We start from the raw sequence: 115,343 nt of genomic DNA, 5'->3' as shown, positions 1-115,343 counted from the left end.
CGGCAGAAACATCAAGCGCGACTCCTGAATTTGCTATCGAAACCCGCGGTATGACCCGCGCTTTTGGCGGCATCAATGCGGTCGAAGACCTTGATTTGGCGATCCCTAAGGGCACGATTTATGGGTTTTTAGGCCCCAATGGCTGTGGCAAATCGACCTCCATTCGAATGTTGACTGGGCTGCTCAGCCCAACCTCAGGGGATATTCGGGTGCTGGGGGAAACCTTGCCCGGCGCCGAGGAAAAACTGCGCCGCCGCATTGGCTATATGACGCAAAAATTCTCCCTCTACGACAACCTGTCGGTGCGGGAAAACCTCGAGTTTGTGGCGCAAATTTATGGGCTGAATCGTCGCCAAACCAAGGCGCGTTTGGCCGAACTATTAAGCTTGTACGATTTGGCGGGGCGCGAGAAGCAAATGGCGGGCTCCATGAGTGGCGGGCAAAAGCAACGTTTAGCTTTGGCCGCCGCGACCTTGCATCACCCCGAGCTGTTATTTCTCGATGAGCCAACATCGGCGGTCGACCCTGAAAATCGCCGCGAGTTTTGGGAGCGGCTGTTCGATCTCTGCGCCCAAGGCACCACGATTTTAGTCTCGACCCACTATATGGATGAGGCAGAGCGTTGCCATGGATTAGCGATTTTAGAGCGTGGGATAAAACGCGCCGACGGCTCGCCGCAACAATTAATGGCGGCCATGGGCGCGCGGGTCGTTGAAGTGTCGGGGGAGGATTTACGCAAGCTTAAACAGTCACTCATTAGCGACGCCAACGTGTTATCGGCGGCGCAGATTGGCAGTCGTTTACGGGTATTAGTGCAAAGTTCGATTGCAGATCCGCTGGCCTGGTTAAGCCCAAGGGTCGCGGGGCGGGCATTGACCGAAGTGCGCCCCAGCCTTGAGGATGTGTTTGTCACCTGCACGGGTGGGCGTGCCCAGCTAACGCCGCCAAACGGCAGTCAGGCCACTACCGTGGAGGCTCAAGATGCTACGTAGAATTTGGGCCGTGGTGGTCAAAGAACTCAGGCAGTTATCGCGGGATCGCATGACCTTCGGCATGATAGTGATGATCCCCTTAGTGCAGTTGATGTTGTTTGGTTATGCCATCAATACCGATGCGCGCCATTTGCCCGCAGGTTTAGTGAATTTAAGCGATTCTGCCTATAGCCGCGCCTTGGTTAAGGCAGTAGAAGCGACTCAAGTTGTTGATTTTAAACATCGCTATTTGAGCGCCGCCGAAGCGGATGCAGCCATTACACGGGGCGAAGTGAAAGCCGTGCTGTATTTAGGCGCCGATCTCGACGAGCGTTTAGTGCGGCATCCCGCCTTTGCGGGGCAGGCCTATTTTGCCGAGCCCGTGGGTCAATGGTTAGTGGATGGCTCGGATACCGTAGTCGCCTCCACTATTCGCAGTTTAAGGCAAATGCCGCTCGATGAAATCGCGGGCAGGGCGGTCAAATCGAATCCCCCCAGTTTTGAGGTGGTGCAATACTTTAACCCTGAGCAGCGTTCTGTGGTGAATATCGTCCCCGGCCTCTTGGGGGTGATTTTGACTATGACCATGGTGATGTTTACCTCGGCCGCGATTGTGCGCGAGCGTGAGCAGGGCAATATGGAGTTTTTAATCACCACACCAGTGCGGCCGCTCGAGCTAATGCTAGGTAAAATCACCCCTTATGTATTAGTGGGTTTCGTGCAATTGGCCATTATTCTTAGTGCCGGACATTTGCTGTTTGCAGTGCCGATCCGCGGCGGTTTGGACTCGATTGCGCTGGCGGCCATGTTGTTTATCTGCGCCAGTTTGACCTTAGGCCTAGTGATTTCGACCATAGCGAAAACCCAGTTGCAGTCGATGCAGATGACGGTGTTTATCCTGCTGCCGTCGATTCTGTTGTCGGGCTTTATGTTCCCCTACGAGGCCATGCCCGTGGCGGCGCAGTGGATTGCCGAGGCGTTACCCGCGACGCACTTTATGCGCATGTCCCGCGCGATTGTGCTGAGGGATGCCGAGGTGAGTGACTTGCAATTTGATGCGCTGTGGATGATTGGCTTTACCTGCCTAGGCCTGCTGGTGGCCAGTCTGCGATTCTCCAAACGTTTGGATTAACGGCTCTCGCTTTGAATGCGAGTTTTGACTTAACGCAAAGTATTGGTAAAGAATCGGACTAAGTCGTTGAAATGGATGTTAGTTACTTTAGAACTCGCTTACACTGCTGCTAATAAAATGTTCCTTTGCGGTATTGGCTTTGCGGATCCCTTGGGGGAGCGGAGATGCAAAGCGTGTGGCGCATCCTCGCCACAACATGCGCAAAGGAATGGGGATCAGCTAAGCGAAGGAATTCTGTATGTCTGCGATTGTGTGTCAAAGTGCCCTCGAAGCGGTATCGCTCATTCAAAGTGGCGAAACCCTGTGGACCCATTCCATGGGGGCGACCCCCAGAGTCTTATTAGATGCGCTGGCAAAACATGCGCTCACCCTTGAAAATCTCACCTTATTACAGCTACATACCGAAGGCGCCGAGTCCTTAAGTCATCCCGATTTGCGTGGTCATCTGCGCCATCGCTGTTTCTTTGGTGGAGTGCCGACTCGGCCGTTATTACAAAGCGGTGACGCCGACTATGTGCCGATTTTCCTCTCGGAAGTGCCTAAACTGTTCCGCAGCGGCGAGCAAAAAATCGATACCGCGATTATCCAAGTGTCGCCGCCCGACAAACACGGCATGTGTTCCTTAGGCATTTCGGTGGAGGCCACCTTAGCCGCCTGCCAAGTGGCGGGTAAAATCATCGCCCATATCAACCCGCAAATGCCCCGCACCCACGGCGATGGTTTTATTCATATCGACCGTTTCGCTGCCGTGTATGAACAGAGCGCCAGTTTGCCCATCCATGCCTTTGCCACCGGCGATGCCGTGAGTTTGGCGATAGGTAAAAACGTGGCCGAATTAGTGCGTGATGGCGATTGTTTGCAGATGGGCATTGGTGCGATTCCCGATGCGGTGTTGTCTTGCCTGACCGAGCATAAAGACTTAGGCGTGCATACCGAGCTATTTTCCGACGGGATTTTGCAGCTGGTCGAAAAGGGCGTGATTAACAACAGCAAGAAACGTTTTTACCCCGGAAAACTGGTCACAGGTTTCGCCTTAGGAAGCCAGAAGTTATACGACTATGTGGATGATAATCCAGCGGTCATTTTTATGGATATCGAGCAGGTAAACGATACTGCTATCATTCGTAAAAACCCCAATGTAATGGCGATTAACTCGGCATTGCAGGTCGACCTTTCAGGCCAAGTTTGCGCCGATTCGATAGGCACTAAGATTTATTCGGGTGTTGGCGGGCAGATGGACTTTATTCGCGGCGCGGGGTTATCCGAAGGCGGCCGCTCTGTGATTGCCTTGCCAAGTACCGCCTCGGGCGGCGCGATTTCCCGCATTGCTCCTGTGTTATCGCCCGGCGCAGGGGTGGTAACGACCCGTGCCCATGTGCATTACATAGTGACCGAGTATGGCGCGGCAAACCTACGTGGCCGCTCCCTACGCGAGCGGGCGCAGGCGCTGATCAATATCGCTCATCCGGATTTTCGTGAGCAGCTTTGCCGCGATGCCTTCGAGGTGTGGGGATTAAGTCTCTAATTCTATCAGTCAGTTACTCATGAGTGCCGAGTTTGCGACTGCGCAGGCTCGGTACTGTGCTAAGTGCCTGCTTTGATGCCAATTGTGGGATGTTTTACTCGATTCGACGCCCTCAATGTTTTACCATGCCCACGCGATTTAATCTGGTCAGTGTGAATCGAATGGTTAAAAATTATTTTTAACTCTTTGATAGTAAAGGACTGAACCGCTTAATAACAGGAAGTTTGCCAATGTTGTACACCCTAGAAGCGACAACCCCACTCGAACAAATTTTTGTGAAGGCCCTCCAAGACAATCTGTATGCGGCCGAGTTTTATCAACAACTTAGCCAATCAACCCTGTTTATCTTGAGTGAGAGTAGCACTGAGGCGCCCGAGGCGGGTGAAGGTGCGATGGCTATCGGCATCACCCAGTGGTATGTCCCCCTCGAGGATGGCAGTGATCATCCTTTTACGCCGATTTTCACATCTCAAACCGCCGTCGATAAGGCCATTGAATTGATGAAGAGCGAAGGCACTGCGCACCATGGGGTGATGACGCTCGATGCCGAGACGCTGTTCCAAGTGTTGCTGCAATCGGGGAGCGATATGGCGCTGAATCCTAACAGCAATATGTCGAAATCCTTGGATGCACACGAAGTACGCTTGATGTTGTCATCGCAGCTTGAGTTGGTTGAACATAGAGGCGCGCTCTCGTTATTTGGCAATATCGAGCCCCATGAGTATCCCCATTTCGCCCAGCTCAAAGGGTTATTGTCGAACTATAAAACCGTCGAGAAGGCCTATCTGCTGGAATCGTCACGCTTGGACTTTATTCGTAGTACTTCGGACCACGCCTTAAGCTTAGTGATCCAGTTACCCACTGAAAACTCAGAGGATATTAATCGTATTCGTGGCGATGTGAAGTTGCTCGAGCGTCAATTAGAGCAGGACAGCTGGCCCATTAAGGTGCACCATTTACATGGCGACAGCGTCGAGCCTATTGCGACATTTTGCCAAGCCAAGAGCGCGCCTTTTTACAGCCGCTCACTGCTGAGCAGTATCAAAGGTTGGTTTAAGTAATCTTCCGATAGACAATAAAAAAACCAGCACAAGTGCTGGTTTTTTTACTGGGATTATCTTGGCTAAATACTATTTACCAGAGCAGCCATAGGTAGTGAGGTAAGCATCGGCCGCTTTCGCGTTGACGATACCATAACCGAAGTAGTTATCCTTACCTACAGTACCCGCATCCATTGCCGTTGCTTTGAGTGCGTTACGGATTTGTGTGCCGGTACATTGTGAATGGTTAGACCATACCAATGCCGCCATACCCGATACTGCTGGTGTGGCCATTGAAGTACCGCTCATAAAGCCGTAGTCAACCGAATCGATTGAAACCGTTGCGTTTTGGGCTGCAAGTAGGCTCGCTCTATCTTCAAACGCTGCGCCAACAGCAGGAATAGTTGTGGCGTTGGTATCACCCAAAGTGCCGTAGAGCATGCCCGCCACGTTGTTGATAACGATTGCGCCCACACCGCCTGAGTTTTCACAGTTAAGCACTTTATCGTGGAAGGAAATCACACCGCGATCGATAACACAAATCTTACCGTTCGCGCCCGAATCCACTGCCTGAGCCGTGCCCATAAAATAGGTGTTACCCGTGGCTGAACCTGGGTTTTCCATTGCTGATGAGGCGACTGCCGCGCCATCGGCTGTTAAGGTTGAGGCCGTTGCCATGCCTGCAGGGTAGGTTGATAGGGTATCGACACCGCCTGCGGTCACTTCAACACAGATGCCATCATCGTTGACGGCTTTTTTACCACGACCGCTCACGCAGCTTGGGTATTGGGAGAAGTCGGCAATCTTATTGTTGGCATCGTTAGCACCGATCATCATCACCGATGGGTAACCCGCTGGATAGGAGCGCACTGAGTTACCGTCGTTACCCGCAGCCGCGACCACTAAACCACCCGCAGCAGTAAAGGCGTCGAAGGCATTCTTTTCAGTATTGTTGGCTGCGCCGCCACCTAAACTCATGCTGATGATCTTAGCGCCAGCATTACTACATTTGTTGGCTGCATAGGCTAAGTCAGAGGAGTAACCCCAACCCGAGGCGTTGAATACTTTTACGATATGCATGGGTACGCCAGGCGCCATACCGACTACACCGATATTGTTATCCGCCGCACCTATAGTACCCGCTACGTGGGTGCCGTGTGGGCCACCGTTCTGATACCAGTTACCCGTACCAGAGTCGTTATCGCCGGTGATGTTGTTCCAGTTAAAGTCTGGGTTTGAGCTATCTAAACCCGAGTCAATAATACACACCTTCATGCCCGCATTTGGGTTAAAAGTTACTTCGTTGGCATGGGATTGATATATCGCATAGGGCGTGACTTGCTGGGTCATTGGATTGCCCGCATCGTCGTTATATAGCGCCATTGGATGACGGCGAACGTCTTCTTCAATCAGGGTGATATGTGGGTTGTTTAGCAGGCCTTTTACTTGGGCGAGATCTTTGCCGGTAAAAGTCGCAGCGATAAATTCATCCCCTTCAAGGTTGATTTCTGCGCCCAATTTTTTGGCCAGTGCTTTAACTATGCCTTTATGACCCGCTTCGACTTGAATGACATAACGATTGTCGTCGGCATGGGCTTGGGCAATAACGCCCACAGATAAGGCAATAACGGCACTGGCGATTTTGGTTAATTTCATTGTGCTTGCTCCATTTGTTATCAAGGTTGTAAGACCTAAGCGACACGGAGCATCTACTTGTGCTCCTATGGACAGACGGGCGTCTGCTGACTTAGGCGATTTCAACCTAACACAGGAATTTATTTTTAACAAACAAATAACAAAAGTAGCAATTTGTAAATATTTTGAGCTGTAAATAAAGAATGACAATTATGGCTGCGTTAACAACCAAGCTATCTAGGGGAGAATATGCTGGCTAATTCACTCTAAGCTAATGAATTATCATTATGTTTTTTATTGATGTGATAGAGAGCAAGGCTGGTGACCGACGGGCCGTTTGATTATAGTGTCCGCTGTAAGTATTCCTAGGAGAGGACGAGATAATCGACATGGATGACATTGAATTAAAAGCGTATTTAACACAGCGTGTGTTATCTTTCAGCCAAAGTTGGAATGAGATCGAAAATAATCTTTATGCCAAACGGCAAGCAGAGGAAGAAGCCTTAAGAAAGGTATTACCCGAAACTGAGTTCCACTATGCAGAGCGGACCGATTGGTTTGCACTGCTCAATGAACAAATCTCCCCCTTATTCGATGGGTTTTGTACCGATAAGCCCCGTGTGTACGGCGGTAAAGTTCGCAACTCCTTTGGTTTTCCTTCAAAGTTTAATGGTTGTGACCATCCTCTCTTGAGCTGCTCGTTAACTTAAAACATAAGAGCAGAGCCGAAATCTATATCAAAACCAACACTCACTTCGAAGATGAGTATCTGTTTATCGTCCTTAAAAAGGCCGATGAATGGCGTATTGATAGCTATAAGAATCGTCGCTATGGCAATGAGAAATGGAGCACACAAATCCTGTGATTGGTGTAAACAGTGCGACCTTTCCCAATGCCTAAGCTTAGGCTTTGTTGGGTTTATTACTTTGAAATAAAAGCTATTTCCCCATGCACTCTGCGAGTAATTTAATAAAAAACTCGCTGCCTTTACGCTCACAAAATTGAATATTGCGCTCGGGAATTGATTCGGGGTCGTTGTAGTTAGCTAGGGCTAACTCCATACTGGCCTCGCGGATAATATGCAGGGTTGGGTAGGGCGCGCGGTTGGTATAATTGGCCGCAGAATCCTGTGGTTCATCCTCGAAGCAATAGTCGGGATGAAAATGCGCGAGCTGATACACGCCTTCATAGTCGTTGTCGAATAAGGCGTCGTTCGCCATATCGACCAGATCGAGGTAAGTGTAAAAGCCCTCAAAACCCCGCGGCAGAATAAACAGCGTGGTTTCGTGCTCTGGGTGGGCATCTAGATATTGGCATTCTTCAATTAAGGCTTTAAGCACTAGCTTGACTTTGGTTTGTTCAACAACGAGATAGCGAATACTGCCGCGCTCAACCTCACGTCTGGCGAAGGGGCAAATGTTGTATTTCATGATCACTTTTTTCACCCAGTTATCGGTTTGTTCAATGATCAGATCTATCTCATTCATGCTAGTGCTTAACTCTTACGGCCAAAATTAGGGGGCGATCATAGGGATGATAGACGCCACAAGCAAGATGGCCATAGTGATATTAAAGATCTTCTGCTGGCGCTCGTTTTTCAAAATTCGTTTAAGCGCCACACCAAATCCAAGCCACACTACGGCGCAGGGAAAGGCCACACATAAAAATACTGTGGCAATAGTGACCACTTGCGGCGTGAGATCCTGTTGCACCGAGGTAAAAGTGGCAATTGCGCCCACGGCCATAATCCAGCCTTTAGGGTTAACCCATTGAAATGCGGCGGCCTGCAGAAAGCTAAAGGGTTTAGCTATACTCTTGCCCTCCATCTTGCTACTGCTGTTGGCAATCAGCCAAGACAGGTACAGGAGATACACAATCCCAATGATTTTAATCACTTGGTGGATAATCGGGTAGGCTTGAAATAGGGCACTTAAGCCTAGGCCGATGGCGAGGATCATAGTGGGAAAGCCAAGGCTAATCCCCATCAGATGCGGAATACTGCGTTTAACACCAAAGTTGACCCCAGAGGTCATCAGCATAATGTTGTTAGGCCCAGGAGTGATCCCTGATGAGAAGGCAAACAACGCGATAGCGAGTATTAACTCCATAGATCTATTTCACACCTTTTGTTGTCGTTGTTGGCATTGTGATAAGGGCATATTCCCTCAATTTTTGCGCCGTGACTATGCAAGTTGCAGTCGCTCGGCGAGGCATTCTAGCGGGTAAATTGAGCCGCGCCTATACGCCCTGCGGGCATAATAAAGTAACAAATCATAACGAATTGGGAAGCCATAAATGCCTGAGTGCAATTTAGCCACAAGGCTTGTCGAGAGCGATGATTTAACACTATGATGCATATCGACTTTCAGTCTTGGAAATAGCAACTATCCTTAAGCTGTAAAAATCGCAATAAGGGAATAAGTATGTATTTACCACAAACTATTGGGCGTTTATTGACGCTATTAACCATAGGTTTTGCCGCGCTGACGGCCTGTGTGAGTGTGGATGATTCGCAGGCGCTGCGAACCACAATTGTGACTTCGGGGGATTTGAGCCTATTACCGCCGAGCGCCATGACCTACAGTTGGCACCCAACACTCCAGAAAATCTTTGTCGACAGTCGATTAGACAAACAACAAGTCCAACAACATATGCAAGATACGCTGAAAAAAGTGCTACTGACGAAAGGGTATCGCTGGGTCGAAGATCCGCAGCTGGCGGACTTTCAAGTCGGGTTTGGCGTCGCCATGGGCACACAAATGTCGGACGAGCAGATTCTCGCCGCCGCAGGTTTAGTGCCGGGTTTATCGAACCAAGGTGTTGACCCTAAAAAGTACGATAAAGGCTCAGTGCTGATTAGCTTTTTTAAACCGACGGGTATCGCGGGGCAACCCACGGAAATGGTCTGGCGAGTCCTTGCCCAAGGCTTTGCCAACATTAAAAATATAGATGAAGTTAAGGCCCGCTTCGATGGTTTAATCGATGAAATGTTGTTATCGCTGCCCGCCACCCATGCGGTGCAATAGCGCGGTTATCCCAGCTCGGTTGCAAACTGACTCTTATAAACAGATAGCTAAAAACAGATAGTTATAAACAGATAGCTATAAAGAGAAGGTTATAAACTGACAGACTTAAGGCTGAAAGCTTAAGATCACTGTCATAAGGTATCCTCATAAGGCGAGTAAGATACTCGCCTTATGCTCTTGTGGGAATATAGGTTTAGGATGCCGCAATGATTGACTAGACTGTTCTCTGAGCTATTTACAGTTACAGGTATTTTTACAGGACAGGATGTGACGTCCGCAGAGGATTTTTAAAGGGAGATTATGATGGCACAAAGTATCTTTGTTAATTTAGCGGTTGAAAGTGTTCAACAATCACGGGCTTTTTACGCTGGCATAGGATTTGGTATTAATGAGCAATACAGCAATGAGCAGGCCGCTTGCGTGGTAATTGCCGACAATATTTATGTGATGTTGCTGGCGAAGCCTTTTTTCGCGGGCTTTACCGATAAGGCGATTGCCGATGCCCGCACCACGACAGAAGTGCTCAATTGTCTAGACTGCGACAGTCGGGAGCGTGTCGATCACTTGGTCAAGCTTGCCGAACAGCATGGCGGCAAAGCCTATCGTCAAGCGCAGGATCAAGGATTTATGTACGGCCATGCCTTTGAAGATCCCGATGGACATATCTGGGAACTTGTTCATATGGTTGCGCAACCAAGTTAGAGCAAAGCCTCTGTTCGATTGCTTCAATCTCATCTACATCAGGCTTATCCAAGAATGGCGAGCGTTGCGTAGGGCTTATGCTTTACACAACGCCGCTATTCCTAATCAAGCTAGCTTAAGCTGGCTTATTTTCTTGCCTTATTCTCTTGATTAGCTACATGAGTTTCGAGAAATTCCTTCAGAAAATCAAAATTATCCATATTTATTTCCCTGTTCGTGAACGACACTTGGCCGGAAATCTGGACAAAGTTGATCGTCAAGCGGCGTGTGCCTCTATATTTAAAGTATTTTGTACTGGCAATCTCATCCAATGGGACAAACTGTTGTTTCATATCAAAAAGATGAAACTCGGCATCGTAGAGATTAAATATAAGGCCTTCTTGATAGATATCGATGTAATAACCATCAGGTCCAGCTTCAGCTAATCTAAGCTGTTCATCTTTAGCGGCTTTGCTCAATCTTATCGTTTCAGAAATGATCATGAAGGCGAAGAAAAATGCCACCACAACGGCTAAAACGACAACAATTGTAAATCCTATATCCCATGGTTCTGTCGATAGCGATGCGGTCAGTTCCTTCCAAGGACCGCTTGCTATTATCAACGGGATTATTAAGAGCAACATTATCCCAGATTGCTTACTACGTAATTCTTGTTGGAATGCACAGCGACGGATAAAATTTTGAGGTCCTTGTTTCATAAAATATATTCCATATAGAGATTTTTACCTTGGAAAAGGTGAGCGCCATTTTATCCATGTGGGATGCTGGGAGTGGGTGCGGCTGAGTGATTGCAAGATAAGGGTGATCACAATGCTTTAGGTATGAGTATATCGAGGTTCAACCTAAGCGATTTAGAGGCTTCACTACTGTCATCTAACGGTTTAGCAATAAGTGTGCTGACTGCCATAGCAGCGCTCAACACACTAATTTGACAGGAATTTTAACTTATATTAGTCAGCTAACGCTACGCTGACTTCATAGGCGGTGAATTTGCGAATATTAATCACGCCCGTATCGAAGATCAGATACTGACCTTTAATCCCCTGTAAAATCCCGCTTACCATCTCATTTTTATCGAAGTTGTGGGAAGTGATCTTCTTCGGAAAGGTGTCGATGGGATAGTGAATCGACTGAATCGTTTCATCTAAACGTTCGATGCTGTAATCGCCTTTTTGCATGCCGATTTCGTGTAACTTAGCCTCAATTTGCGGGATCAGTTCCGCAGCCTTAGCATTTAAATCGATATCATCGGCGTGGCCCTTAAGCATGGTTTGCCAGTGGGTTTTATCGTTGATGAGTTTGGCTAACTCCACTTCCACTAAACCCGAGATTTGTCGTGTGGACACTTTAAAAATCGGTAACCCTTGAGTCGCACCCTGATCTATCCAGCGAGTAGGCAATTGGGTGTGGCGAGTGATACCGACCTTGATGCCCGAAGTATTGGATAGATAAACATAATGCGGCACAAAACAATGGCTTTGCGCCCACTCTGGCTCGCGGCAAGTACCTTGGTCAAAGTGACAGGTTTCGGGCTTCATAATGCACATATCGCAGCTGGCGAGCTTTTGCATGCACACAAAGCAATGGCCTTGCGAATAGCTTTTTTTGGTCTTTTTGCCGCAGTTACAGCAGAAGATGTTACCTGTGTGGGTCAGGGTCAGCGGCTTGCCAATTAAGGGATTCAGTGGCAGCAAGTCGTCGCCAACAACCAGTTGATACTGTACTTGTTGCGCCTCATCTAAGTGTGCGCGCAGCTTTTTTAGCGTTCCTAACATAGGTGTTCCTAGTTTTTTATGGTGTCACTGGAGTTGGTAAGACATCCCAGCGCACTTATGCATTCGTCATTGCGTGGTGTGCAGTATACAAGATTATCCCGCCGAGTTTAGATAGGAATTCTCGATTGAGAGCCTAAGTGTCATTTGTGGCTAATCAGGGCTTTCTGGTGGCGTAATTATGTTAATAAATTGATTGTCTTGATAAAAACCAGTAACTTAGCAGCCGTTGTTCATGGAGGTTAACGATGCGGATTGTATTAGGGCTGATTTTTTTCTTGTCAATGCAGGTGATGGCGCAGGCAGACAAGATGCAGATCCATTCTGAAATATTGAATGATGATATTAACTTACAAATCAAACTCCCCGATACCTATGGTCATTCCAGCGATTTTCGTTATCCCGTTTTAGTTGTCTTGGATGGCTCAACACAATTTGAGCATATTGCCGCGAATGTCGGCTTTTTAAGTAGCTATGCCATTATCCCTGAACTGATTGTCGTGGGTGTCAGCTCGAATAATCGCTTAAAGTCGTTTACGCCGACCCAATTAGAACAGTTCAAAGACCGAAGTGGTGGAGCAGAGAACTACAGGCAGTTTTTAGAAACAGAACTACTCAGCAGTTTGGGCCAGAAATATCGCATTGCCGATTACCACATACTGTCGGGACACTCTATGGCTGGGCTATTCAGCAGTTATGTGGCTCTGACGCCTGACACTCGGTTTAATGCGGCGATATCCATCAGCCCGAGCCTTTGGTGGGACAATAATTGGCTCGTACAGGAGTCCGCTAAGCTAGCCGTTGCCAAACGGACAAAACCCATGCGCTGGTTTTTGAGTATCGCCAGTGAACCCAATGAGATGGCCAGCGCCTTTGCAGTCCAAATCACCCAATTGCAAAATACCTTGGGAAATAGCCCGTCAGTGAAGCCTCCTTCAACCCAAATGTTGCAATGGTTTGATAAACGCTTCCCCGAAGAAACCCATGACAGCACCCCGCTTATCGGCAATGTTGCGGCATTAAAGACGCTGTTTGCGGGCTGGAATGCGGTGCCCGAAATCGCGGTGATGCCGCTAAAGGCATTAAAGCAGTTCTATCACCAGCAAACGGCGGTCTTCGGCTATGAGTTTCCGCTCTCTGCCCAGCAGTACAATGTCTATGGTCTCAAGGCCAGCTATGAGCAAAAAACGGCGTGGGGTGTGGAGATTTTACTGGAAGGGACAAAGGTGTTTCCTATGTCTGAGGTGCTCTGGGATAGCTTAGCAACCGCCTACGATCTTGATGGTCAAACCGCCCTTGCGATCGATGCTTCCAACAAAGCGGTGCTGTTGGCAAAGCAATCAGACTCAGTGTTTTTAAATGAAATCTTGAGTCAGGCCAAAAGTCTACAAGGCAAGACTCTCCAGTAGCGCACGGTTTAAACTCTAACAGTATCGCAACATATTTGGACAAGCGCTCAGCATCTGGGTAATCTTGTCATCCTTTAAATCATTGAGACCGTATCTTGCCTGCCAATTTTTTACTCTTGCTTGCCGCCGCTATTTGGGGCTTTGGTTTTGTCGCCCAAACCTTAGGGATGGAGCATTTATCGCCCTTTGCATTCAACGGGCTACGTTTCTTAATTGGTACTGTGTCACTCGTTCCTCTGGTGTGGTACTTGGCTCGGCAAGGCAAAATTCATCTCGGTACACCCAAAGACTTTGCTATGGGGTGCGGGGTGGTGGGCGGACTGTTATTCGCTGGCGCATCGCTACAACAGGTGGGGCTGCTTTATACCACGGCGGCTAATGCGGGTTTTATCACTGGGCTTTATATCGTGTTAGTGCCGATATTGGGGCTAGCGCTGAAACATGCTACCGGCGCCAATACCTGGCTGGGCTGCGGTATCGCCGTGGTAGGACTGTATTTTTTAAGCATTAAAGAAGGCTTTCACCTCGGTTATGGCGATACGCTGCAATTGATTGGCGCACTATTTTGGGCGATGCATATTTTGGCAGTGGATCATTTTGCCAAGCGAATTTCGCCAGTGTTACTCGCCATGATGCAATTTTTGGTGTGCGGCGTATTAAGCCTGCTGGTGTCGGCGGCCATTGAGGTGACGACTGTCGATAAGGTGATTGCAGCCTGGGGCTCACTGGCCTACGCGGGGCTGATTTCAGTCGGTATTGCCTACACTTTACAGGTGCTGGCGCAAAAGCATGCTCATCCTGCGCACGCGGCGATTATTTTAAGTCTAGAAACCGTGTTTGCGGCCATCGGCGGTATTCTGTTCCTTGGTGAGAGTCTAGGGCTGCGCGCCTTATTCGGTTGCGGCCTAATGTTGCTGGGTATGTTGATTTCCCAAGTGCCGCTGCGATATTTGATTAAGTCTCGGCACCAGAAAGTCAGTTAGCTCACCATAAAAAATGCCGCAGGTTTTGCCCGCGGCGTTTTTTGTTAAAGGTGTTGAAGGTTAACGACTGAGTTTATCCAGCACTAAGTCATCACCGAGTGCGTAAAGGGATTGCACCAGTTGTTCCTCTTGGGCGAGGTCGGTTAAGCCTAAGCCAATGGTGGCGCGAAACAGGGCAATGCCGGTATGGCCTGCGGTCTCAAACTGGCTGCTAAACTGCTCGATATTGATACCTAGTGCGGTGATGCGATTGGAAATATCCAGCACTAATCCGGGTCTGTCGTAGGACACTAGGCTGTAGGTTAGCCGCTTAACGGGTTTGAGGGCGACCGAGGTTTTTGAGTAGGTGAGGGTGAGGCCGTCGATGCATTCCAAGGCTTCAATCAGCTCGTCCATTTTCAGCGAAGGCACCTCGAGTAACAATATGGCGGCAAAAATCCCGTCGATATGGCGCAGCTCTGAGTCTAACCAGTTGCCGCCATGGCGACTCACGGCGTGGGCGATTTGCTCGACTAATCCTTTTCTATCAGGTGCTTGAAGCGTGATTAAATATCGTAGCATGGCGACTGACTCCTATTTTTTGTAAAAGGCACCTGTTTTAAAATCGGGTGTAACACAACTGTCATCTTTGCGTCATATAATTCAACGCACTTAGAATGAAGGGTGTTGTTATTGCTCGGTTTATGCTCAAACAGTGTAAGCATAGCATTTCGCAATTCCTAGCGAAAAAACTCACAGGCTTTAATAATAGAGGTTCTTAATGGAAAGTCAGGTCATTCAACCTGGTTCTGCGCCGCAAAGTATGCTGAAAGGCGGACGTTCAAGTCGCAGGGCATTTAAGGATAAAGCGGCTCAAATTGGGGTCACGATTGGCGGCACTATGGTGTTTGTCGCCTTATTGTTGATCTTCTTCTATTTGCTGTACGTGATTAAACCCATTTTCGACAGCGCGGATGTGACTCCGGTAAAAAGCGTGAGTTATCAACATGCTGAAGTCGCGACCCTGATGGTCGGCGCCGACGAGCAAAATGAGGTCATGTATCGCGTGGCCGCCGATGGCCAAGTGGATTTCTACACTGTTGCCGATGGCAGCTTACTCTCCAGTTTTACACCGCCATTACCTGCGGGTGTGAGCGTCACCAGCGCCGCGATTGCCGCGCCGAGTGAGCAACGCTTCGCACTGGGGTTAAGTAACGGTCAAGCCTTAATCGTGGGAATCGAATTTGGCTTAAGTTATCCTAACAACAAGCGCCTTATTACCCCAAAACTGCGTTACAGCGCGGGTGAAGCGCCGATCACTATCGATGAGTCGGGCAGCGCTATCCATCATTTAGCCTTTAGTTACAGCAACGATAAAATCAGCTTCGCCTACCAAGATGACAATGGTGCTTGGCGTTTAAGCCGTCTCGAAGGTCAAGAAAACATGATGACCGAAGAGGTGGAATGGACGACCACGGGCGCACTGTTACCTGATGCACCTAAAAAAGTTGCACACCAATTGATGACACCGGATCAACGCCAATTGATGCTGCAAATGGGCAACAAGGTGTTTATCTACAATATCCGTGATGTTGAAAGCCTAGACTTAATGCAGGTTATTGATGCGGAAAAGGAAAAGTCCAAGGTTAACAACATTGCCTTACTCGCCGGTGCCAGCTCGATTCTGGTGAGCTATGACTCTGGTGTGGTGACCCAGTACTTCCAAGTGAATGGTCCAAAGGGCCGTTTATACAAAGAGATCCGTGAGTTTACCGACTTAGCGCCAGTAGCCTCGATTGCCTCTGAGTTCTACCGTAAAAGCTTTGCCGTGGTGAGCCCAGAGGGTGAGTTATCACTCCTGTACACCACCAGTGAGCGCGAACTGTTTGATGAAAAGTTTGACCTTAAAAACCCAGGCGTGATCGGCTTTAGCCCTCGTTCGAACGGCCTAGTGGTCGAAGCGAACAAGCAACTGAATATCTTCCACGTGGAAAACTCGCACCCAGAAGTGTCTTGGAGCGCGCTGTGGAATAAGGTGTGGTACGAAGGTTATCCAGAGCCAAAGTTTGTGTGGCAATCCACCTCGGGTAGCGATGACTTTGAAGCCAAGCTCAGCTTAATGCCATTGGCCTATGGCACCATGAAGGCGGCGTTCTACGCCATGCTGTTTGCCGTGCCATTAGCGATTGCGGGCGCCATCTATACCGCTTACTTTATGTCGCCAAAGGTGCGCGGCATTGTTAAGCCAACGATTGAAATCATGGAAGCCTTACCGACGGTTATCTTAGGTTTCCTCGCTGGACTTTGGTTAGCACCGCTGATTGAAGAGCACTTGCCGGGCATCTTAGTGCTGCTGGTACTGCTGCCGACGGCGATTCTGGTGTCGGCTTACTCTTGGAGCAAATTACCCGGTACTTGGAAACAGCGTTTACCTGAAGTCTATCAGGAGCTGATGCTCATTCCGGTTATCTGCTTTGTGGGTTGGTTCTCCTTTGCCATTAGCCCGATGATCGAAGTGGCGCTGTTCGATGGTAACACTCGTCAATTTATCACTAACGAATTAGGCATCACCTTCGACCAACGTAACGCGCTGGTAGTGGGTATCGCCATGGGCTTTGCGGTTATTCCAACGATTTTCTCGATTGCAGAAGACGCGATTTTCTCTGTGCCACGCCATTTATCCAACGGCAGTTTGGCGCTGGGCGCGACGCCTTGGCAAACCCTGACACGTGTAGTGCTGTTGACCGCAAGCCCAGGGATTTTCTCAGCGGTGATGATGGGTCTTGGTCGCGCTGTGGGTGAAACCATGATCGTACTGATGGCAACGGGTAACACCGCCATCATGGAATGGAGCGTGTTTGAAGGTATGCGTACGCTGGCGGCTAACATCGCGGTGGAAATGCCTGAGTCGGCGATTGGCAGCTCGCACTACCGTGTGCTGTTCCTCGCGGCCTTCGTTCTGTTCGTATTTACCTTCTTCTTTAACACGATTGCCGAAGTGGTAAGACAGCGTCTGCGTGACCGCTATAGCTCGCTGTAATGGAGATAAGATAATGATACTAAATACTATTTCGCCAATGACCTTGAGAGGTTTGTGCAATGGGTAAGTGGGTAAAATCAGGCTCGCCATGGATTTGGATGACAGGTGGCGCGGTGAGCATCAGTTTGATTGCAGTATTAGGCCTGTTACTGCTCATTGCATGGCGCGGATTAAGCTACTTTTGGCCTGCAACGATTTATCAATGGGAACTCGAAGATAACACAGGCGCACGTTCAACCTTAATCGGTGAGATTTACGATAGGGAAGAAGTGCCAACCGAACGCTTAACCGCCGCGGGCCATGTGTTTAAACAGCCACCCGGTGAGTTTGTGACGCGTTACTTAGTGAAAACCGGTAACCGTGAGTTTGTGGGCTTAGATTTCCGCTGGATTTTAGCAACAGACATTATCAGCCGTAGCGAGCCTGCCGATGTGGCCATGCTCGAGCGTGCTAAAAACGGTAACTTTTATGGCTATCCTGTAGCCGTGATTGAAAACGGTAAACGCTTAGAGCTGAAAAACGATGCGCTTGAATCCTCCTTAATGGAGCATATCGACCGTGCCGTTGCTTTGTCTGACAAAGCGTTATCACTGCAAAAGCAAGATATTGGTGCGATTAACTACAAGATTGAAAAACTGCGTTTAAAAGAGCGCCGTTACGAGTTAGATGGTGAGTTGACCGATAGCCGTAAGCAGGAGTTAGCTGCGGCGAAAGTGGCGCTCGAACAAGACTATAAACTGCTTGAAAAAGAGCTGTTTGCCCTGCGTGATGAAGCGGCGCGTGACTCCGTTATCGTGCGTGATATGCGTGGTGTTGAGGTCGAGCTTAAGCTGGATTCGGTTCTCGATGTCACCTACGTCAACCACTTAGGTTTGATGGGTAAAATCGGTAAATGGTTTGTGGGACTAGGCCGCTTTGTCAGCGACGACCCACGCGAAGCCAACACCGAGGGCGGCGTGTTCCCTGCGATTTTCGGTACCGTGTTTATGGTGCTGTTGATGGCGATTATCGTGACGCCATTCGGGGTGATTGCTGCGATTTACCTACATGAATATGCCAAAAAAGGCCCAATCACTAAGATGATCCGCATTGCGGTAATCAACTTAGCGGGTGTGCCATCGATTGTGTACGGGGTGTTTGGTTTAGGGTTCTTCGTATACATGATGGGCGGCTCGATTGACCAACTGTTTTACGCCGAAGCCTTACCATCACCGACCTTTGGTTCGCCAGGGGTGATTTGGTCGGCATTAACCTTAGCGATTCTGACCCTGCCAGTGGTGATTGTATCGACCGAAGAAGGCTTAAGCCGTATTCCTAGCGCGGTGCGTCAAGGCAGTTTGGCTCTGGGCGCGACCAAGGCCGAAACCCTGTGGCGGATTGTGATCCCAATGGCAAGCCCTGCGATCATGACGGGCCTGATTTTAGCCGTGGCCCGCGCTGCGGGTGAGGTGGCACCGTTAATGCTGGTGGGTGTAGTGAAATTAGCACCGACATTGCCACTGGACTTAAACTTCCCGTTCGTGCATTTAGAACGTAAATTCATGCACTTAGGGTTCCATATTTATGATGTGGGCTTCCAGAGTCCTAACGTTGAAGCGGCACGTCCTCTGGTATACGCCACCTCCTTCTTGCTGGTAACAGTGATTGTGGCACTGAACTTAACCGCGATTAGTGTGCGTAACCACTTACGTGAAAAATATCGTTCGCTTGAGCATTAATCAGCGATTATCCTGAAAGTATTAGGACTGAATATGATTTCTATAGATTCGACAGCCATGAAAACCAACAACTTTGACTTAGCAAACTTGAGCCAGAACGATACCGCGCTGGAGATCCGCAACTTAGACCTGCGCTATGGCGACAAACAAGCGCTGTTTAATGTGTCGATGAAGATCCCAAAGAAGCAAGTTACGGCGTTTATCGGCCCCAGCGGCTGTGGTAAATCCACCCTATTGCGCTGCATTAACCGCATGAACGATCTGGTCGACAATTGCCATATCGACGGCGAGATTTTGCTGCACGGTCAAAATATTTATGACAAAAAAATCGATGTTGCCGCCCTGCGCCGCAACGTAGGTATGGTGTTCCAGCGTCCTAATCCATTCCCTAAGTCGATTTACGAAAACGTGGTTTATGGTCTGCGTTTGCAGGGCATTAACAACCGCCGTGAACTCGACGAAGCGGCCGAGCGTTCGCTACGCGGCGCGGCGATTTGGGATGAAGTGAAAGACCGTCTGCATGATAACGCCTTTGGCTTATCCGGTGGTCAGCAGCAACGTCTGGTGATTGCCCGTGCGATTGCCATCGAGCCAGAAGTATTACTGCTCGACGAACCCACTTCGGCCCTCGACCCGATTTCAACCTTAACCATCGAAGAGTTGATCACTGAGCTTAAGACTAAGTACACAGTGGTTATCGTTACCCACAACATGCAACAGGCGGCGCGGGTGTCGGATCAAACAGCCTTTATGTATATGGGCGAATTGGTGGAATACGCTGATACCAACACCATCTTCACCACACCGAAAAAACGTAAGACCGAAGATTACATTACTGGCCGTTACGGTTAATCACCTTGCCTTTGGCAGTGGTGATGTGAGCGATAAGCGATTAACGAAATAAGCCACCGCCTAGAACTGAGTTAAGCATTGCAAACTCCATCTAGGCGTTGATACAGTTGAGTAAAAGGTTGGCCAAATGGAAAATATGAATTTAAACAAACATATCTCTGGGCAATTTAACGCCGAGTTAGATGATATCCGTAACCGCGTACTCGCCATGGGTGGCTTGGTTGAGCGTCAGTTAGAGCAAGCCATCGACGCCTTAAGCACCTTAGATGCCGAATTAGCGCAAAAGGTGATCACCGGCGATCACAAAGTGAATGGCATGGAAGTCTCGATTGACGAAGAATGCACCCGCATTATCGCCAAACGCCAACCGGCAGCGAGCGACTTACGGCTAATTATCGCGATTTCAAAATCGATTGCCGATCTTGAGCGTATCGGTGATGCCTGTGTGCGTATCGCCAAGGCTGCATTAGATAAGCGTTTGAATAATCAGCAGCCATTATTAGTCAGCATTGAAAACATGGGCCGCCATGCGATTCGTATGCTGCACGCAACGCTCGATGCCTTAGCCCGTATGGATGCCGATTCGGCGTTGGAGCTTCACAAAGAAGATGCCAAGCTCGACCGTGAATACGAAGGCATTATCCGTCAATTAATGACCTACATGATGGAAGACCCACGCTCAATCCCCGATGTATTAGACGTACTCTGGGCTGCCCGTGCGGTTGAGCGTGTCGGCGATCGTTGTAAAAATATCTGCGAATACATTATTTACTACGTAAAAGGTAAAGACGTTCGCCATACTTCCTACGAAGATATGGAAAAGGATTTAAAGGACTAAACGCCTTTTATCACACGGCTTTATCCGCAAACGCTCTGCCTAACCGCAGAGCGTTTTTGTTTTGTGTTTAACTGGTTGATGGCCATAGACGGTAAGAAGTTTGGCGAGGTTCTTTGTTATGACGATGGCCGAGCCATGGTATTTGCTCAACGACACGCAGCAAGTCCTTCCTTGGATGCTCGACCGCCCCGTCCATAGGGCGGACGGTCGTCTCGCTAATCACCATGGCTCACCTGTTTAGCATTGTCACAGCCTGTAGACTTCAACACGCTTTGGGACAAAAATGAGTTAGGTTATTAACTCTAACTCGTCATTTTCGGATAAAAATCTCTATGGGTTAACGTTGGAGGTAACGTGCTGCCGGAGCTGCGAAGCAGCTTTGGGCTGTCACGTTGACCGAAAGGTGATGCCTAATCTTCATCTTCTATGACCATAATTAGTGCTTTCTGTTTTTCTTTAAACACTAAGCAGCTATCAAACGTTGAATTCGTTGCCGGATCATAAGAGCCAGCCCAGTTATTTTTGTGCATGTCTTTTGTGTTGGTAAAGAAGCATGCGGGCTCACTTAACCGAGCCATAATTGCATTCCAAAATGACTCCGCTTTTTGCACTTGCATCAAATCGATTCCGTGAGCCATGTCATGCGTCAGCAGATAGCAAAACAGTTCCTTAGCCTCTGCTTCTGTGATTTGATGCAAATGCATTGAAGAATTCAATGCATGAACTGCCAACTGGTTAGGTAGCCAATTGACCTCGTTTTCTGGGGCTGAGGAATGGACTTCGAACAGCCGTACATAGCCACAGTCGCGCTCGGTATCAATACTTGATTTAAGGTCGGCAAGTGTCATGGGCGTATTAGGCATAACGATTAAGCTAACGGGCAGGCAAACGCGTAGCGTTTGACTGTCCAGCGAACGCAGTGAGCGGCAGTTGAGCGCATTGTTAGAGTGCCTCACATTGCTCAATGAATTTCTTGATTTCCCCAAGATGAACAGCGCATAGGTCACAAATAGAGTTCTGCTGGCTTTGGGTTGAGAGATAAAAGCTGCCAGAGCTAAAATTGAGATTTATTGGCTCGCCCGGTGCAGGTGGAATATAAGGCTCGCCTTGACTCCTGAAGCGAAGTATTACATTGCTACCTGGCGGCGGGATGTAACCGTCGTGTGCTGGCTTCACAGGCTTTAGATGCGTTGACTGATTTCTCAGGCCGCCGTCGTGGCTTGAACTATAAAAAACAGGATGAAGGCTTCTGAATTCTTTTATTTTTGAAACTAGTAATGCATTTGATTTTAAGTGTTCGGTGACGCTGTAGCAGGCATTGAGGAAGGCGCTTAAAAGGTACGAAAACTCCTGCTCCGCGCTCCTATTTTTTGTGAGCGCACTCCGTTTAATCTCGACTGTATCCATGAGATCCAAGTAGAAACTGGCCTCGTCAAATTTTTCTTTGGCGTTCTGCACGGTACTTTCCATGTGCCCTCTAACGCCCCAATCAGGGGCTGATAATAGCTTGCTAAAATAGTGAAGCGAAACGGAACCGAGCAAGCTGTTATCAGTCCCGTTACTGTATTGGCTTGTTAAGTTCACGTTGCGATTTATATACACCTATTAATGCTAAACCAAAGATTATATAAAACCCTTTTATAGCTGAAAATTCAACGGCAACAGGTGCTTTATCCAAGTGACTATAAAGCACAGAACTAGAAAGCACTTCAACAATAGTAAGCATTATTGGGTAACCAATTAACGCTATAGCTGATAGTTTAGCAAGCTTATAATTCTGAGGCTTTTTGATAAACAAAGCTAATAAGAACAACGACAAAGATAGAATAATATTACTAAGCCATAAAATTAAAGCCGCTTTTTTAACTTGGTCCACACTAGCACCTTCAGCATGTGGGTAAACCTCTACAAGTTCTGGCAAATAGCTAGTAGGGTATATCAGGCCCCAAACAGGGTAAACAACCACTAATAATGCAGAAACTATTAAAACAAGCCTTATGATGAGCACGATTCCCTCCTATGAACTTAACGCCTCACTCACCGGAATTTTAGGAGCGAAGCGAGTAAAATTTCCGCGTGCAGTGGCTTGTTAGCACTATCAATCTGCACAGTAAATTATTGGTATCGCATTCATATCTCTAACAGCATGAGCAAATGATGAAATAATCCAGAGCAATTGAATAATGTGTCCCGGCACTGATTCACCACGTTGTATCTTAGAAAATTCAGTTGCCACAGAAGACTTTGATATAAAAGAACAACTTAGAATACATTTCCTGTGAAGTTTGTAATCTTTTAACAATCCATGAAGATAGTCTTCTGCTTGCGCTGGATCGCCTTTTCTAATTCTAGCAATACTAGTATTACAACCACTATTTGAGTATGTATCCGAGAACTTACCATTGATTCTTTCGAGCATCTGCTCTTTAGTAAAATACATATTTCCCAGATTTTTAATTCCTTGACCAACTACATCATGAAGGTTGCTTGCTGAAGTGCATGGTACTGCCATGCTTAGAATGGATGAAGCTTATATTAGATTCGGCACGGTTTAATGTAATGTGATCAGCCCATTCAATACCCAAATCATCACAGAATATATAGTCGTCGTTTTGATGTAAGCTCTCAACCACACCAAACATTGAGTTAACCTCAAACGCCGTAGTTGTATTAGTAAAACCACCTTTTTCGGAAGTTACTGTGGGCATTTCAAGTTTAGGGTGCATTATCTCTAAGATACTATTTATCTCAGAAATACCTGACGAGTCTTCAAAGCATGCCCCCATAAAGTACATGTATTTAGGGTCAGTGAATGTGACGCTATAGTAACCATTTTTCACGATAAATTTTTGTAAGGTTACTTCCTTTCCGTTTTCGATTACTCGAAACTTTGTCAATACCTTCGATGTCAATGTTAAGCTTTTTTCATTCTTTCTAAGGCGCGTGCAGTTTTCTCTTCCAACAACCTTACACTCTGGGTCAAGTTCATATACTTTTTCAAGGCCTGCAAAAAGCTTGTTCTTAATCCGAGAAGAAATAACTACATTTACACCTCCGGCTGTCTTATATCTTAAAGTCAGTCCGTCCCTTTCGATTCTTTCCTGTAACGGAGTACTTTCTACAAGAATTGCATTAGGTTCACATGCGTTTAGAACATCACTTAATTCTACTTTCTTAGCAAAAGAATCTAGGAAGTTATTATCATTCGAAGGGTTTTCAATAAGCTCAACTTGCTCCCTCACCCAAACAGCTATCTCATCGAGGGACTTTCTTTGAGAAGACTCAACTAATCGCCCAGTTCCAGAAATTGTTTTTGTGACAGCGCCTTGACGTAATTTTAAATAAAATGGAATTGACCTTCCTGCAGAGTGTGTCGAAAGAAGTCCCTTTAAGTCTGCAGCTTCATAAGACCTTGCTCTCATTGCTCTATCTGAAATAGTCATATTTCTTAAAGCGATTTTTTGAAACTCAACATCGTTATCGCCAAATGTACTTGTCAAATCTCTACTATCAACAAGGGTGAAATGCTCTTTTAATAACTCGGATATATTTGCACAACTTTTCTTAAAAATTGCCAAATAATTCTGATATTCGATCAATATAATAAATGCGTACACCCTATCTTCGAGCTCTTCGTTAATAAAATATACAGGTCTAACAGAGGGGAATACTCTAACTGAGCATTTATATTCTAACTCTGATTCATCAACTCTCTTATCAGCTCTGAAAAGGTCAACAACAAACTGAGCGTCCGTATCCATATTGTCGACTGCTGCACCGAGAATATCATTTATGATGGCATCATCAATTGTGTTTTTTGGTACATAGAATTGTGCATTTTTTGTGAGCTCTAATCTTTCAGGCATGCTCAGTACCTCCTTGTAGTGCTAACGCCTTGTTAAGGTGTGAGGCACGCGATACCAAAACATCCGCATACCACCTTAACCACTAAAACTAACGCATAGTAAAAATGCCACGCGTGCCGAATCACTCTTGAACAATTTGTTATGTTTCAATCTTTAATTCCACACGACTTAAATCACGTAATCGAACTATCGTACTTTCCATTTCTCTAGTTAAGCGTGAGAAATGGTCATCCCAATCTTCTTCGTCATGAGTTTGTTGTAATTCTCGGCGTAGATTTTCTATTTCTGTGCTAACGTCAGGGCTTATGTAAATAGCTTTAAGTTCAACAACTTTTAGCAGTTCAAGCATCGCATTGTCATACTTACCCTTAAGATCACGAGCGACATCTTGCCCCTCAGGATCCTTAGCCCATTCCTCGTAATCTTTTTTGTCCTTTTCCCACATTTCCTTGAAATGTGCTTCATGCTCTTTGTCATAGATTTGGAAATATGGGTGATATTTGTTTATAAACTCCCATTCTTCAAAGGCAATCACTTGATGATCAACGTATCGCTTTACATGAAATAACAACTCAAATATTGCTTCATATGCTTCTTGTTTTTTGACCCATATTTGTTGACTTACCCACGTCTTCTCACCGAGTTCTGCTTTGATACTTTCAACTAGAACTGTATTTTTACCTAACTGCTCTTGAAGAGTATTAAAATCTTCTTTTGTAGCAAAATTCTTACCTTTTTCTTTGATATATGAAGCAAAGAACCCACTAAGTCCTGTTACAATTGCTAGGATTAAATATACATACCAATCTAGCGTTTGTTTGAACTGCACATTACTCAAAACATCTACAAACTCTTGTAGTTCCATAATACCTCTTGAAACATAACGCCCGCCTAAGGGGCTGGCAACGCATTACCACCAAACTCAAACACAACAACTGCAACCACCGCAGCTCAATGGGACTGGAAACGCCACGCGTTGACAGTCCCTCTTGAGGCGTTTGTTATAAGCCCGAACCCTAGACTTCTGGGTTGCCCGAACTGTTGTGCGAAAACATACGGATTTCATCTCTCGGATACCAATCTAACTTGGTATAGAAATCCTGTGCCGTCACATTCTCAATCAACACAAACAAATGCGTCTTAGAAATGCCTATTCTTGATAGTGCATCTGTCGCTTTTTGAATTAAAGACTTACCAATCCCTTGGCCTCGGAAGTCAGATGAAACCGCCAGATGTTGTACGTAACCTCGCCTACCGTCTGTACCAACCAAAACAGCGCCAATCACAAGAGAATCTGAAACTGCGACAAAGCTTAAACCTTGATTTCTTTTCAAATAAGCTTCGATGTTTGGCCGAGAATCGGCATCTCTGAGGGATAAGTTTTCAGTAGTAGCCCATAAAGCAATCACTTCGTTGTAATCGGAAATATCCATTTCCCTAAATGTAACCACAATTTCTCCTTGGCTTATAACATTTTATTCGTGCGCATGCGCGTTTACCTCATTGGACCAGTGAAAACGCGCACGGTTAACTATCTGTATGCAAAGAACTTATCAGCTTTCTGCCAAATACACCATCTGGAAAAACGCGCATGCGCGTTTTCCAAACCTATTAACTAAAACTCAGCCACTATAGTTATTTGATTTTATAGAACTTTATTTGCTACAGATGGAATTAATGCGCACTGATATTGTCTTAAAATCACACCAACGTATCTAAATTTAAATATGACTGTATAGCCATACATTATTAGCCACTTCGCGGTAGGGCCAAACATAGGTAACTAGATAAGAATTTGTATGGCAACAAGAGTAGGTATTTTCGATTGAGATAACGAGCCGAAACACACTTTGGGGCAAAAGCTTTTAGCCAGATGAACAGTTCAATGGTCGTTAAGATTGTCATTGTTGCAACTGTGACCGTTGGCGGCATGGCCGCTCTTTCACATCCATGTGAACGCGGCATTTACACTTCCATGTGTTGCAGATGCCGCCGTCGAGCCCTCAGGGTTGAGTTTATGGCGTGTCACAGGGGAAACAATGACAATTCATCCAGCACATCTGACGACAAACTTATCTTACTTTGGGTCATAAGCTTTTTTGCGGTGGAGCAAATCAGCCCCAATAACTGAAATGACTTATCCTAGGCGCTATAGCGAATAATAAAGGCGAGAAGTTCCCGCCTTTATTACGTAATTTGAGGATTGGCTAGGATTCAGGGCACACTTTGGGCTCGCGTTTAAACCGAATAATTCGCGGTAGCAGTAAGCCTGCGATAACAACGATAATCCCTAACAGTTGCAACTCGGTAACGGCTTGGCCGAGCATAAACGAGGTTAATACGGAGAAGATGGGGACAAAGTTAAAAAACAGTGCTGCGTTGGCTGAGCCTAACTGACGCACGCCATTTAGCCACAATAAATAGCCTGCAACCGTACCAAATACGCCGATATAGACGACTTCGGCCATGCCTAGCGCCGTACTATTGAATAACTCAGCGAAGGGATGCACCTCTGGCGATGCCAAACATAAAGCGCCAATCACGGCAGCGCCACTCAACATGCCGATAAAGGTATAGGGGATTACTGGCATCCAGCGGCTGATACCTTGACTGAAATAGGTGTAAAAACTCCAGGCCAGCATCCCGCCAAATATTAATTTATCTCCGTGGTTTATCTGCATCGAGAAGAGGGTTTCAAGGTGCCCATTGGTGATCACCATCAGCACACCGGTGAGACTCACCAGCAGACTAAAACACTGGGCAAATGATGGCAGCGTACGCAGGGTAACACAGGCAATCAGTGACGTGATGAGCGGGCTAAGGGCCATGATTAATGAGCCGTTTGTCGCATTAGTTGACGCCAATCCCGTGAATAGACCCAGGTTTAGCCCGCCTATACCTACCGCGCTGACGAGGATAATCCACAGCCATTGATTGATGCTTAAGTGCAATTTCGGCATACGGACGAGCTTGAGGTAAATCGCGAGACAGACCGCGGCAATCACAAAGCGCCAGAACACTAAGGTCAAGGCATGCACTTCGCTTAACACTTGTTTGCCAATGGGAAAGCAACTCCCCCAAAAGAAGGTACAGATAATCAGCAGGATAACTGCTTTTATCGTTGGATCAGATTTCATCGCCACTCCAGATGACTTGTTAAATACTGAGCCTTAGTGTATTGATTTCAATAATTGGATAAACAAGCAAAAGTAAGACGGTAAATACCAATAATGAAACCTAACTATTCGTTGGACGATCTGCGCTGTTTTTGTGCTGTGGCACGTTCTGGCAGCTTTAAGGAGGCCGCCCAATCCTTAGGTATGCCGCTCTCAACCTTGAGCCGCCGTATCCGCCAGCTAGAGACCGATTTGCAATTAAGATTGCTTAATCGAGACGCCCACCGCGTCATCTTAACCAGCATCGGTGAGCAGTATTTTGAGCGCTCGGTAGCCCTGTTTGATGAACTCAATAATATTGACGAAGATTTGCATCGGGATAAGTACCAGCCACAGGGGAAAATCCGCATTTCCGCGCCCATCAACTCTGGCACTCATTTTCTGCGGTCGATTTTTTATGATTTTCTGCTGCAATATCCCGATATTCAGTTGGATTTGAGCTTTTCAAACTCGCTTATTGATATTGAAGCGGAAGGCATGGATGTGGCGTTTAGAGTGGGCAATCCTGTGGTGGAAAATTGGATTGCCAGACCGTTAAAGCATATTCACTTTATTTTGTGCTCTCACCCTGACTACGACATTTCGAGCATCACTACGCCAGACAAGTTATGCGGTCACCCAACCATTATTTGCCACCCTATGATTCCTTGGCAATTGGTGCATAAAACGACTGGCGAAGAGTTTGATTATCACCCGAACAAGGGCGTCAGGCTGGAGGTGGATGAACTCATGCTACTGACCCACGCCATCAAAACAGGGATAGGTATCGGATACGTGCCGGATTATTTTGCACTACCTATGATAGCGCAGGGGGAGGTGAATCATGTTCTCCCTGAATGGAGTAGCAAAGCCCGCACCTTGTCCATGTTATATCGGGACCGCGACCATCTCCCCATGCGGGTGCGGTTGTTTATCGAGTTTGTGAAATTGCACTTTAACTAGGGCTCGCGTTATTCCGCCAGCCAAGGAACACCGACATTTGAGCGCGTTGGGTTTATAGCGCGCAGGCGGGCAGATATTCGGATAATTCCAATAGATTCAAATCGGGGTCGCGGATATAGACGGAGTTGATGCGGCCTGTGGCGCCGGTGCGCAGTACTGGGCCTTCAATAATTGCAACTTCAAGGCTGTTTAAGTGGTTAATCACTTCTTCGATATTGTGGCTAACTACAAAGCAAAGATCGGCACTGCCTGGCGTGGCAAGGTTTGCCTTAGGTTCAAATTCGGCGCCCGCTTGGTGCAGATTGATTTTTTGATCGCCAAAATTTAAGGCGATACGGCCCTGACCAAAGACGGACTTTTTCATCCCTAACACGCGTTGATAAAAGTCGACGCTGGCCTCGATATCTTTCACGGTTAACACTAAATGGTCTAGACGGGTCACGCGCATATTCTTTCCCTCGATGCCGTAGCGGTTTGGTGTTCTCTGCGCCTTACCTTACATCAAGTGCTGGTGCAAAAGTGACTCTGTGGTAGCATTTAACGCGCTTTTTAGCGTAAATAATTTATGCCTTTTTTTATCCCATTGGATTTGATGAGATTGTAATGAAGAAAACCTTAGCCCGTGGCTTAATGAACCTGCTGCCGATGGCTTTAAGCCTGTGGTTGTTTTGGTCATTGTTTGTATCGTTAGATGGTTTAGGGATTTTTATTTTAGAGTTGGTAGGGATTAACCAACATTTTGTCGGCGCGGGCTTTATCTTAGTCGTGGCCATAGTGTTTGCCGTGGGCCTGTTGTTTTCGGTGAGTCCTATTGTGTGGCTCTATGGCTGGATTGAGCGTCAGCTGATGCGTTTCCCGCTGTTTAAATCTGTTTATGGCAGTATTCGTGATATCGCTTCCTTAATGAACCGTGAGGGCAAACCCAATACTCAGCAAACCGTGTTGGTTAAACAGGCTAATGGCGGGTTTGTGGTGGGCTTTATTATGACGGATACGCCGCCGCAGCCGTTGCTCGATGCCTTACCCGAAGGGGATTGGGTGCCTGTGTTATTCCAACTCAGTTACCAAATGGCGGGGGTGACGAGTCTCGTCAAACGTGAAGATTTGATTTTAGTGGATTGGTCTTTTGAAGAAGCGATGCGCTTTAATTTAACGGCGGGGATCTCACAAACGCCGGGCGCGGCAACAGTAAAAACTAAAGCTGAATAAGTGAGTTTTGATTTTTGCGTCAGTTTTTTGCGTCAAATAGAGACGTTTTTGTGATACAATCCGATGGCGGCTTAATAGGTCGCCATTTTTTATGCTGATCCAGCGACTGCTGTTTAGCATTATCTGTGTCTCTATTGAGTCAGTTTTCGACAGCATGTGGTCCCTGTTTGAAGACAATCCAGTAGAGCTTAAGCAAGGCCGAGTCGTTATTTGCTACTGGTTAACCGTTAGCAGTTAATCGCGCTTTGCATTCCTCATCCTCGATATCATGAATATCGAACCGCTTATATGCATTATGTCGCCATTGAGGTTGAACCCTGCGATTCGCTCGCATGGTGTCGATGCTCGCTGTCTTTGAGAGTCCGATAGGTTCTTAAAGCGCATTGCACTGCAGCGGTTTAGCTGTTTATCGAGCCAACTGTTTACCGCCTTTGCTATTCAGCAAAAGCGTCGAGCAAACGGGAAAGTGGGGAAGCGTTTTCAACATGAGTATGACATCACAAGGAATTGCCGACCGCGAGCCCTTGTCATGGATTATTTGTGCATATTTCATCCTGATCACATACTGCTGAGGCTAGAGTTATCTATTATTGAGCTATCTCTTCAAAATCGAAGGGATTTTAATAGGGAACTGGCTAGAACAAGGGAGTTTTATGTCTATCAAGTCGAGTATTAATCCACCGGTTTTTTATTCGTCGGTCTTTTTTATCACCTTAATGGTGATGATCTGCGCCATTTGGCCTACCGAGGCCAATCACTTTTTCAAATCCATGCAGTCTTGGCTAGAAGCGAAAGCAGGCTGGTTATATATCCTTGGCGTGGCGATTTTTCTGATTTTTATCATCTTTGTCATGGTCAGTCGCTTTGGCGATATTAAGCTTGGCCCCGACCATGCTGTGCCCGATTATAGCTATAAGAGCTGGATTGCCATGCTGTTTTCGGCGGGGATGGGGATTGGATTGATGTTCTTCGGCGTTGCCGAACCTGTGATGCATTACTTAGCGCCGCCCGATGCAACGCCTGAGAGTTTGGCCGCCGCCAAAGAAGCGATGAAGATTACGTTCTTCCATTGGGGCATACATGCATGGGCGATTTACGGGGTGGTTGCCCTGAGTTTGGCCTATTTTGCCTATCGGCATAAGCTGCCACTGTTACCCCGCAGCGCACTCTATCCCTTAATCGGTGAGCGTATTCATGGTCCGATTGGCCACTGCGTCGATACCTTTGCGGTATTGGGGACAATGTTTGGGGTCGCGACTTCCCTAGGGTTTGGAGTATTGCAGGTTAACTCGGGCCTAAGCTATTTATTCGAGCAACTGCCGAATAACACCACTGTGCAAGTGTCGCTGATTATTGGCATTACCTTACTCGCCACTCTGTCGGTATTTTCGGGGCTCGATAAAGGAGTGAAGCGCTTAAGTGAGCTTAACTTAGGCTTGGCCCTTATCCTGTTGCTGATTGTGCTAATCCTTGGCCCAACGGTGATGTTGCTGCAGGCCTTTGTGCAAAATACCGGCAGTTATCTCAGTGATATCGTTAATAAAACCTTTAATCTGTACGCCTATCAGCATAAGGAAGATTGGCTTGGCGGTTGGACGCTACTCTACTGGGGCTGGTGGATCTCTTGGTCACCTTTTGTCGGCACCTTTATTGCGCGGGTGAGTCGCGGCCGTACCATACGTGAGTTCTTAGTCGGCATTTTATTTGTGCCTTCGGCGCTGACCTTTTTATGGATGACGGTATTTGGTAACTCGGCCATCGACGCCATTATGAATCAAGGCGCGACCTACCTGAGCGAAGCGGTGAATACCAATGTGCCCGTGGCTCTGTTTGTGTTTTTTGAACATATGCCGTTCCCGCATCTGTTATCGGGCATTGGGATTTGTTTAGTGGTGACCTTTTTTGTGACCTCATCAGACTCGGGATCCTTAGTAATCGACAACCTGACCTCGGGGGGCGATAACAATGCGCCTGTCTGGCAACGGGTGTTTTGGGCATTGCTGCAGGGCGTGGTGGCCTCGGTATTGCTGCTTGCGGGGGGGTTACAGGCGCTCCAAACCGCCGCTATTGCCAGTGCGATGCCATTTTTATGTGTGATGCTGCTGATGTGTTTAGGGCTGTATAAGGCGCTGAAGGATGATTGGCTGAAAATCAACAGCGTGCAGCTCCATACCACCAGTGTGCAATATGCTAAGACCAATATCAGTTGGGAGGAGCGTATCGAAGTCTTAGTGTCGCATCCCACCGAAGATGAGGCGCGTATCTTCCTCAATAATGTCGCGACACCGGCGTTATCTAAGGTGTGTCAGCAATTTATGAGCAAGGGCCTGACGGCGGATCTTGAGTATCTCGACGGCAAAGTGCGATTGGTGATCAGTAACGAAGCCTATCAACCCTTCGTATACGGTGTGCGGATGCGCTGCTTTGAAATCGTTAATCCCGTCGGCGAAGAGTTAGAGCAAGGCAACAATTGGTATTATCGCGCCGAAGTGTACTTAGAGCAGGGCGGCCAGCACTATGACGTGATGGGCTATACCGAAGAGCAGTTATTGGCGGATGTGGTCACTCAATACGAGAAATACCTGCATTATTTGCACTTGTCCAATGCCGACCAAGGACATGTCGCCTAAACGCTTTGCGTGTCAGAAATATTGCCCCAAGGAATAACTCGGATTATCCTTGGGGCACTTTTTTAGGGGTCATCAGTTAGGTGTGAGCATGTCAGCAAATCCAGGCCAGAGTAAGTTAGATCAAGTCTTAGCCCAAGAGCGGGAATACCGTGCAAAGCGTGAGGGCGGTTACCGCGAGCAGGCGCTCAAATTGTATCCTTGGATCTGTGGCCGCTGTACCCGCGAATTTACCTCAAAAAACTTAAGCGAGTTGACGGTTCACCATAGAGATCACAACCACGATAACAACCCATCCGACGGCTCGAATTGGGAATTATTGTGCCTCTACTGCCACGATAATGAGCATTCACGCTTCGAAGAACTGATCCGCTACGGCAGCACCACCGAAACCAAGCAAGCGGCCGCGACCTATAATCCCTTTGCCGATTTAAAGGCGATGATGAAAAAGTAGTGATAAAAGTAAAAAGCCTGAACTTTCAGGCTTTTTTCGCAAGTCGAGCCTCGGCTTCCAGCCATTTAGCGCGGCTTAGCACCTGTTGATTTTCGTCGCCTTCGAAATGGGCTTTGCGGGCGGGAAGTTGCGCGATAATCGCGGCGTGTTCTGCATCGCTGGCATCGCGCCAAGCGACAATCTCATCGATATGGCGAAAACAGCCCATGCAATAATCTTCATCATTTAAGCCGCAGCGGGCGACGCAGGGGGAGAGCATAGTTTTCCTCTTAACTCGTTTTCGTTTTCGTTATCGGGTTCAATGGGTGAAGTCACAGCGTTAAGGCGTATCCCATGCTTACAAGTGAGTAAAGCAGGCTGACAAAAATTGTGGCGATACTAGCAGCTTTAGCCGCCATTTGGGCAGTGATATTAAGTAAAATGCACCTTAATATTCGTAAAGGCTTAATGACGGCATAGTTTTCTAACTGACGGCACAGTTTTCAAAATAGTTTTCAAACTGGTTTTAAAAACAGTGTTGTTGTGAAGACTTGACGGCTAAGGCCAATAAGAGAGTCAAGTGGAACACTTCAAAGTAAAGCAAATTTAGTATGGCAATTAAGCGCGATAATCATACGCTCGGCAACTGTAATAGTGACAGTCAAAACACGCTCAAGGCGCACTTTATCCAATTGGATAAGCTGCTTGAGCAGAGCCGCGCCCTGTGGCAAGTGCGTGCCTTCGAGGCAAAAGCATTGCCTTGGGAGGCACAATTCCCAAGGCTGGCAACCACCCTTTGGTCGCTTGATGATGCGATGCTCGATACTTTGGATGCCGAGCAATCGGCGTTAGTCGATGCCTTATCTCCCGCACTCACGCAGGATCTTGCCGCGTTAGGCTTAGACTGGGATCTGTCTTTACTCCTATCCTCCTATGCCGAACTTTCGCAGGGCTCAGATATTGATTCAGATATAGGCTCTGACATCAGCTCTGACGATATTGAAACAGCTACTTCACCTCGTATTGAACTTACCGAGCTGGCTCACTTTAGCGCTCATATAAAAGGCCGTAAGTGGGAGCAGATCACTGCCTTTGTGCAGCATTTGCCCGATGCGGGATTGCCCGTGCTCGAGTGGTGTGCGGGTAAAGGGCACTTGGGCCGTTTGATTGCCAAAGCACGTGGTGTGGATGTGTTAAGCCTAGAGTGGCAGGCTATGCTCTGTGAAGAGGGCCAAGCTTTTGCCGATAAATGGCATTTATCACAGCGCTTTATTTGCGCCGATGCTTTCGCTATAGAAGATAATGCTTGCGACAATTCCGCTCATCAAACCAATCCTTTTTGCGCTCAGCAACAGGCGGTGGCGCTGCATGCCTGTGGCGATTTGCATGTGCGTTTACTGCAATTGGCCGCAGCGGCGGGCACACAGGCACTGGCGATTTCACCTTGCTGCTACCATTTAATTCAAGCTAATCAATATCAAGGCCTATCGACACTCGCTAAACACAGCGTCCTGCGTTTAAGTCGCCATGATTTGCAATTGCCTTTACAACAGAGCGTGATTGCCAATCCCAAACAACAGGCGCTGCGACATCAGGAAATTGCCTGGCGGCTGGGGTTTGATGCGCTGCAACGAAGTTGCCGTGGTATAGATGCTTATCTACCCTTGCCCGCAATAAAGCAAAGCCAGCTGAGCGGCGAGTTTGCCGAATTTTGCCACTGGGCGGCGACGCAAAAGGCGGTTACCTTAGCCGCAGATTGTGATTTTGACGCTTGGCTTGAGATAGGCAAACAGCGACAAAGGTTAACCCGGCGCATCGATTTGGCCGCGCATTTATTCCGCCGAGCGCTGGAGCTGTGGTTAATTCTCGATCGCTGCTGTTTTTTGCAGGAAAGTGGCTATCGGGTAACCCTGAGGGAATTTTGTGCAACCAGCGTGACGCCTCGAAATGCGCTGATTTTGGCGCAAAAATCGAGCGATTGAAAAATAATTTGAATGATGAGGCCATACTTGCCTGTTTTTTATGAAGTATTTCTTTATTAGTTCATTTTGAATTAACGGATAGGCGGCATGATCTGCACAAGGGCTTATAAGCTCTGTGAGACAAGTCTAAGACGAAAGATGGTTTTTTATTGAATCATCGGGCTTTTCTTGTTCAAATGTCGCCTTAATGACAAATAACAACTAAAAACTGACCTAAAAGATCAGTGATCTTAGTGAGCGAATAAAACAGTTTCATGAAATATTCCCGCGTATTTATTAATAGCCTTGCCTATGAACTGGCACCTGTGGTGGTTTCCAGTAGTGAGCTAGAATCTCGCCTCGCGCCTCTATATCAAAAATTTCGCATTCCTATGGGGCAACTTGCGGCGTTAACGGGCATTACCGAACGCCGTTGGTGGCCTAAAGGGCATCAATTATCCGATGGAGCGATTAAAGCGGCGCACAAGGCGATAGCAGAAACGGGAATAGAAGTCGCCGAACTGGGCGCAGTGGTGTACACCGGCGTTTGCCGTGATCAGCACGAACCCGCCACTGCCTGTCGGATTGCGGCGGCCTTAGGTGTGTCGAAGGACACGGCGATTTACGATATCAGCAATGCCTGTCTTGGGGTGTTATCGGGCATTTTAGACATTGCCAACCGTATCGAGCTTGGCCAAATTAAGGCGGGCATGGTGGTGTCCTGCGAATCGGCGCGGGATATTGTCGATGTGACCATTGATAATATGCTGGCCGACCCGACCATGCAGAATTTTGCTCAGTCGCTGGCGACCTTAACCGGCGGCTCTGGCGCGGTGGCGGTGATCCTGACCGATGGCAGTTTACCGCTGACGAATGTGCGTAAGCATCAGCTGCTTGGCGCCTCCCATTTATCTGCGCCGCAGCATCACCAACTGTGTCAGTGGGGCTTACAGGAAGTAGGGCACAATATTTACCGTGAGTTTATGCGTACCGATGCGGTGACCTTACTCAAAGAAGGGGTCGAGCTGGCGAAGCATACGTGGGAGCATTTCCTCGCTCAGCGAAATTGGTTGGTCGAGCAGGTCGACAAAGTGATCTGCCATCAGGTCGGCGCTTCAAACCGCAAACAGGTCTTGAGTGCGTTAAACATTCCGCCTGAAAAAGAATTCCCAACATATCAACTGCTTGGCAATATGGGCACAGTCTCTTTACCCGTCACTGCGGCCATGGCACATGATCAAGGCTTTTTACGCCCTGGGGATCAGGTGAGCTTTTTAGGTATCGGCAGTGGTTTGAACTGCATGATGCTGGGTATTAAGTGGTAGTTTTCCAAGATTGTTATCTGCCTTAGCCGACGCTTGAGAGCAAGGTTTGCTAGGGCATTTTTATGCTTATTGGTTTAGCGATGGGCATTAGCGATGAGCAGAGGTAAAGGCGAATTTACCTGCACAGGCTGCCAATACAAAAACAATTAGAACAAAAGATAGGAAGCGTCATGTTAGACACTCTGTTGCCGTTTAAACGTCATTTTCTTAGCCGTAATGGCAACAAGCTGCATTACATCAATGAAGGCCAAGGTGAGCCTGTCGTCATGGTGCACGGTAATCCAAGTTGGAGTTTTTATTACCGTAATCTCGTGAGTGCCCTTAAGGATACTCACCAGTGTATCGTGCCCGATCATATTGGTTGTGGCTTGTCGGATAAGCCGGATGACAGCGGTTACGATTACACCCTTAAGAATCGCATTGATGATTTAGAGGCGCTGCTCGACAGTCTAAAGGTAAAAGAAAACATTACCTTAGTCGTCCACGACTGGGGCGGCATGATAGGCATGGGCTATGCGGCGCGTTACCCTGAGCGCATTAAACGTCTGGTGATTTTAAATACTGGCGCCTTCCATTTACCCGAGACTAAGCCTTTACCGCTGGCGCTGTGGATCTGCCGCAATACGCTACTCGGCACAGTATTAGTGCGTGGTTTTAATGCCTTTTCATCGATTGCCTCCTACGTTGGGGTAAAGCGTCAGCCGATGTCCAAGTACATCCGTGAGGCCTACGTCGCGCCGTTTAACTCATGGGCAAATCGGATTTCGACCCTGCGTTTTGTGCAGGATATTCCGCTAAAACCGGGTGACAGAAACTATCAACTGGTGTCGGATATCGCCGCCAGTCTGCCAAAGTTTGCCAAGGTGCCGACACTGATTTGCTGGGGTTTACAGGACTTTGTGTTCGATAAACACTTTTTAGCCAAATGGCGCGAACATATGCCCCATGCACAAGTGCATGAATTTGCCGATTGTGGTCACTATATCCTCGAAGATGCGAGCGATGAGGTGATTACCCATATCAAACACTTTATGGCTGAGGCGCAAACGCCTGAGCCAGAAGTACAGCCCGTTGAAACGGAACAGGTCGCAGAGCCTGAGGCAGAGACTCAAGCGCCACAGGCCGCACATTAATGGCTAGGGTGGAGGATGCGCAGCTCGGCCATGGGACATCTAGCGTCGAGCAAGCAAGCGATGCCAATATTTGTCGGCATTTAAAGCAGGCCGCCCATCACATTCCCCATCATCTTGCGGTTGCGGTGCAACAGGGCAAGGGTAAATCCCTTGCCAATCTGACTTACCAAGAACTCGACTTTATTAGCCTCGATAAACAAAGCGATGCCATCGCCTTCGCGCTCAATGCCCATGGGCTGACGCGGGGGATGAAGGCGGTGCTGATGGTCACCCCGAGTCTGGATTTTTTTGCGTTAACTTTCGCCTTGTTCAAGGCGGGAATTATTCCCGTACTGGTTGACCCGGGCATGGGGATTAAAAACCTTAAGCAATGTTTTATTGAAGCTGCGCCCGATGCCTTTATCGGGATCCCTAAAGCCCATATCGCCAGACGCTTATTAGGCTGGGGCAAGGGCAGCGTGAAGCACCTTATCAATGTGGATGGCAATCCAAGCGGACTGGCAGGCACTTTATCGCGCGTACTCACGGGCGCGCCAAGTTTAGCGACGATACTCTTATCAACTGCTAAGTCGTTTACAACGAAGGCATCTGCGGCAAACTTGCCGGAACAGGGCGAGTACCCAATGGCACTGCTTAGGCATGACGAGATGGCGGCGATTCTGTTTACCAGCGGCAGCACGGGGACGCCGAAAGGCGTTGTCTATAGTCACGGCATGTTTGAGGCGCAAATTCAGGCGCTAAAGCAAGATTATGGCATTGCACATGGTGAGCGTGATTTGGCGACATTCCCGCTATTCTCCCTCTTTGGTCCTGCGCTCGGTATGGCATCGATTGTACCTGAGATGGATGCCAGCAAACCTATTACGGCCAATCCTGAATTTTTATTTGCCGCCATTGAGAAGTACCAATGCAGCAATATCTTTGTTAATCCAGCCTTGCTTGAACGTTTAGGTCGCGCCGGTGAGCAAACCGAATCGAAAAAGCAGCACAAACTCAGCAGTGTGAAACGCGTGATTTCCGCAGGGGCGCCCGCGACCATTGCCTCGATTGCCCGTTTTAGCAAAATGCTCGGTGTCGGCGTGCCTGTACTCAACTCCTACGGCGCCACTGAATCCTTACCCATCAGCATGATCGCCAGCGACGAACTATTGACCACGACTCAAACCACGGACAATGGCGGTGGAATTTGTGTCGGCCGCGCCATCGATGGTGTCAGTATCGAGATTATCGGCATCACTGAAGCTGATATCCCTGAGTGGGATAATGGCTTGCGTCTTAACGCGGGGGAAATTGGCGAGATAGTGGTAACAGGCCCTATGGTGAGCCAGTCCTATTATCGCCGCGAAAAGGCAACGACGGCGGCCAAAATTTGGGACCGCGAGCGGCAAACCTTTAGGCATAGAATGGGTGACCTTGGCTACCTGGACGACAGCGGCCGATTGTGGATGTGTGGCCGCAAAGCCCATAGAGTGGATGCCACCCAAGGCGGGCAGTGTATTAAACGTTACTATTCCATTCCGAGTGAGCGTATTTTTAATACCCATCCGAATGTGAAGCGCTCGGCGTTAGTGGGGATCAAAGTGAAGGGGCAAGGTGGCGTGTGTGAGATTGAACCACTCATCTGCATCGAGCTTGACCAATCCTTGGTGTGCAATAAGAGCGCGCAGCTCTATCAAGAGTTGATGGCGATTGCCGAGCAGTATAGCCAAACTCAGGGGATTCGGCGTTTTCTCATTCATCCCGATTTCCCCGTGGATGTGCGCCACAATGCCAAAATATTTAGAGAAAAATTAGCCGTTTGGGCGCAATCGCAAACCAAAGGCTGATTTCAATTTAGCTAATTTTTAACTTAAATAGGGTCGAACTTTCGACTGTTTGTTCGTGGTATGTTTTGCCGCGAGAGGTGCCTTGTTGCACTTAATCACTGAATTGAATACTAAGATGACACTCACTGTCACGGAATGCGATATGACTGACAATCCTGTTGTTCTTCAAGCCGATACTACGCCAACTGGCCGCCCTGATAACCTCGCTCAAGCAGGCTTTGATCCGCGTGAACAAGCCGCGCTTTATGCCTTGGCGGCTAAGGTCAGCCATGCCTTTGTGACTGGCGCGGGTGGATTTTTGGGTAAGGCCATTTGCCTACGTTTGGTCGCGGCTGGGATTAAGGTTACTGGGTTTGCCCGTGGCCATTACCCTGAGCTTGAAGCCCTTGGTGTGACTATGGTGCAGGGGGATTTAGCCTATCCTGAGCAAGTCAAACAGGCGATGCAGGGTTGCGATATCGTGTTTCATGTGGCCTCAAAAGCGGGTGTCTGGGGCGACAGAGACAGTTATTTTTGCCCCAATGTGAAGGGCGCCGCTAATGTGATTGCCGCTTGTAAAGCGTTTAAAATCAGTAAACTAGTTTATACCAGCACTCCTAGCGTGACCTTTGCGGGTGAGGATGAATCGGGTATCGATGAGTCGACGCCCTACGCCAGCCGCTTTTTAAATTATTATGCTCACTCCAAGGCGATTGCCGAGAAGATGATGCTCGATGCCAATCAAGCATCGATAACCGCGTCGGCGTATGCGTTAAAGACAGTTGCCTTGCGGCCGCATTTGATTTGGGGGCCTAATGATCCGCATCTGGTGCCTCGGGTGCTCGCCCGCGGTCGTTTAGGTAAGCTCAAGCTGGTGGGGCGCGAGGATAAACTGGTCGATACCATTTATATCGATAACGCCGCCTATGCCCATATTTTGGCGGCCGTGGAGCTTTGCCAAGTCTCGCCTAAGTGCCAAGGCAAAGCCTATTTTGTCAGTAACGATGAGCCTGTGACTATGGCCAAGATGCTGAACCTCATCCTAGCCTGTGATGGCCTCCCGCCTGTGACCGCGCGAGTGCCACAGACCCTAGCCTATGTGGCGGGCGCTGTGTTAGAAACGGCGTATCGACTGCTGAATAAACAAGAAGAGCCGATAATGACGCGCTTTGTCGCTAAACAGCTTTCCTGTAGCCATTATTTCGATATCAGCGCGGCAAAACGGGACTTTGGCTATCACGCCTTAGTGTCGATAGAAGAGGGGATGAAGCGCCTTAAGGCATCACTCTAGTGCTTATTTAGCACAGGGCAAACTTGGTGATATCCTATGCCGTCACGGTAACTTACTGGATTAAAAAGTTAATGGCCTGCGACGATTGTAATACTTCGATTTTTCGGCAAAAGATTGGCCGCTGCAAACGCTGCATGTGGCAGTTGACCCTGCTGTCGCTTATCGGTTGGCCTTTGTGGTGGTCTCTCTACAGTGACGCTCCTCGAGAGGTCAACGCCATCGCTTTACTGTTTTTCTGCTTAGCCTTTAGTGGCCTGTTGTTACTGCATCTTGTGGTATTAGTCGCGCGCCGTCTACTCGGGCGCGAATAGTTTTTTACTTCTCATCGAATCACTTTTTCATTCCTTGTGGCGAGTGGTCACGCTTACCATTCTCGCTATTTCAAACGGCTATTCTTACCCGCGAACTTTTTCATTTTCGCTTAATGCTCAAGTGTTACACAGTGCGCTGAAACACCTCGCTTTTCACTGCGTTAGCGACAAATACCATCGATTTGTGTCTGCTAAAGCGTGAGTAGTGATGAACTCACGCGATTATTTTACTCACGTGACCCCGTGAGGGCTAGGGCTAGGTTTAAATTTGAACAGAGTACAACAAATACTCAGATGATAGAGCCTTGCGTAACTAGTTGTTTTGGCTGCGTAGTATGGATTTAAAAAAATTTTAATCTGACATTTTAAGGTTTTTACCCTGTTTCACTGTTTTTGGTATCGCCAAGTACTAAGATCGAATGTGGCGATGGAGCCGAGAAAACTCGGTATTTTTTAGGTTTTAGGGAGTGTTATGGAGTTTTTAACCACGCTATTTGTGGGTTACCCAATATGGGTTTGGTTAATGTTTTTTGGCTTTGTGCTGGCATTGTTAGCCTTCGACTTAGGTGTGCTACATAAAGAGCAACACGAAATTACCGTGGCAGAGAGCCTTAAATTATCGGCCTTTTACATTTGTATGGGTCTGTTGTTCGGCGCTTGGTTATGGTGGTATAAGGGCTCGACCGCGGGGATGGAATACCTCACGGGTTACCTTATCGAAAAATCCTTATCTATGGATAACGTCTTCGTTATCGCGCTTATTTTCAGTAGCTTAGGCATTCCTCGTTTGTATCAACACCGAGTGTTATTCTGGGGGATCATGGGCGTTATCGTGCTACGTGCGATTATGATTGGCTTAGGCGCGGCGCTGGTAGCGCAATACCAAGGCGTGTTGGTGTTATTCGGCCTGTTCTTGATTTTCACGGGTATTAAGATGCTCTTTTCCGATGATGAGCATGGTGATATCCAAGATAATAAGTTTTACAAATGGTTACGCTCCAAAATGCGTTTTACGCCAAGCCTTCATCAAGAGAAGTTTTGGGTAAGGGGAGAGGAGCATCAACTCAGCAAAGGCTGGTGGGCAACGCCTCTGTTCTTGGCGTTGATCTTAGTCGAAACCGCGGATCTGGTGTTTGCAGTGGACAGTATCCCTGCGATTTTTGCGATTACCCAAGATCCCTTTATCGTCTATACCTCTAATATTTTTGCGATTTTAGGTCTGCGGGCATTGTATTTCGCCCTCGCGGCCATGGTGCATCGTTTCGAGTACCTCAAGTATGCGCTATCGGTGGTGTTAGTATTTATCGGCGTGAAAGTCGGACTGGTATACTTTAATCACGAAGGCATTGTGGACTTTAAGATCCCAACGGCCTTATCCCTTGGCGTCACCTTCGGCCTCTTGCTGGCGGGGGTATTATTCTCCCTGTGGAAGACGCGCGAGCAGAAGTAAGCCTAATCACTTTTTGATGTCTCAAGGCCATTTAGCCCATGCTAAATGGCTTTTTTACTATCTACCGAAGGCAAAATCGTGACTTGGAAAATTAGTCTATGCTTAATTGGCATTGCCAAGGTGCGGTGCAAACCCTAAAGATGACGAATACTTTCAAGGATGAAGCTATGAAACTACCTCTTGCGAGTCTATTGATTGGCGCTTTGCTGGGAGCCAATGCCCACGCCGCTGGATCTCAAACCGGCCAAACACCAGCCCCTTCAAGTTCCACTTGTACGGGAACTTACCCGAGTTACTTTCAAGACCCGGCCTTTACCAAAACTGGCATGTGGGATAACCAAGTAATCATCAATCAGGCCTATCCAGGTTGGAAGGGGCCGATTTTTCAGTTAAGTGATGCCTACTCAGCAGCTAAAGCCGATCAGGAAATGCCATGGCTCAAGTTCAATCCCTTCGATAAAAATCTCTCTGAAAAGGATAAGAATACCCAAGCGTGGAATTATCTTTGGGCGGTTATGCAGTATATCCAAGCGGGCAATATCGACAGTGGCGACATCAATTCCGACTGGGATCTGTGTAATAACAAGGTACGTGCTTGGTACCATATTCCTTATCAAACCTACGATCCCATGAGCGGACGCGAATTTATTCATGGATTAACCCGTGAAGCCCCAGTCACTATGGCGGTGAAAGACCAAGGCGATATTAAAACCACCATGTGGGCTGTAGGCTTTTATAACCCTCAGGCCGCTGGCAGCTTGGCTAAGGTGTGGACGGGGGCTGCTGCGCCTGTGATGCCCCAAGCCAATTTTGCCTTTAATGAAGGCAGTGTGATTGGCAAATTGTTGTTTACCACGGCGACACCCAATAATTATCCCTTCTTAGAAAATGTGCCTGTATGGCAAGCCAATATCAGTTCGAGTGATTTCTGTGAATGTAAAAATGCCGATGGTAGTGCCTGTAGCTTCCAGCAAGAAACGGAGCAGTGTCCCCGTTCGATCGCCGATGTGTATTTGCTACAGTTTGATATCGCGGTACGTGACAGTCGCTCCCCGGTAGGCTGGGCCTATGGCACCTTTGTGGCCGACGGTCAATTTAAGGCAAAAGAGAAAAATCCGTGGAACCGGATCTCACCCCTTGGACTTATGTGGGGCAATGATACTCCTCCTGCAAACGTAGGCGCGGCGGCCTTTCCACAAAACCCAGTGTCAGGCCTTAAAGATAGTGCGGTGTTTCAAGAGGTGGTTGGACGTTTAAATGAGAAAACCAACGCAGGGCATCTAGGTTGTAATGGCAGGCTAAACGGTCCGGCGGATAATGCGTTAAGTAGTTGCTTATCTTGCCATCAAACAGCTTCTGTGCCCGATAGCAGCAACAATACCCCGGCGATTATGTACCAATTTGCTTCTTATCAGGAGCCTGGAAGCGGTCAATGTATGACGACGCCGAGTAAGCTCGATCTGGCGATCGACCAAGTGTACTTTAAATCCTTCCAATGCTCTGAATCCTTCAATGGTCCTAAAAATATTGTGCCACTGCCGCATTATGCGCAGGGACAGACACAATGGATCTCCACGGATTTTTCCTTGCAGCTGAGTATCAGTCTGACCCAGTGGCAGGAATGGCAACAGGATCAGGAAAATCTGAAGAAGAATATTAAAGTGCGAGTGTTTGATGGCACGCTGCCTTCACGTTAAGGGATATCTATAAGGTGTTGTATTTAAAGATTGCTGTAGGAACTAGCCCCAATCAATACAAGCAAAAACTGGCGCCATAGTGCGCCAGTTTTTATTCGGTTATCCCAAAGATGGGTTGTGAATTGCCCTAGTTATCGGCCGATGAAATAATTTCTATTTGCGGTTTTCGGTTTGGTAAAAGTGCGCAAACTGTTCTATTTTTCGTATAGGCAGACGTTTGGTTCGGGCTTCCTTTCTACCTGAGTAATCGTTCGCATAACAGCGCACTGAGCCAGATATATAGAGTCTGTTTTCATCAATTTTGTACTAATAACAATAAATTATTAGCACCATCAAATTTGTGGCTTAGCTCATTATCTAGCGGAATGGGGACACGGTTTTGCTCATTCTAAGATGTTGAGCATTACGCCACGCCATCATTACAAATAATCGAACAAATGACAGCGAGCCAGGCCGTTATTGCCTAGGGTCGTACGAGGAGAAAGATCATGTCTATGGTGAGTGCGAAAGAATTCGCCCATTGGCTAAAGAATCGCTTCGAGGGTGTTGAAAAGGGCGTGAGTTTAACCCGAGAAGATATTAATCAGCTGACCGGGCGCCAAAATTTTTCATTGGTGTTTGTCCATGATATTCACTACGAGTTGATGCGTTTCGGCATCGCCTTTGTGACAGACACTGGGCGCGATACTTACTATCTTGTGCGGGTTTTCGATAAACCTTGGCGCAATCAATTGGAGCAGGACTCTGAAAAGGAGCTGTTTTCTAACGTAGTGTCGATTAATTTACTGCGTTAAGACGGCAATTCGTGGCATTTATCTGTGCAATTTTGCTTGAGGTGGTGAGTGCTTTCGCAGCACCACAGCGCGCGGCTGTGCAAGTACGACAGCCCCTGTTGCATAAGGATTAACAGGGTTAATAAATCGCGTCTTTGCGTGACTTTACTTCTCCTAAGTTCGTTACACTCTCCCTCTTTACACTTAAATCCGTTGTGAAAAGTGCAAATTCGCTTGTTCTTCGGCATGGATTTTCCTAAGGTGATTGAAAATGATTTTCACTGAGGCCCCCTATGAATACCCATTTGCAATTACAGGTTAAGCATTGGCTCGAAAATGACCCCGATCCCCGCACTCAGGCACAACTGCAAGCCTTAATCGACGCCGGAAATGACGCCGAACTCGAGGCTCGTTTTGCGGGACGTTTAGAATTTGGTACCGCCGGATTACGCGGTGTGGTGGGCGCTGGTCCTATGGGCATGAATCGCCTAGTGATCCGTCAAACATCTGCTGGGCTTGGTGCCTATTTACTCGAACAAATTAAAGATGCCGCAGAACGTGGTGTCGTGATTGGTTACGATGGCCGCCATGATTCACGCACTTTCGCCCATGATACCGCCAGTGTGCTTACCGCGATGGGTATTAAGGTGCGCCTCACCGCCAAAGTGGCGCCAACGCCGCTGGTGGCCTTTGGGGTTAAGCATTTTAATGCCGCTGCGGGCATTGTGGTGACCGCCAGCCATAACCCGCCACAATACAATGGCTACAAAGTGTATTGGGAAAACGGCGCACAGATTATCCCGCCCCATGACTCTGGTATCGCCGCTAAGATTGAGCTGGCGGCAACTCAAGCTATTCCGTTTATGGATCAGGTTGAGGCGACCAAACAGGGCAAGCTTATCTGGTTGCAGGACGATTATTACGAAACCTATCGCCGCGGCGTGATGCACGCCAATGTGCTGCAAAATAACACTGCGCCCGAAAAAGTCAGCCTTGCCTATACCGCCATGCACGGTGTGGGCGCTGAAATGGCGGAAACTGTGCTCAAGGATGCGGGTTTTGCCCAAGTGTATTCGGTGGTGGCGCAGCGCGAGCCCGATGGGGATTTCCCAACGGTTAACTTCCCTAATCCGGAAGAAAAGGGTGCGATGGACTTAGTCATTGCCGAAGCGAAAAAGCATGGCGCCATGCTCGCCTGTGCCAATGACCCCGATGCGGACAGATTTGCGGTTGCAGTTCGTAAGGATGATGGCGAGTATCAAATGCTAACGGGTGACCAAGTGGGTGTGCTCTTTGGTCATTATCTGTTAAGCCATGCGAGCAAGGAGCAGCGTCTGGTGGGCACGACTATTGTCTCCTCCAGTCTATTATCTAAAATCGCTAAAGGCTTTGGCGTTGAAAGCTATACCACGCTCACCGGTTTTAAGTGGCTGATGAATGTGGGAATTGCGCAGAGTCAGCCTGATAACCAATTCCTGTTTGCCTACGAAGAAGCCCTGGGTTACACGGTCGGTAACATGGTGTGGGATAAGGACGGCTTGTCGGCTCTCGTCGCCTTTGCCCAATTAACCGCCGAGCTTGCCGCTAAAGGGCAAACCATTTGGGATAGACTCGAGCAGATTTACCGCGAGCAGGGTTTCCATCTCAATGCTCAAGTTAGCATTGCCTTAAAACCCGACACGCCTAATATTGGCGCGTATCTGCGTGAACATCCACCGCTGGCAATTGGTGAACATGCCTTGGTGTCGACCGATGATCTCAAGGCATTAGAGCGCCGTTTTGCCGATGGTAAGGTTGAGAAAATCAATCTGCCCGCCAGTGATGTATTAACCTATCGCTTAGCCAATGGCGCGCGGGTTATAGTCAGGCCGTCAGGCACTGAGCCTAAAATCAAGTGTTACTACGAGGTGGTCGAACCTATGACGGCGCAAGACACCTTAGCCAGCGCCCAAGCACGGGCAACTCTGGCGATGGAGGCGTTTATTTCAGCCCATCAGGCGAGCCTGCCTAAATAAGCGCCTTGAGCGCACTCAATAAAATCGCTTCACTCAAAGGCTACTGACATGATGTTGTCAGTAGCCTTGTTTTATTCTTGTTGTCGTCCGCTGGTGAACCACATTTATAACATGATGAATCATCGGCATTTTTCAACAAGGAGAAAGTGAAAATGTTATCAATTGCACCGTTAGTCTGGGGTGAAATTCCTGTCAGTGATATGGATCGTGCCATCGCTTTTTATCAACAACATTTCGGGGTTGAATTTAAGCGTGACGATATGGAAGACATGCAATACGCGACGCTCGTAACAGAGGAAGAAGGCGCCGCCAGCATTGGTTTGGTTAAATGCAGCATGAGCAAACCGTCGATGGAAGGTAGCACTGTATACCTGCATTTCAGCGCACAATTGCAACCTTTAGTGGATAAACTCGTGGCCGCCAATGTGACTATGCTATTACCTGTGACGCCTATCAAAGACGGCGGTTGTGGCTATATAGCCCTGTTTGTGGATAGCGAAGGCAATAAGGTCGGTCTCTGGTCGCAAAATCAGTAATGTAAACCCTGCAGAGTCGTGCCTTGGCACGGCTCTTGGTACTGATTTTTAAGCAGTTCTTTAATTCAAGTGGATAAAGTCAGTTCTGCGGATAAGAGCGATATGCAATAACGTCTCGCGATGGACCTTAAACAAGCAACAGCAAATTTCAGTGATGAAGGTGAAAGGATAATGGAACAGGTTTTTATGGCGGCTCAACCTATGCTTGGGCTGAGTACGCGCACCAATAATAGCGCCGAAATGGCGGCTGAGGGCGGCAAGATTGCAGCGCTTTGGCAGACATTTTTTGAATCATCACAACTCACGGCGATGCTCGACTCTCCCATGTATGGGGTCTACTACGACTATGAATCCGATATGACGGGAGACTATTCGGTTTTAGTGGGGAAAAGTGTTGAATCTGTCAGCGAGACCGGCACTTTTACGGCGTTGCAGCTGCGAGAGGGAAACTACCTTAAGTTCAGTGCGCAAGGGGAAATGCCCCACTGCGTGGTTGACCTTTGGGGACAGATTTGGCGCTACTTTAGTGCGCCTGATTGTCCGCATCAGCGTGATTATCAAACGGACTTTGAAGTGTATCGAAGTGCCGATAAGGTCGAGATTTATATAGGGATCGTGTAGGCCAAATTCATAACACTGTGCCAATACACTATCGCTTGGGCTAGCCCACTTTAGCGGGTAAGATCCCTTAACTTTCGCAGCAAGCCAATTTGAAGTGTGATTACTGTCCATGCGCCGTGCCGACCGCCTATTTCAAATAGTGCAAATTCTTAAACATCGACGACTGACGACCGCCCAAGAGCTGGCGGATCGTTTAGAAGTCTCGACCCGCACCGTGTACCGCGATGTGCAGGATTTGTGTTTGAGCGGCATTCCCATTGAAGGGGAGGCGGGCGTGGGCTATCTATTGCGCCACGAAGTGAATGTGCCGCCACTGATGTTTAACGAGGCCGAATTAGAGGCGATTCAAGTCGGCATGCGTATGGTGCAAACATGGGGCGGCAAAGAGCTCGGCAGTGCGGCGCGTCAGGCGATGATAAAAGTGGAAGCCGTGCTACCTAAGCGTTTGCAAGCCTATCAATCCTTGATGTTTTCGCCGGATTTTTATTTAGATTCCAACGAGTTTCAGTTTCTCGATCCGCTGCGTAATGCGGCACAGCGCCGTGAATACGTCAAACTCTTCTATCAAGATGTGAATAAAGCCCTGACCGAGCGCGAAGTGCGGCCGCTGGCCATCTATTTTTGGCGTGGCACTTGGACCTTGCTGACCTGGTGTGAGTTACGCCAAGATTTTCGCAACTTTCGGGTCGATCGTATCACAGGGTTATTAAGGCTTAACCGCCATTTTGACCCGACGCCCGGGCAGGAATTAGAGGATTATATTTGCCTGATGGACGCTCAGATGCGCGAGCGTGAAGCTGAAAAATAAAGCCACTCATTGAGTGGCTTTATTGTTGTTAAATTTACGAATTTTGCTTAGAAACTGCCGCGGATCCCGAGGGCGATTTGGGTGCCAAAACGCTCAAGGTAATTCACTTGGTCTTCATACTTCACATAACCTGAATAGCGGTTATTGGTCAGGTTAGAAGCCTCGGCGAAAATCGACACATTTTCGAAAATATCATAACTCGCGCTAGCATCGAGCTGGCCGTAGTCTTGGATCCAAGCTGGACCACCCCAAGCTTCGGGATCGACGAGGAACTTACTGCGCCAGTTATAGGCAACCCTAGCCTGCAGGCCGTATTGCTCATAGTAAAGGACGGCGTTGTAAGAGTTTTTCGACATGCCCTTAAAGGGTAAGCCTTTCGCATCGATTTCGGGATCATCGTAGCTGCTGTCCACATAGGTGTAGTTCAGCTGGAAACCTAGACCATTAAAGGGTTCTGGCAGGTATTCGTCGAGGGATTGTTGCCATGCGGCTTCCACCCCTTGCACTTTGGCACCGTACTTACCCGATACGGGTTGAGTGACATAATATTCAGTCCCTTCAACCATTTGAGGCCCTTTTTCGTCGGTGATAAAGGATTCAATATCTTTGATAAAGATGGCACCGCTCAGTGAGCTACTCTCGTGGAAATACCATTCGAGGGAGATATCCCCTTGGCGCGCCTTTTCGGGGGCGACGCTCGGGTTACCGCGTGTCAGTGTCGGTAAACCATTCTCACGGGTCGTGAAACTCGGTGCAGCCCACACACGCAGTGCATACAGTGACGGACGGCTTAACACTTCGGCGGCGGAGACACGAAGCAGCAAGTCATCCTGCAGATTGAGCTTAAAGTTCATGCTCGGCAACACATTGGTATAGCTATCGTCGTAACTGGCTTGGACGACGTTTTTCCAATCGTTGTTGGTGGGTTGGCCGGCACTGTCTAATTCAACCTTCGCCAAATCATAGGCATAACCGTCGGAGGTGACTTTGGTCTGGCTAGCTCTGAGGCCTAAGTTCAACATATAAGGCAGATCGAAAATTTCCTCTTCGATATTCACCTGCACATAGGCGGAGGTCACAGCCTCGGTGACTTCATAGCTCCCCGCCTTATTGAGGCTAGCGACAATGCTCTTATCCGCCGCTTCTTGGTTAATGCTGCGGTAGTATTCAAGCAGTTTGTCGTAGTCGAAGCTTGGCCAAGGCTCTGGGGAGATACTGTTTTCACCATCGAGGAAGTTATCGAAGTTGGCCGGCACAAATACGCTCGAAGGAATTTGGAACAGTTCAAATTCACCCTGGGTAAAGACAGTGCTGTTATCGAAGGTATAACCGTCGCGGGTGAGGTAATAGCCACCTCGACTGAATTGACTGGAGTTAGCGGAAGCAAATTCGGTCTGCTTTTTCACTTGCTTGACGTAATTGACGCCAAAATCGACCTTGCTGATGATGCCTTCATCGGGGATGTATTGGCTAATCAGTTTAATGTCGGTAATTTTATCGTCCACATCGACGCCACTGTTACGGCTATAGTGGGCGCCGTATTTTTGATCGGCGCTCAGGCCTGGGCTTATCACTACATCGGGCAGCATATTGCCACGGGTGTAATCGATGTCGATGCCGTCGACAAAGCCACGGGCCACCACGAAGCGGTTATCGCCATTATTGGCATTTTGCGCGGCGGAGTAGGCGACATCGGCGGTAATCGACCAATTGGGCATGACATACCAGTCGGCCTTAAGGCCCATTTGGTAGGTATCGGTTTTTCTTGGGGTACTGAGGTTGAGCAATTCAACCATAGTGTTATCGCCCGTTTGGTTCATGCTCACCACACGACCCTGATCGTCAAATATGGCGTCGGTAAATAGCGGTGTGCCCGGCGTCCATTCTTCGTCGTAGTTCACGAAGCCGATTTGGTATTTATGGCCATCGGTATTGTAGCGCGAATAGAGACCGTCGAAGTTGATGTCGAGATTATCCAGTGGGCGCCATTGTAGGGCGAGTGTGCCACCTACGCGTTCACGCACGTCTTGGGCGTTTGCAAAATACATATAGCTTGGGATCTTAGAGGCATAAATCTCACCTGGGTCGATCACGCCGTTATTGTTGGTATCGACTGGCACCCCGGCACTGTCGACGCCCCAGCCTTCATCTTCATCGAAGAAACCTTCGGCCGAATAGGTATCTGCCCGCAGGGTTTTACGGGAATATACCGCCGAGACCAGCGCGCCAAAACTATCGTCATCCGTCTTATCACCAATGATCAGTGAAGCGTGGGGATGAATGTCCTCGGTACGGGATTCGTAAATACCCTTAGCGGAGGCTTGAATGGTACGGCCTTCTAAATCCAGCGGTTTACGGGTTTGGATATCGACGATAGCGCCAATGCCACCTTCGGTCAGTCTGGCTTCGGGTGACTTATACACCGCCAGCACATTCACCAGCTCAGAGGCGATGGTGTCGAAGTTAAAGTCTCGGCCCGCATTTTCTGAGGCTAGTTTACGGCCATTAAGAGTGGTGACGTTATAACCATCGCCAAGGCCACGAACCAGAATATTTTGTCCTTCGCCGCCGTTACGGGTAATGGTCACCCCGGGAATGCGCTGTAGCGCCTCGGCTAAGTTTTCATCTGGAAATTTACCAATGTCATCGGCGACCACAAGGTCGACCACGCTCACGGCATTCTGCTTTAGGAACATCCCTTCCTTAATACTGTTTCTGATCCCTGTTACCTGAATGCGTTCGACCTCGGCATCCTGGGCTTGCGCAGTATCCTTCGCTTGAACTTGCTCTTTCGTTTTGGTTTGTTGCTCTGCTGGTATTTCATTGGCAGCGCTGTGAGTTGCTGTCAGAGCCGCTGCGATAGCTAGGGCAATCGCGGCAGGCTTGGTGGTTAAGAGTTTCATAGTATCCCCGCATGAGTGTGATGCACGGTCATTGCCGTGTCTTTTAATACAATTTCGAAAGCGAAAGAAACTGCGCAAACCTTTCGAAGTCTTATTTATAGCGTTAAATTCTGTAATCGATCAATAAAAAAATGTAAAAATACTTTCAAAAAGTTTCACATTCATGCATGATGAAAATCAACTTATGGCAAAAAATGAAGCTAAATATGCGTAAGTTATTGTTAATTTCGTTGTTTGTTTTTGCGATGACGAAAAGTGATTTCGAAAGTGTTTGAAGGTTGCTCTTGGCGTGTTACCTTTCAATCGATAGTTAATCGAAAGAATGGAGAAGCTTGTGAGTACTTTGAACACGATAGAAAGGCAGCAGGAAATTGTGCGAATGACACAGTTACAGGGAAAGGTCTCTGTTGCCAAACTCGCAGAACACTTTGGGGTATCTGAAGTCACGATCCGCAGCGATTTAGCCATGTTGGATCAGAAGCAGTTACTGGTGCGCTCCCGCGGCGGCGCTATGGTCAACAGTGAGTTGATCCGGGAGTTATCACTCAAGGAGAAGGGCAGTTGCCATTCGGCCTTAAAGCAAGAGTTAGGTAAGGCGGCAGCGGCCTTGGTGCAAAACGGCGATCGCTTATTGCTCGACTCGGGGACGACCACCCAACAGGTGGCGGCGAACCTGATGGAGCATAAGGATCTGATCGTGATGACCAACGGCCTGAATATCGCCACCGAATTGGCTAAGGCCGATGAAGTCGAGGTGATGTTAACCGGCGGCCTGTTACGTAAAAAATCCCTGTCGTTCTACGGCAATATCGCCGAGAACAGCCTGCGGGATTACAACTTTAACAAGTTGATTTTAGGGGTAGATGGTTTCGATTTGCGGGTGGGATTAACCACTCACTTTGAAAAAGAGGCCAGCCTCAACCGAATGATGTGTGAGATAGCGAGTGAAATTATCGTTGTGACTGACTCATCAAAGTTTGATCAACAAGCATTCCACGTTATTTGCAGCAGTCGCCGTATTACGCGCCTAGTGACAGATACCGGGATCCCAGAGCGCTATGTTGATGAATTAACTAAACAAGGTGTGCAACTACACCTCATTGAGAAAGCTAATTTATAACGGGGAATTACTATGTCGGGTTTTGATCGTCGTTCGTTTTTAAAGGCTTCTATGGTAACCGCTGCGGCAACGGCCCTGGCGGCCTGTGCCAGCAGTGAACGTGCAACAGGCACAACACCTAAGGCTGCGGGTAAATCTGTAATGGGGCTGGTCGTGCCCAAAATGGATGAGGTTCGAGTAGGGTTAATCGGGGTGGGTGAGCGCGGCATCGGGTTTGTGCACCATTTCAGCCGTATCGAAGGCGCCCGCATTACCGCCATCTGTGATACCGATACCTTAGTGCTGGCCCGCGCTGAAAAAGCCATTAACGAATATGGACGTGATAAACCTGCTTATTTTAGCAAGGGCGACCATGCGTACCGCGATCTGTTAAACCGTGATGATGTCGATATCGTCGTGATTGCCACACCATGGGCCTGGCATCACCCCATGGCGAAAGAAGCCATGTTAGCGGGCAAGCATGCCTTCGTCGAAGTCCCGATGGCGGGCACGATTGAAGAGCTGTGGGATCTGGTGGATACCGCCGAGCTGACCCAACGTAACTGCATGATGATGGAAAACGTCTGTTACGGCCGTGATGAGCTGATGGTGCTCAACATGGTGCGCCAAGGGCTGTTTGGTGAACTGCTCCACGGTGAGGCGGCCTATATTCACGAACTGCGCTGGCAAATGAAGGAAATCGACCGTAAAACAGGCTCTTGGCGTACGGCTTACCATGCAAAATACAATGGTAACCTCTATCCAACCCATGGTTTAGGCCCCGTCGCCCAGTATATGAATATCAACCGCGGCGACCGTTTAGACTATTTAACCTCTGTGAGCTCTCCTTCATTAGGTCGCGCTGCCTACGCCAAACGTGAGTTCCCCGCGGATCATCAACGTAACCAACTCAAGTACATTGGTGGCGACATGAACACCAGTCTGATTAAGACGGTAAAAGGTCGCAGCATCATGGTGCAGCATGATACGACCACGCCTCGTCCTTACAGCCGCCACAACCTGATCCAAGGGACAAATGGTGTGTTTGCAGGTTTCCCTAATCGTATCGCACTGGAAAACGGTGGCTCTGGTAGTTATCACGAGTGGGATGAAAACATGGACTCATGGTACGCCAAATATGACCACCCTCTGTGGACCCGTATGGGCAAAGAGGCGGAGGAGAATGGCGGCCACGGTGGCATGGACTTCTTGATGTGCTGGCGGATGATTTACTGCCTGCGTAATGGCGAGGCACTGGATCAGGATGTGTACGACGGCGCGGCTTGGTCGGCGGTTTTCCCCTTGTCGGTGGCCTCAGTCGGTGACCGTGGTAACTCCAAGGACTTCCCAGACTTTACCCGTGGCGTCTGGCAAACCGCGAAACCCCTCGGCATTGTGGGGTAAGCGCTATGTCAGTGATTCAAACTATCATTGACGCCAATAAAGCAGGTCAGCAGGCGGGCATTTTTGCCGTCTGCTCGGCCCAGCCCTTGGTGTTACAGGCGGCGCTCTTGCAGGCAAAGGCGAATGGCACGCCCCTACTTATCGAGGCGACTGCCAACCAAGTGAATCAGTTTGGCGGTTATACCGGGATGAAACCACAGGATTTCATCGACTTCGTCACTCAAATGACCGTTGAACTTGGCCTTAATCCGTCGCAGTTACTCTTTGGTGGCGATCACTTAGGCCCCGTCGTTTGGTGCCAGCAAGCCGCCGAAGAGGCGATGCAATTAGCCGAAGACCTTATCGCCGAATATGTTAAGGCGGGATTTACCAAAATCCACCTCGACACTAGTATGGCCTGCGGCGGTGATGTGCTTCCCTTAGCGGATGAACTCATAGCTGCACGTGCGGCGCGGCTCTGTGCGGTGGCCGAAGCCCACCGTGCGCCCGAGCAAGCACTCTGTTATGTGATAGGCACCGAAGTGCCCGCGCCCGGCGGTGTGAGTGAAATGGAGGCCGAACTGGCGGTCACGCCCGTCAGTGCCATAGAACATACCTTAAATTGCCACCGCGACGCCTTTGCTGCGGCAGGGCTGGGTGAGGAGGTGTGGCAAAAGGTGATTGCGGTCGTCGTTCAGCCTGGGGTGGAGTTTGATAACAGCCAAGTGCATTTGTTTGAACCCGAGGCGACCCATGCCCAAAGCGAGTTTATTCGCGGTTATCCCAGATTAGTGTTTGAGGCGCATTCGACCGATTATCAGCTCAGCATGGGGTATCAAGCCTTAGTGCAGCAGCATTTCGCGATTTTAAAAGTGGGCCCACAGCTTACTTTCGCTCTGCGGGAAGCCTTGTTTGCCCTGTCCCATATCGAAAATGTGCTGTGCCAGCCTGAACAATGCTCGGATTTGCGTCAAAGCTGTTTTGAATTGATGCGAGATAACCCTAAGTATTGGCAAGGGTTTTATGCCGACAACGAGGCATTAAAGTGGCAACTGGGCTTTAGCTTTAGTGACCGAGTGCGTTACTACTGGCCGAGTCTGCAAAACAAGGTCGAACAGCTATTGAGCAACTTAGCCCAGAGCATTCCTCTACCGCTGATCAGCCAGTATTTACCGAACCAATATACGGCGGTGTTGGCGGGGGAACTTAAGCCCACGGCCCGTGAACTCGTGCTGCATAAAATTACCGAAGTATTGGCCGATTACGCCAATGCCTGCCAGCTTCCTGTGATGCAATCACCTTTAAAGGGATGATATTTTGATGTTAACCAGTCCTCTTTCTCCATTCGAACATGAAGATAGCAACCTGTTATTGAGTGCAGAGCAATTAACCCAATATGGCGCCTTTTGGACGGCGAAGGAAATCAGCCAGCAGCCGAAAATGTGGCGCAAAGTGAGCGAGCAGCACAGTGATAATCGCACTATTGCAGCTTGGTTAACGCCGATTCTGGCAAAGCCGCAGTTAAGGATTATCCTGACAGGAGCTGGGACGTCGGCCTATATAGGTGATGTGCTCGCGGCCCATATTCAGCAGCATTTACCTTTGGCAACCCAACAAGTCGAAGCCATCAGCACCACGGATATTGTGAGTCACCCAGAGCTGTATCTGCGAGGCAATATTCCCACGCTGCTGATTTCCTACGGCCGCTCGGGAAACAGCCCCGAGAGTATGGCGGCGGTCGAACTGGCAGAGCAATTGGTCGATGATTGTTACCATCTGGCGATCACCTGTAATGGTCAGGGAAAGCTCGCCAACTATTGCGCCGACAAATCCCACTGCTACTTGTATAAGTTGCCCGATGAAACCCACGACGTGAGTTTTGCCATGACCAGCAGCTTTACCTGTATGTACTTGGCGACATTACTGATTTTTGCGCCAAACTCTCAGGCATTGATGCAATGCATCGAGATGGCCGAGCACATCTTAACTGAGCGGTTAGCTGACATCCGTCTGCAATCCGAGCAGCCCAGCAAGCGGGTGGTTTTCCTCGGTGGCGGGCCACTTAAGGCCATCGCCCAAGAGGCGGCGCTTAAGTACCTTGAACTCACCGCTGGGCAAGTGGTGAGTGCCTTTGAGAGCCCGCTCGGGTTTCGCCACGGGCCAAAATCTTTAGTCGATAGTCATACGCAAGTGCTAGTGATGATGTCGTCGGATCCCTATACTCGTCAATATGATAACGATTTAATTCAAGAGCTTAAGCGAGATAATCAAGCATTATCTGTCTTGACGCTCTCCGAAGAACTGTTAACTGGCAGCAGTGGCCTTAACGAAGTCTGGTTGGGATTACCCTTTATTTTGTGGTGTCAAATCCTAGCCATCTATAAAGCGATTCAACTTAAAGTATCGCCAGATAATCCTTGTCCTACGGGGCAAGTTAATCGAGTTGTGCAGGGTGTCAATGTATATCCCTTTGTAAAATAAATATAAATAAGGGCAAGGGCATGTATTACGGTTTAGATATAGGTGGAACAAAGATTGAGTTAGCGATTTTTGATACTCAATTAGCGCTACAGGATAAGTGGCGTTTAAGTACTCCTGGGCAGGACTACAGTGCCTTTATGGCAACGCTGGCCGAGCAAATCGAAAAGGCGGATCAGCAATGTGGTGAGCGCGGTACCGTTGGGATTGCGCTCCCCGGGGTGGTGAAAGCCGACGGGACTGTGATTTCGAGTAATGTGCCTTGCCTTAATCAACGCCGTGTTGCCCATGATCTTGCTCAGTTGCTCAATCGGACCGTGGCAATCGGTAATGATTGCCGCTGTTTTGCCCTCTCCGAAGCGGTACTCGGAGTAGGCAGGGGCTACTCCCGCGTACTGGGGATGATTCTCGGCACGGGCACTGGCGGGGGGTTATGTATCGATGGCAAGTTGTATCTTGGTGCAAACCGACTCGCCGGAGAGTTTGGTCATCAAGGCGTGAGCGCCAATGTTGCCTGTCGACATCAACTGCCGCTCTATGTCTGTGGCTGCGGGCTTGAGGGCTGCGCCGAAACCTATGTGTCAGGCACTGGACTTGGCAGACTCTACCAAGATATCGCGGGGCAAACGGCCGATACCTTTGCATGGCTGAATGCACTTCGGTGCAACGACCCGCTCGCCATCAAAACCTTTGATACTTATATGGATATTCTCGGCAGCTTAATGGCTTCATTAGTGCTGGCGATGGACCCAGATATTATCGTGTTGGGCGGCGGATTATCCGAGGTGGAGGAAATTCTCGCTGCCTTACCCCAAGCGACCAAGGCCCATCTTTTTGATGGCGTGACGTTGCCGCAATTTAAATTGGCCGACTTTGGTTCGGCCAGTGGCGTGCGCGGCGCGGCTTTGCTCGGTCACGGGCTCGATGCGGGGATAAGCTATGAAGCCTAATACGGATTTTATGCTGATAGCCGACGGCGCTAAGGTGCTAACTCAAGGCAATCTCACAGAGCACTGCGCGATTGAGGTGTCGGATGGCATTATTTGCGGCCTTAAATCCACAATATCGGCAGAGTGGACAGCGGATAAACCACACTACCGATTGACCTCTGGCACGCTGGTGGCGGGATTTATCGATACGCAAGTCAATGGCGGTGGGGGCCTGATGTTCAATCATGTACCGACGTTGGAAACCTTAAGGTTGATGATGCAGGCCCATCGCCAGTTTGGCACCACGGCCATGCTACCTACGGTGATCACCGACGATATTGAGGTGATGCAGGCTGCGGCCGATGCGGTGGCTGAGGCGATAGATTGCCAAGTTCCCGGGATTATCGGAATTCATTTTGAAGGCCCGCATTTGTCGGTAGCAAAACGCGGCTGTCACCCTCCCGCACATTTACGCGGCATCACTGAACGCGAGTGGCTGCTGTACTTAAGGCAAGATCTCGGCGTCAGGCTTATCACTCTAGCGCCAGAATCTGTCACTCCAGAACAAATCAAACGCCTCGTGGCCTCCGGTGCCATTATCAGCCTTGGGCATTCGAATGCCGACGGTGAGACAGTCCTTAAGGCCATTGAGGCCGGCGCATCGGGTTTTACCCACCTCTACAACGGCATGTCTGCATTGACGTCCCGCGAGCCGGGCATGGTGGGCGCGGCATTTGCCAGTGAAAACACCTACTGCGGGATTATTCTCGATGGTCAACATGTGCATCCCATCTCGGCATTGGCGGCGTGGCGAGCAAAGGGAACTGAGCACCTGATGTTAGTCACCGATGCCATGTCGCCCTTAGGGAGCGATCAAACGGAATTTCAATTCTTCGATGGCAAAGTGGTACGCGAAGGGATGACGCTTAGGGATCAGCATGGCTCTTTAGCGGGCTCTGTGCTGGATATGGCAAGCGCGGTGCGTTATGCCGCCACCGAACTCAATCTTGGCCTTAGCAACGCAGTACAGATGGCGACACGCACGCCAGCCGAGTTTATTCAGCGGCCGCAATTGGGGGATATTGCCGAAGGTAAACAGGCTGATTGGGTCTGGCTGGATGATGACCAGAGAGTTTTAGCTGTCTGGATTGCAGGGGAGTTGTTGTATCAAGCCGAGCAGGCACGGTTTGCATAAGTTATCGATATATCAATTAAAACAATAACTAAAGCGGCATTTATTTGGGTGAGCTAAGTACTCAACCCATGGCCCATTCAACAAGCAAAATAACAATAAACTAATAACAAAAGGTGAAACGATGAAATTCACGTCCGACAGTACCCAAGCCACGGCCTCGCCGCAGGGCAGTTTTATTCCTATGTTATTGATAGGGATTTTATTTTTTGTGTTTGGCTTTGTGACTTGGCTCAATGGTGCCTTGATCCCATTTTTAAAAATCGCCTGTCAGTTGAATGAGTTTGAAGCCTATTTAGTCACCTTTGTGTTTTACATTGCTTATTTTGTGATGGCGCTGCCAACTTCATCCATCCTCACGCGTCTTGGCTATAAGATGGGCATGACCTTAGGTTTAGGGATTATGGCGGCTGGCGCGGGCTTGTTTATTGTGGCGGCTTTGGTCGGCCATTTTGCGACCTTCCTCTTGGCGTTATTTGTGTTGGGCACAGGCTTAACCTTGCTGCAAACGGCGGCCAATCCTTACATTGTCTGTATTGGCCCACGGGAAAGTGCGGCAATGCGGATAAGTTTAATGGGGATAGTGAATAAGGGCGCGGGCTTTATTGTGCCAATCATCTTCACGGCCTGGATTTTAACGGGCATGGAACCTTACAGTGAAACGGCATTGGCCAGCCTGTCCGAGGCGCAGCGCCAATTGGCGTTAACGGAATTAGCCAATCGTTTAGTACACCCCTATTTAATGATGATGCTTGTACTTTTGGGGTTGATGGCCTTTGTGTGGTTTTCACCGCTGCCAGAGCCCGAATTAGGAGAGCGAGTCGAGCGTACTCAAACCGATTGGAAGGCTATTCTACAATATCCGCAGGTGATCTTAGGGGCACTGACACTCTTCTGTTATGTGGGCGCCGAGGTGATTGCTGGTGATAGCATAGGACTATTCAGTCAGGGACTGGGGGTTGCGCACTTTGGCATGATGACCTCCTACACCATGGGATTTATGGTACTGGGCTATGTGCTCGGAATCCTGCTGATCCCAAGATGGATCAGCCAGCAAACAGCATTAGTGGGCTCGGCTATCGCGGGCTTGTTATTTACCCTCGGGGTCTTGCTCAGCGACAGTCAAAGCCAAGCTTTGTCTGAGCTGTTACTCGGTTGGTTAGGCGTGTTACCCGTGCCCGATCCCGTGCTTTACTTAGCCCTACTTGGGTTAGCAAACGCCTTGGTATGGCCTGCGGTGTGGCCATTAGCCCTTGAAGGGCTCGGGCGCTTAACAGCCACCGCATCGGCGTTACTGATCATGGGAATTGCGGGCGGTGCGATTCTGCCACTGCTCTATGGCTACATCGCCCATAGTCAAGGTGACAGCCAAATGGCGTACTTCTTACTATTACCTTGTTACGGCTTAATTTTTTACTACGCCATTTGGGGCCATAAGCTAACGGCCAAAGTGGCCTCAAGCATTGCGATGGTTAATGAATAGCAAAGAAAAGCCCCATGCTCAGCACTGTGGTTAATAGGGTATTACGCGTGACAAATGCTAATACCGTTGCGACCACAGCGCATATCAAGTAGCTGTTATCTAAGCTTAAATCGAGTTTTCCCTCCTGCACAAATACGATTGGTGCAAAGATGGCCGTGAGTACGGCGGGCGCCGAATAACTCAAAAAGGTCTGAGTGTTTTTACTCAGCCTTAGCGGCAGTTTGGGTTCGAGCAGTAAATGCCGACTGATAAACACCACTGCCGCCATTGAAAAAATCATTAACCAGATCATAGTGTTTCCTCAGCTTGGGTGGCAGTCGTGTCGGTTTTGGGGGCTGGCTTATCTTCACCCGTGACTTTGGCATAGAGCACGCCAGCGCTCATTCCCGAGAGGGCGGCAATTAACAGTCCCGCCTGAATATCCAGTACGGCGCATACCACAGCTAAGGTGAGCGAAACCAGCACACAGACTAAGATGGACGGCTTTTTCACTGTGGGGACTACGAGGGCAATAAAAGTCGCGGCAATGGCAAAGTCGAGTCCTAATTCGCCCAAGTTATCGATAGCATTGCCGGCAATAATGCCGAGCAGGGTGGCGAGGTTCCAGCCGAGGTAAAAACTCAGACCTCCGCCCAGCGCGTACCAAGGATCGAACTTATGCAGCTTGCCTTGGTTGGCGATGGCAAAGAGTTCATCGGTCAATAAAAAGCCCAGAGTGAGGCGCCATTTTAGTGGTAAGGGGCTGATTTGGCTGCGCATCGCCATGGCGTACAGCAAGTGACGTGAAGTGATCAGCAAAGTCGTGATTAAAATGCTCCACAGACCAATCCCCGCTTTAACCATACCAAGCGCGACCAATTGTGCGGCGCCCGCAAAAATAATCGCCGACATGGCCTGACTTTCTATTGGTGTCAGTCCGACCTCAATCGCGAACGAGCCTGCGAGGATCCCCCAAGGCACCACGGCAATAGTGAGTGGCAACATGGCGAGTGTGCCTTTGAAAAACGCCTTGGTCTTACTGGATGAATGGGTGTGGACAATATACGGCTCTGACACTCTGACTCCTCACTACGGCTGGGATAAAAAGAATATAAGGGGTTAAGGCTAACGTAAAATCAGGGTTTAAGCTTGGATAATATTGCGGCCAATCCCCTTGGCAAATTGCCCTGGAGTGAGTCCGACAGTCTTTTTAAAATGGCGGTTTAAATGACTTTGATCATGAAAGCCGCATTCCATGGCAACATCCAGCAGCTTAATCCCTTGGCCGATTTTCTGTTTTGCCAGTCTGACTCTGGCCTGAGTTTGATAGGCGTGGGGCGGCAGACCATAACAACGTTGAAACTGTCTGAGCAAATAATAGGGGCTTAATCCCGCGAGTGTGGCCAACTCTTCGAGGGAGATATCGGCCGCGGGATGATCGTCAATAAAGGATTTCACCAAGGCTAATGCGGGTTTAGCGTTTGCCCCCAAGTGTTCACAAGGATAATTTCGGCCATGGCGCGCCATAAGTTGCGTCAGGCTCGAATAGACCAGACTTTCACGCAGTAACCGATTGTCCGAGGTATCTAAGGTGCTAAAGGTGAGGCGCAGCAATTCGGCAAGCTCGGGATCCTGCACTACGGGTTGTGGGAAATAGGGCGCGCCGCGAGTTGAAGTGAACTCTTGGGTAATATTGGCAAATTGGGCGGGGACGGGATACATGGCTCGATAGGACCAGCCGTCCTCGGTGGCGCTACAGCCATTATGTACTTCGTCGGCATTGACAAGAATAATACTGTGCTTTGGCGCCACATGGTTGCCACCGGTGCGATAAAAACGCTGAGCGCCCGTTTCAATCACGCCAACCGTGTAACCTTCGTGGGTATGGCGACTAAAATTTTGCTTATGGTAGTGAGCATTAAGTAGCTCAAGGCCGCCCAGTTCATTGGCGATGTGGTAGGCCGCATGTTCAGTGTTCATTCGGCCTCCTTTATCGACTGGATGAATGGGCAAGTTGGTTTATCAAGACCAAGGCGTTTAACGCTTGTTTTGCCAGATAGTAACCCAGAACGCCTCGACACTTTTGTACAAAATTGCGCTTTGCCGTGTTTTTGGGGAAGTTCTGTGCGTTGTTTTCTGCCGCCAACGCTTAGGGCCGCGTGTGTATCCCATCGGCCAAGCGGGCTAATTGGCTAAGATCGGCGCCCACAATGGCAGGTAAATGCTCGCTGATTTTCTCAATTGGCCAGTCCCACCACGCAATGGCGAGTAATGTGTCTATTACCTCGGGATCAAATCGCAATTTAATCACAGTCGCGGGGTTACCGCCGACGATGGCATAGGGTGGCACATCCTTAGTGACTACGGCTTGGCTGGCGATAATGGCGCCGTGGCCGACGTTGACGCCGGGCATAATGGTGGCGTTATAACCTATCCACACATCATGGCCAATGCGGGTGTCGCCCTTAAAGGGTAAATCCTCGGGCTTAGGTGTTGCCTTCTCCCAGCCATTGCCGAAGATGTAAAAGGGATAAGTGGAAAAGCCCGATACTTGGTGATTGGCGCCATTCATAATGAATTTAACGTCCCGTGCAATGGCACAAAATTTACCGATAATCAGCTTATCGCCAATAAAGTCAAAGTGATAAAGCACGTTTGACTCGAAACGCTCTGGCCCTGCTGGGTCGTCGTAATAGGTGTAATCGCCGACGATAATGTTGTCGCGGCTAATAAAGTTCTTCAGAAAACCCACCTGAGGGAATCCTTTTAAGGGGGATTTGTCATTCGGGTTAGGTCCCAGTTGGGATGGGGAATGCGTCGGCATGTTTGCCTCCCTTATTATTCAATGGCTAAGAATTGGGTTGTAGCGCCGTTAAGAGTCGCGCACAGTTAATAACAGGAAAGCCCAGTTACACCTGCTGGTGGATCTTTTACTCACAATAGGCCGCTTCCCTTGCCAATATGGCATGTTTACGGGTTTCACCCCAGCGGTAACCGCCAAGTTCACCACTTTGGCGTAGCACTCTATGGCAGGGGATAAGTAATGCCACCGGATTGGCACCAATCGCCGTACCGACGGCGCGTGAGGCCTTAGGTTTACCAATGGCCTTGGCAATATCACCGTAGGAGGCGACCTCTCCCTTAGGTAAATTCAGCAGAGCGCGCCACACATTAAGTTGAAAGTTAGTGCCTTTTACCCAGAGTGATAACGGGGCAGGCTCGCCTTGCTGAATTGCCTGAGTATTAGGTGCTGTTAAATTCAGCGCTGCGGCACTCGAACCCGCAAAGTACTGGCTAAAGAGGTGATCAATTAAGCTTGCCGTTTGCGCCGTGTCCTCATAAATGGTGGCCTGACTCCAGCTTTGCTTTAAACGTTCCAATGGCGATGGAATTTGCTGCATATCGACAAAATCAAACTGGCAAATGCCCCGTGCCGTTTGGGCGATAAAGGCCAAACCGAAGGGCGTGGAATGATAGCCATAGGCAATGCTGATCCCTAAACCCTGCTGGCGATATTCAAAGGGGGTGACCGCCTCGAGTTGTACAAAATGATCGTATAAGCGCGAGCCACTGCTCAGGCCTAACTCATAACTGGCACTCAAGGTCGAGTGGGACGGCTGCTGCAATAACTGTTTAGCCCGCTCAAGAGTCAAGGCCTGCAAATAACGTTTGGGAGTGATCCCCGCCCAGCGACTAAAGAGCCGCTGAAAATGGTATTCACTTAAATGGACGTGCGCCGCAATCTCGGCCAGTGAGGGTTGATGACCCACATGCTGACGAATAAAGTCAATGGCACGCGCAATTCGCTCGTAATCTTGGGTCATCGTTATCCATTCCCTAGGTTTTACAGATGGACACACCACCATCGACCAATAAGGCTATCCCTGTGGTAAAACTGGCCGCATCGGAGGCAAGATATAGCGCCGATTGGGCGATTTCCGCGGGATCTGCGAGGCGCTTGAGGGCATGAAGATTCTTCACAAAGGCCATGGCCTCCGGGGTATTAGCAAACTCCCGCCCCATGGGTGTATCTGTGCCGCCTGGCAAGAGCGCATTGACCCTAATCCCGCGCGCACCGTACTCAACGGCCAAGGATTGGGTTAAGCCAATCATCCCCGCTTTACTCGCCGCATAGGCCGCCGTTTGCGGAAAGCCTATGGTATAGCCAACAAAGGAAGATGTAAAAATAATCGACCCTGCGCCACGTTTAAGCATTTGTGGTAATTGATATTTTGCCGCTAAAAATGCACTGGTAAGGTTAGTTGTAAGGGTGTTTTCCCATTCGGCTCGGCTGAGCGCATCCGAATCCACGCCTAACTCACCATTAATGCCGACATTATTAAAGGCGATATCCAATCCACCATACTGCTCGACGGCAAGCGCCACTAAATCACTGGCATACACCTCGTCGGTCACATCGCCGGCCAGATAAATCGCTTCACCGCCTTGAGTGATGATCTCATCCACCAATGAGGCCAATATGGCGCCGCGGCGCGCGCCCAGCACCAGTTTTGCGCCTTCACGGGCAAAGCGTTTTGCGGTGGCATAACCAATCCCCGAACTTGCCCCTGTAATGATTGCGACCTTTCCCTGTAACACTGCCATAGATATGTCTCCATTAATTGCCTCGGCCAATATGCGCCGATAGAGACATAGTGAAGGGTTAGGGCAGGTTACTCGACCCGAATCTTGCGCTTTTACATTCGGCGCTAAAGTCGTGGAAGTTGGAGCTGAATATCACTCAGTTTTAGGCGATGCCAGCAGCATAAATCAGTAGCAAAGAGAGCGGGACGGAAACAACACCGATTAAGCGAAATTGATTCTTAAACGCTTGGGCTGACCATAGGGCAAATTTACGATGCTTACTTGGCGGCGTGCATGCCAAGCCTATTCCCACACAGAGTAAGACAATGCCTATCGCAAAAAAGAGCGCTGGAAATCGGGTGTCGGCGCAATATTGGATAAAAATCACACCCGCAATAATTCGGCTAACCACTTCAACAATATGGAAGTAGGGCTGCTCGCTAAATGCGATAATGCCATCCGCGAACGCCGCAGGCCTAATGACCATTACAAGGCTAAAGAACAGCATCAATAGGCCAAAAGCCGCAATAAAGTACATCGCCATTCCTTGTCTTGTGAGGTGTATTAACACCTTTATTCAATGGCTTAATCGATACTGTTCACCGCAATAGCTTTAAGCCTGTATCGATTTCCCCTCTTTAATCGCACAAGCCTTACCAGAGCTCTTTTACAAGGGATATTTTGCCATCGGTAAAGCCAAATAAGACGAGCAGGGGCTGCTCTTGCTGCCATTGTCCATCGGGTTGAATGCTGCCGTGGGCATATTCGACGGCGACATGGTTTTTACCCACAATGTAATTTAATACCCGCTGCTCCTTCGGCTGTTGATAGGCGCCCCGAGCAATATTGCGGATAAAGGCACTGCGCCAACTGGCCCTATCAAAATTAGCGCCATATTCGAGATGGATATAATTCACATTGGGATGCAGTAATCCCAGAAAATCATCGACATCTTGTTCGCTAGAACCCGATTGGCTGACCTTATCTAAGGCTTTAAAGTAGGCATGAATTTGCGGTAATTGGCACTCAGCATCACAGGTTTGGCTCGCGTTTGCTGATGGACTCAGCAGACAGCAGAGGGTGAGCAATATCGACAAATAGTATTTCATCGCAACTCCTTTGCATTGGTTATAAAAATGTCTAAATGTTGATTTTGGCTAGATTACTCTGACGTGGCATAAAAAACAAAACAAGGCCGTGGGGCTTCCCCCGCCCCGAATCCCATTAAGCCTTTGGTATGGCAGATGGTCTGTTACTCACAATTAGGGCATGCCAAGAATTTAACAATGGGTGTTTTGTTAAATCTTGCTTAGTTAATTTATTTAAGAGCAAAGTCAAAGTCGTGGGGCTTCACCCCACACCCGACCAAGGAGGACTGCTCGTCCTATCCTCCTTGGATGCTCCAAGACGCCCCAACGGAGTTGAAAGCCCCTTGGGCATTAAGCGTCCTTATGCTATCGCGTCAGACGCTCGTCCCTGATTCGACTGACGCTATCTCGGCATCCATGCCTCGCTCACGCAACGAACGCAAATGCCCTGCGGCAACTCCGAGGGGAGGTGTATTCTGTTACTTCGGAGTTAACTATTAATCCCAAAAGATTCAAGCATGTCCTGACTTTTTGTTAAGCCTTTGGTATTGCCTGACTGTCTGTTATTTGCAATTAGGGCATTCCAAGAATTTAACAATGTGTGTTTTATTAAATCTCTGATTATTTTAAGTAGTTTATTAGTCGTTATTAAGTAACTATCAATCGTCACTTCACATTAATCATCTTCAATAAAACCATTTGACTAGAACAGGTTGATGAAAAACGAAAAGTGCATTATGTTTTTGATTTAAATAGGATGGTTAGCTGTATTTCAACTCAACGACTATGTAATAGGGATATATTATGAGAGATGAAAACCCGCTACTCGACAAAGATGGTCAACCCTACAGTCGAGTGAACTTTAAGCACAATAAACAAAAAGCTTTATGTTCGTTAAAAGGTGTTTTGACCGGTGTAATTTGCGATCAAAAGCTGAAGCCCTCTGAGTTGCTATACCTTGAGTCGTGGCTTAACGACAATGAGTTTTTACAGGATGACGCAGATACTGCGGACTTACTCGATGCTATTGGTGATGTGCTAAACGATGGGATGATTACTGATGAGGAACATGAAGATATTTTCTGTTTGCTTGAAGATGTTATCGCTTATAAAACGTTAGATGACTCTAAGTGTAAAGATCATATGAATGTTCTTATCGGCATTTTAAAAGGTATTACAGCCGATGCCGATATTAATGATGCTGAAGTTTTGTTTTTTAAAAAATGGCTTAGTGAAAACCCCGATATTGCTAATATTTGGCCTGTTCCAAAATTAACTGAAAAACTTGATCAAATTCTTCTAGATGGAGTGATTACAAGTGAAGAGCGAAAAGATCTATACCAATTAGTCACAATGCTCATTGGCAATGACTTTAGCGAAACAGGTGATGCAGCAGACTCTCCTACCCAGAGCTTCGATAACATCATGAATATTACCCATAAGGATAAATGTTTTTGTTTTACTGGTAAGTTTAAACAATTAAAACGAGTACAACTTGAAGATAAAGCAAAAAGTTTGGGCGCGGTAATAGCCAAGAAAATCCCTACGTTATCGACTGACTATGTAGTCGTAGGCTCTTTGTCTAGTCGAGATTGGTTGTATTCAAGTCATGGTCTAAAAATACAACATGCTAAGAAGATGCAGGAAAGTGGCCACCATATTAGTATTATTTCTGAAGATCAGTGGCTAGCATCACTCTAGTTTTAAAAGGAGGCTATGGTTAATAAACATAAGAAATTTATGAGAAAAGGCGGCCAAGTTAACCAAAGTCGTAGTTTTGGGTTTGCTTTTAATTGTGTTGATTGAAAAAGTAAAGACACCATGCCCCATAGTTGCTCTTTATCCATAACTTCTGTTTGCTGTGGTTAAAATGGTAGCGATATTACTAGGCTATTCGTGCTTTTAGATACTGAGGATTTCGTCGAAATTAATTAAGGCGAATTCGATTGCGGACGTGACCTTCGATGATATGGATATCATCGCAGAGCCGCCATGGATGGCTTTACGGCGTGTCACGGAAGCAATGGAATTCGGCGTGTCCGTGACGAGATCAGAAGTGCTTTGAAAAGCCTTATATTTTTAACCTAACCTTCTTTCATCCCAGCTTTGCAAACAAAAACAGCCGCAAATATTTGCGGCTGTTTGTGATTAACACTCTGTATTTGAGTGAGATTTAAAGCTTGCACTAAATCACTCGCTATTCATTGGCCATAGCTAATAGTGCAGGTAAGAACTCTTTATCCAATGCGGCAATTTCGCCTTGCTCGATAAGCACTCGATTAAGGATCTCATGGCTAGTCAAAGGATTAGCTAATACGACGCGAAACACCACTGTGGGTTGTCTAAAGTAGCGCGCGGGTTGAATGCGGGTACGGGAGACAAAGGATTTGCCCTGTTCGCGTTGATGTTTTTGAATAAATTGGGTTAGGCCATCGAGCAGCTCATTAAAGCGAGCGAGTTTCACCTTATCGCCTTGGTCTATCGCCACTTGCATGGCGGCCTGCACCTCCGCGGGTACATAACGATAGGTGAGCAGGCACAGCTCTGGCGCGGTGACTAGCTCAAAGTCAGGGTGTGCGTCGATTTGTTCGGCAAAATAACGGGCTTTTTCAAGGCTGTTGTTGATCAGGATTTCGTAACCATCGCGGCCAATAATCTGCAAACAGGCATGCACTAACATGGCCATGCCGGGGCGTGAGCCTTCGAGCGTTTGGCTGCCTAAATCCTTAGAGCCTCGGCGCAGGATATATTCGGCGTGGTGGGCAATGGCATGGGCAAACTCAGGATTTTTAAACAGCACCATACCCGCGCCCATGGGGACATACATTTGCTTATGAGCATCGATGGTGACTGAGTCTGCCAGTTCAATACCATCGAGTAAGTGACGGTATTTATTGGATAATAAGCTTGCGCCGCCCCAAGCCGCATCTACATGGAAGTGGCAGTTTAACTCACTTGCTAAGGCGGCAAGTTCGCGCAGTGGGTCGATATTGCCCGTCTCGGTTGTGCCTGCTACCCCAACAATCGCCATGACTTTGATGCGTTTATTCGCCAGTTCGGCGGCAACTTCGCGCATTTTGGCAACGTCGACTTTGTTATTGCCATCGGTTGGGATGCTGATGATATTGTCGCGACCGATACCGAGCAGATCGACGGCCTTACCTAAGGAGTAGTGGCCGCGCTCGGAGACCAGAATTGCTAAATCATCGAAGCCATAGTGGCGCAGCGCCTTGATTAAGCCTTCGCGGGTCACGCCTTTAAAGTCGCCATCGGCCTTGAGTAATTGGTTGCGGGCAATCCACAGGGCGGTGATGTTAGCCACTGTGCCGCCGGAGCAAAATGCGCCGAGGGAATGGTTGGCACTGTGCATCCAATTACGATAAAAATCATCATCTTGAGCGTAAATCAAATGGTGCATCATGCCGAGCACTTGACGCTCAAGCGGCGTAAAGGCTTTGGAGGTTTCAATTTTGACCAAGTTTTGATTCAGCCCCACCATCATCTTCGACAGTGGTAACACGAAATAGGGCAGCGCCGAGGTCATATGGCCGATAAAACTGGGCGCCGCCGTATGCACCGAATGTGCCACCAGATTTTGCATGATTTCGTCGGTATAGTCGGAGACAAAACGTGGCTGGCTTGGAATTTCAAAGGCTTGAAAATCGGTTTCGATTTCGGAGAGCGGCTTTTCCAGCGCGGCAATGCTGTCACCCAAAAAGCCGGCTAAGTCCTCGGAAAGCTTCTGCTCGATGATGCTTAAGGTGGATTCCGCATCTTCGGGCACAGTGAAAATTCGCATCAAACTGTCTTCGGATGCGATGGCTTGGCGAGGGAGTTTTTGGGTCATGGGGCTTGCCGTCTATTAATTCTTATAGTGAAACCGCAAAGGTGATTAAGAGTATAACCAAATACATGGCGCTTAAACCCGTTTACGGATTACCAAAAAGGGAGCTCACTTTACTGCAAGGCCTTTTAGGCATCAAGCACTAAAATACCGCTTAAGTCAGTGCTTGGGTTACAGAATAAACAAAGGCGCTATGAATAGCGCCTTGGGTGTATGTCGTGAGCTATCACAACACTAAGGTAAAGTTAGCGCTTGCCCAGCATCAAGACGGCGCCAATATTACGGGCAGTATTGGTCAGATTGGTTTTGGCATTCGCCAGTACATCGTCCAGTGGACTTAAGTGTGGAATGATGGGGAAAATCGCCGCCATACCTTGCTCAAGCACGGCATTGGCATTGTCGCCAAGACAACCCGCAACCCCGATAGTCGGAATATTTTGCAGCTGCGCTTGCTTTAAGACGCCCATCGGGGTTTTGCCAAAGATGGTCTGGCCATCGATTCGGCCTTCGCCCGTGATAACAAGATCCGCGCCGCGAATTTTGTCTGCTAGTCCTACTGTTTGCATCACAATCTCAACTCCGGGTTTAAGCTCGGCGCCTAAAAAGGCCATAACGCCAAGTCCCATTCCGCCTGCTGCGCCCGCGCCAGCTTGGTTGCGGTGATCGGTGACACCACTTTGGGCGATCACATCGGCATAGTGACTTAGTGCAGCATCTAAGGTGCTCACCATCTCGGATGTTGCGCCTTTTTGCGGACCAAATATGGCAGAAGCGCCACGCTCGCCGCACAGCGGATTATCGACATCGCAGGCCACTTCAAAGGTGCATTCTTTCAGTAGTGGATGGGCGTGGCTTATATCGATACTGGCAAGCTGAGACAGCGCCGCGCCGCCCGCGCTTAAGGTTTTACCTTGTTTATCCAGCAGTAAAATATCCAGCGCTTGGGCCATACCTGCGCCGCCATCATTAGTCGCACTGCCGCCTAAGCCTAAAATAATGTGCTTTATCCCGCGATTGAGCGCATCACAAATCAGCTCGCCCGTACCATAACTGGTGGTGAGCAGCGGATTACGCAGATCCCTTGGTACATGGTGTAAACCCGAGGCGGAGGCCATTTCAATCACAGCAATCGTGCCTTTGGCTTGCTGGCCTAAAATGCCGTAATGGGCTTTGACTTTATGGCCGAGTGGCCCCATGACCTCTAAATTGACAATGCTGCCGCCAGTGGCATCGACCATAGATTGCACAGTGCCTTCGCCGCCATCGGCGACGGGGATTTTTACAATCTCACAGTCTGGGATCACTTGTGTTAAGCCTTGTTCGATCGCATTAGCCACATCGAGTGCGCTTAAGCTCTCTTTAAAGGAATCGGGGGCGATAACTATCTTCATTCAAAATCCTACAGCTTTTTGGGCGCACGGATGCGCCCAAGGATGAGAAAAGTGCGGCTTAGAGCAGCACTAAGCTTAGTACATACACGGTCAGCATTGCGGTGACGCCTTGGATAAGGGTCGCCATGGTTTGTGCTTTATAGGCTTGTTTAACGCTCATGCGGCTAAATTGAGTCACCACCCAGAAGAAGCTGTCGTTGGCGTGGGAGACTGTCATGGCGCCAGCACCAATGGCCATCACGGTTAGCACGCGTCCCATATCGCTACCAAGGCCAATATCGCCCAGCATTGGCGCGACTAGAGCCGAGGTGGCCACTAGGGCGACGGTGGATGAACCTTGAGCCGATTTCAGCGCGGCGGCGACGATAAAGGGCATAAAGATACCCACTCCTAGCGCCGACAGTGAGCTACCGAGGAAGTCACCGATAGGCGTGGCTTTTAACACGGCGCCAAAGGCACCACCGGCACCAGTGATCAAAATAATCGGTGCTGCGGCAACGAGGCCTTGGCTGATGCGCTCGCTAAACTCGGCAATCTTGTTATCGCTTTTCAGTAACAGTAGTGACAGGAAAAGACCGATAAGCAGGGCGTTAACGGGTTGACCAAGGAAGACTAACAGGCTGAATAGACCTTCTTTGCCGAGTGGTGCAGACGGGAAGTTGGCGATAGAGCCTAAGCAAATTAATAGGATAGGCACAAAAATCGGTGCAAATGCTTTTAATGGGCTAGGGAGAGTGCCATAGCTTTGTTTTAAGGCTTCAAAATCAGCAGCTTGAGCTTTGAGTTCTTCTGCGCCTTCGCCATCGGGTTCAACACTGGCAAAACGGTTCGCCCAGAACATCCCCGCGAGCGCGGCAACGGCTGCAACCAATAAACCGACACCAATCACTAGGCCTAAGTTGGACTCTAGCCCTAAGTTACCCGCCGCGGCGATAGGGCCTGGTGTGGGGGGCACAAAGGTGTGAGTGGCATAAAGACCTGTGGCTAACGCTACGCTCATGGACACGCTCGAGACCTTCATGCGGTTGGCCATGGATTGTTTAAGCGAGTTTAAAATCACGAAACCCGAGTCACAAAACACCGGAATCGACACTAAATAACCGATGATGGACATAGTGAGTGTGGGGAAGCGTTTGCCCAAGACTTTGATCACCACGTCCGCCATGGTAATGGCGGCGCCGCTCTTTTCGAGGATGATACCGATAATGGTACCTAACACGATCACCAGACCGATATAGCCGAGGATATTACCAAAGCCAGTGGTGATGGTTTTGGCAATATCGCCACTCGGTAAACCGTAGGCGAAGGCGGCGATAAAGGCGGCCAGAATTAAGGTTAAAAACGGATGGAGCTTAAATTTTGAGGTCGCGATAACAATAAATGCAATCACGCCGATGAGGATGAGCACTAAGTTCATAGGTTGTCCCGTTCAGTCTTGGCTGAAGTTCTTAAGTGGTTTTGGCTGTTTTTGTAGGGCGCAGTCTTTATTTAACCCCAAGTCAAATAAAGGTTGCTTTAAGGTCAGCCTATTATTGAACACTGTAAACTGAATAGCTTTGGGTAAATCGACGGAATTACGGGCCGAATTGGCCATTATTTTGTGCGTGCGCACAAAATAATGGCCGTGAATTCGAATGTAATGCTAAAAATATTGTTTTGCTCACGCGAACCGCACCGCGAGCCGTGCTTATTGACGACGGATAAAGGACTCCACATATGCCGCGGTGCGGGCATTGAGAATTGGGTCATCCGACGCTGCTATGCCTTTGGGGAGCAGCAGAGGGTTAAAAATGCTTCTATCGCATTGTTGTACTTGAGGATCGCTGTCGCGCTTGCCATCAATCACCACTTGGCCGACGAGAATGCGCTGGCGGTCTTCGGGCCAGAGCACTGTCGGGTTATTAATCTCATCGCCTTGTTCCGCTAACTGAATATACAGATCCCACTTGGCGGGTTGAGACTGAATTCGCTTGAGTAACTCGGGCTTGAGAAAGTCATCATCGAGCTGTGCCAATGCTTGCGGAGTGAGTGCTTGCGTGTCCGCTACGGGTTCAAAAATCCATTTACCCGCAATGCTGTTATTTTGCTTATCGGTAAACAGAAAACTGTTCACCCCAAAGTACTGGCTATTGGCAAAACTCGGGCTCGGCGGCAATTGTTTTAGATAGTCGAAAAAGGCTTTGGCGTCGGGCTTATTATCGATAAGCCATTGCTTACCTTCGGCGCCTTGTTTGGTTTTAGTTTGGAACAGATAAAAATCCTCAAGGTTACTGGCAAAGAAGACTGGCACATTGGTGGTGACAAAGTTCAGGTTTTCCCGCTCTCCATCAATTTTCAATGACATAAAGCGCCCAGGAGTCTTATCGGACAGCTTAGGATTGGTGCCGCCGAGGGAAAAACGGGCGGTCACTTTAATGGGATTTTGATTAAAAAAGGGAATGTTGAGTGAATCGTGTAATTGGGGATTGGGGGCAAAGTAGCCCGAGGTACAAAACCCTTTTGTATGATTGCGCAGTTTCACTTTTTTACCCGCCTCGCGACTCGCTGCATCTGGCGTGCCGTTCACTGCATCCACTAATTCGGGAATGGTACGCTCCGCCGCACTGGCAAGTGGGGCGACAAACACTGAGCCGACCATTAGGCAAGCGGTGGCGAGTGAGCTGAGTTTGGCATGATATGGCTGCATGGGGTTTCCTTCCTTAAGCAATTTAACCGTATGGGTGTCTTGTGCATTTATAGGAAAGGACGAGGCGAAATTATCTTTCACTCATTGTGTGAATATCTGATCAGCGTACGGCAGAGTTCAGCCTAGACTGCTGGATTAAGCCTGAGTTTGTGTGAGTGATAATTACTCGCTAATTTAAATTAATTCATTGAGTTAAAGCCTGCTGATGTTGAGTTTTACTCTAGCGATGATATGGGGTTCTACTCGAGTCGGTAATTTGAGGTATCTATCAACTGCCCAAGATAAAGACTTAACAATCCGTGGAGAGAATGGATATCACTCTTGGTGAGTTGCTGAATTTTATCTAACCGATACCTTAGGGTATTTCGGTGAATAAACAATGCATTAGCACATTGCTGGGCATCACCAAAGTGAGTGATATAGGCGGCTAAAGTCTTACGTAGCTGGCCATTTTTATCGGCCTTGGCTAGCTGTTGGTAGGGGCTGGCCAGCGCCTGACCACGCCAATCATGCTTGAGTCCCGATAACAGCACTTGCAAGGAGTAGTCTTCAAACAGGTATTTTGTGCCCTCGGGGTTAAGCTGTTTGCCTAAGTTTAAGGTTTCCTGCGCGGTTTGGTAGGAGCGGGCAATGCCGCCTTTTTCAGGGAAAAAATGCCCAAGGGCTATTTTAAAATGTAAATCCATCTGTGCCGGTAAGCGCTGCAGCAGTTTATCGATACGCTGGTTTTCAAGCTCGGGATCCCATTGTTTACCATCCAGAAAGGCGGGTTTTAAGATCACCAGTTGCGACATAGAGGTCATGGCAATCAAGTTGCCGCGATCGGGGTTTTGCAGCAAATGCAGCACTTGCTTGAGGATTTCGCTGACTCTGGGGTTACGCTCGTCTGCATTTTGCTCGCTCTGGACTAATGACGAAAACGCGGCGGATGTGTGTTGGGTAGGCGCGGATTGTTTTTCACTGACTTCAATAATGGCGGCCACTCGCGGCAGACTGATATCGATGTCGAGTTGCTTGGCCCAGCGATGCAATTGTTCATCGTCATCGGTTTGCGCCTTAATCAACTGCAGAATAAATTCCTCACGCTGGCGATTTTCCCACTGCTGCTGATCCTGCTGGTTGGCTTGCTCGACAATCATCTCGGCGGTCATTTTGAGCAGCTCGCCGTAGTGGGTTAACTCGGCCGGATCGCCAGTAATACCAATCACCCCAATAATTTGCCCTTGATAATGCAGGGGTAAGTTGATGCCGGGTTTGACGCCATATAAGCCAGAGGCCACTTCTTCACTCAGTTCCACATTGCGGTTTTGGGCGATGGCAAGCAGCGCGCCCTCGTGGGTCGAGCCAATACGTTTGGGATCGCCCGAACCTAAGATCACGCCCTGACCATTCATCACATTGATATTGTGCCCAATGATTTTCATGGTGCGACTCACAATTTGTTTAGCGATGTGTTGATCCAAAACGTACATAACTCACCTTAGTTTTCAAACGATTGAGAAAGGGGCTGGCGCAAGCGGCAATCTGGTTAGGGTAATGGCAAATAAGAGAAAAGGGCAGGTGTTTTTTAATCTTCTATACTGAGAATTGAACCTAACTCTCGTTAACTTTGTTTTAACAAGTGAGAAGGGTGCAGATTGAAGCCAAATTTTGTTCCCTTAAGTGTCATTGGTTCCTCTGTGGCCTATGGCAAAGGATATCGCGATGAAAGTTTATCTCTTACCTTCAGCAGTGGCGGTCTGTATTGCGGCGAGTCTTCAGGCGCAAGCAGTCGAAATCAAAGTGAATCACGGGCAATCCCTCTCGGCAGCGGCTGGGTTAAGCCAACAACACAGCTTTAAAGCGATCAAAACGGTCACGTTTAATAAAGGTCAAACCAAAACAAAAGCGTTGCAATATTTTAATGGCGTACTCGTATATGGGCATCATCTGGTGGTGAGTAACGATGATAGCGAGCAGAGTGCGATTGGGGATGTGGCACAAATTGCGGATGATTTTTCGGTAGAGGCAGGGATTTCTCAAGGGCAGGCGATTGCGGCTTTGAATCGGTTATATCCAGGTTCGGCGGCAACGGGAAAAAAGGATGTTGAGCTAGTGATCCTGATGCAGGACGATACCCCGAGGTTAGTGTATCGGGTGTCCTATTTAAGCGACCAAACGGATGCACTGTCTCGGCCAACGGGCTTTGTCGATGCGCAAACTGGCGAGGTGCTTGAGCATTGGAATGAAATCATGACCGCCAAAAATAACGTCGGTAAACCCGGTAGTGGTGGAGGTGGTTCAGGTGGCAGTAGCAATCCCTTTGATGCAACTGGCCCTGGCGGCAATGCCAAAATCGGGGATTACTATTACGGCAGTGATTACGGTTTTCTTAAGGTGAGTGAGTCTAATGGTACATGCACTATGACCAACGCCAACGTGAAAACCGTGAACATGGCGAACTCGACCCGCCGTGGCTCGGTGTTCACCTTTACTTGCCCAGAGAACACTTATCAGACGGTCAATGGCGCTTATTCGCCTTTAAATGATGCCCACTATTTCGGTGGCGTTATTTTTAATATGTATAAGGATTGGTATAACACAGCGCCGTTAACCTTTCAGTTAGAGATGCGGGTGCATTATGGCCGTAACTATGAAAATGCCTTCTGGGATGGCTCTGCCATGTCCTTCGGTGACGGTGCCAGTTACTTCTATCCCCTCGTGAGTTTGGATGTTTCCGCCCATGAAGTGAGCCACGGTTTTACCGAGCAAAACTCAGGCTTAAATTACAGTGGCCAGTCCGGCGGTATCAATGAGGCGTTTTCGGATATTGCCGGTGAAGCGGCCGAGTTCTACATGCGTGGCAGTAACGACTGGAAAGTGGGTTACGACATAGTTAAAGGTAATGGCGCACTGCGTTATATGGATAATCCGACTAAGGATGGCCGCTCAATCGACAATGCCGCCAACTACACTAGTTCCATGGATGTGCATTACTCCTCAGGGGTGTTTAACAAAGCCTTTTATACGCTGGCGACTAAGAATGGTTGGGATACCCGCAAGGCGTTCGATGTGTTTGTGTTAGCGAACCAGCTTTATTGGACACCGACCTCGACCTTTAACAAAGCGGCCTGCGGGGTTCAGCAGGCGGCGAGTGCCAAAGGTTCTGGTTATCCAGTGGCGGATGTGGCTGCGGCATTTTTAGCGGTAGGGGTTATCTGCCAGTAATCTGGTTATTAGTGCAGCGATTTGATGACAATTAAGCCGTAAGCCTAAAACCGTTTCTAAGTTCCAGTTTCCAAGTTCTAATTTCGAAGCCCCTTAATGGGGCTTTTTATTGGGATTTGAGCAGGTTTTATTTCGGATCGGGAGTGCTCGCCAGTAGGTCTGCGATCCTTGCTTGAAGAGTGGGGAGGTGTTCGTGCTCAAACTCGGGATGCTGTTTTAGCCAAAGATTGTTGCGTGGGCTTGGGTGGGGCATGACCATCAGCCTAGGCCAATGTAACGACCATTGCTCAATGGCTTGGGTTACTGTGATCTTCTTGTTCGCTTGTGGGTTCGATACCGCTATCGCTTGGGAGTTTAACGCGCCTATGGCCTGCGCGCGCGGCAGGTGGTAATCAATCGCATATTGGCCAAGGACCAGCACTAACTCTATCTGTGGCATCAAGGCTAATAACTTCGCATGCCAAGTTGCGGCGCATTCAGGGCGTGGTGGCTTATCACCCTGCTTTTTACCATTGCGTTCAATGGTTCCCGGAAAACAAAATCCCATCGGCACTATGGCAAACAGCGCGGGGTCATAAAATTGTTCCCGACTGACATTAAGCCAAGCGCGCAGCCGCTCGCCACTGGCATCGTCGAAGGGAATGCCCTTATGGTGGGTTTTTACGCCGGGGGCTTGGCCAGCAATTAAGATCCGTGCTTGGCTACTGGCTTGCAAGATGGGTTTTGCTGGCAGGGGCAATTCGGCCTGACACAGTTGGCAAGCGCGGATTTGTTTGAGCAGTTCACTTAGCTCGGCTGAGCAGTTTGGCTCGCTAGCTGGGCGCGATATGTCTGTCATCATCAAGCACCAAGTTTGCTCAATAGATGGTAGATCCAATAGCCAAAGAGCGCATAGGACGCGGCTAATACACCATAACTCAATAACTTGCTGCCCAAGGCTTTAGTGGGAGCCTTAGCATGAGAGGCTAAAGCGATATGGCCCAAGATAATGGCAAACAGGGCGCAGGGTGGCAGTAGATAACTGATGCCTAAGATGAATAGGGCACCAAGACTCAGCAGCCAGTTTGCATGTCGGTTGCTGGGCTGATTCAGTTGGCGTAATTGCAACGGTAATAAAATCAACCCAACGCCGACAATGATCATGCCGAGATTGAGTGTAAAGTCGCTCCAGGCACGGTGATCATAAAGGGTTAAGGCAAAGGCCAGCAGTGGTGCTATCAGTGCGAGCAGCACATGGCGTTTAGCAAAAATGGGATTGCGATACTGACCCGCAAAAAAGAACAAGCCCTGCATCAATGCGTTGATCAGGGTAAATCCACCCAGTCCGACGATGATAAATAAGCTCGCCGTGCCACCGCTAGAATCGAATGCCATAGCTGGGGTGGCGAACAAACTTAAGCCTATCGAGGAGGGCAGAGGCGATAAACGCCAAAAAGAGCAAGTGAAGGACGACATCTAAGATCCACTGATAGTTAACTCAATGAATTAACATCCGCTAAAGTGCCTGTAAACTCAAGGAATACCGCATCCTCGGCGCAAGTTTTGCCTCAGAGTCTGATCTTATTCAAGATTTTGGCTTCTGGAATCGCCAGAGCTTGTATCTAAGGCGCGGTGAGTTTTTGTTTTCATAACCAATAAAAAAGCCCGCAGTGCGGGCTTTTGACTATCAATAAACGCAGTTTAGAGCTTGTAACTCATGCTCAGCATTAGCATTTGTGCGGTGTAGTCATGGCTGTTGCTGCCAAAGCCTACGACGTTCCAAATACCATCAACGGCGATATCGTTGGCGGCGTCATTGTCCTTATAGTTCTCAATTTTGTAATCGAAGCGTAGCGCGAGTTTCTCAGTCGCTTGATATTGAGCATAAAAGTTAATGTTATGGACTTTGGCAAAATAGTCGCCATAGTCGCCGGTGATACCTTGTCTGACTTGAGTGTTACTGTCGGAGTCTGAGTAAGTGTAATCCAGACCTAGGCGTAACTTGTTCTCCAGCAGATTGTTGTAGCTAATACCTGCGCCAACCACATCCACTTTGTCTTCAATAAAGCCAGTCCAAGTTGGGGTGCTGTAATTGCTGCTACCCGCTTGTTCTGACTCAATGGTTTGATGGTTGTAGAAGGCTGTTGCCAGTAAGTCAGCGGTGATCATATAGCTGATATTGGCGTCATAACTGGTGTCTTTTGACTCAGTCAAGCCAATCACTGTATCGGTATAATCATCCAGCGCATAACGGGCACCGAAGTCTATGGTCAGGCTTTCGAGTGGCGTATGGGTGATGCGCGCTTCGATTTGGGTTCTGTCACGGTCAGCCAGATTGTACTTACGTAACAGGCTGTTGGTTTCAGAAGAGGTCCATTCAGACGCTTGGTATTGTGAGCCGTCACGGTTGCCGTAACTGCCTTTTACCCACATGTCCCACATGTCGAAGCTATTGACGCGCAAACGGGCCCAAACGGTGTTCTCATCCGTGCTTTCACGGTCTTGATACTCACGTTCGTCGCGCTTGAAGTCATAACCACCATCGAGCTTAATGCCGTGGGTAATGCGATAATCCGCCGCCACTTTAAAGCGCTGTGTGCGGTTATCGTAAGGGGTGTTATAGGCCACCTTACCGCTGACATTGTTGATGCTGATCTGCGTCCACTCTTCGATTGGGGTATTGTTGTCACGGTCGTAATAATCGTAACTACCACTCAAGCGAAGCGAGTTGCTGACTTTGCTCACCACTTTGAGGTTCATGCCCAGCAGATCGACTTTGGCGTCAACAGCATCCGTTGGCAGTTGATAACCGTAGCCCGAGGTCACCAGTGACTGATCTTGGCTCATTTGTCCGGTTAAAATACGGCCAGACAGTGAGTTACTGCCGTCGTTATACTGACCCATCAGCGACACTGTGTGTGACTGGTTATCGGGATCGAGTGCAATGGCACCAGAGGTTTGCGCACCAAAAGTGGGGTTGAAGGCACTGTCAAAGTTCAGCTGGTTGTATTCATTTTTGAAAATTGAACCATTGTAACTGAGCGCAGTGAACCAACGATCGCCTTTGAGTTTCACGCCCGCTTCTATGGTGTCAGTGGTGTAATCCACGGGTTCTGCCAACATCATAGATTGGTTGAAGAAGCTACCAGAGGTTTGTTTTAACCCGGTTTTTTCTTCACGCATGTAGTTCACATAGGTGCTCCACAGCGATTCACCCTGATATTCGAACCCAAGGCCTGCACGTTCACGTTTCAGTGATAACTCGAGGCTGTTGAGGCTGTCCATCAATAGTGGCATTTGGCTGCTCGAACCTGCGGTAACCCAGTTATCGGGCAAGGTCAGGTTATTGCCGCCGATACCAGAATAGGGCGAGAGGGCGCTATTGCTATCGTAGGTGGCAATTTGACGGTAGTTTAGATTGATATTGTACTGGCCTTGTTTGCCCGCATTCACATCTAAACGTCCGCCATCCATGCCCAATTGATAGGCTTCAACACTGGCGCGGTAACCTTTTTCACCACGGTAGGCAAGGTCTGCATCGAACTTGCCCGCGACTTCGTTTTTAGAACCAAAGGCATTGGCAGAGCGAATATCCTCTTCGCCATTGTAACCGACGCCGACACCGACAGTGCCAGATACACCGGTTTCAACCACGCAGCCTTTACAGCTCCACGCTGAGAGTTTCACTTTGTCGGTATTGGCATTGGCGAGACCATAACCATCGGCAGCTACGGCGAAACCTGTGTTGGCTAATAACGCTAGAGTGATCAAATTGAGTTTGAATTTCATCTTCTCGTCTCCTTAGCGCTGTAATAGCTTGCCAGATGGATGGTTAGAACCATGGACCTGACTATGGCAATTTAAGCAGCTTCTTCCACCCGTAAAGGCATTGTCACCGACATTTGAACCTAAACCAGTGTTACCTAAATAGGCATTGCTGGCATGGCCATCGCTGGCGTGACATTGCTGACATAACTGCGGTGCACGGGTTTTCAGCATGGCATCATTCACACTACCGTGAGGATTGTGGCAAGTAACACAACTCTCAGTGACGGGTGCATGCTCCCAGAGTTTTGGGCCGCGCTTCTCGGCGTGACAGGAATAACAAGTTTCGTTAATGCTTGGCTTGTTCAGATCAGAATCTGTCATGCTCCCATGGGGATTGTGACAGTCGCTACAGGTCATTTGTGCCCATTTGAGTGGGTGACTTGAGCGTTTGTTCATATCCGCTTTTTGCTTAGTGTGGCAGCTTGTACAGACGTCCATCTCAGTGTTTTTAGATAACACAGGGTCTTTCGCGACGTGTACTTGGTGGCACGAGGCACAAGCAACATCGGCGTTGTCATGGTGACCGCCATTCCAAGACATACGCTTATCGTCTTGGTGACAGCTCATACACACGCTGTTTTGCTTGTCGGCACTTAAGGTCGATTGCTTACCAAAAGTGATCATCGGCTCGTTGCCGCCCTTGTTGTGTTGACCCATAGGTCCGTGGCAAGCCTCACATTGTAGGCCAGCCATCGGGCTCTTAGTGGAGTCAATGGCGCCGTGGACACCTTTGAAAAGGTCCATAACTTTTTCGGATTTTTTATGGCACATCAAGCAAGAGTCGGCGCCTTTGGGTGAGTAGTTGCCTTCGGCAAACTTCTTATCTAAGGTCGCTTCGACTTGCTCAGGCGTCATTTTTTCATCCCACTTGGAGGCGTGAGCGCTCGGTGCGATGGCAAATGCCATGACCGCAGACATCATCAATGCCGGCAGTAGGTTTTTCATTTTGTGGCTGTTCTTCATAATAGGCTTCCCAATTTGTCCCAACAAAATTCAAGAAAGGGGGAGCGAACTCCCCCTGCTTGGGCAAATTACATTTTCACTTGAGTGTGATCTGCAACTGTTGGGGTATGGCAGTAGAAACAGGTTTCTGACTGTGCCGCTTGGTTGGCTTGAACATAATCACCGTTCACAATCGCGCCCATATTTTCTAAGCCGTGGCCAATAGATTCTGGCGCGTGGCATGAAGTACAAGTTGCTGTGATTGGCGTGGTGTATTTACCAGCAGAAGTGGCCAGTGCACCCTTCACTTTGAACGCGTCTAAGTTGAAGTCGTTGTGGCACTGAGTACATTCTTTGATAACGCCTTGCTCACCGTGAACTACGTGCAGTTTCATTTCGAAACCACCTTTGTTTGCACCGCTAGCATAGGTACCATCTGGGGTATGACAGGCCACACAGGCATCCACACCGACGATTGGTTTACCGCTTGCGTCTTTGGCATGTGAAACTTGTTCTGTCATCACAAAGCCTGAGTGGTGACCTTTGTGTAGCTCGAAGGTATCACTGTGACAGTTTTGACAAGTGCTGAAGTTCACTGAGTTCACATGGCGCATGCTGGGTGCATTGCCTGATTTAGTACCGAAGACTAAGTCGGCTTTCATGCTGGTGGTTGTGCTATCTGCAGTACAAGCTGTCAGCGTGGTGCCAGTGTTACACATTTCTAGACCGATAAAGGTAAAGGCGGTATCAGTATCGCCAGCACCAAATGGCAGTGCAGGAGTGGTGAATACCAGTTTACCGTCAACTAAGGTCACACCATCTTGCAGTGCACCATCTTTAACGAGGTCTTTGGCTATCTTAGCAGCACCGCTACCTGGGCTCTTGTTGTAGCCCATGATCGGGAAGTTAGGACCGACGTTAGTGATCGTTTCTAAACGTTTGATCTTATCTTGTACGCTTGCTGCATCGATGGCATTACCGTCTTTATCTAAGATAGATACGGTTAATACCGCAGTATTGTCTTCTTGACCCGCGAGTGTGGCAGACATACCTAACTGAGCCATAACCGCTTTCTTCTCAGCGGTTTTGCCTGTGTGTAACTCGGCAGTCCAATTGCTGTTGTGACAAGCGATACAGTTAGAGTTATCTAACTGCTGAGAGTGGCCTTTGCCTGCGGCAAAATCAACGGCTGTATGGCAGCTGCCACAGGTGGCGGCAGTTGGGATACGTGACCAGTTGCCCCAATCAGGTGCGGCTTCGGTTTCAACGTGACAGCTTTGGCAGCTTTCTAACGAACCTAAGGTGAGGTCTTTATGTTTAGCGTGGACTAACACGTTAAATTCTTTACCTACACCCACTTTGCCAGAAGTATGGCAAGTCGCGCAGTAGTTAACATCTGAGTAAGCGCCGCCGTGTTTCACATTGGCTAAGTCTTGGTGACAAGCATTACAGCTTTCTGTGGCGACGACTTTACGGCTGTAACCCGGTGTTGCACCAGTGTCAGCGGTAAAATCAACATAAGCGTTGCTGTTAGGGACTTGTGTGCCGTCTGGTAATGGCGTGTTGTAAGCGCGGATCAGAACACGTTGCGCCAGTTGGTCGTTATAGGTGATCTTAGCGTTGGCAGTGAGATTCATCTTGAAGGTGTAGCTGTAGTGGCCGTTCTTCATGTCCACGAAGGTACCAGGACAGGTTGATGCCACATCGCAGGTTTCATCACCAAAGTATTGCCATTGAGAGGCATTACCAGCACCTGTTGCACCTTGAGGAATCAGCTGAGCAGCAGCAAAGCGCATTTTTTGCAGGCCAACTACGGGCAAATCGTCTTCGTTGGTGACGGTGAATTCAACACTAGGAACACCGTTAGTCACTACTGATTTGTTAAAGGTAAAATTGAGTTTTTGAATAGCGGGAGCTGGCTCGCCACCTGGCTCACCGGGTTTACCATCATTACCATCGCTTCCACCACAGCCAGTTAAGGCCATAGTGACGGCACTTGCTGCGAGCAGCAGTGCGAATTTTGATTTTTGTACGTTCATCATTTTTTTCCCTGCATAGGTTTGGCATTACTTAACTGCTTATCTCCTGCGCCCGACAGATTCTTTGTCTGTGCTTTGGTCTCGAAGGCAACTTAAGTGGATGCTGGAAATAGAATTCCCCAAGGAAAGGCTAACCTAACATGCCCCTAAAATCTTCAAGGCCTTTGCTAATGTGTGACTTGGATCTTTCTATTTCTAAAGAGGTAGTTAAACCACAGGGGAAAAACAAATTTAGATCAAAAAAACGGCGGATTGTGAGGTGGAAAATAAAAAAGAGAGAGGGGGGACCTCTCTCTTTTTGTCCAGTCTCTTTAATCGCTAAAGAGGTGGTTTATTTAGTTACCGTGTGCTTCGCGTAACTGAGTTGGAGTATGGCAAGTTGCACAGCTTTCAGACGCACGGGTTTGAACATCCGCTGCACTGGTACCATTTAAGATACCGCCGTTAGCTTCAATGTGAGACTTAGTTGCATCAGACAGATACTTTTGGTGACAGCTTAAACATGCACCCGCATCTGAAGATACCCAAATATCCGCGCCACTATTGGTGATATCGCCATAGCGCCATACACGCTCAGGAGCACGTCCTAGGGTGATACCTTTATCAGTGTGACAGGTTGAGCAATCGGTCTTGAGTACAGTACCTGATTGAACGCCCGCATACTTGAGGTAATGGCCTTCACGTTCGTGGGCTTTCCAAGCAAAGCTGGTTGGGATCTTGCCGCCTGGATAGGCTGCATCATTCTTCAAGGTCTTATCCGATGTATGACAAGTTTGGCAGTTTACGCCGTTGTCATAGTGGTGGATTTCCTGATTGTGACAGCCTTGACACTTAGTTGGATCGATGATTTCACGACGTGTTTTAGCGGTTGCAGCGCTATCTACACCTGTGTCTTTCCAAACGAAGTGGTAAGGGGCTTCTTTCACGGGCACTTTGCGCACGTTCGCCAGACTACAATCGGTTGGAACGATTTCGGCAACACCGTAACCACCGCTGTTGAAACACACTTCTAATGTAGACCAGAGTTCAAAGGTTTTACCGTTAGCATCCGCTGGCAGGTTGAACTTAGTGCCAGTTAATGTATAGGTTTTGGTCGCTTCGTTGTAAGTGCCTTCGCTAAGTGCGATACGACGGTTGCTGTAAGAGGCGTCAGCATAGCTTGGGTAATCTTTATCAGAATCCCATGCCACTACAACGCGTGAGCCTTGGTTTACAAGTGCTTTATCGATAGCGTTGCCATCTTTATCAACCACTTGAACATCAAAGGTAATCTTACCTGTATCATTCACACCCACATTGCTGAACTTGATGCCCATTGCTTGAGTATCAGAATAGGCTTTCAGTACATCACCATGGCGTTTGGCCGCGCTGCCAGTACCGCCGTAAGGCTCAGTAGCATTGTGGCAAGACGTACAATCTGTGCTGCTGTGGTGTGAAGATGGTTTTTCGGTGTGACAAGCAATACAAGCTTGATTGCTTAAATCGGCTTTGAAGAGGTCTGCATTCGCAGGCGCGCCCGCACCTTCAACGTGACATGCAGAACAGTCCGCGGCAGGTTTCAATGGGAAGCCTACTTTGCCGTAGTCGTGTAATGAACCACCGTAACCAACAATCTTGTAAGGTGCTGGAACTTCTGCGCCTGTCTCATCGAAGGTATGACGCTCACCACCTTTGTGGATAGCGTGGATCATGTAAGTGAATTCAATGCTATTGCCTGATTCTGGGTCGCCAGAAGTTGCAGTATGGCAAGAGGCACAGTTTTCAAGATCAATACGACGGCCACCATGCAGCTCTAAGCTTTCTGGTTGGTGACAGGTGTAACAGGCTTGAATAGAAACCACATTGCGGGTTTGAATGCCTTCAGTCTTGCCTGTAGAGGGTTGCCAATCAAAATGGGCGTTGGCCACAACCTGTGGTAAATCAAGTTCCATTGTGGCGCGTTGAGTCGCGTCGGCACTGTAAGTGACGGTGAGTGGCTCAGTTACATTGGCAATATTGGCCTGATAGGTGTAGCTATAACTACCGTCACCGTGGTCAACTAAGCAAGTGTCGCATTTATTTGCCGCTTCAACGTTGGCTTGGAACTGGGCCGATGGATTAAGGTTATCTACACCTGATGGAACAGTGCCTGGCTCTTTTTTGGCATTGATATAGGCTTGCCATTGATAGCCACGATCCGCTGGTTTAGCTGGATCGTCCGTTGCTTCAGTCACATGGGTGAGCTGAGCAATACCGAATCGTAAATCGTGATCTTTCGTTAAGCCGAGTACGGCCACACCATTGGCATTTTCCAATGTAAAATCAACGGTGACTTTGCCAGCATCAACAGTGGCATTTGTGAATTTCGCTTTTAACGTTGAGGTTGAGTCGATATTAACACCAACAACGCCTGGTTTACCGTCTTCACCATCTTTACCGTCACTGCCACCGCAACCAGTGAGAAGAAGTGAAAGTAAACCGGCACCCAACATCGCTTTTGTTGCGGTATTGAAATTGAACCGTTTCATCATGATATTTCCCTGCAATAGTTTTATTCATCATTAAGCGCTTAGCGAATAAGAATAAATCTCATTAACCGCATTTAATGTGTGGAATTAGATCCCACCTGTAAGGCTAACTAAGTCATTGGTATTTATCAGTCACTTTAAGCGGGTAATGTGATTGAGATCTGACTATTTCTTTAGAGGTAGATGACTGCATAGTATGAGTTCCTTTTATATCTGCAGTAGCAGGCCTTTCGGCCTGCATCATAGGGTTATTTAATAGGGTGGACTTTCAATACGTCGGCGACAGCGCCTTGTCCATGGCAGAAAGCACAGGTTTCTGTACCTGCGGTGGCATCGGCTTTTGTTCCCGCAAATACCGCACCTTGCTGCATCATATGGTTATGGGTGGTATCACTTGAGTGACAGTTACTGCACACCGCGGCAATTGGACTCGTGAAGGTGCCGTTGTTTAGCGCAAGTGGTTGAACCGCCGCGTTTAAGGGCAGGGCAACCGTTGAAACTCCCGCCGCATCTTTGATATGGCATTGAGCACAATTACCGATTTTGCCTGGGTAGTTGAGGTCCTCAAAACCGGCAAATTGGCTGGTATGGATCCCATGGATTAACTGCTTAAAGTCAAAGGAGGTAATGGAGGGATTTGCCGCCGTGGCGTCGGCCTGCATATTCGGATTGTGGCAAAGTTGGCATTGGCCAGCTAAATCGTTGCGTGCGCCATGAATATTCAGTTGTTGATCGCCGTGGCAGCTAGCGCAGTTGGCATTGCTAATGACCTCGCGTCTGCCAGTGGCACTTAAGGCTGACATATCAAAGTAACTGTGGCTTGCCTTGATAACCAGAACTTCGGCAAGTTCAGTGCTGCAATCCACTAATACTTTATCTTTGGCGCAAACTCGACCTTGAATCGCTAAGCCGCCGTGGTCGGCCTCAGTTCCCGCCGGAACCGTGAGACCCGAAATGGTATAAGTGTAAGTGCCGTTGCTGCCAGAGACTGGCGTGGACTCAGGCAGACGAATTGAGCGCGCGGAGCGGGTACTGTAATCGAAACTGGTTCCCCAGTTAGCATAGACCCTTAGGTCGCTGATAAATTTGAGCTTATCTGCGCTCTCACTGTATACAGTACCAGTTGCTGGATTGCTTAGCGTCACGGCAACGGTCACTGTGCCATTGGCATCCATGCTTGCGCTACTGATGCTTGGACTAAACTGGGCTAACGCGGCCATTTGATCTTCATTGCCGTGTACGCTGGCGGTCCAATCGGCATTATGGCAGGCAACACAATTGCTATTATCTGCTTGCGCAGGGTGGCCTTGGCCCGCAGGGAAATTGATTTGGGTATGGCAGGCTCCACAAGCTTCCATAGTGGGCACCCTATGCCAGTTTTGACGCTCGGCTAAATCAGGATTATCGACGTGGCAAGTCTGGCAATTACTGATGGATTGAGGGAATCCCGTTAAGTGTTTGCTGTGGATCATTTGCGGGAAAATATCCGCAGGATTGCTGACTTTTTTACTGTTATGGCAAGTTACGCAGGTTTCAACTTGGTTGTAGCGTCCACCATGGAACGCCAAATTACTGTGGCAGCTATTACAGGTTTCAATGGTAACTAAGTTACGGGTGTAGGCTAGGGTATTACCCGAGGTTTGCCAATCGTAGTGTTGATTGGTAATGGGGAGCGCCGTGCCATCGGCTAATGCATCGCCGCCAAGTTTGATGACGACTCGCTGGGTGGCATCGTTAAGGAATGTCACACCATTCATGCCGTTAAATGTGGCACTAAAACGATAACTGTAATGGCCGTTTTTATGGTCGACAAATGTGCCAGGGCAAGAAGCGGCGCACGTTTCAGAGGTAAAATGTTGCCACTCACTGCTATTGCCTGCACCTGTCGCGCCCTGAGGCAGTAATTGCGCCGCAATGAAGGTGGCCGAGGGAATACCAATCACGGCTTCATCATCTTGGTTGCTCACCTGATAATCGACTTGGGCGATGCCGTCGGTCACGGCGACTTTATCGACCATGATGTTCAGGCTAGTGATCGTCATCGCGGGTGGTTTACCTGGCTCACCGGGTGAGCCATCGTTACCGTCACTGCCACCACAGGCGGTAAGCAGGGTGGTTAAGGCCAGTAACAGACTGAATTGTGTGCTAAATCTTGCAAACTTGTTCATATTTCTATCCTTGGAATACGCTGTCAGTGCCTAAGTTACATTTGGTAGCTTAAGGTCAAACCTAAGTAATGAGCATTGTAGTCGTGGCTGATATCGCCAAAACTGAGCACATTGGGGACTGTGTCCCAAGTGGTGTTTTGGTTTTGCCAGTTTGCATCTTGATATTTCTCGAACAACCAATCGAAGCGTAACGACATACTGTCGGCCAGTTTATATTTGGCATAGGCGTTAATATTGTGCTTGCGGCTGTAATAGTCACCGTAGGGACTGTTGATACCGTAGGTGACTTCGGTGTCGCTTTGGCCGTCGGAGTAGCTGTAGTCCAAGCCCAAGTCTAAACGATTATCCAACAGGTTTTGATAGGCGATACCCGCGCCAATCAGGGTCGATTTCTCTTCAGATGTGCTGTACCAATCTGGGGTTGAGAAACGGTTGCTTCCGGCCTGATCGGAGTCGCGCCAGTCTTGGTTGAGATAGCCGTTGACACTCAAATTATCGCTAATCAAATACTGTGCTGAGACGTCATAGCCAAGGTAAGAGACTTGGGTGAGCCCGACCAATGTGTGGTCATAGTCATCGTCGATACTGTGTAAACTCGCGCCTACTGATAAGCCGATATCACTTTGATAATCTGTGTGTAGGGTGATTTTTTGACGTTTCCTGTCCGCGAGATAGGATTTACGCAGCCAAGGGTTGCTCGGACTTTGGGTGCTGGTCACTGGATCGTATTCACTGCCATTGCGGTCTAATGCTTCTCCCTTTAACCAAGCAGACCAAGCAGGTGAATAACGGTAGCTGAGTTTTGCAAACAGCCCCGATTCGTCAACGGATTGCCTGTCTAGTTCAGAATAGATAACTTCATCACGACTATATCCCGCCTCAGCATAGGCTGACGGAGTTAGGCGGTATTTTCCTTTAAGGTCGAATTGTTTGCTGCGTTTATCGTAGAGGCGATTTTGTTCTGCACCTTGATGAAAACTGTCGGTCACGACCTGTGGAAAATCCAGTTGAGCCGTCTTGTTTTCCCTGTCTTGATAGTTATAACTGGCTTGAACACTCAAATCCTGTGTGATGCGGCCTGAATACTTAAGCACCATATCTAGGATGTCCACTTGGGCATCTAAATTATCGGTTGGCAGTACAGGGGAGGGGCCATTAATGGTCGCGGGAAGAAAAGCTTCATCCTGTGACATTTTGCTGATACCTGCGTGCATTAGGATGTTATGGCCATTTTGGCCACCACTGGCCTCGGCGGCGATCCGATAGGCCTTGTTATCAGGGTCAACAGCATTTTGCCCAAAGTAGGCCGCACCAAATGTGGGCGTATAGGCCGATTGCCATAGCAGCGCCTGATGGTCATTCTTGTATTGGCTTATCTGGCTGTTTATGCCCGCTTGCCAGCCTGCGCCGCCAAAATAGACTCTGGCATCGATTTCATCTGTGCTGTCATCGATTGGCTGCGCCAACATCACACTGTTAGTGAGAATATTTGCGCTGGTCTTTTTCGCGCCGCTGCGGTTTTCATGCTGGTAGTTTACCGAGGCTTTGTAGCGGCTGCTCGATGAGATATGGCCAGCATAGTAACCGCCGAGGTTGAATCTATCCCGCGTAATGCTTAAGTCCTGCTCGATTAAACTCGATTGCAGTAACGGCATGGATTGGGTCGTTGCTCCCTCAACCCAATTTTCAGGCAAGAGCATCTTATCGTTATCGGTGAGATAAGGGCTTTTTAGCTGATTGTATTGGTAATTGGCGAGCCCTTTATAACCTAATTGAATTTGATAGTGCCCAGGTTGGCCTGTGGTGAGCTTGGCTGAACCCGTATCAAATCCCAGTTTATCGGCCTCTAGCCTTGTTTGGTAACCACTCTCAGCTTGGTATTGCATATTGGCGCCCACGGCACCGACCAAGCCATCCTTATCCGTGCCAGTTCGATTACCAAAACGGCTATCTTCGCCGTCATTATAGGCGAGCGTGGCGCTGACGTTGCCTTGGCGCCCCGTCTTTGCCTGGCATTGCTTACAGCTCCAAGCCTCACTTTTTATGCCACTACGATTCGCTTTTTGGATTTCATATCCTTCAGCATGGGCCGTGTTGAGGACGCCACTAATCGCCCAAGCCAGTAATGTGAGTGAGAAACAAGCTTTAGGAGTCGATATGTTCATTATTTGCATGATCATTCCCTTGTTATCTCTGGAGTAACTTGCCGGATGGATGGTTTGAACCATGCACTTGTCCATGGCAATTCATACAGGAATTACCCGAGGTGAAGGCGTTGGTTTGATTACCAAAGTAAGCATTACTGCTGTGGCCATCGGAGGCGTGGCATTGTTGGCATAACTGTGGCGGTTTGCTGATAAGCATGGATTCGTTGACGCTGCCGTGGGGGTTATGGCAGTTCGCGCAATTATCGGTGACTGGCGCATGTTCCCACAATTTAGGACCGCGTTTTTCAGCGTGGCAGCTGTAACAGTTTTCGTTGACGCTCATTTGCTTCAGACTGGCATCATTTAAACTGCCATGGGGATTGTGGCAATCGCTACAGACCATTTGTTGCCATTGCAATGGATGGGATGAGCGTTTGTGCATATCCGCTTTTTGCTGGGTATGGCATTGGGTACAAATCGCCACTTCGTTGGCTTTGTCGCTGATAGGGTCTTTTGCTACGTGTACTTGGTGGCAGCTACTGCAGGGGATATCGGCATTGTCATGGTGATTGCCTTTCCACGCGATGCGTTGATCGTCGTTATGGCAACTCATGCAGACACTGTTTTGTTTTTGCGCGGGAACGGGGGAATTCTGGCCGAAGGTGATCATCGGCTCTTTGCCGCCCTTGTTATGATTACCGAGCGGGCCGTGGCAAGCCTCACACTGTAAATCGGCCATGGGGGAATCTTTGATATTAGGATTGCCATGTACGCCATCAAAAATAGCCATTACAGTGGCACTTTTCTTATGGCACATCAGGCAAGTGTCAGCCCCTTTGGCCGAGTACTTACCTTCGGCAAATTTTTTGTCCAAAGTCGCGACGACCTCCTCGGGGGGCTTGTCATCCCAAGGTGTCGCTAACGTTGAAAGGCTGAGTATCGATAACATCACAGCAAGCATAACCTGAGTTATGCTTTTGAACTTTAACCCAATATCCATGTTCATCTATTCCCGAGTGCGTTTTATTTGTTATTTTTCAAGCTTTCGACATCGCTAATTTAGCTGATTAATACTAGAACAAATTTGCGACAATCGCGTAACATTTTTGTGGGCATTGACAGTAAAGAAGGATGATTTTGCTCGTGATAAATAACGAAGTGTGATCTTGTTCTCACTTTGGTTTGTGGGGCACTCGTTTACAGCTCGTTGACTTTTACTCTAACTTGCACAGCGTGATGTACCTTTAAGGGGATTTTTATTTTTGGTCAGGCGTTTATTCATTGAGATTTTTGTCACATAATACTCAACACAATTGAAAACTATTATCGTTACCAGTCATAAAGCTTGATCTAGGTAAAGTTATTAGAGCCATCGCTCAGATACAATGGGCGCAGTTTTTCAAGCTGAAGCTGTTACAAGGTGAAATAGGTAATGAAGTTAAGCGAACTCAGTCCCGGTGACCGTGGCATTATTTCTGAAATCGGGCGATTAGATCTGCCGCAGACAGTGAAGCGTAAATTATTATCCATGGGTATCACCCCAAATACACGATTTTCGTTGATCCGCAGAGCGCCAATGGGCTCTGGTTTAGAGTTGGATATTCGTGGCAGTAAGCTTTGTATGCGCAGAGATCTGGCAGACATCATAGAGGTGGAAAAGGCGAATGACTAAGCAGTTTCATTGCGTCACTGTTGGTAACCCAAACGCGGGAAAATCAACACTCTTTAACGCGCTAACGGGCGCGAATCAACAAGTAGGCAACTGGTCCGGTGTGACCGTTGAGAAAAAAACCGGTCATTTTACCCTTAATGGCGCCGACGTTTATTTAACCGACTTACCCGGCATTTACGATTTACTCCCTGCGGGTAACAGTTGTGATTGTTCCCTCGATGAGCAGATTGCTCAGCAGTACCTCGCCGAACAACGTGTCGATGGCATCATCAACTTAGTCGATGCGACCAATATTGAGCGTCACCTCTATTTGACGGCACAGCTTCGCGAGCTGTCTATTCCTATGGTGGTGGTATTGAATAAAATCGATGCGGCCATCAAGCGTGGGATCCGTGTCGATTTAAAGAAAATGAGCCAAGAGTTAGGTTGTCCTGTGATTGGCGTGTGTTCTCGCGACCCTGCCGATGTGGCCAAAGTGCAAGCGCAGGTATTGGACTTACTCCAAGGCCGCGTATCAGAAGCACCTTTAATACTCGATTACGACGAACAAATTGAAGCGGGTGTGCAACTCCTTTGCAGTAAAGATCCCAACTTAAGCCGTGGCCGCGCCTTGGCGATGTTAGGTAATGGTTCTGGTTGTGGCAGTTGTAAAAACGCTGAACTGCAGGATGAAGTGAATACTTGCACCCAGCAAATTGCGCAGCAAGGGCATGACATCGAAGTACTGGTCGCCACGACACGTTTTAACTTTGTCGAGCGTGTATTCCAGGGTTCAGTGAAAGCGGATGGCTTCCTAACCTTAAGTGACAAACTCGATAAATTAGTTTTACATCCCGTACTTGGCATTCCGGTGTTTTTATTTGTCATGTATCTGATGTTTATGTTCAGCATCAACATTGGCAGTGCGTTTATCGATTTCTTCGATGTGTTTGTCGGGGCATTGCTGGTAGACCATTTTGGTGCATTGCTTGGCAATATCGGCGCGCCGGCCTGGCTTGTGACGATTCTTGCGGGTGGTGTCGGTCAAGGTATTCAAACCGTTTCAACCTTTATTCCGGTTATCGCAGCGCTATTCCTCGGTTTATCTATTCTTGAAAGTTCAGGCTATATGGCCCGCGCGGCCTTCGTGGTGGATGGCTTAATGCGCCGTATTGGCCTACCGGGTAAAGCCTTCGTACCTATGATTGTGGGCTTTGGTTGTTCGGTGCCAGCCATTATGGCGACCCGTACCTTAGGCAGTGAGCGTGAGCGTATCGTGACAGGTATGATGGCTCCTTTTATGTCCTGCGGTGCGCGTTTACCTGTGTATGCGCTATTTGCGGCGGCCTTCTTCCCTGATTCTGGTCAAAACCTAGTGTTTTTACTGTATGTGATTGGGATTTTTGCGGCGATTGGTACTGGATTATTACTGCGTAGCACCTTATTACCCGGTACTAGCAGTGCGGTGGTGATGGAGCTGCCAAGCTATGAACTGCCAAAATTTAAAGCCGTGATGGTGCGTACCGGTAAGCGGACTAAGAGCTTTATCTTAGGTGCGGGTAAAACCATCGTACTTGTGGTAACCCTGCTGAACTTTATCAATGCGATTGGGGTTGATGGCACTTTTGGCCATGAAGATAGCCAAGCGTCACTCTTAAGTGTGGCGAGCCAAAAGGTGACTCCTATCTTTGCTCCAATGGGGATTGAGCAAGATAACTGGCCTGCGACTGTGGGTATTATCACGGGTATTTTCGCTAAAGAAGCGGTAGTCGGTACACTCAACAGCTTATATACCAATGCTGCTCATGACGATGGCGAATTAACACCATTGGCTGACAGTTTCAGCGAAGCATTGGCGACGATTCCTGCTAACTTATTCGGTTTGGATTTAGAAGATCCACTTAAGTTATCTGTGGGTGATGTCTCGAGTACCGATGTTGCCGCAGAGGCGCAAGGTGTCGCAACATCAACCTTTAGTGCCTTGCAGTCAGGCTTCACCACTACGGTCGCGGCGTTTGCTTATCTGCTGTTTATCTTACTCTATACTCCTTGTGTCGCCGCGATGGGCGCCTTAGTGAATGAGTTTGGTACTCGCTGGGCAACCTTTGCTGCCACTTGGACATTCTCACTGGCCTACGGCAGTGCAACCATTGCTTACCAAGCGGCGACCTTTGGCGCACATCCACTGCAATCGAGTCTGTGGATTGGTTTCTTCCTCGTGGCGCTTGTGGTGTTCTATCTGTGGCTCAAACGTAAGGGCCGTAGAACCCAACAGATCATTCCAGGCGTTAGGATCATTACCGAGTAACCGCTGAGTAATAAATGTCAGCTTAGTAATGACAAAGATAAAAGCAGCTTTCATGGCTGCTTTTATTGTTTTACTATCCATGCCATAAACCATAGTTTTTTATACTGGGCATTGTAACTGGCCGAGATCTGTAGGATCATGCGGGTTTTGTTAAAATTGCCATTGTTCGCAAAGAGGAATTCCATGAGTCATGTGGACACTGAAGTACGTCCGAGTAACTTTATCCGTAATATCATTGATGAGGATCTGAAAAGCGGTAAGCACACCAGTGTGCAGACGCGTTTTCCTCCCGAGCCAAATGGTTATCTGCATATTGGTCATGCTAAGTCTATCTGTTTGAACTTCGGCATCGCGCGCGATTACCAAGGCCTTTGTAATTTACGTTTTGATGATACCAATCCTGAAAAAGAAGACATCGATTATGTGAATTCTATTCAGGCGGATGTGCGTTGGTTGGGATTCCAGTGGGATGGTGAGGTTCGTTATTCCTCTAACTATTTCGACCAATTACACCAATACGCGGTTGAGTTGATCAATAAAGGCTTAGCCTATGTGTGTTTCCTCAATGCCGATGAAACCCGCGAATACCGTGGCACCTTAAAAGAGCCGGGTAAAAACAGCCCGTACCGTGACACTTCCGTTGAAGAAAACCTGCAATTGTTTGAAAAAATGCGTAAGGGTGAATTCAAAGAAGGTGAGTGTGCGCTGCGTGCCAAAATCGACATGGCATCGCCTTTCATGTGTATGCGCGATCCGGTGATTTACCGTATTCGTTTCGCTCACCATCATCAAACGGGTGACAAGTGGTGCATTTACCCAATGTACGACTTCACTCACTGTATTTCTGACGCGCTGGAGCACATTACTCACTCGTTATGTACGCTTGAGTTCCAAGACAACCGTCGTCTTTACGATTGGGTTCTCGACAATTTAGATGATTTTCAAGCGCCGAACCGTACCCGTCAGTACGAATTTTCTCGCTTAAATCTTGAATATACGCTGATGTCTAAGCGTAAATTAAATGACTTAGTGACGCGTAAGTTAGTTTCTGGATGGGATGACCCACGTATGCCAACAATTGCTGGCCTGCGTCGTCGTGGTTATACCCCAGCGTCTATCCGCGAGTTTTGCCAACGTATTGGTATCACTAAGCAAGAAAACATGATTGAAGCGGCAATGCTGGATGCTTGTATCCGTGAAGAGCTTAACGAGCATGCGCCACGTGCGATGGCCGTACTGCGCCCATTAAAAGTCGTGATTGAGAACTACCCAGAAGGTCAAATCGAGACGATTCAAGCGGCTTCTCACCCAAGCGATGAAAGCATGGGCACACGCGAACTTGCCTTTGGCCGCGAACTGTATATCGATGTGGCGGACTTCAGAGAAGAAGCCAATAAGCAGTACAAGCGTCTAGTGATGGGCAAAGAAGTGCGCCTGCGTAATGCTTATGTGATTAAGGCTGAGCGTTGTGACAAAGACAGCGAAGGCAATATCACCACGGTTTACTGTAGCTACGATGCGGATACCTTGGGTAAAAACCCTGCCGATGGTCGCAAGGTAAAAGGCGTAATCCATTGGGTTGAAGCGACTACGGCCAAACCTGCGGAATTCCGTTTATACCAACGCTTGTTCACGGATCCAAATCCTGCAGCAGCAGAGACCGTGGATGAAGTGCTTAACCCTAACTCACTTGAAGTGGTTAATGGTTTAGTTGAGGCAAGTCTTGTTAATGCGCCAGCGGAAAAAGCATACCAGTTTGAACGTGAAGGTTATTTCTGTGCTGACAATAAAGACTCATCTGCCGAGCATTTAGTCTTTAACCTAACAGTTGCACTGCGTGACTCGTTTGAATAGTAAGTCGTTCGCCGCGATAATCGCGGCTGCGCTATGATGCATTACTGTCGCTGCTAGCAACAAACAGCATCAACGAATAAAAAGGCCCTTAGTGATATAAAACCTAAGGGCCTTTGCTTTTTACATCTTTTAGATTTCACCATTTTTATCAGCTGTTATCGCTTCTTTTAAGCCATCTGTTGCATGTCGACTAAACGTCTACTTATACCTTATTGGTACATAGGACCAAAGCCAATACTCCAGAGGATTACGCTGGTGGCCATTAGACCGACCAAGAGCACTAAACCCGCAGTGACCATAGAGCTGGCGTAAATAAAGCCTTTCTCTTCAGGGATATTCATAATGATGGGTACACCTGCGTACAGCAGATAAACCGAGTAGGCTAAGCCAACCAACCCAACAATCATAATAAACCAGAGTACCGGGTAGAGGGCTGCCAGACCGACCATAAACAGCGGTGTTGCAGTGTAGGATGCGAGTTCTAATGCCTGGGTGAAAGTTGGTTGGGCATCGAAGGTTTTGGCCATCCAGTAGGCTAAATAGGCGAGGGCAAAGACGCCCGCAATCAGTCCAAAGTACATGCCAACGGACATAAACATGGCGCTTTGTGGTGTGAGATAAATCGGATCGCCCGAACCCGGATTCCAACCAATATATGCGGTGGCGATAAAGCTACAGACAGCCGGAATGAGTGCGATGAGAATAACGTGACTTAAACTACTTTTGAGTGCCTCGTGATTCTTCTCAATCGCGTGCCACTCTTGTTTTGGATGAGTGTATAACCCCATTAAGTGATTCAGTATCATTATAATTATCCTTGTTCAGCATTGATGATGGCTCGCCAAACGTCAGACGAGCTGACAACAGCTCTACAATCAGGGTTAAACGCTCTCCTATCCCTCAACGCCCGACTGTGTACACTCCGAATTGAGACGCTATGTGATCAGGATCTCAGTTCTTAAGGTGTAGATTATTTATTGAACAAAAAGTTCATCTCGTCAAGTTTACTGCGGTGTAAAGCTATAGCTTGTCGATAATTACGCGTAAAATATGACGATATTTTTTTAATGATTTTGAGTGATCCCATGCAGCAATTATTGGCACCTGTTCATGCGTTTCTTCGTTGTGAGACGCCGCAAACTTGGATTGATATGGCACGAGCCTCTGCCTCGTTAGATGAACTCTTAATCGACCACTGTAATTGTGAGCTAAAAGCGGCGCAGACTGCGATGTTCTTGTTGAGGCGATACGCCTTGGATAAAGACAGCGGGCAATCGCTATTGGCGTGGGCAAAACCCTATGAGGAATTTGTTTATCACAAGGATCGCGATATCGAGCTATTTTTAGCTCGCGATGTCAAAAAGAACGAGCTGGTTGCCAATCTACAGCCGAATCAACATTTTGCTTTTGCTCAGGATCTTATTCCGCCACTGATCCGTTTAATAAAAGAAGAATTCCATCATTTTGAGCAAGTGCTGGAGCTGATGCATGCACGGCACATTCCGTATCGCAATATTCGTGCAGGGCGTTACGCAAAGGGCATGATGAGCCACGTGACCACCCATGAGAAGGATATTCTGCGGGATAAGTTGATTGTGGGAGCGTACATTGAGGCGCGCTCCTGTGAGCGCTTTGCCAAATTAGCGCCTTACTTGGATACAGAGTTAAGTAAGTTTTATGTGTCCTTGCTGCGCTCTGAGGCACGTCATTTTGAGGATTATCTTAAGCTGGCGCAGCTCGTTTCAACGGAGGATATTACCGAGCGGGTGGCTTATTTTGGCGAGAGGGAAGCCGAATTAATTATGGCGCCCGATGACGAGTTTCATTTCCACAGTGGTCAACCCTTAGTTGCCTAGTTGAAATAACCCTCAGTTGCCTAGTGGCAATACAAATAGCGGCCTCACCATATTCAGGTATGAGGCCTAAGCGGTTCAATGTGTTAATGGTGAGGGCGCTATAGGTGCTTAGCTGGCGTCGAAGGGCAGGCTTTTTAAATCTACGCCGTCGGAGCTGACCACCAACACACTGCCTTGCTCGTACCAATCACCGACCACAATACGTTTACAGCCGTTAGTGAACTCGTGGATGGCGGGTCTGTGGGTATGACCGTGGATCATCTGTTTACAGTGGCTCTGGGCAAATAACGCATCCACCGCACTAGGTTCCACATCCATGATGACATAGCTTTTTTGTTGATTGCTGCTTTGGCTATTACTGCGGATTTTATTGGCAATGGCTTGACGTTTTTTCTTCGGCAAACAGCTATACAGCCAACGGGCGAAGGCAAAACTGCGTAATTTGCGAAAGCGTTGGTAGGCTTTATCTAAGGTGCACAGGCTATCGCCGTGCAAGATAACCGTATTCACACCATAGAGATCTAAACAAGTGACTTCGGGCAACATTTGCATGCCCGCAACATCGGCAAATTGTTTGCCTAACATAAAGTCACGATTACCGTGAATAAAGTAGATGGGCAATCTTTGGGAGACTTGATTGAGCTTGCGCGCTAATTCGAGGGCAAAAGGCGCGGCTAAATCGTCGCCGACCCATACCTCAAATAAATCCCCCAGAATATAGAGGGCATCGGCATCATCAAGTTCTGTATCGAGGAAACGATTAAAGGCTTGGGTGATATCGAGGCGATCGGCACTTAAGTGCAGATCGCCAATAAATAAGGTCCGCATCCTAGGGAATTAGGCCGCACTGACTTTTTCAATCACAACCGCTTCTAATGGCACATCTTGGTGCATGCCACGGTTACCAGTGCTGACAGCTTTGATTTTTTCAACGATGTCCATGCCTTCAACCACTTCACCAAATACGCAGTAACCCCAACCTTGCATGCTTTCAGATTTGAAATCGAGGAAGGTGTTATCGTTGACGTTGATGAAGAACTGAGCCGTCGCTGAGTGTGGATCAGAAGTACGCGCCATCGCGATAGTACCAGTACGGTTTGATAAACCGTTGTTGGCTTCGTTTTTCACTGGCTCATGGCAACGTTTTTGGCTCATTTCAGCGGTAAAGCCACCGCCTTGGATCATAAAGCCGTCAATTACACGGTGGAAAATGGTGCCGTCGAAGAAACCTTCGTCAACATATTTCATAAAGTTTGCCACAGTCAGCGGTGCTTTTTCGGCGTTCAGTTGCAGTTTAATGTCGCCAAAATTAGTGTGTAATGTGATCATGTTTTCATACTCTCAGTAAATAGTGGCGCGATTCTAACTTATCTCGGATTGCACGCAAAGTGCAGTATTCAAAACCCTCGCCAGCGTGGTAGACTGACCCCTTGATTTTACACTCGAATCTATCATTGAAGAGAATGCCGATGTTGAAGATTTACAACAGTATTACCCGTCAAAAACAGGAATTTAAGCCAATTACTCCCGGAAAAGTTGGGATGTATGTATGCGGGGTGACCGTATACGATCTGTGTCATATTGGCCATGGGCGTACTTTTGTTTCCTTCGATATGATCGTTCGCTACCTGCGTTATGCGGGTTATGAAGTGAATTTTCAACGTAACATTACCGATATTGATGACAAAATCATCAAACGCGCCAACGAAAATCAAGAAGATTGCAATACATTAACCGATCGCTTGATTGGTGAAATGCACAAGGATTTCGATGCGCTGAATATGATCCGTCCCGATTTCGAGCCACGTGCCACTCTGCACATTGCCGAAATCATCGATATGGTTGAGCGTTTACTGGCCCGTGGTCATGCCTATGTGGCTGCCGATGGCGATGTGCTGTTCAGTGTGGCCTCTTTCCCTGAATACGGCCGCCTATCAGGCCAGAACCTGGAGCAATTACAGGCGGGTGCACGGGTTGAGGTTGACGATAACAAGCAAAATCCAATGGATTTCGTGCTGTGGAAAATGTCTAAACCGGGCGAGCCAACATGGGAATCACCATGGGGGCCGGGTCGTCCAGGCTGGCATATCGAATGTTCGGCAATGAACAGCAAGCACTTAGGTCTGCATTTCGATATTCACGGTGGCGGTTCAGATTTACAATTCCCGCACCATGAGAACGAAATTGCTCAGTCTTGCTGCGCCCATGATACGCCATACGTGAATTACTGGATGCACACTGGCATGGTGATGGTTGACCGTGAGAAGATGTCAAAGTCTTTAGGTAACTTCTTCACCATTCGTGATGTATTAGGCCATTACGACGCTGAAACCGTGCGTTACTTCCTGCTATCGGGTCACTATCGTAGCCAAATCAACTACTCAGAAGAAAACCTCAAGCAGGCACGTGCCGCCTTAGAGCGTTTATACACTGCGATTAAAGATGTTGACCTGACTGTTACAGCAGCACCTGCGGAAGAGTTTGTCGCTAAGTTTAAAGCGGCCATGGACGATGACTTTAATACGCCAGAAGCTTACTCAGTGCTGTTTGATATGGTACGTGAGATCAACCGCTTGAAAACCACCGATATGGCGCAGGCGTCAGCTATGGCTGTTGCCATGAAGCAACTGGCCGATGTGTTGGGATTATTGCACCAAGCGCCCGATGCCTTCTTTAAAGGTGAGGGGAGCGATGATGAAGTGGCAGAGATTGAAGCGCTGATCGTTGAGCGTAATCGTGCCCGCGCCGAGAAAGATTGGCCTGCGGCTGATGTTGCGCGTAATCGGTTAAATGAGCTTGGCGTAGTCTTAGAAGATGGTCCAAGCGGTACCACTTGGCGCAAGAAATAGGTTGTCGTAAGAAATAATCCCATCGCCTAAGTTAGATTCGCATCGATAATAAAAAACCTGCCAATGGCAGGTTTTTTTATTGGTCTCACGCTTTTAATTGAGCTCACGTTATTGCGTCACGGGCTACTGGAGCTTAGATGGCTAAATAGCAGGTTTAAATGCTGCGATTTACGCCATAACTTACGCCATCATTTAAGTCATTATCTACGCGATGGCGAAGCTGATTAGTCGTGATATTGCTCTGCAGCATACAGGGTATTTTCAAGTAAGCTGGCAATCGTCATAGGACCGACACCACCGGGTACTGGGGTGATAAAGCTGGCGTTTTGGGCAGCAACATCGTATTGCACATCGCCCACTAAGGTGCCGTTTTCTAAGCGGTTGATGCCCACATCGATAACAATAGCGCCGGGTTTAATCCATTCACCAGGGATAAAGCCGGGTTTACCCACGGCAACGACCACTAAATCTGCCTGACGGATTTTTTGTTCGAGATTTTTTGTAAAACGATGGCATGTGGTTGTGGTGCAGCCCGCAAGCAATAGCTCCAGTGTCATTGGTCGACCGACAATGTTTGAGGCGCCTACTACAACGGCATCTAATCCATAGGTATCTACACCCGTTGATTTGATTAAGGTCATGATCCCCATTGGGGTGCATGAACGTAATACGGGAATGCGCTGGGCTAAACGGCCAACGTTATAGGGGTGGAAACCGTCGACATCTTTATCGGGGCGAATACGCTCGATCACTTTAGAGTCTTCGATATGCGCAGGCAGAGGAAGCTGTACTAAGATACCGTCGATCGTCGGATCATCATTGAGTTCGTCGATAAGGGCTAATAATGCTTCTTCGGTATAACTGGTATCGAGATCGTAAGAGCGTGAAATAAATCCCACTTCTTCACAGGCTTTACGTTTACTACCAACATAAACCTGAGAAGCGGGATCGGCTCCCACGAGAATGACGGCTAAACCTGGTACGCGTTGTCCAGCCTCTTTGCGGGCGGTTACTTTTTCGCGAAGTTGTGTGCGGATGGATTGAGCAATCGCCTTGCCGTCGATTATTTGGGCTGTCATGGGTGTAGGATATCCTTTATATGGGCGATGGTGAAAACTGTCGTTAACACAGAGAGTGGCAATCGAGGCTATTTTAACAGGGCGTTGCGGGTGTGTCATGGTGAAAGCCGCGGCGAAATGGATAAAAACAGGCGTATTCGCCTGATAATTCAGCATCTAGTTTGAATGCTTAAAAAAATCGTTGACGGGTGCAAAGTGAGGGGCTAAGATGCGCTCCGTTCTCAAGCAGATGTGCTCATTTGCTCTGAAAACAATGATTCTCGGTGATTAGCGCAGTCCGGTAGCGCATCTGGTTTGGGACCAGAGGGTCAGAGGTTCGAATCCTCTATCACCGACCACTTTAATATTATTTGCTCATGATTATTCAGTTAATCTGAGCGTGTAATAGCAGATAACCTTAGTCAGTTATCCCACGTAGGTTAGGATACAGCAGAGTCTGTAAACCATGCGCCCGTAGCTCAGTTGGATAGAGCATCCGCCTTCTAAGCGGATGGTCGCAGGTTCGAATCCTGCCGGGCGTGCCAGTTTCAGTGGTGATTGTAGCTCAGTTGGTAGAGTCCCGGATTGTGATTCCGGTTGTCGTGGGTTCGAGCCCCATCAGTCACCCCATTTTTAAGTACTTTGAGTACAAAATAAAAAAAGCGACCTCTGGTCGCTTTTTTTATACCCTAGATTCGGCCGTAGAGGCTCGACTCTGCACAAAACGGTGGCTATAATGTCGCGTCTTGATAGATATCAACTAACAGCGACCTGTGCCGAAAGCCAATAGTGGTGGGCATTGTAGTCAAATTTAATGATCAAGAAACGAATACCTGAATAGTTGATGCTCGACTATTACAAAGGACGTTAGACAAATTTCGAGGTAAAACAATGCAAGTTTCTGTTGAAGCAACCCAAGGCCTAGAGCGTCGCCTGACCATTTCTGTTCCTGCTGAACAAATTGAAAAACTGGTTAAAGACAGTTTACAACGTGAAGCTAAGCGTGCTCGTATTCCAGGTTTCCGTCCTGGCAAAGTGCCTGTTACTGTAATCAACAAACGTTATGGCGCCGCTATTCGTCAAGACATCACTGGTGAAGTGATGCAACGTAACTTTATCGAAGCGATCATCGCTGAGAAATTAAACCCAGCTGGCGCACCAACTTTCGTACCAGGTGCGACTGACGGTGAAAAATTCGAATTCGTAGCGACTTTCGAAATCTACCCAGAAGTCGAGCTGAAAGGTTTAGATGCAATCGAAGTAGAACAACCAAAAGCGTCTGTAACCGATGCTGACGTAGACAGCATGATCGAAACCTTGCGTAAGCAACACGCGACTTTCGCCGCTGTTGAGCGTGAAGCGGCTGACGGCGACAAAGTGAAAATGAACTTTGTTGGTTCAGTTGACGGTGTTGAATTCGAAGGCGGTAAAGCTGACGATTTCGAACTGCAATTAGGCAGCGGCCGTATGATCCCTGGTTTCGAAGCGGGTATCTTAGGTCACAAAGCCGGTGAAGAATTCGTTATCGACGTGACTTTCCCAGAGGAATATCACGCTGAAAACTTAAAAGGTAAAGCGGCTAAGTTTGCTATCACTCTAACTGAAGTGTTAGCGGCTAACTTACCAGAAGTAAACGATGAGTTTGCTGCATTATTCGGTATCAGCGAAGGTGGCTTAGATGCGCTGAAAACTGAAATCCGTAAGAACATGAACCGTGAACTTGAGCAAGCGTTAAAAGCAAACGTGAAAGAGCAAGTGATCACTGGTTTATTAGCTAACAACGACATCGAACTGCCAAAAGCACTGATCGATGGCGAAGTTAACGTACTGCGTCAACAAGCGATGCAACGTTTCGGCGGTCAAACGGCTAACATGCCAGAACTGCCAGCGGAATTATTCACTGAGCAAGCGGCTCGTCGCGTGAAAATCGGTCTGTTATTAGGCGAAGTTATCAAGACTAACGAGCTGAAAGCGGAAGATGAGCGTGTACAAGCGTTAATCGCTTCTATGGCTTCTGCTTACGAAGATCCAAGTGAAGTTGTTGCGTATTACAACAGCAACAAAGAGCTGATGCAAAACATGCGCAATGTTGCGCTTGAAGAGCAAGCTGTTGAAGCACTGCTGAAATCTGCCAAAGTGACCGAAAAAGAAGTCGCTTTTGAAGAATTTATGAACAAGGCTACAGGTCGCGCATAAGCTAAGCTTGACTTGATTGGCAGTTCGCCATTTATAATGGCTCGTATGAGGCTCCTCATGCGAGCCATTTTTATTTAGGGAAACGAATAATGCATAATGCGTCAGACATACAAAGTGCTTTAGTGCCTATGGTGATCGAACAGACGGCTAAGGGTGAACGCTCATTCGATATTTATTCTCGTCTGTTAAAAGAGCGGATTATCTTTTTAGTGGGTCAAGTTGAAGAGCATATGGCGAATCTGATTGTGGCGCAGTTGCTATTCCTCGAGTCAGAAAGCCCAGATAAAGATATCTTCTTATATATCAACTCACCCGGTGGCTCAGTCACTGCAGGTATGGCAATTTACGATACCATGCAGTTTATTAAGCCGAACGTCAGCACTGTGTGTATTGGTCAAGCGGCCAGCATGGGCGCGTTTTTATTAGCGGGCGGCGAAAAGGGCAAGCGTTTCTGCTTACCTAACTCTCGCGTGATGATCCACCAACCACTGGGTGGATTCCAAGGTCAGGCTTCTGATATTGCTATTCATGCCCAAGAGATCTTAGGCATCAAGCATAAACTGAATCTGATGTTGTCAGAGCACACTGGTCAGCCACTCGAAGTGATTGAACGTGATACCGACCGCGACAACTTCATGAGTGCGACTCAAGCAGTTGAATATGGTTTAGTTGACGCAGTGATGACTAAACGCGGCTGATTTTTACTTTTGACTGGGCTATGCTCTATTTAAGCAAAGCCCCGTAAAGGGTTAGCAAGTTTAAGACAAGCAGTAGAGCAGACTGCAAATGAGGTAATTAATGGGCGACAACAAAAATAATGGTGACAGCGGTAAATTGCTGTACTGCTCTTTTTGCGGTAAGAGCCAGCATGAAGTCAGAAAACTGATTGCAGGCCCATCAGTATACGTATGCGACGAATGTGTTGAATTATGCAACGACATCATTCGTGAAGAGATTAAAGAAATCTCCCCTAAGCGTGATAATGATAAATTGCCAACGCCACATGAGTTGCGTGCGCATTTAGACGATTATGTGATTGGTCAAGACAGAGCCAAGAAAGTGCTGTCTGTCGCTGTGTACAATCACTATAAGCGCCTGAGAAATTCTTCTCCTAAAGATGGTGTGGAATTAGGTAAGAGTAATATTCTGCTGATTGGTCCAACGGGCAGTGGTAAGACGTTGCTGGCCGAAACGCTTGCGCGCTCATTGAATGTCCCATTTACTATGGCAGATGCCACCACCTTAACCGAAGCGGGTTATGTGGGTGAAGACGTTGAAAACATCATCCAAAAGCTGCTGCAAAAGTGCGATTACGATGTTGAAAAGGCACAGCGCGGTATCGTCTATATCGATGAAATCGACAAGATCAGCCGTAAATCGGATAACCCATCGATTACCCGTGACGTATCGGGTGAAGGCGTGCAGCAAGCGCTACTGAAACTTATCGAAGGTACGGTTGCCGCGGTTCCGCCTCAAGGTGGTCGCAAGCATCCACAACAAGAGTTCTTACAGGTAGATACCTCTAAGATCCTGTTTATCTGTGGTGGTGCATTTGCTGGCCTTGAAAAAGTGATTGAACAGCGTGCTCACGTAGGTTCAGGTATCGGTTTCGGTGCGCAGGTTAAGGGCGAGAAAGATAAGGCAACGATTTCGCAAACCTTATCTCAAGTCGAACCCGAAGATTTAGTCAAATATGGCTTGATCCCTGAGTTTATCGGCCGTCTGCCTGTTGTCGCGACGCTGACCGAGCTGGACGAAGAAGCCTTAGTGCAAATTCTTTCTGAGCCTAAAAACGCGCTGACAAAACAATACAACGCGCTGTTTGAGATGGAAGGGGTAGAGCTAGAGTTCCGCGAAGATGCGCTCAAAGCGATTGCACATAAAGCCATGTCACGCAAAACCGGTGCCCGTGGTCTACGTTCAATCGTTGAAGGTATCTTACTCGATACTATGTACGATATTCCTTCGATTGAGGGCGTGGTGAAGGCGGTTGTCGATGAATCAGTGGTGAATGGTGAGTCTGCACCAATCCTGATTTACGAGCGCAACGAAGCGCAAGCTGCCTCTGGTGAACAATAATTGTACTGATTGCTAATAATCTGAAAATCAAGGAGTCCATCGGGCTCCTTTTTTTATTTTGCCCATTGAAACCCACTAAAGCGCCCCAATATACTCCTTAACTAATCCCTTTCATCCAAACGGAATCGAACTATGACCTTAGAGCGTGAAGCGCATATCGAACTCCCCGTGCTACCACTGAGAGATGTGGTGGTCTATCCCCATATGGTAATTCCGTTGTTCGTTGGCCGAGAAAAATCGATTCGTTGTCTCGAAACGGCAATGGCCCAGGATAAGCAAATTATTTTAGTCGCTCAGCGTGACGCTGAGTTAGACGAGCCGACCAAAGACGATATCTTTGAAGTCGGTACAGTGGCGTCTATTCTGCAACTGCTTAAACTGCCTGACGGTACGGTAAAAGTACTGGTTGAAGGCGGTCGCCGCACTCGTATTACCCGTTATACCCAAGAAGCGGATTTCTTTGTGGCTAAGGCGGAGTATCTTGAGTCTGAGCCTTTGGAAGACAAAGAAGAGGAAGTCTTAGTTCGTAGCGCGATTGGCCAATTTGAAGGCTATATCAAGCTCAACAAGAAGATCCCTCCTGAAGTCTTAACCTCACTCTCTGGCATCGATGAAGCGGCGCGCCTTGCCGATACCATGGCGGCCCACATGCCACTCAAGCTTGAAGACAAGCAGTCCGTGCTGGAGATGACTAACGTCGGTGAGCGTCTGGAATATTTAATGGCGATGATGGAGTCGGAAATTGACCTGCTACAGGTCGAGAAACGCATCCGTACCCGCGTTAAAAAGCAGATGGAAAAGAGCCAACGTGAGTATTATCTGAACGAGCAGATGAAAGCCATCCAAAAAGAATTGGGTGACTTAGACGAAGGCCACGACGAGTTTGAAGTCTTAAATCGTAAGATTGAAGAAGCTAACATGCCAAGCGATGCTAAAGAGAAAGCCGTCGCCGAGCTGAATAAATTACGCATGATGTCGCCTATGTCTGCCGAAGCGACCGTTGTTCGCAGTTACGTGGATTGGATGACCTCAGTGCCTTGGAGCCAACGCTCTAAAATCAAACGCGATTTAGCCAAAGCCCAAGAAGTGCTAGATACCGATCACTATGGCCTGGAAAAGGTCAAAGACCGTATTCTGGAATACTTGGCGGTGCAGAGCCGTGTGCGTCAACTTAAAGGGCCTATCCTGTGCTTAGTCGGCCCACCAGGTGTGGGTAAAACCTCATTAGGCCAATCGATTGCGAAAGCAACTGGTCGTAAGTATGTGCGTGTTGCCTTAGGCGGCGTGCGTGATGAAGCGGAAATCCGTGGTCATCGCCGTACTTACATTGGCTCAATGCCGGGTAAAGTCATTCAAAAGATGGCGAAAGTGGGCGTGAAAAACCCCTTATTCTTGCTCGATGAAATCGACAAAATGAGCTCGGATATGCGCGGCGACCCAGCGTCAGCACTGTTAGAGGTGCTTGATCCTGAACAAAACGCGACCTTTAACGACCATTATCTCGAAGTCGACTACGACTTATCCGATGTGATGTTCGTGGCGACCTCGAACTCGATGAATATTCCAGGCCCATTGCTGGACCGTATGGAAGTCATTCGCCTGTCGGGTTACACCGAAGATGAGAAGCTCAATATTGCTAAGCAGCATTTACTGACCAAGCAAATCGAGCGTAACGGTCTTAAAGCGAACGAAATTCATATCGAAGACAGTGCGATAGTCGGCATTATCCGCTACTACACCCGTGAAGCCGGTGTTCGTGCACTAGAGCGTGAATTGTCGAAGATTTGCCGCAAGGTCGTGAAAATGATCCTGCTGGATAAGTCCATCAAGTCAGTCACAGTGACCGCGGACAATCTCAAGTCTTTCCTTGGTGTACAGCGTTTTGACTACGGTAAGGCGGAGTCGAACAACCAAATCGGTCAAGTTACAGGTTTGGCGTGGACCGAAGTGGGTGGCGATCTGCTTACCATTGAAGCGACCTCTGTGCCAGGCAAAGGCAAGTTGACCTACACAGGCTCACTTGGCGATGTGATGCAAGAGTCGATTCAAGCGGCAATGACGGTCGTGCGTGCCCGTGCGGAACAATTAGGTATCAACGGCGACTTTTATGAGAAGCGTGATATCCATGTTCACGTGCCAGAAGGGGCGACGCCAAAAGATGGTCCATCTGCGGGCGCGGCAATGTGTACTGCATTAGTGTCTAGCTTAACGGGTAACCCAGTGCGCGCCGATGTGGCGATGACGGGTGAAATTACCTTACGCGGAGAAGTGTTACCGATCGGCGGTTTAAAAGAAAAACTGCTCGCGGCACACCGTGGTGGCATTAAATTGGTACTTATTCCAAAAGAAAACGAGCGTGATCTGGAAGAAATTCCTGCCAATGTGATTGCCGATTTGGAAATTCGTCCCGTGCGTTGGGTCGACGAAGTGTTAAAACTGGCGCTAGAAAGACCGGTTGAAGGCTTCGAAGTGGTTAAAAACTTGGCATAACGCAAGAAAATGCGCTATCACGCTAAAAAAAATGAAAAAAGGGGCTTAACAAAGCGCAGACCTGTGGTAGCCTAGGTCTGTGGAGAGTCGGTTGCTCCAAGCCCTTGGCGCAACTGGCTTTGAGCTGTATCCAGTTTTATTTCTTTGGTTTTCGAACTCAGCTTGAACTTTGAATTCAAGCTTGTTATAAAAGCCTCCGCAGACCGCTCTAGAGACGGATTTGGTTGCGGCGCAAAAAAAATTACATTCAAGGGGATGACATGAACAAATCTGAACTAATCGAGAAAATCGCTTCTGGTGCTGACATTTCTAAAGCCGCTGCTGGCCGTGCACTGGATTCTTTTATCGCTGCTGTGACCGAAGGTCTGAAAGAAGGCGATAAAATTTCTCTTGTTGGTTTTGGTACTTTTGAAGTGCGTGAACGTGCTGAGCGTACTGGTCGCAACCCACAAACGGGTCAAGAAATCAAAATCGCAGCAGCAAAAATTCCAGCATTCAAAGCTGGTAAAGCTCTGAAAGACGCTGTCAATTAATTTTTGATATCGTAGCCTTTGTAAGGCGTTCGTAATGATAAGCACTGTTTAAACAGTGCTTTTTACGAATTGAAAGTAATGGATTTTGAAGCACAATTTCTACCATTACTCGGGGTTTTAGCACTTACCAGTGGTAGCGTCTGAATAATCCCCATAAATTACAGAAAGGCGCATCTCAAGTTGATGCGCCTTTTTATTTTGTTAATCGCAACGAGCGAGAAATCTGATGTTAGAAAAGATCCGCGACGGTTCGCAAGGCGTGATTGCTAAAGGCATTCTCGTACTTGTGATTTTATCTTTTGCATTTGCAGGCGTGAGTAGCTATTTAGGCTCAAAATCGGACGTCCCTGCCGCAGAAGTCAACGGTGACAAAATCACTAAAGCCGAGTTAGAGCAGGCCTATCAGAGCGAACGCGCTCGTATGGAGCAACAACTGGGCGAAATGTTTGCTGCGTTATCTGCCGACGAAAGATACCTAGAAAGCATCAAGCAGAGCGTACTCGAACGTTTAGTGGCCGATAAATTGATTGATCAAGCTGCCGCCGCGATGGGGCTGCGTGTGTCTGACGAGCAAATTATCACGGCGATTAAATCAGAACCCGCTTTCCAAACCGATGGCAAATTCGATAACGACCGTTATCAAGCGATTTTGCGCCAGTTAGGCTATCAGCCACAAACCTTCAGAAGCATGATGCGTGTCGATATGACCCGTCGTCAGTTAACTGCAGCGTTAGTGGGCACTGAATTCGTATTACCTGGTGAAGCTAAGCAATTAGCTGAGCTGCAAGGTCAAACTCGCGACATTCGTTACTTAGTTGTGGACTCTGCGCCATTCCTTGCGAATGCCTCTGTGACAGACGAGCAAGTTAAAAACTACTACGACACCAACCAAGGCCAGTTTATGAGCCCTGAGAAGGTGAGCTTAGAGTATGTTGAGTTAAACGCGGCGGATTTTGCTAAAGACAGCAAAGTGACGGATGAAGAAGCTCAGGCTTATTACGATGAACACAAGACGCAATATGTGTCTAACGAGAAACGTTTAGCGGCGCACATTCTGATTGGCCCTGGCAGCGATGAAGCGGCGGCAAAAGCCAAGGCTGAAGATTTAGCTAAGCAGTTAGATAACGGTGCTGATTTTGCTGAGTTAGCTAAAGCCAATTCTGAAGATACCTTAAGTGCGGAGCAGGGCGGTAAATTAGACTGGTTTGAACCCGGTGTAATGGACCCAAGCTTTGATACTGCACTGTTTGCACTGCAAAAAGGTCAGCATTCAGCGGTAGTGAAAACGGATTTTGGTTTCCACATCATCAAACTGTTAGACGTTCAGCCTGGTACTACAGTGCCATTTGCGGATGTGAAAGCGAAGATTGTGGCTCAGCTGCAAGAGAAGAAAGCGGTCGATCAATTCTATAGCTTACAAAGCAAACTGGCTGATACCAGCTACGAAGTGCCAGATACCTTAGCCGAAACCGCAAAAGTGGTGGGTGTTGAGATTAAGGCTACGCCAATGTTCTCACGTGATGATGTGCCAACGGCATTGAACAAGCCTGATGTGGTTAAAGCGGCATTCTCTGACACTGTGTTACGCCAAGGTCTAAACAGTGAAGTCATTGAACTTGAGCCAAACCATGTTGTGGTTATCCGTATGAAGGAACATCACGATGCGGGCACTATGCCATTAGCCGAAGTGAAGGCCGACATCGCTGAGCGTTTGAAGCAAGATCAAGCGAACGAAGCGGCACGTGCTAAAGCGCAGGAGCTGATGACCCAAGTTAAAGCGGGCGCGACTGATGTGAGTTTAACGGCTAAGACTAAACTGGGTCGTGGCGCACAAGACGTAGACGCAGCCATTGTAGGCAAAGCCTTCCAAATGCCAACCCCGACTGCTACACCTGTGGTTGACACTGTTGGTTTAGCCAATGGCTACGCTGTGATTGCACTGGATAAAGTAAATGCGGCTGAGTCTGTTAGCGATGAGTTAGTTAATGCGCTGAAACAACGCTTAAATGCACAATACAGCGAAGCGGATTACCGCGGTCTGATTGAGTCACTGAAAGCGAATGCGAAAGTTCATTACCCTGTAGAAGGTTAATGATGATAAGGGATAGCTGAGCTTATCCCTTATATTGGCGAAGCAATAAAAGCTTTCGCGAAGCAAATAGAAAAGGCCAAGTGTTTACTTGGCCTTTTTGTTTGTATTGAAACCGAGTTATCAAACGATATGGGCGCTATTTCAGCCGCTTAATCATCCACGCCAATCATCACGCTGCTGGCTTTAATGAGTGCATAAGCCGAATCACCCACTTTCAAGTTTAAACGCTCACAGGAAGCTTTAGTCACGACAGAGGTTAACACTACGCCCGGTGCCAGTTCGATAGTGATTTCGTTGTTTACAGAGCCAATTTCAATCGCGGTAATAGTGCCACTCAGGGTATTACGTGCACTGATCTTCATTCTTTGTCCTTAGTTAGTGTTTGAATGGTCATGCTAGTTTAGCCTATTGCCGTGGGTTTGCAGCAAATAAAAACGCCACCCGAGGGTGGCGTTTAAAGGTAAGGTGTCATCGCGACGATTACAGCTCGATCACATCGAACTCAACGTATGGATTAACATCTGCATCGTAGTCGATGCCTTCGATACCAAAGCCGAACAGTTTAATGAACTCGGCTTTATATTCTTGATAATCGGTCAGTTCTGACAGATTTTCAGTGGTCACTTGTGGCCACAGATCACGGCAATGCTGCTGGATATCTTCTCGCAGTTCCCAATCGTCTAAACGCAGACGGTTGTCGCTGTCGGTCTCTGGTTTTGCACCATCGGCACGGAACAGACGCTCGCTGAACATGCGGTAGATTTGTTCCATACAGCCTTCGTGCAGGCCTTCTTGGCGCATCTTCTTAAATACCATCGCAATATACAGTGGCATCACAGGGATGGCTGAGCTGGCTTGGGTGACAACGCTCTTCAGCACGGCAACGTTAGCGCTGCCGCCTTTGGCCGCGAGTTTATCATTTAAGGCTTTAGCCGCGCGGTCTAAGTCCATCTTGGCTTGACCTAATGCGCCGTGCCAGTAGATTGGCCAGGTTAACTCGGTACCGATATAGCTGTAGGCTACGGTTTTGCAGTTATCGCTTAATACACCAGCCTCGGCGAGTGCGTTAATCCACAGTTCCCAATCTTGACCACCCATCACAGTGACAGTATCGGCAATTTCTTGCTCAGTCGCAGGCTCAACGGTGGCTTCGATAATGCAGTCTTTGTTGGTATCAACGGCAGTCGCTGTATACACTTCACCGATTGGCTTGAGTGCAGAACGCACTAGCTCGCCTGAGTCAGGCAGTTTGCGTACGGGTGATGCTAATGAATAGACCACCATGTCCACTTGACCTAAATCTTGTTTGATAAGCTCGATAACTTTTTGCTTAGCTTCATGGCTGAAAGCATCGCAGTTGATGCTCTTAGAGTACAAACCTTCAGCTTTGGCAAACTTGTCGAAAGCGGCAGAGTTGTACCAGCCTGCAGTACCAGGTTTCGCTTCAGTACCAGGCTTTTCGAAGAACACACCAATGGTTGCAGCATCGCTGCCGAAGGCGGCGGCAATGCGTGAAGACAGGCCATAGCCACTCGATGAACCAACAACAAGCACTTTCTTTGGACCGTTGGCGATTTTGCCTTTGGCTTTGGTTAAAGCAATTTGCTCTTGAACGTTAGCTTCACAACCAACGGGATGAGTTGTGGTACAAATGAATCCACGAATTTTGGGTTTGATAATCATGTTTAAGCTTCTTCTATCAAAATGACCAATAGGATAAATACTTCGGCGGCTAAATGGCATCTATTTTTAGCCAATTCGCCTGAATATTTAAGTGGTTGGAGCAGTTTAACGCTTATGAACAAACAGGCTCTGCTCCTGAATCAGCCTTTGGGTATATTCGTGCTGAGGCGAATTAAATATCTGTTCTGTTGGGGCTTTCTCAACCATCACCCCTTTGTGTAACACCATAATTTTATCGCTGACATGGCGAATAATATTCAGGTTATGGGACACGAAGATATAGGACAAGCCTAAGTCCTTCTGCAATTTGAGCAGCAGGTTAAGGATCTGTGAGCGTACCGAGAGATCCAAGGCGGTTAATGCTTCATCGGCGATGATAATCTTCGGATTGAGCATCAGCGCCCGCGCCACCGCAACCCGCTGTTTTTGACCCTCAGAAATCATATGGGGATAAAAATCCGCATGTTCGGGTAATAAACCAACTTTCCTCAAGGTATCAATCACTTGGCCACTACGCTCTTTGGCGGATAACTCAGTGTTAAAGCGCAGCGGTTCATCCAGTAATTGGCCAATGGTGAGCCTTGGATTGAGTGAGGTATTGGGATCTTGGAAAATCATCCGAATAAGGCGGCAGCGCTGCTTAATATTGCGGCTATCAAGCGCCTCGCCCTCAAAGTAAATTTCACCGCCGCTGCGGGGTTCTGCGCCCACCAAAATACGCGCTAACGTACTCTTACCTGAACCCGCTTCACCCACAATCGCTAAGGTTTCGCCGCGGTTTAATTCAAAGGAAACCGGGGCTAAGGCATCGTTATATTGGCGGGTAAAGCCCTTATAGCCGGTATCGTACCTCTTAAAGAGATCGTTAACTTTAAGCAGTGGGGTCGTCATTTGTCGTTTCACCGTGGTAAGGGAAATGGCAGGCAAAGTAGCGGTCGCGTAAATGACTCAAACTTGGCTGATTAACGCATTTCTTTTGTGCCTCAGGGCATCTTGGCCCTAGGCGACAACCAATGGGCAGATGCTGCAGGGCGGGGGCCGAGCCTGGCAGGGTTGGCATAATGGCTTTGTGCGCCTCTATCCCCGAGTAATCCGGCATATTATCCAAGAGTGCCTTAGTGTAAGGATGATACGGCTGATTGATCAGTTCTTCCGTTGGGCCAGATTCCATGACTTGGCCACAATAGAGCACGGATAGGTGATCGCACCACTGTGCCAGCGTTTCAAGCTCGTGGCTGATGATTAAAATCGACACGTTTTGTAGCTGGTTAAGCTGTGATAGCAGACGGAAAATCTGCGCCTGAGTGCTCAGCTCCATCGAGTTGGTCGGTTCGTCGGCAATCAATAATCGCGGTTGGTTGGCAATTGCCATGGCGATCATCACTTTTTGGCATTCGCCTTCCGAAAGCTCCCAAGCATAACTCAACATCACTTTTTGCGGATTCTTAATCCCGACCTTATGCAGCCATTTTTGTGCCGTGAGTTTGGCATGTTTGTGCTTTTGCCAAAAGTAAGCCTTAGGGTTCTTAGGCATGGCCTGCATCAGCTGACTGCCCACAGTTTGCGAAGGGTCAAGGCTGCCTGAGGGGTCTTGGAAGATCATTGCCATATCTGAGCCCATCAGATTACGGCGCTCCTTCGAGGTCATGGCCATCAGATTATTACCATCCCACATCATGCGGTCGGCGGTAATGGTCCAATTGGGGCCTGGGATCCCAAGAATAGCTCTGGCGAGCAGACTGCGGCCCGAGCCCGATTCACCCACTAGACCGTGAATTTCCCCCGCGTTCAGGGTCAAACTCACTTTCTCAAGGGCGCGCACTCTGCCGTGGGGCGTGTCGAGCTCAATGGTCAGGTTTCTAACGTCGAGTAATGGCATAGGTTAGTTTCTGATGGGCGCAAGCGCCGATCTCAAGCCATCGCCCACCAAGTTAATGGCGAGCACACTAAAAAGAATCGCCAGCCCTGGAATGGTCACAGTCCAAGGTGCGGTCAACAAATTATCCATGCCTTGGGCGACCATTGCACCCCATTCAGGGCTGGGAGCTTGGGCGCCAAGGCTTAAAAAGCCAAGGGCGGCAATATCTAAAATCGCGGCAGAAATGGCTAAGGTGGTTTGAATAATCACTACTTCCCACACGTTTGGCATGATCACATACCAAAAAATCTGCAGCGAATTGGCGCCGTCTAAACGGGCGGCAGTTACGTATTCTTTCTGTAACTCTTCATGCACCGAT

The 115,343-nt window shown here is 48.3% G+C and carries 100 protein-coding genes and 3 tRNA genes (1 of these 103 cut by a window edge); 55 read left to right on the top strand and 48 right to left on the bottom strand.

The window, feature by feature from the left end; translation table 11 throughout:
- Positions 1-50 precede the first annotated feature (50 nt).
- From SHEWANA3_RS14460 to SHEWANA3_RS14445, 4 genes are all read left to right on the top strand, one after another.
- The gene (locus SHEWANA3_RS14460) at positions 51-992 is read left to right on the top strand and encodes an ABC transporter ATP-binding protein (RefSeq protein ID WP_049796085.1); all 942 of its coding nucleotides are present in this window, start codon (positions 51-53) and stop codon (positions 990-992) included.
- Entirely contained in the window at positions 982-2,103 is a 1,122-nt protein-coding gene (locus SHEWANA3_RS14455) for an ABC transporter permease (RefSeq protein ID WP_011717629.1), read from the top strand. Before SHEWANA3_RS14460 ends, SHEWANA3_RS14455 begins: the two co-directional genes overlap by 11 nt.
- Before the next feature lie 238 nt (positions 2,104-2,341).
- Complete coding sequence (locus tag SHEWANA3_RS14450) at positions 2,342-3,628, top strand: acetyl-CoA hydrolase/transferase C-terminal domain-containing protein (RefSeq protein ID WP_011717628.1); 1,287 nt, start codon at positions 2,342-2,344, stop codon at positions 3,626-3,628.
- 230 nt (positions 3,629-3,858) lie between these two features.
- Positions 3,859-4,689, top strand: coding sequence for an SseB family protein (locus SHEWANA3_RS14445; protein WP_011717627.1), 831 nt, complete (start codon positions 3,859-3,861; stop codon positions 4,687-4,689).
- Positions 4,690-4,758: 69 nt separating this feature from the next.
- Here SHEWANA3_RS14445 and SHEWANA3_RS14440 read toward each other — a convergent pair whose 3' ends face one another.
- Positions 4,759-6,324, bottom strand: coding sequence for a S8 family serine peptidase (locus SHEWANA3_RS14440; protein ID WP_011717626.1), 1,566 nt, complete (start codon positions 6,322-6,324; stop codon positions 4,759-4,761).
- A gap of 368 nt (positions 6,325-6,692) precedes the next feature.
- Here SHEWANA3_RS14440 and SHEWANA3_RS14435 point away from each other — a divergent pair, with 368 nt between their 5' ends.
- A complete protein-coding gene (locus tag SHEWANA3_RS14435; protein WP_011717625.1) occupies positions 6,693-7,013 on the top strand; it encodes a hypothetical protein in 321 nt (106 codons plus the stop codon).
- Between the two features lie 228 nt (positions 7,014-7,241).
- Here SHEWANA3_RS14435 and SHEWANA3_RS14430 read toward each other — a convergent pair whose 3' ends face one another.
- Both SHEWANA3_RS14430 and SHEWANA3_RS14425 read right to left on the bottom strand, forming a co-directional pair.
- The gene (locus SHEWANA3_RS14430) at positions 7,242-7,790 is read right to left on the bottom strand and encodes a DUF1415 domain-containing protein (protein ID WP_011717624.1); all 549 of its coding nucleotides are present in this window, start codon (positions 7,788-7,790) and stop codon (positions 7,242-7,244) included.
- Between the two features lie 27 nt (positions 7,791-7,817).
- Complete coding sequence (locus SHEWANA3_RS14425; RefSeq protein ID WP_011717623.1) at positions 7,818-8,411, bottom strand: LysE family translocator; 594 nt, start codon at positions 8,409-8,411, stop codon at positions 7,818-7,820.
- Positions 8,412-8,726: 315 nt separating this feature from the next.
- Here SHEWANA3_RS14425 and SHEWANA3_RS14420 point away from each other — a divergent pair, with 315 nt between their 5' ends.
- Both SHEWANA3_RS14420 and SHEWANA3_RS14415 read left to right on the top strand, forming a co-directional pair.
- Positions 8,727-9,329: a DUF4136 domain-containing protein gene (locus tag SHEWANA3_RS14420; RefSeq protein ID WP_011717622.1), complete on the top strand. Its 603-nt coding sequence runs from the start codon at positions 8,727-8,729 to the stop codon at positions 9,327-9,329.
- A gap of 303 nt (positions 9,330-9,632) precedes the next feature.
- Positions 9,633-10,031 carry a VOC family protein gene (locus tag SHEWANA3_RS14415; RefSeq protein WP_011717621.1) on the top strand — a complete coding sequence of 133 codons (399 nt, stop codon included), beginning with the start codon at positions 9,633-9,635 and terminating at the stop codon, positions 10,029-10,031.
- Positions 10,032-10,156: 125 nt separating this feature from the next.
- Here SHEWANA3_RS14415 and SHEWANA3_RS14410 read toward each other — a convergent pair whose 3' ends face one another.
- Positions 10,157-10,729, bottom strand: coding sequence for a hypothetical protein (locus tag SHEWANA3_RS14410; protein ID WP_011717620.1), 573 nt, complete (start codon positions 10,727-10,729; stop codon positions 10,157-10,159).
- A 252-nt stretch (positions 10,730-10,981) separates the two neighbouring features.
- On the bottom strand, positions 10,982-11,806 hold the full coding sequence (locus SHEWANA3_RS14405; protein ID WP_011717619.1) for a DUF2797 domain-containing protein: 825 nt from the start codon (positions 11,804-11,806) through the stop codon (positions 10,982-10,984).
- Positions 11,807-12,051: 245 nt separating this feature from the next.
- Between SHEWANA3_RS14405 and SHEWANA3_RS14400 the strand changes: the two genes are divergently transcribed.
- The gene (locus SHEWANA3_RS14400) at positions 12,052-13,212 is read left to right on the top strand and encodes an alpha/beta hydrolase-fold protein (protein ID WP_011717618.1); all 1,161 of its coding nucleotides are present in this window, start codon (positions 12,052-12,054) and stop codon (positions 13,210-13,212) included.
- 95 nt (positions 13,213-13,307) lie between these two features.
- Entirely contained in the window at positions 13,308-14,195 is an 888-nt protein-coding gene (locus SHEWANA3_RS14395) for a DMT family transporter (RefSeq protein WP_011717617.1), read from the top strand.
- 60 nt (positions 14,196-14,255) lie between these two features.
- Here the strand turns inward: SHEWANA3_RS14395 and SHEWANA3_RS14390 are convergent, their stop codons facing one another.
- Positions 14,256-14,756: an ACT domain-containing protein gene (locus SHEWANA3_RS14390; protein ID WP_011717616.1), complete on the bottom strand. Its 501-nt coding sequence runs from the start codon at positions 14,754-14,756 to the stop codon at positions 14,256-14,258.
- 199 nt (positions 14,757-14,955) lie between these two features.
- Between SHEWANA3_RS14390 and SHEWANA3_RS14385 the strand changes: the two genes are divergently transcribed.
- The 5 genes from SHEWANA3_RS14385 to SHEWANA3_RS23930 all read left to right on the top strand — a co-directional run bounded on the left by SHEWANA3_RS14385 (position 14,956) and on the right by SHEWANA3_RS23930 (position 20,863).
- Positions 14,956-17,214, top strand: coding sequence for an ABC transporter permease subunit (locus SHEWANA3_RS14385; RefSeq protein ID WP_011717615.1), 2,259 nt, complete (start codon positions 14,956-14,958; stop codon positions 17,212-17,214).
- Between the two features lie 59 nt (positions 17,215-17,273).
- The gene (gene pstA, locus SHEWANA3_RS14380; protein WP_011717614.1) at positions 17,274-18,932 is read left to right on the top strand and encodes a phosphate ABC transporter permease PstA; all 1,659 of its coding nucleotides are present in this window, start codon (positions 17,274-17,276) and stop codon (positions 18,930-18,932) included.
- A gap of 33 nt (positions 18,933-18,965) precedes the next feature.
- Complete coding sequence (pstB, locus tag SHEWANA3_RS14375; protein WP_011623310.1) at positions 18,966-19,784, top strand: phosphate ABC transporter ATP-binding protein PstB; 819 nt, start codon at positions 18,966-18,968, stop codon at positions 19,782-19,784.
- Positions 19,785-19,911: 127 nt separating this feature from the next.
- The gene (gene phoU / locus SHEWANA3_RS14370; RefSeq protein ID WP_011623309.1) at positions 19,912-20,622 is read left to right on the top strand and encodes a phosphate signaling complex protein PhoU; all 711 of its coding nucleotides are present in this window, start codon (positions 19,912-19,914) and stop codon (positions 20,620-20,622) included.
- A 118-nt stretch (positions 20,623-20,740) separates the two neighbouring features.
- Positions 20,741-20,863 (top strand): hypothetical protein, encoded by a 123-nt coding sequence (locus tag SHEWANA3_RS23930; protein WP_279587665.1) that lies wholly within the window; start codon positions 20,741-20,743, stop codon positions 20,861-20,863.
- A gap of 169 nt (positions 20,864-21,032) precedes the next feature.
- On the opposite strand, the gene SHEWANA3_RS14365 is transcribed toward SHEWANA3_RS23930, so the two are convergent.
- From SHEWANA3_RS14365 to SHEWANA3_RS14335, 8 genes are all read right to left on the bottom strand, one after another.
- Positions 21,033-21,629 carry a hypothetical protein gene (locus SHEWANA3_RS14365; RefSeq protein WP_166485337.1) on the bottom strand — a complete coding sequence of 199 codons (597 nt, stop codon included), beginning with the start codon at positions 21,627-21,629 and terminating at the stop codon, positions 21,033-21,035.
- On the bottom strand, positions 21,565-22,092 hold the full coding sequence (locus SHEWANA3_RS14360) for a hypothetical protein (protein ID WP_041412680.1): 528 nt from the start codon (positions 22,090-22,092) through the stop codon (positions 21,565-21,567). Before SHEWANA3_RS14360 ends, SHEWANA3_RS14365 begins: the two co-directional genes overlap by 65 nt.
- Positions 22,093-22,180: 88 nt before the next feature.
- On the bottom strand, positions 22,181-22,630 hold the full coding sequence (locus tag SHEWANA3_RS14355; protein WP_011717611.1) for a hypothetical protein: 450 nt from the start codon (positions 22,628-22,630) through the stop codon (positions 22,181-22,183).
- Between the two features lie 90 nt (positions 22,631-22,720).
- Complete coding sequence (locus SHEWANA3_RS23805) at positions 22,721-23,134, bottom strand: hypothetical protein (RefSeq protein WP_244096565.1); 414 nt, start codon at positions 23,132-23,134, stop codon at positions 22,721-22,723.
- Positions 23,097-24,488: a hypothetical protein gene (locus tag SHEWANA3_RS14350; protein WP_011717609.1), complete on the bottom strand. Its 1,392-nt coding sequence runs from the start codon at positions 24,486-24,488 to the stop codon at positions 23,097-23,099. Before SHEWANA3_RS14350 ends, SHEWANA3_RS23805 begins: the two co-directional genes overlap by 38 nt.
- Before the next feature lie 139 nt (positions 24,489-24,627).
- Positions 24,628-25,353 carry a hypothetical protein gene (locus tag SHEWANA3_RS14345; protein ID WP_011717608.1) on the bottom strand — a complete coding sequence of 242 codons (726 nt, stop codon included), beginning with the start codon at positions 25,351-25,353 and terminating at the stop codon, positions 24,628-24,630.
- A gap of 151 nt (positions 25,354-25,504) precedes the next feature.
- Complete coding sequence (locus SHEWANA3_RS14340; RefSeq protein WP_011717607.1) at positions 25,505-25,939, bottom strand: GNAT family N-acetyltransferase; 435 nt, start codon at positions 25,937-25,939, stop codon at positions 25,505-25,507.
- 756 nt (positions 25,940-26,695) lie between these two features.
- Entirely contained in the window at positions 26,696-27,625 is a 930-nt protein-coding gene (locus SHEWANA3_RS14335) for a DMT family transporter (RefSeq protein ID WP_011717606.1), read from the bottom strand.
- 93 nt (positions 27,626-27,718) lie between these two features.
- On the opposite strand from SHEWANA3_RS14335, the gene SHEWANA3_RS14330 reads away from it, so the two are divergent.
- Entirely contained in the window at positions 27,719-28,606 is an 888-nt protein-coding gene (locus SHEWANA3_RS14330; protein WP_011717605.1) for a LysR family transcriptional regulator, read from the top strand.
- Positions 28,607-28,658: 52 nt separating this feature from the next.
- Here the strand turns inward: SHEWANA3_RS14330 and SHEWANA3_RS14325 are convergent, their stop codons facing one another.
- On the bottom strand, positions 28,659-29,054 hold the full coding sequence (locus tag SHEWANA3_RS14325) for a VOC family protein (protein WP_011717604.1): 396 nt from the start codon (positions 29,052-29,054) through the stop codon (positions 28,659-28,661).
- Positions 29,055-29,209: 155 nt separating this feature from the next.
- Here SHEWANA3_RS14325 and SHEWANA3_RS14320 point away from each other — a divergent pair, with 155 nt between their 5' ends.
- The 4 genes from SHEWANA3_RS14320 (at position 29,210) to SHEWANA3_RS14310 (ending at position 32,896) form a co-directional block, all read left to right on the top strand.
- Entirely contained in the window at positions 29,210-29,815 is a 606-nt protein-coding gene (locus SHEWANA3_RS14320; RefSeq protein WP_011717603.1) for a DUF502 domain-containing protein, read from the top strand.
- Positions 29,816-29,906: 91 nt separating this feature from the next.
- The gene (locus SHEWANA3_RS23625; RefSeq protein ID WP_166485357.1) at positions 29,907-30,053 is read left to right on the top strand and encodes a hypothetical protein; all 147 of its coding nucleotides are present in this window, start codon (positions 29,907-29,909) and stop codon (positions 30,051-30,053) included.
- Positions 30,054-30,468: 415 nt separating this feature from the next.
- The gene (locus SHEWANA3_RS14315; protein WP_011717602.1) at positions 30,469-32,445 is read left to right on the top strand and encodes a BCCT family transporter; all 1,977 of its coding nucleotides are present in this window, start codon (positions 30,469-30,471) and stop codon (positions 32,443-32,445) included.
- Positions 32,446-32,533: 88 nt separating this feature from the next.
- Entirely contained in the window at positions 32,534-32,896 is a 363-nt protein-coding gene (locus SHEWANA3_RS14310) for a YajD family HNH nuclease (protein ID WP_011717601.1), read from the top strand.
- A 25-nt stretch (positions 32,897-32,921) separates the two neighbouring features.
- Here SHEWANA3_RS14310 and SHEWANA3_RS14305 read toward each other — a convergent pair whose 3' ends face one another.
- On the bottom strand, positions 32,922-33,155 hold the full coding sequence (locus SHEWANA3_RS14305) for a DUF1289 domain-containing protein (RefSeq protein ID WP_011717600.1): 234 nt from the start codon (positions 33,153-33,155) through the stop codon (positions 32,922-32,924).
- A gap of 331 nt (positions 33,156-33,486) precedes the next feature.
- Between SHEWANA3_RS14305 and SHEWANA3_RS14300 the strand changes: the two genes are divergently transcribed.
- From SHEWANA3_RS14300 to SHEWANA3_RS14240, 13 genes are all read left to right on the top strand, one after another.
- Positions 33,487-34,857: a methyltransferase gene (locus tag SHEWANA3_RS14300; RefSeq protein ID WP_011717599.1), complete on the top strand. Its 1,371-nt coding sequence runs from the start codon at positions 33,487-33,489 to the stop codon at positions 34,855-34,857.
- 254 nt (positions 34,858-35,111) lie between these two features.
- Entirely contained in the window at positions 35,112-36,161 is a 1,050-nt protein-coding gene (locus SHEWANA3_RS14295; protein WP_011717598.1) for a 3-oxoacyl-ACP synthase III, read from the top strand.
- A gap of 170 nt (positions 36,162-36,331) precedes the next feature.
- Positions 36,332-37,294 carry an alpha/beta fold hydrolase gene (locus tag SHEWANA3_RS14290; protein ID WP_011717597.1) on the top strand — a complete coding sequence of 321 codons (963 nt, stop codon included), beginning with the start codon at positions 36,332-36,334 and terminating at the stop codon, positions 37,292-37,294.
- Positions 37,294-39,120 carry an olefin beta-lactone synthetase gene (oleC, locus tag SHEWANA3_RS14285; protein WP_011717596.1) on the top strand — a complete coding sequence of 609 codons (1,827 nt, stop codon included), beginning with the start codon at positions 37,294-37,296 and terminating at the stop codon, positions 39,118-39,120. The genes SHEWANA3_RS14290 and oleC overlap by 1 nt, the downstream gene beginning before the upstream one ends.
- A 142-nt stretch (positions 39,121-39,262) precedes the next feature.
- Positions 39,263-40,390, top strand: coding sequence for a 2-alkyl-3-oxoalkanoate reductase (gene oleD, locus SHEWANA3_RS14280; RefSeq protein ID WP_041412679.1), 1,128 nt, complete (start codon positions 39,263-39,265; stop codon positions 40,388-40,390).
- A gap of 71 nt (positions 40,391-40,461) precedes the next feature.
- A complete protein-coding gene (locus SHEWANA3_RS14275) occupies positions 40,462-40,701 on the top strand; it encodes a DUF3624 domain-containing protein (RefSeq protein WP_041413092.1) in 240 nt (79 codons plus the stop codon).
- Positions 40,702-41,173: 472 nt separating this feature from the next.
- Positions 41,174-42,151 carry a TerC family protein gene (locus SHEWANA3_RS14270; RefSeq protein WP_011717593.1) on the top strand — a complete coding sequence of 326 codons (978 nt, stop codon included), beginning with the start codon at positions 41,174-41,176 and terminating at the stop codon, positions 42,149-42,151.
- Positions 42,152-42,318: 167 nt separating this feature from the next.
- Positions 42,319-43,848: a hypothetical protein gene (locus SHEWANA3_RS14265; protein ID WP_011717592.1), complete on the top strand. Its 1,530-nt coding sequence runs from the start codon at positions 42,319-42,321 to the stop codon at positions 43,846-43,848.
- 488 nt (positions 43,849-44,336) lie between these two features.
- Positions 44,337-44,642, top strand: coding sequence for a hypothetical protein (locus SHEWANA3_RS14260; protein WP_011717591.1), 306 nt, complete (start codon positions 44,337-44,339; stop codon positions 44,640-44,642).
- Between the two features lie 272 nt (positions 44,643-44,914).
- Complete coding sequence (locus tag SHEWANA3_RS14255; RefSeq protein WP_011717590.1) at positions 44,915-46,636, top strand: phospho-sugar mutase; 1,722 nt, start codon at positions 44,915-44,917, stop codon at positions 46,634-46,636.
- A gap of 152 nt (positions 46,637-46,788) precedes the next feature.
- The gene (locus SHEWANA3_RS14250; RefSeq protein WP_011623292.1) at positions 46,789-47,172 is read left to right on the top strand and encodes a VOC family protein; all 384 of its coding nucleotides are present in this window, start codon (positions 46,789-46,791) and stop codon (positions 47,170-47,172) included.
- 171 nt (positions 47,173-47,343) lie between these two features.
- Entirely contained in the window at positions 47,344-47,793 is a 450-nt protein-coding gene (locus SHEWANA3_RS14245; RefSeq protein ID WP_011717589.1) for a GyrI-like domain-containing protein, read from the top strand.
- Between the two features lie 109 nt (positions 47,794-47,902).
- Entirely contained in the window at positions 47,903-48,601 is a 699-nt protein-coding gene (locus SHEWANA3_RS14240) for a YafY family protein (protein WP_011717588.1), read from the top strand.
- A gap of 47 nt (positions 48,602-48,648) precedes the next feature.
- Here SHEWANA3_RS14240 and SHEWANA3_RS14235 read toward each other — a convergent pair whose 3' ends face one another.
- Positions 48,649-51,504 (bottom strand): TonB-dependent receptor, encoded by a 2,856-nt coding sequence (locus SHEWANA3_RS14235; RefSeq protein ID WP_011717587.1) that lies wholly within the window; start codon positions 51,502-51,504, stop codon positions 48,649-48,651.
- 334 nt (positions 51,505-51,838) lie between these two features.
- Between SHEWANA3_RS14235 and agaR the strand changes: the two genes are divergently transcribed.
- From agaR to SHEWANA3_RS14200, 7 genes are all read left to right on the top strand, one after another.
- Positions 51,839-52,624, top strand: a complete 786-nt coding sequence (gene agaR, locus SHEWANA3_RS14230) for a transcriptional repressor AgaR (protein ID WP_011717586.1) — start codon at positions 51,839-51,841, stop codon at positions 52,622-52,624.
- Positions 52,625-52,636: 12 nt separating this feature from the next.
- A complete protein-coding gene (locus SHEWANA3_RS14225) occupies positions 52,637-54,007 on the top strand; it encodes a Gfo/Idh/MocA family oxidoreductase (RefSeq protein WP_011717585.1) in 1,371 nt (456 codons plus the stop codon).
- Between the two features lie 5 nt (positions 54,008-54,012).
- Positions 54,013-55,299, top strand: coding sequence for a class II D-tagatose-bisphosphate aldolase, non-catalytic subunit (locus tag SHEWANA3_RS14220; RefSeq protein WP_011717584.1), 1,287 nt, complete (start codon positions 54,013-54,015; stop codon positions 55,297-55,299).
- 7 nt (positions 55,300-55,306) lie between these two features.
- Positions 55,307-56,467: a D-galactosamine-6-phosphate deaminase AgaS gene (gene agaS, locus SHEWANA3_RS14215; protein ID WP_011717583.1), complete on the top strand. Its 1,161-nt coding sequence runs from the start codon at positions 55,307-55,309 to the stop codon at positions 56,465-56,467.
- 20 nt (positions 56,468-56,487) lie between these two features.
- Positions 56,488-57,414 carry an N-acetylgalactosamine kinase AgaK gene (gene agaK / locus SHEWANA3_RS14210; RefSeq protein WP_011717582.1) on the top strand — a complete coding sequence of 309 codons (927 nt, stop codon included), beginning with the start codon at positions 56,488-56,490 and terminating at the stop codon, positions 57,412-57,414.
- Positions 57,404-58,588 (top strand): N-acetylgalactosamine-6-phosphate deacetylase AgaAII, encoded by a 1,185-nt coding sequence (gene agaAII / locus SHEWANA3_RS14205; protein WP_011717581.1) that lies wholly within the window; start codon positions 57,404-57,406, stop codon positions 58,586-58,588. The genes agaK and agaAII overlap by 11 nt, the downstream gene beginning before the upstream one ends.
- Before the next feature lie 121 nt (positions 58,589-58,709).
- Entirely contained in the window at positions 58,710-60,068 is a 1,359-nt protein-coding gene (locus SHEWANA3_RS14200) for a sugar MFS transporter (protein ID WP_011717580.1), read from the top strand.
- Here SHEWANA3_RS14200 and SHEWANA3_RS14195 read toward each other — a convergent pair.
- The 8 genes from SHEWANA3_RS14195 to SHEWANA3_RS14160 form a co-directional block, all read right to left on the bottom strand.
- Positions 60,058-60,360, bottom strand: a complete 303-nt coding sequence (locus tag SHEWANA3_RS14195) for an AzlD domain-containing protein (protein WP_011623281.1) — start codon at positions 60,358-60,360, stop codon at positions 60,058-60,060. The two genes, SHEWANA3_RS14200 and SHEWANA3_RS14195, sit on opposite strands and share 11 nt — an antisense overlap.
- Positions 60,357-61,052 (bottom strand): AzlC family ABC transporter permease, encoded by a 696-nt coding sequence (locus SHEWANA3_RS14190; protein WP_244096623.1) that lies wholly within the window; start codon positions 61,050-61,052, stop codon positions 60,357-60,359. Before SHEWANA3_RS14190 ends, SHEWANA3_RS14195 begins: the two co-directional genes overlap by 4 nt.
- Before the next feature lie 138 nt (positions 61,053-61,190).
- Complete coding sequence (locus SHEWANA3_RS14185) at positions 61,191-62,027, bottom strand: AraC family transcriptional regulator (RefSeq protein WP_011717578.1); 837 nt, start codon at positions 62,025-62,027, stop codon at positions 61,191-61,193.
- Positions 62,028-62,196: 169 nt separating this feature from the next.
- Positions 62,197-62,871, bottom strand: a complete 675-nt coding sequence (locus SHEWANA3_RS14180; RefSeq protein ID WP_011717577.1) for a Vat family streptogramin A O-acetyltransferase — start codon at positions 62,869-62,871, stop codon at positions 62,197-62,199.
- A 106-nt stretch (positions 62,872-62,977) separates the two neighbouring features.
- The gene (locus SHEWANA3_RS14175) at positions 62,978-63,871 is read right to left on the bottom strand and encodes a methylated-DNA--[protein]-cysteine S-methyltransferase (RefSeq protein WP_011717576.1); all 894 of its coding nucleotides are present in this window, start codon (positions 63,869-63,871) and stop codon (positions 62,978-62,980) included.
- A 13-nt stretch (positions 63,872-63,884) separates the two neighbouring features.
- Positions 63,885-64,652: an SDR family oxidoreductase gene (locus SHEWANA3_RS14170; protein WP_011717575.1), complete on the bottom strand. Its 768-nt coding sequence runs from the start codon at positions 64,650-64,652 to the stop codon at positions 63,885-63,887.
- A gap of 142 nt (positions 64,653-64,794) precedes the next feature.
- Positions 64,795-65,169, bottom strand: coding sequence for a hypothetical protein (locus tag SHEWANA3_RS14165; RefSeq protein ID WP_041412677.1), 375 nt, complete (start codon positions 65,167-65,169; stop codon positions 64,795-64,797).
- Positions 65,170-65,284: 115 nt separating this feature from the next.
- On the bottom strand, positions 65,285-65,740 hold the full coding sequence (locus SHEWANA3_RS14160; RefSeq protein WP_011717573.1) for a nuclear transport factor 2 family protein: 456 nt from the start codon (positions 65,738-65,740) through the stop codon (positions 65,285-65,287).
- Between the two features lie 783 nt (positions 65,741-66,523).
- Here SHEWANA3_RS14160 and SHEWANA3_RS14155 point away from each other — a divergent pair.
- Entirely contained in the window at positions 66,524-67,420 is an 897-nt protein-coding gene (locus SHEWANA3_RS14155) for a BRCT domain-containing protein (protein ID WP_011717572.1), read from the top strand.
- A 496-nt stretch (positions 67,421-67,916) separates the two neighbouring features.
- Here SHEWANA3_RS14155 and panP read toward each other — a convergent pair whose 3' ends face one another.
- The 5 genes from panP to SHEWANA3_RS14130 form a co-directional block, all read right to left on the bottom strand.
- A complete protein-coding gene (panP, locus tag SHEWANA3_RS14150) occupies positions 67,917-69,566 on the bottom strand; it encodes a pyridoxal-dependent aspartate 1-decarboxylase PanP (RefSeq protein ID WP_011717571.1) in 1,650 nt (549 codons plus the stop codon).
- Between the two features lie 242 nt (positions 69,567-69,808).
- The gene (locus SHEWANA3_RS14145) at positions 69,809-70,954 is read right to left on the bottom strand and encodes a glycerate kinase (RefSeq protein ID WP_011717570.1); all 1,146 of its coding nucleotides are present in this window, start codon (positions 70,952-70,954) and stop codon (positions 69,809-69,811) included.
- A gap of 58 nt (positions 70,955-71,012) precedes the next feature.
- Positions 71,013-72,371, bottom strand: coding sequence for a GntP family permease (locus SHEWANA3_RS14140; protein ID WP_011717569.1), 1,359 nt, complete (start codon positions 72,369-72,371; stop codon positions 71,013-71,015).
- A 270-nt stretch (positions 72,372-72,641) separates the two neighbouring features.
- Complete coding sequence (locus SHEWANA3_RS14135; protein WP_011717568.1) at positions 72,642-73,640, bottom strand: catalase family peroxidase; 999 nt, start codon at positions 73,638-73,640, stop codon at positions 72,642-72,644.
- 239 nt (positions 73,641-73,879) lie between these two features.
- Positions 73,880-75,112: a sugar diacid recognition domain-containing protein gene (locus tag SHEWANA3_RS14130; RefSeq protein WP_011717567.1), complete on the bottom strand. Its 1,233-nt coding sequence runs from the start codon at positions 75,110-75,112 to the stop codon at positions 73,880-73,882.
- Between the two features lie 232 nt (positions 75,113-75,344).
- Here SHEWANA3_RS14130 and SHEWANA3_RS14125 point away from each other — a divergent pair, with 232 nt between their 5' ends.
- Complete coding sequence (locus tag SHEWANA3_RS14125) at positions 75,345-76,847, top strand: M4 family metallopeptidase (protein WP_011717566.1); 1,503 nt, start codon at positions 75,345-75,347, stop codon at positions 76,845-76,847.
- Positions 76,848-76,974: 127 nt separating this feature from the next.
- Here SHEWANA3_RS14125 and SHEWANA3_RS14120 read toward each other — a convergent pair whose 3' ends face one another.
- The 9 genes from SHEWANA3_RS14120 to SHEWANA3_RS14080 all read right to left on the bottom strand — a co-directional run bounded on the left by SHEWANA3_RS14120 (position 76,975) and on the right by SHEWANA3_RS14080 (position 91,463).
- Complete coding sequence (locus tag SHEWANA3_RS14120; protein ID WP_011717565.1) at positions 76,975-77,688, bottom strand: uracil-DNA glycosylase family protein; 714 nt, start codon at positions 77,686-77,688, stop codon at positions 76,975-76,977.
- On the bottom strand, positions 77,688-78,302 hold the full coding sequence (locus SHEWANA3_RS14115) for a hypothetical protein (RefSeq protein ID WP_011717564.1): 615 nt from the start codon (positions 78,300-78,302) through the stop codon (positions 77,688-77,690). The genes SHEWANA3_RS14120 and SHEWANA3_RS14115 overlap by 1 nt, the downstream gene beginning before the upstream one ends.
- A 225-nt stretch (positions 78,303-78,527) precedes the next feature.
- Complete coding sequence (locus SHEWANA3_RS14110; RefSeq protein WP_011717563.1) at positions 78,528-80,615, bottom strand: MtrB/PioB family decaheme-associated outer membrane protein; 2,088 nt, start codon at positions 80,613-80,615, stop codon at positions 78,528-78,530.
- Positions 80,616-80,627: 12 nt separating this feature from the next.
- Entirely contained in the window at positions 80,628-81,617 is a 990-nt protein-coding gene (gene mtrA / locus SHEWANA3_RS14105; RefSeq protein ID WP_011717562.1) for a decaheme c-type cytochrome MtrA, read from the bottom strand.
- A 68-nt stretch (positions 81,618-81,685) separates the two neighbouring features.
- Positions 81,686-83,638: an OmcA/MtrC family decaheme c-type cytochrome gene (locus SHEWANA3_RS14100; RefSeq protein ID WP_011717561.1), complete on the bottom strand. Its 1,953-nt coding sequence runs from the start codon at positions 83,636-83,638 to the stop codon at positions 81,686-81,688.
- Between the two features lie 332 nt (positions 83,639-83,970).
- Entirely contained in the window at positions 83,971-86,145 is a 2,175-nt protein-coding gene (locus SHEWANA3_RS14095) for an OmcA/MtrC family decaheme c-type cytochrome (RefSeq protein ID WP_011717560.1), read from the bottom strand.
- A gap of 245 nt (positions 86,146-86,390) precedes the next feature.
- A complete protein-coding gene (locus SHEWANA3_RS14090; RefSeq protein WP_011717559.1) occupies positions 86,391-88,310 on the bottom strand; it encodes an OmcA/MtrC family decaheme c-type cytochrome in 1,920 nt (639 codons plus the stop codon).
- A 35-nt stretch (positions 88,311-88,345) separates the two neighbouring features.
- Positions 88,346-90,484, bottom strand: coding sequence for an MtrB/PioB family decaheme-associated outer membrane protein (locus SHEWANA3_RS14085; protein ID WP_011717558.1), 2,139 nt, complete (start codon positions 90,482-90,484; stop codon positions 88,346-88,348).
- Between the two features lie 13 nt (positions 90,485-90,497).
- Entirely contained in the window at positions 90,498-91,463 is a 966-nt protein-coding gene (locus tag SHEWANA3_RS14080; RefSeq protein ID WP_011717557.1) for a DmsE family decaheme c-type cytochrome, read from the bottom strand.
- Between the two features lie 426 nt (positions 91,464-91,889).
- Here SHEWANA3_RS14080 and SHEWANA3_RS14075 point away from each other — a divergent pair, with 426 nt between their 5' ends.
- The 3 genes from SHEWANA3_RS14075 (at position 91,890) to glnS (ending at position 96,270) form a co-directional block, all read left to right on the top strand.
- Entirely contained in the window at positions 91,890-92,129 is a 240-nt protein-coding gene (locus tag SHEWANA3_RS14075; protein ID WP_011623257.1) for a FeoA family protein, read from the top strand.
- Positions 92,122-94,416 carry a Fe(2+) transporter permease subunit FeoB gene (gene feoB, locus SHEWANA3_RS14070; protein WP_011717556.1) on the top strand — a complete coding sequence of 765 codons (2,295 nt, stop codon included), beginning with the start codon at positions 92,122-92,124 and terminating at the stop codon, positions 94,414-94,416. The genes SHEWANA3_RS14075 and feoB overlap by 8 nt, the downstream gene beginning before the upstream one ends.
- Before the next feature lie 183 nt (positions 94,417-94,599).
- Positions 94,600-96,270, top strand: coding sequence for a glutamine--tRNA ligase (gene glnS / locus SHEWANA3_RS14065; RefSeq protein ID WP_011717555.1), 1,671 nt, complete (start codon positions 94,600-94,602; stop codon positions 96,268-96,270).
- A 209-nt stretch (positions 96,271-96,479) separates the two neighbouring features.
- Here the strand turns inward: glnS and SHEWANA3_RS14060 are convergent, their stop codons facing one another.
- Positions 96,480-97,076 carry a Yip1 family protein gene (locus SHEWANA3_RS14060; RefSeq protein WP_011626606.1) on the bottom strand — a complete coding sequence of 199 codons (597 nt, stop codon included), beginning with the start codon at positions 97,074-97,076 and terminating at the stop codon, positions 96,480-96,482.
- Between the two features lie 279 nt (positions 97,077-97,355).
- Between SHEWANA3_RS14060 and SHEWANA3_RS14055 the strand changes: the two genes are divergently transcribed.
- Positions 97,356-98,126 (top strand): tRNA isopentenyl-2-thiomethyl-A-37 hydroxylase MiaE, encoded by a 771-nt coding sequence (locus SHEWANA3_RS14055; RefSeq protein WP_011717554.1) that lies wholly within the window; start codon positions 97,356-97,358, stop codon positions 98,124-98,126.
- 108 nt (positions 98,127-98,234) lie between these two features.
- On the opposite strand, the gene SHEWANA3_RS14050 is transcribed toward SHEWANA3_RS14055, so the two are convergent.
- On the bottom strand, positions 98,235-98,954 hold the full coding sequence (locus tag SHEWANA3_RS14050; RefSeq protein WP_011717553.1) for a UDP-2,3-diacylglucosamine diphosphatase: 720 nt from the start codon (positions 98,952-98,954) through the stop codon (positions 98,235-98,237).
- 9 nt (positions 98,955-98,963) lie between these two features.
- Positions 98,964-99,455, bottom strand: a complete 492-nt coding sequence (locus SHEWANA3_RS14045; protein WP_011623251.1) for a peptidylprolyl isomerase — start codon at positions 99,453-99,455, stop codon at positions 98,964-98,966.
- A gap of 140 nt (positions 99,456-99,595) precedes the next feature.
- Here SHEWANA3_RS14045 and cysS point away from each other — a divergent pair, with 140 nt between their 5' ends.
- Positions 99,596-100,975: a cysteine--tRNA ligase gene (gene cysS, locus SHEWANA3_RS14040; RefSeq protein ID WP_041412675.1), complete on the top strand. Its 1,380-nt coding sequence runs from the start codon at positions 99,596-99,598 to the stop codon at positions 100,973-100,975.
- A 224-nt stretch (positions 100,976-101,199) separates the two neighbouring features.
- On the opposite strand, the gene folD is transcribed toward cysS, so the two are convergent.
- On the bottom strand, positions 101,200-102,054 hold the full coding sequence (gene folD, locus SHEWANA3_RS14035) for a bifunctional methylenetetrahydrofolate dehydrogenase/methenyltetrahydrofolate cyclohydrolase FolD (protein ID WP_011623249.1): 855 nt from the start codon (positions 102,052-102,054) through the stop codon (positions 101,200-101,202).
- Positions 102,055-102,315: 261 nt separating this feature from the next.
- Between folD and SHEWANA3_RS14030 the strand changes: the two genes are divergently transcribed.
- The 9 genes from SHEWANA3_RS14030 (at position 102,316) to ppiD (ending at position 111,423) form a co-directional block, all read left to right on the top strand.
- Positions 102,316-102,392, top strand: a tRNA-Pro gene (locus SHEWANA3_RS14030).
- A gap of 109 nt (positions 102,393-102,501) precedes the next feature.
- Positions 102,502-102,578 (top strand) — tRNA-Arg (locus SHEWANA3_RS14025).
- 9 nt (positions 102,579-102,587) lie between these two features.
- Positions 102,588-102,663: transfer RNA gene (locus SHEWANA3_RS14020), tRNA-His, on the top strand.
- A 261-nt stretch (positions 102,664-102,924) separates the two neighbouring features.
- Positions 102,925-104,229: a trigger factor gene (tig, locus tag SHEWANA3_RS14015; RefSeq protein ID WP_011717551.1), complete on the top strand. Its 1,305-nt coding sequence runs from the start codon at positions 102,925-102,927 to the stop codon at positions 104,227-104,229.
- A gap of 89 nt (positions 104,230-104,318) precedes the next feature.
- Positions 104,319-104,927 (top strand): ATP-dependent Clp endopeptidase proteolytic subunit ClpP, encoded by a 609-nt coding sequence (gene clpP, locus SHEWANA3_RS14010; protein ID WP_011717550.1) that lies wholly within the window; start codon positions 104,319-104,321, stop codon positions 104,925-104,927.
- Positions 104,928-105,027: 100 nt separating this feature from the next.
- Positions 105,028-106,308, top strand: coding sequence for an ATP-dependent protease ATP-binding subunit ClpX (clpX, locus tag SHEWANA3_RS14005; RefSeq protein ID WP_011717549.1), 1,281 nt, complete (start codon positions 105,028-105,030; stop codon positions 106,306-106,308).
- Positions 106,309-106,440: 132 nt separating this feature from the next.
- The gene (lon, locus tag SHEWANA3_RS14000; protein ID WP_011717548.1) at positions 106,441-108,798 is read left to right on the top strand and encodes an endopeptidase La; all 2,358 of its coding nucleotides are present in this window, start codon (positions 106,441-106,443) and stop codon (positions 108,796-108,798) included.
- Positions 108,799-109,058: 260 nt separating this feature from the next.
- A complete protein-coding gene (gene hupB, locus SHEWANA3_RS13995; RefSeq protein WP_011717547.1) occupies positions 109,059-109,331 on the top strand; it encodes a nucleoid-associated protein HU-beta in 273 nt (90 codons plus the stop codon).
- A gap of 226 nt (positions 109,332-109,557) precedes the next feature.
- Positions 109,558-111,423 (top strand): peptidylprolyl isomerase, encoded by a 1,866-nt coding sequence (gene ppiD, locus SHEWANA3_RS13990; protein ID WP_011717546.1) that lies wholly within the window; start codon positions 109,558-109,560, stop codon positions 111,421-111,423.
- A gap of 149 nt (positions 111,424-111,572) precedes the next feature.
- Here the strand turns inward: ppiD and SHEWANA3_RS13985 are convergent, their stop codons facing one another.
- From SHEWANA3_RS13985 to SHEWANA3_RS13965, 5 genes are all read right to left on the bottom strand, one after another.
- A complete protein-coding gene (locus SHEWANA3_RS13985) occupies positions 111,573-111,785 on the bottom strand; it encodes a molybdopterin-binding protein (RefSeq protein ID WP_011717545.1) in 213 nt (70 codons plus the stop codon).
- A gap of 118 nt (positions 111,786-111,903) precedes the next feature.
- Positions 111,904-113,106: an enoyl-ACP reductase FabV gene (fabV, locus tag SHEWANA3_RS13980; protein WP_011717544.1), complete on the bottom strand. Its 1,203-nt coding sequence runs from the start codon at positions 113,104-113,106 to the stop codon at positions 111,904-111,906.
- Between the two features lie 105 nt (positions 113,107-113,211).
- The gene (locus SHEWANA3_RS13975) at positions 113,212-113,997 is read right to left on the bottom strand and encodes an ATP-binding cassette domain-containing protein (protein ID WP_011717543.1); all 786 of its coding nucleotides are present in this window, start codon (positions 113,995-113,997) and stop codon (positions 113,212-113,214) included.
- Positions 113,978-114,985, bottom strand: coding sequence for an oligopeptide/dipeptide ABC transporter ATP-binding protein (locus SHEWANA3_RS13970; protein ID WP_011717542.1), 1,008 nt, complete (start codon positions 114,983-114,985; stop codon positions 113,978-113,980). Before SHEWANA3_RS13970 ends, SHEWANA3_RS13975 begins: the two co-directional genes overlap by 20 nt.
- A 3-nt stretch (positions 114,986-114,988) precedes the next feature.
- On the bottom strand, positions 114,989-115,343 hold the final stretch of the coding sequence (locus SHEWANA3_RS13965) for an ABC transporter permease subunit (protein ID WP_011623240.1). 536 nt of this gene lie beyond the right edge of the window; 355 of the gene's 891 nt are visible here — the last part of the coding sequence; its start codon lies off the right edge, out of view; it ends in the stop codon at positions 114,989-114,991.

The organism is Shewanella sp. ANA-3 (assembly GCF_000203935.1).
Taxonomy (GTDB): Bacteria; Pseudomonadota; Gammaproteobacteria; order Enterobacterales; family Shewanellaceae; genus Shewanella.
This window is presented reverse-complemented; position numbering and strand designations above follow the sequence as displayed.

Coding starts and splice junctions, on each gene's coding strand:
- SHEWANA3_RS14460 (WP_049796085.1), top strand. CDS start 51: ATGACCCGCGCTTTTGGCGGCATCAATGCGGTCGAAGACCTTGATTTG.
- SHEWANA3_RS14455 (WP_011717629.1), top strand. CDS start 982: ATGCTACGTAGAATTTGGGCCGTGGTGGTCAAAGAACTCAGGCAGTTA.
- SHEWANA3_RS14450 (WP_011717628.1), top strand. CDS start 2,342: ATGTCTGCGATTGTGTGTCAAAGTGCCCTCGAAGCGGTATCGCTCATT.
- SHEWANA3_RS14445 (WP_011717627.1), top strand. CDS start 3,859: ATGTTGTACACCCTAGAAGCGACAACCCCACTCGAACAAATTTTTGTG.
- SHEWANA3_RS14440 (WP_011717626.1), bottom strand. CDS start 6,324: ATGAAATTAACCAAAATCGCCAGTGCCGTTATTGCCTTATCTGTGGGC.
- SHEWANA3_RS14435 (WP_011717625.1), top strand. CDS start 6,693: ATGGATGACATTGAATTAAAAGCGTATTTAACACAGCGTGTGTTATCT.
- SHEWANA3_RS14430 (WP_011717624.1), bottom strand. CDS start 7,790: ATGAATGAGATAGATCTGATCATTGAACAAACCGATAACTGGGTGAAA.
- SHEWANA3_RS14425 (WP_011717623.1), bottom strand. CDS start 8,411: ATGGAGTTAATACTCGCTATCGCGTTGTTTGCCTTCTCATCAGGGATC.
- SHEWANA3_RS14420 (WP_011717622.1), top strand. CDS start 8,727: ATGTATTTACCACAAACTATTGGGCGTTTATTGACGCTATTAACCATA.
- SHEWANA3_RS14415 (WP_011717621.1), top strand. CDS start 9,633: ATGGCACAAAGTATCTTTGTTAATTTAGCGGTTGAAAGTGTTCAACAA.
- SHEWANA3_RS14410 (WP_011717620.1), bottom strand. CDS start 10,729: ATGAAACAAGGACCTCAAAATTTTATCCGTCGCTGTGCATTCCAACAA.
- SHEWANA3_RS14405 (WP_011717619.1), bottom strand. CDS start 11,806: ATGTTAGGAACGCTAAAAAAGCTGCGCGCACACTTAGATGAGGCGCAA.
- SHEWANA3_RS14400 (WP_011717618.1), top strand. CDS start 12,052: ATGCGGATTGTATTAGGGCTGATTTTTTTCTTGTCAATGCAGGTGATG.
- SHEWANA3_RS14390 (WP_011717616.1), bottom strand. CDS start 14,756: ATGCTACGATATTTAATCACGCTTCAAGCACCTGATAGAAAAGGATTA.
- SHEWANA3_RS14385 (WP_011717615.1), top strand. CDS start 14,956: ATGGAAAGTCAGGTCATTCAACCTGGTTCTGCGCCGCAAAGTATGCTG.
- pstA (WP_011717614.1), top strand. CDS start 17,274: ATGGGTAAGTGGGTAAAATCAGGCTCGCCATGGATTTGGATGACAGGT.
- pstB (WP_011623310.1), top strand. CDS start 18,966: ATGATTTCTATAGATTCGACAGCCATGAAAACCAACAACTTTGACTTA.
- phoU (WP_011623309.1), top strand. CDS start 19,912: ATGGAAAATATGAATTTAAACAAACATATCTCTGGGCAATTTAACGCC.
- SHEWANA3_RS23930 (WP_279587665.1), top strand. CDS start 20,741: ATGACGATGGCCGAGCCATGGTATTTGCTCAACGACACGCAGCAAGTC.
- SHEWANA3_RS14360 (WP_041412680.1), bottom strand. CDS start 22,092: ATGGAAAGTACCGTGCAGAACGCCAAAGAAAAATTTGACGAGGCCAGT.
- SHEWANA3_RS23805 (WP_244096565.1), bottom strand. CDS start 23,134: ATGGCAGTACCATGCACTTCAGCAAGCAACCTTCATGATGTAGTTGGT.
- SHEWANA3_RS14350 (WP_011717609.1), bottom strand. CDS start 24,488: ATGCCTGAAAGATTAGAGCTCACAAAAAATGCACAATTCTATGTACCA.
- SHEWANA3_RS14345 (WP_011717608.1), bottom strand. CDS start 25,353: ATGGAACTACAAGAGTTTGTAGATGTTTTGAGTAATGTGCAGTTCAAA.
- SHEWANA3_RS14335 (WP_011717606.1), bottom strand. CDS start 27,625: ATGAAATCTGATCCAACGATAAAAGCAGTTATCCTGCTGATTATCTGT.
- SHEWANA3_RS14330 (WP_011717605.1), top strand. CDS start 27,719: ATGAAACCTAACTATTCGTTGGACGATCTGCGCTGTTTTTGTGCTGTG.
- SHEWANA3_RS14325 (WP_011717604.1), bottom strand. CDS start 29,054: ATGCGCGTGACCCGTCTAGACCATTTAGTGTTAACCGTGAAAGATATC.
- SHEWANA3_RS14320 (WP_011717603.1), top strand. CDS start 29,210: ATGAAGAAAACCTTAGCCCGTGGCTTAATGAACCTGCTGCCGATGGCT.
- SHEWANA3_RS23625 (WP_166485357.1), top strand. CDS start 29,907: ATGCTGATCCAGCGACTGCTGTTTAGCATTATCTGTGTCTCTATTGAG.
- SHEWANA3_RS14315 (WP_011717602.1), top strand. CDS start 30,469: ATGTCTATCAAGTCGAGTATTAATCCACCGGTTTTTTATTCGTCGGTC.
- SHEWANA3_RS14310 (WP_011717601.1), top strand. CDS start 32,534: ATGTCAGCAAATCCAGGCCAGAGTAAGTTAGATCAAGTCTTAGCCCAA.
- SHEWANA3_RS14305 (WP_011717600.1), bottom strand. CDS start 33,155: ATGCTCTCCCCCTGCGTCGCCCGCTGCGGCTTAAATGATGAAGATTAT.
- SHEWANA3_RS14300 (WP_011717599.1), top strand. CDS start 33,487: ATGGCAATTAAGCGCGATAATCATACGCTCGGCAACTGTAATAGTGAC.
- SHEWANA3_RS14295 (WP_011717598.1), top strand. CDS start 35,112: ATGAAATATTCCCGCGTATTTATTAATAGCCTTGCCTATGAACTGGCA.
- SHEWANA3_RS14290 (WP_011717597.1), top strand. CDS start 36,332: ATGTTAGACACTCTGTTGCCGTTTAAACGTCATTTTCTTAGCCGTAAT.
- oleC (WP_011717596.1), top strand. CDS start 37,294: ATGGCTAGGGTGGAGGATGCGCAGCTCGGCCATGGGACATCTAGCGTC.
- oleD (WP_041412679.1), top strand. CDS start 39,263: ATGACTGACAATCCTGTTGTTCTTCAAGCCGATACTACGCCAACTGGC.
- SHEWANA3_RS14275 (WP_041413092.1), top strand. CDS start 40,462: ATGGCCTGCGACGATTGTAATACTTCGATTTTTCGGCAAAAGATTGGC.
- SHEWANA3_RS14270 (WP_011717593.1), top strand. CDS start 41,174: ATGGAGTTTTTAACCACGCTATTTGTGGGTTACCCAATATGGGTTTGG.
- SHEWANA3_RS14265 (WP_011717592.1), top strand. CDS start 42,319: ATGAAACTACCTCTTGCGAGTCTATTGATTGGCGCTTTGCTGGGAGCC.
- SHEWANA3_RS14260 (WP_011717591.1), top strand. CDS start 44,337: ATGTCTATGGTGAGTGCGAAAGAATTCGCCCATTGGCTAAAGAATCGC.
- SHEWANA3_RS14255 (WP_011717590.1), top strand. CDS start 44,915: ATGAATACCCATTTGCAATTACAGGTTAAGCATTGGCTCGAAAATGAC.
- SHEWANA3_RS14250 (WP_011623292.1), top strand. CDS start 46,789: ATGTTATCAATTGCACCGTTAGTCTGGGGTGAAATTCCTGTCAGTGAT.
- SHEWANA3_RS14245 (WP_011717589.1), top strand. CDS start 47,344: ATGGAACAGGTTTTTATGGCGGCTCAACCTATGCTTGGGCTGAGTACG.
- SHEWANA3_RS14240 (WP_011717588.1), top strand. CDS start 47,903: ATGCGCCGTGCCGACCGCCTATTTCAAATAGTGCAAATTCTTAAACAT.
- SHEWANA3_RS14235 (WP_011717587.1), bottom strand. CDS start 51,504: ATGAAACTCTTAACCACCAAGCCTGCCGCGATTGCCCTAGCTATCGCA.
- SHEWANA3_RS14225 (WP_011717585.1), top strand. CDS start 52,637: ATGTCGGGTTTTGATCGTCGTTCGTTTTTAAAGGCTTCTATGGTAACC.
- SHEWANA3_RS14220 (WP_011717584.1), top strand. CDS start 54,013: ATGTCAGTGATTCAAACTATCATTGACGCCAATAAAGCAGGTCAGCAG.
- agaS (WP_011717583.1), top strand. CDS start 55,307: ATGTTAACCAGTCCTCTTTCTCCATTCGAACATGAAGATAGCAACCTG.
- agaK (WP_011717582.1), top strand. CDS start 56,488: ATGTATTACGGTTTAGATATAGGTGGAACAAAGATTGAGTTAGCGATT.
- agaAII (WP_011717581.1), top strand. CDS start 57,404: ATGAAGCCTAATACGGATTTTATGCTGATAGCCGACGGCGCTAAGGTG.
- SHEWANA3_RS14200 (WP_011717580.1), top strand. CDS start 58,710: ATGAAATTCACGTCCGACAGTACCCAAGCCACGGCCTCGCCGCAGGGC.
- SHEWANA3_RS14195 (WP_011623281.1), bottom strand. CDS start 60,360: ATGATCTGGTTAATGATTTTTTCAATGGCGGCAGTGGTGTTTATCAGT.
- SHEWANA3_RS14190 (WP_244096623.1), bottom strand. CDS start 61,052: ATGTTGCCACTCACTATTGCCGTGGTGCCTTGGGGGATCCTCGCAGGC.
- SHEWANA3_RS14185 (WP_011717578.1), bottom strand. CDS start 62,027: ATGAACACTGAACATGCGGCCTACCACATCGCCAATGAACTGGGCGGC.
- SHEWANA3_RS14180 (WP_011717577.1), bottom strand. CDS start 62,871: ATGCCGACGCATTCCCCATCCCAACTGGGACCTAACCCGAATGACAAA.
- SHEWANA3_RS14175 (WP_011717576.1), bottom strand. CDS start 63,871: ATGACCCAAGATTACGAGCGAATTGCGCGTGCCATTGACTTTATTCGT.
- SHEWANA3_RS14170 (WP_011717575.1), bottom strand. CDS start 64,652: ATGGCAGTGTTACAGGGAAAGGTCGCAATCATTACAGGGGCAAGTTCG.
- SHEWANA3_RS14165 (WP_041412677.1), bottom strand. CDS start 65,169: ATGTACTTTATTGCGGCTTTTGGCCTATTGATGCTGTTCTTTAGCCTT.
- SHEWANA3_RS14160 (WP_011717573.1), bottom strand. CDS start 65,740: ATGAAATACTATTTGTCGATATTGCTCACCCTCTGCTGTCTGCTGAGT.
- SHEWANA3_RS14155 (WP_011717572.1), top strand. CDS start 66,524: ATGAGAGATGAAAACCCGCTACTCGACAAAGATGGTCAACCCTACAGT.
- panP (WP_011717571.1), bottom strand. CDS start 69,566: ATGACCCAAAAACTCCCTCGCCAAGCCATCGCATCCGAAGACAGTTTG.
- SHEWANA3_RS14145 (WP_011717570.1), bottom strand. CDS start 70,954: ATGAAGATAGTTATCGCCCCCGATTCCTTTAAAGAGAGCTTAAGCGCA.
- SHEWANA3_RS14140 (WP_011717569.1), bottom strand. CDS start 72,371: ATGAACTTAGTGCTCATCCTCATCGGCGTGATTGCATTTATTGTTATC.
- SHEWANA3_RS14135 (WP_011717568.1), bottom strand. CDS start 73,640: ATGCAGCCATATCATGCCAAACTCAGCTCACTCGCCACCGCTTGCCTA.
- SHEWANA3_RS14130 (WP_011717567.1), bottom strand. CDS start 75,112: ATGTACGTTTTGGATCAACACATCGCTAAACAAATTGTGAGTCGCACC.
- SHEWANA3_RS14125 (WP_011717566.1), top strand. CDS start 75,345: ATGAAAGTTTATCTCTTACCTTCAGCAGTGGCGGTCTGTATTGCGGCG.
- SHEWANA3_RS14120 (WP_011717565.1), bottom strand. CDS start 77,688: ATGATGACAGACATATCGCGCCCAGCTAGCGAGCCAAACTGCTCAGCC.
- SHEWANA3_RS14115 (WP_011717564.1), bottom strand. CDS start 78,302: ATGTCGTCCTTCACTTGCTCTTTTTGGCGTTTATCGCCTCTGCCCTCC.
- SHEWANA3_RS14110 (WP_011717563.1), bottom strand. CDS start 80,615: ATGAAATTCAAACTCAATTTGATCACTCTAGCGTTATTAGCCAACACA.
- mtrA (WP_011717562.1), bottom strand. CDS start 81,617: ATGAAGAACAGCCACAAAATGAAAAACCTACTGCCGGCATTGATGATG.
- SHEWANA3_RS14100 (WP_011717561.1), bottom strand. CDS start 83,638: ATGATGAACGTACAAAAATCAAAATTCGCACTGCTGCTCGCAGCAAGT.
- SHEWANA3_RS14095 (WP_011717560.1), bottom strand. CDS start 86,145: ATGATGAAACGGTTCAATTTCAATACCGCAACAAAAGCGATGTTGGGT.
- SHEWANA3_RS14090 (WP_011717559.1), bottom strand. CDS start 88,310: ATGAACAAGTTTGCAAGATTTAGCACACAATTCAGTCTGTTACTGGCC.
- SHEWANA3_RS14085 (WP_011717558.1), bottom strand. CDS start 90,484: ATGCAAATAATGAACATATCGACTCCTAAAGCTTGTTTCTCACTCACA.
- SHEWANA3_RS14080 (WP_011717557.1), bottom strand. CDS start 91,463: ATGAACATGGATATTGGGTTAAAGTTCAAAAGCATAACTCAGGTTATG.
- SHEWANA3_RS14075 (WP_011623257.1), top strand. CDS start 91,890: ATGAAGTTAAGCGAACTCAGTCCCGGTGACCGTGGCATTATTTCTGAA.
- feoB (WP_011717556.1), top strand. CDS start 92,122: ATGACTAAGCAGTTTCATTGCGTCACTGTTGGTAACCCAAACGCGGGA.
- glnS (WP_011717555.1), top strand. CDS start 94,600: ATGAGTCATGTGGACACTGAAGTACGTCCGAGTAACTTTATCCGTAAT.
- SHEWANA3_RS14060 (WP_011626606.1), bottom strand. CDS start 97,076: ATGATACTGAATCACTTAATGGGGTTATACACTCATCCAAAACAAGAG.
- SHEWANA3_RS14055 (WP_011717554.1), top strand. CDS start 97,356: ATGCAGCAATTATTGGCACCTGTTCATGCGTTTCTTCGTTGTGAGACG.
- SHEWANA3_RS14050 (WP_011717553.1), bottom strand. CDS start 98,954: ATGCGGACCTTATTTATTGGCGATCTGCACTTAAGTGCCGATCGCCTC.
- SHEWANA3_RS14045 (WP_011623251.1), bottom strand. CDS start 99,455: ATGATCACATTACACACTAATTTTGGCGACATTAAACTGCAACTGAAC.
- cysS (WP_041412675.1), top strand. CDS start 99,596: ATGTTGAAGATTTACAACAGTATTACCCGTCAAAAACAGGAATTTAAG.
- folD (WP_011623249.1), bottom strand. CDS start 102,054: ATGACAGCCCAAATAATCGACGGCAAGGCGATTGCTCAATCCATCCGC.
- tig (WP_011717551.1), top strand. CDS start 102,925: ATGCAAGTTTCTGTTGAAGCAACCCAAGGCCTAGAGCGTCGCCTGACC.
- clpP (WP_011717550.1), top strand. CDS start 104,319: ATGCATAATGCGTCAGACATACAAAGTGCTTTAGTGCCTATGGTGATC.
- clpX (WP_011717549.1), top strand. CDS start 105,028: ATGGGCGACAACAAAAATAATGGTGACAGCGGTAAATTGCTGTACTGC.
- lon (WP_011717548.1), top strand. CDS start 106,441: ATGACCTTAGAGCGTGAAGCGCATATCGAACTCCCCGTGCTACCACTG.
- hupB (WP_011717547.1), top strand. CDS start 109,059: ATGAACAAATCTGAACTAATCGAGAAAATCGCTTCTGGTGCTGACATT.
- ppiD (WP_011717546.1), top strand. CDS start 109,558: ATGTTAGAAAAGATCCGCGACGGTTCGCAAGGCGTGATTGCTAAAGGC.
- SHEWANA3_RS13985 (WP_011717545.1), bottom strand. CDS start 111,785: ATGAAGATCAGTGCACGTAATACCCTGAGTGGCACTATTACCGCGATT.
- fabV (WP_011717544.1), bottom strand. CDS start 113,106: ATGATTATCAAACCCAAAATTCGTGGATTCATTTGTACCACAACTCAT.
- SHEWANA3_RS13975 (WP_011717543.1), bottom strand. CDS start 113,997: ATGACGACCCCACTGCTTAAAGTTAACGATCTCTTTAAGAGGTACGAT.
- SHEWANA3_RS13970 (WP_011717542.1), bottom strand. CDS start 114,985: ATGCCATTACTCGACGTTAGAAACCTGACCATTGAGCTCGACACGCCC.